Origin of the sequence: Rubrimonas cliftonensis, assembly GCF_900107585.1 — a bacterium.
In the GTDB taxonomy this organism is placed as follows: domain Bacteria; phylum Pseudomonadota; class Alphaproteobacteria; order Rhodobacterales; family Rhodobacteraceae; genus Rubrimonas; species Rubrimonas cliftonensis.
In genome coordinates, this window is the sequence record NZ_FNQM01000010.1 from 1 (window position 1) to 112346 (window position 112346).

105 protein-coding genes and 3 pseudogenes (1 of these 108 running past the window's edge) are annotated in these 112346 nt (G+C 71.5%); 56 read left to right on the top strand and 52 right to left on the bottom strand.

Annotated elements, in window-relative coordinates; genetic code table 11:
- On the top strand, positions 1–1186 hold a 1186-nt coding region (locus BLW43_RS14465; RefSeq protein ID WP_139284072.1), incomplete at its 5' end, for an IS1634 family transposase.
- Positions 1187–1264: 78 nt separating this feature from the next.
- Here BLW43_RS14465 and BLW43_RS14470 read toward each other — a convergent pair.
- Positions 1265–1720 (bottom strand): annotated as a pseudogene (locus BLW43_RS14470) (IS6 family transposase); the annotation flags it as partial.
- Between BLW43_RS14470 and BLW43_RS23975 the strand changes: the two are divergent.
- Positions 1677–1829, top strand: a pseudogene (locus BLW43_RS23975) (integrase core domain-containing protein); the annotation flags it as partial. The pseudogenes BLW43_RS14470 and BLW43_RS23975 sit on opposite strands and share 44 nt — an antisense overlap.
- 80 nt (positions 1830–1909) lie before the next feature.
- On the opposite strand, the gene mtgA reads toward BLW43_RS23975, so the two are convergent.
- The gene (gene mtgA, locus BLW43_RS14480; RefSeq protein ID WP_245731058.1) at positions 1910–2647 is read right to left on the bottom strand and encodes a monofunctional biosynthetic peptidoglycan transglycosylase; all 738 of its coding nucleotides are present in this window, start codon (positions 2645–2647) and stop codon (positions 1910–1912) included.
- A gap of 89 nt (positions 2648–2736) precedes the next feature.
- Here mtgA and BLW43_RS14485 point away from each other — a divergent pair, with 89 nt between their 5' ends.
- From BLW43_RS14485 to BLW43_RS14495, 3 genes are all read left to right on the top strand, one after another.
- Positions 2737–4128 (top strand): cytochrome P450, encoded by a 1392-nt coding sequence (locus tag BLW43_RS14485; protein ID WP_093254540.1) that lies wholly within the window; start codon positions 2737–2739, stop codon positions 4126–4128.
- 87 nt (positions 4129–4215) lie between these two features.
- A complete protein-coding gene (locus tag BLW43_RS14490) occupies positions 4216–4734 on the top strand; it encodes a DUF1523 family protein (protein WP_175478928.1) in 519 nt (172 codons plus the stop codon).
- Positions 4727–5707: an amidoligase family protein gene (locus tag BLW43_RS14495; RefSeq protein WP_093254543.1), complete on the top strand. Its 981-nt coding sequence runs from the start codon at positions 4727–4729 to the stop codon at positions 5705–5707. Before BLW43_RS14490 ends, BLW43_RS14495 begins: the two co-directional genes overlap by 8 nt.
- Before the next feature lie 65 nt (positions 5708–5772).
- Here the strand turns inward: BLW43_RS14495 and BLW43_RS14500 are convergent, their stop codons facing one another.
- The 12 genes from BLW43_RS14500 to BLW43_RS14555 all read right to left on the bottom strand — a co-directional run bounded on the left by BLW43_RS14500 (position 5773) and on the right by BLW43_RS14555 (position 15665).
- Positions 5773–6258, bottom strand: a complete 486-nt coding sequence (locus BLW43_RS14500; protein WP_139284074.1) for a DUF302 domain-containing protein — start codon at positions 6256–6258, stop codon at positions 5773–5775.
- Positions 6222–7481 (bottom strand): NAD(P)/FAD-dependent oxidoreductase, encoded by a 1260-nt coding sequence (locus BLW43_RS14505; protein ID WP_093254545.1) that lies wholly within the window; start codon positions 7479–7481, stop codon positions 6222–6224. The genes BLW43_RS14500 and BLW43_RS14505 overlap by 37 nt, the downstream gene beginning before the upstream one ends.
- Before the next feature lie 73 nt (positions 7482–7554).
- The gene (locus BLW43_RS14510; RefSeq protein WP_093254546.1) at positions 7555–8256 is read right to left on the bottom strand and encodes a c-type cytochrome; all 702 of its coding nucleotides are present in this window, start codon (positions 8254–8256) and stop codon (positions 7555–7557) included.
- Positions 8257–8293: 37 nt separating this feature from the next.
- Complete coding sequence (locus BLW43_RS14515) at positions 8294–8959, bottom strand: c-type cytochrome (RefSeq protein WP_093254548.1); 666 nt, start codon at positions 8957–8959, stop codon at positions 8294–8296.
- Complete coding sequence (gene soxC, locus BLW43_RS14520) at positions 8943–10211, bottom strand: sulfite dehydrogenase (RefSeq protein WP_093254727.1); 1269 nt, start codon at positions 10209–10211, stop codon at positions 8943–8945. The genes BLW43_RS14515 and soxC overlap by 17 nt, the downstream gene beginning before the upstream one ends.
- A gap of 38 nt (positions 10212–10249) precedes the next feature.
- Positions 10250–11935, bottom strand: coding sequence for a thiosulfohydrolase SoxB (gene soxB / locus BLW43_RS14525; protein WP_093254549.1), 1686 nt, complete (start codon positions 11933–11935; stop codon positions 10250–10252).
- A gap of 82 nt (positions 11936–12017) precedes the next feature.
- A complete protein-coding gene (soxA, locus tag BLW43_RS14530) occupies positions 12018–12866 on the bottom strand; it encodes a sulfur oxidation c-type cytochrome SoxA (protein WP_093254551.1) in 849 nt (282 codons plus the stop codon).
- Positions 12867–12897: 31 nt separating this feature from the next.
- Positions 12898–13224 carry a thiosulfate oxidation carrier complex protein SoxZ gene (soxZ, locus tag BLW43_RS14535; RefSeq protein WP_093254552.1) on the bottom strand — a complete coding sequence of 109 codons (327 nt, stop codon included), beginning with the start codon at positions 13222–13224 and terminating at the stop codon, positions 12898–12900.
- A 25-nt stretch (positions 13225–13249) separates the two neighbouring features.
- Complete coding sequence (gene soxY / locus BLW43_RS14540) at positions 13250–13675, bottom strand: thiosulfate oxidation carrier protein SoxY (RefSeq protein WP_093254554.1); 426 nt, start codon at positions 13673–13675, stop codon at positions 13250–13252.
- A gap of 67 nt (positions 13676–13742) precedes the next feature.
- Positions 13743–14207: a sulfur oxidation c-type cytochrome SoxX gene (gene soxX / locus BLW43_RS14545; protein ID WP_093254556.1), complete on the bottom strand. Its 465-nt coding sequence runs from the start codon at positions 14205–14207 to the stop codon at positions 13743–13745.
- A 133-nt stretch (positions 14208–14340) separates the two neighbouring features.
- Entirely contained in the window at positions 14341–14922 is a 582-nt protein-coding gene (locus tag BLW43_RS14550; RefSeq protein ID WP_093254557.1) for a SoxW family protein, read from the bottom strand.
- A gap of 11 nt (positions 14923–14933) precedes the next feature.
- A complete protein-coding gene (locus BLW43_RS14555) occupies positions 14934–15665 on the bottom strand; it encodes a cytochrome c biogenesis CcdA family protein (protein WP_093254559.1) in 732 nt (243 codons plus the stop codon).
- 76 nt (positions 15666–15741) lie between these two features.
- Here BLW43_RS14555 and BLW43_RS14560 point away from each other — a divergent pair, with 76 nt between their 5' ends.
- The 9 genes from BLW43_RS14560 (at position 15742) to BLW43_RS14600 (ending at position 23928) form a co-directional block, all read left to right on the top strand.
- Positions 15742–16128, top strand: coding sequence for a thioredoxin domain-containing protein (locus BLW43_RS14560; protein WP_093254560.1), 387 nt, complete (start codon positions 15742–15744; stop codon positions 16126–16128).
- A 162-nt stretch (positions 16129–16290) separates the two neighbouring features.
- Positions 16291–16671 (top strand): ArsR/SmtB family transcription factor, encoded by a 381-nt coding sequence (locus BLW43_RS14565; RefSeq protein ID WP_093254562.1) that lies wholly within the window; start codon positions 16291–16293, stop codon positions 16669–16671.
- 39 nt (positions 16672–16710) lie between these two features.
- A complete protein-coding gene (locus tag BLW43_RS14570) occupies positions 16711–17748 on the top strand; it encodes a YeeE/YedE family protein (protein WP_093254563.1) in 1038 nt (345 codons plus the stop codon).
- Positions 17749–17759: 11 nt separating this feature from the next.
- Positions 17760–18836, top strand: coding sequence for a dipeptidase (locus BLW43_RS14575; protein WP_093254564.1), 1077 nt, complete (start codon positions 17760–17762; stop codon positions 18834–18836).
- A 96-nt stretch (positions 18837–18932) separates the two neighbouring features.
- A complete protein-coding gene (locus BLW43_RS14580) occupies positions 18933–20231 on the top strand; it encodes an extracellular solute-binding protein (protein ID WP_093254566.1) in 1299 nt (432 codons plus the stop codon).
- A 119-nt stretch (positions 20232–20350) separates the two neighbouring features.
- Positions 20351–21232, top strand: a complete 882-nt coding sequence (locus BLW43_RS14585) for an ABC transporter permease subunit (RefSeq protein ID WP_093254567.1) — start codon at positions 20351–20353, stop codon at positions 21230–21232.
- A 130-nt stretch (positions 21233–21362) separates the two neighbouring features.
- On the top strand, positions 21363–22151 hold the full coding sequence (locus tag BLW43_RS14590) for an ABC transporter permease subunit (protein ID WP_245731066.1): 789 nt from the start codon (positions 21363–21365) through the stop codon (positions 22149–22151).
- On the top strand, positions 22148–23221 hold the full coding sequence (gene ugpC, locus BLW43_RS14595) for a sn-glycerol-3-phosphate ABC transporter ATP-binding protein UgpC (protein WP_093254570.1): 1074 nt from the start codon (positions 22148–22150) through the stop codon (positions 23219–23221). Before BLW43_RS14590 ends, ugpC begins: the two co-directional genes overlap by 4 nt.
- On the top strand, positions 23218–23928 hold the full coding sequence (locus tag BLW43_RS14600) for a DUF1868 domain-containing protein (protein WP_175478929.1): 711 nt from the start codon (positions 23218–23220) through the stop codon (positions 23926–23928). The genes ugpC and BLW43_RS14600 overlap by 4 nt, the downstream gene beginning before the upstream one ends.
- Positions 23929–24010: 82 nt before the next feature.
- Here the strand turns inward: BLW43_RS14600 and pyk are convergent, their stop codons facing one another.
- The 5 genes from pyk to BLW43_RS14625 form a co-directional block, all read right to left on the bottom strand.
- On the bottom strand, positions 24011–25456 hold the full coding sequence (gene pyk, locus BLW43_RS14605) for a pyruvate kinase (protein ID WP_093254728.1): 1446 nt from the start codon (positions 25454–25456) through the stop codon (positions 24011–24013).
- A 194-nt stretch (positions 25457–25650) separates the two neighbouring features.
- Positions 25651–26118: an OmpA family protein gene (locus BLW43_RS14610; RefSeq protein ID WP_175478930.1), complete on the bottom strand. Its 468-nt coding sequence runs from the start codon at positions 26116–26118 to the stop codon at positions 25651–25653.
- Between the two features lie 77 nt (positions 26119–26195).
- Positions 26196–27560 carry a glutamate--cysteine ligase gene (locus BLW43_RS14615; RefSeq protein ID WP_093254575.1) on the bottom strand — a complete coding sequence of 455 codons (1365 nt, stop codon included), beginning with the start codon at positions 27558–27560 and terminating at the stop codon, positions 26196–26198.
- 119 nt (positions 27561–27679) lie between these two features.
- Entirely contained in the window at positions 27680–28219 is a 540-nt protein-coding gene (locus BLW43_RS14620; protein ID WP_093254577.1) for a hypothetical protein, read from the bottom strand.
- A complete protein-coding gene (locus tag BLW43_RS14625) occupies positions 28216–28974 on the bottom strand; it encodes a 16S rRNA (uracil(1498)-N(3))-methyltransferase (RefSeq protein WP_093254578.1) in 759 nt (252 codons plus the stop codon). The genes BLW43_RS14620 and BLW43_RS14625 overlap by 4 nt, the downstream gene beginning before the upstream one ends.
- Positions 28975–28984: 10 nt before the next feature.
- Here BLW43_RS14625 and ubiA point away from each other — a divergent pair, with 10 nt between their 5' ends.
- Complete coding sequence (gene ubiA, locus BLW43_RS14630) at positions 28985–29956, top strand: 4-hydroxybenzoate octaprenyltransferase (protein WP_093254580.1); 972 nt, start codon at positions 28985–28987, stop codon at positions 29954–29956.
- A gap of 12 nt (positions 29957–29968) precedes the next feature.
- On the opposite strand, the gene BLW43_RS14635 is transcribed toward ubiA, so the two are convergent.
- Entirely contained in the window at positions 29969–31273 is a 1305-nt protein-coding gene (locus BLW43_RS14635; protein ID WP_245731059.1) for a DUF3422 family protein, read from the bottom strand.
- A gap of 386 nt (positions 31274–31659) precedes the next feature.
- Between BLW43_RS14635 and BLW43_RS14640 the strand changes: the two genes are divergently transcribed.
- Positions 31660–34656, top strand: a complete 2997-nt coding sequence (locus BLW43_RS14640; RefSeq protein WP_175478931.1) for a PAS domain-containing protein — start codon at positions 31660–31662, stop codon at positions 34654–34656.
- 23 nt (positions 34657–34679) lie between these two features.
- Here the strand turns inward: BLW43_RS14640 and BLW43_RS14645 are convergent, their stop codons facing one another.
- Both BLW43_RS14645 and BLW43_RS14650 read right to left on the bottom strand, forming a co-directional pair.
- On the bottom strand, positions 34680–36326 hold the full coding sequence (locus BLW43_RS14645; RefSeq protein WP_093254583.1) for an FAD-dependent oxidoreductase: 1647 nt from the start codon (positions 36324–36326) through the stop codon (positions 34680–34682).
- A 419-nt stretch (positions 36327–36745) separates the two neighbouring features.
- Positions 36746–37513 (bottom strand): SDR family NAD(P)-dependent oxidoreductase, encoded by a 768-nt coding sequence (locus tag BLW43_RS14650; RefSeq protein WP_093254584.1) that lies wholly within the window; start codon positions 37511–37513, stop codon positions 36746–36748.
- A 334-nt stretch (positions 37514–37847) separates the two neighbouring features.
- Between BLW43_RS14650 and BLW43_RS14655 the strand changes: the two genes are divergently transcribed.
- The 3 genes from BLW43_RS14655 (at position 37848) to BLW43_RS14665 (ending at position 40816) form a co-directional block, all read left to right on the top strand.
- Positions 37848–38882, top strand: a complete 1035-nt coding sequence (locus tag BLW43_RS14655) for a TRAP transporter substrate-binding protein (protein ID WP_093254585.1) — start codon at positions 37848–37850, stop codon at positions 38880–38882.
- 73 nt (positions 38883–38955) lie between these two features.
- The gene (locus BLW43_RS14660) at positions 38956–39492 is read left to right on the top strand and encodes a TRAP transporter small permease (RefSeq protein WP_245731060.1); all 537 of its coding nucleotides are present in this window, start codon (positions 38956–38958) and stop codon (positions 39490–39492) included.
- Positions 39485–40816 (top strand): TRAP transporter large permease, encoded by a 1332-nt coding sequence (locus BLW43_RS14665; protein ID WP_093254587.1) that lies wholly within the window; start codon positions 39485–39487, stop codon positions 40814–40816. The genes BLW43_RS14660 and BLW43_RS14665 overlap by 8 nt, the downstream gene beginning before the upstream one ends.
- A 41-nt stretch (positions 40817–40857) precedes the next feature.
- On the opposite strand, the gene BLW43_RS14670 is transcribed toward BLW43_RS14665, so the two are convergent.
- From BLW43_RS14670 to BLW43_RS14685, 4 genes are read right to left on the bottom strand one after another with little or no spacing between them, the layout of a single operon-like run.
- Entirely contained in the window at positions 40858–41607 is a 750-nt protein-coding gene (locus tag BLW43_RS14670; protein ID WP_093254588.1) for an amino acid ABC transporter ATP-binding protein, read from the bottom strand.
- Complete coding sequence (locus BLW43_RS14675) at positions 41604–42452, bottom strand: amino acid ABC transporter permease (RefSeq protein WP_093254590.1); 849 nt, start codon at positions 42450–42452, stop codon at positions 41604–41606. The genes BLW43_RS14670 and BLW43_RS14675 overlap by 4 nt, the downstream gene beginning before the upstream one ends.
- Positions 42449–43204: an amino acid ABC transporter permease gene (locus BLW43_RS14680; RefSeq protein WP_093254591.1), complete on the bottom strand. Its 756-nt coding sequence runs from the start codon at positions 43202–43204 to the stop codon at positions 42449–42451. The genes BLW43_RS14675 and BLW43_RS14680 overlap by 4 nt, the downstream gene beginning before the upstream one ends.
- 33 nt (positions 43205–43237) lie before the next feature.
- Complete coding sequence (locus BLW43_RS14685; protein WP_093254593.1) at positions 43238–44053, bottom strand: transporter substrate-binding domain-containing protein; 816 nt, start codon at positions 44051–44053, stop codon at positions 43238–43240.
- A gap of 288 nt (positions 44054–44341) precedes the next feature.
- On the opposite strand from BLW43_RS14685, the gene BLW43_RS14690 reads away from it, so the two are divergent.
- The 3 genes from BLW43_RS14690 to BLW43_RS14700 all read left to right on the top strand — a co-directional run bounded on the left by BLW43_RS14690 (position 44342) and on the right by BLW43_RS14700 (position 45638).
- Positions 44342–44590, top strand: a complete 249-nt coding sequence (locus BLW43_RS14690; RefSeq protein ID WP_139284075.1) for an ankyrin repeat domain-containing protein — start codon at positions 44342–44344, stop codon at positions 44588–44590.
- A gap of 3 nt (positions 44591–44593) precedes the next feature.
- Positions 44594–45010: a hypothetical protein gene (locus BLW43_RS14695; protein WP_093254596.1), complete on the top strand. Its 417-nt coding sequence runs from the start codon at positions 44594–44596 to the stop codon at positions 45008–45010.
- A gap of 118 nt (positions 45011–45128) precedes the next feature.
- Positions 45129–45638, top strand: coding sequence for a hypothetical protein (locus BLW43_RS14700; protein WP_139284076.1), 510 nt, complete (start codon positions 45129–45131; stop codon positions 45636–45638).
- A 93-nt stretch (positions 45639–45731) separates the two neighbouring features.
- On the opposite strand, the gene BLW43_RS14705 is transcribed toward BLW43_RS14700, so the two are convergent.
- The gene (locus tag BLW43_RS14705) at positions 45732–46691 is read right to left on the bottom strand and encodes a sugar-binding transcriptional regulator (protein ID WP_093254598.1); all 960 of its coding nucleotides are present in this window, start codon (positions 46689–46691) and stop codon (positions 45732–45734) included.
- Between the two features lie 127 nt (positions 46692–46818).
- Here BLW43_RS14705 and BLW43_RS14710 point away from each other — a divergent pair, with 127 nt between their 5' ends.
- The 5 genes from BLW43_RS14710 (at position 46819) to BLW43_RS14730 (ending at position 52016) form a co-directional block, all read left to right on the top strand.
- Entirely contained in the window at positions 46819–47709 is an 891-nt protein-coding gene (locus BLW43_RS14710; RefSeq protein ID WP_245731061.1) for a carbohydrate ABC transporter permease, read from the top strand.
- On the top strand, positions 47709–48584 hold the full coding sequence (locus BLW43_RS14715; RefSeq protein WP_093254601.1) for a carbohydrate ABC transporter permease: 876 nt from the start codon (positions 47709–47711) through the stop codon (positions 48582–48584). Before BLW43_RS14710 ends, BLW43_RS14715 begins: the two co-directional genes overlap by 1 nt.
- Before the next feature lie 53 nt (positions 48585–48637).
- Positions 48638–50134: an ABC transporter substrate-binding protein gene (locus tag BLW43_RS14720; protein ID WP_093254602.1), complete on the top strand. Its 1497-nt coding sequence runs from the start codon at positions 48638–48640 to the stop codon at positions 50132–50134.
- A 75-nt stretch (positions 50135–50209) separates the two neighbouring features.
- The gene (locus tag BLW43_RS14725; protein WP_093254603.1) at positions 50210–50935 is read left to right on the top strand and encodes an SDR family oxidoreductase; all 726 of its coding nucleotides are present in this window, start codon (positions 50210–50212) and stop codon (positions 50933–50935) included.
- A gap of 13 nt (positions 50936–50948) precedes the next feature.
- On the top strand, positions 50949–52016 hold the full coding sequence (locus tag BLW43_RS14730) for an ABC transporter ATP-binding protein (RefSeq protein WP_093254604.1): 1068 nt from the start codon (positions 50949–50951) through the stop codon (positions 52014–52016).
- Positions 52017–52035: 19 nt separating this feature from the next.
- Here the strand turns inward: BLW43_RS14730 and BLW43_RS14735 are convergent, their stop codons facing one another.
- Genes BLW43_RS14735 through BLW43_RS14745 form a run of 3 tightly spaced genes read right to left on the bottom strand, consistent with a single transcriptional unit; the run spans position 52036 to position 54569 of the window.
- Complete coding sequence (locus BLW43_RS14735) at positions 52036–53058, bottom strand: histone deacetylase family protein (RefSeq protein ID WP_093254605.1); 1023 nt, start codon at positions 53056–53058, stop codon at positions 52036–52038.
- A gap of 39 nt (positions 53059–53097) precedes the next feature.
- Complete coding sequence (locus tag BLW43_RS14740) at positions 53098–53835, bottom strand: amino acid ABC transporter permease (protein ID WP_093254606.1); 738 nt, start codon at positions 53833–53835, stop codon at positions 53098–53100.
- Positions 53835–54569 (bottom strand): amino acid ABC transporter ATP-binding protein, encoded by a 735-nt coding sequence (locus tag BLW43_RS14745; RefSeq protein WP_093254608.1) that lies wholly within the window; start codon positions 54567–54569, stop codon positions 53835–53837. Before BLW43_RS14745 ends, BLW43_RS14740 begins: the two co-directional genes overlap by 1 nt.
- A gap of 98 nt (positions 54570–54667) precedes the next feature.
- Here BLW43_RS14745 and BLW43_RS14750 point away from each other — a divergent pair, with 98 nt between their 5' ends.
- Complete coding sequence (locus BLW43_RS14750; RefSeq protein ID WP_093254609.1) at positions 54668–55441, top strand: transporter substrate-binding domain-containing protein; 774 nt, start codon at positions 54668–54670, stop codon at positions 55439–55441.
- An 8-nt stretch (positions 55442–55449) separates the two neighbouring features.
- Positions 55450–56106, top strand: coding sequence for a glutathione S-transferase family protein (locus BLW43_RS14755; protein ID WP_093254610.1), 657 nt, complete (start codon positions 55450–55452; stop codon positions 56104–56106).
- 94 nt (positions 56107–56200) lie between these two features.
- Here BLW43_RS14755 and BLW43_RS14760 read toward each other — a convergent pair whose 3' ends face one another.
- The 6 genes from BLW43_RS14760 to argH form a co-directional block, all read right to left on the bottom strand.
- Entirely contained in the window at positions 56201–56896 is a 696-nt protein-coding gene (locus tag BLW43_RS14760; protein WP_093254732.1) for a type 1 glutamine amidotransferase domain-containing protein, read from the bottom strand.
- A gap of 132 nt (positions 56897–57028) precedes the next feature.
- Positions 57029–59689 (bottom strand): TIGR02302 family protein, encoded by a 2661-nt coding sequence (locus BLW43_RS14765; protein WP_093254611.1) that lies wholly within the window; start codon positions 59687–59689, stop codon positions 57029–57031.
- Positions 59690–59751: 62 nt separating this feature from the next.
- Positions 59752–61020, bottom strand: a complete 1269-nt coding sequence (lysA, locus tag BLW43_RS14770; protein WP_093254613.1) for a diaminopimelate decarboxylase — start codon at positions 61018–61020, stop codon at positions 59752–59754.
- Between the two features lie 12 nt (positions 61021–61032).
- Positions 61033–61356 carry a DUF2834 domain-containing protein gene (locus tag BLW43_RS14775; RefSeq protein WP_093254615.1) on the bottom strand — a complete coding sequence of 108 codons (324 nt, stop codon included), beginning with the start codon at positions 61354–61356 and terminating at the stop codon, positions 61033–61035.
- A 113-nt stretch (positions 61357–61469) separates the two neighbouring features.
- Entirely contained in the window at positions 61470–61661 is a 192-nt protein-coding gene (locus BLW43_RS14780; RefSeq protein WP_093254616.1) for a hypothetical protein, read from the bottom strand.
- Positions 61658–63025, bottom strand: coding sequence for an argininosuccinate lyase (gene argH / locus BLW43_RS14785; protein ID WP_425441186.1), 1368 nt, complete (start codon positions 63023–63025; stop codon positions 61658–61660). Before argH ends, BLW43_RS14780 begins: the two co-directional genes overlap by 4 nt.
- 101 nt (positions 63026–63126) lie before the next feature.
- Between argH and BLW43_RS14790 the strand changes: the two genes are divergently transcribed.
- Both BLW43_RS14790 and BLW43_RS14795 read left to right on the top strand, forming a co-directional pair.
- A complete protein-coding gene (locus tag BLW43_RS14790; protein WP_245731062.1) occupies positions 63127–63729 on the top strand; it encodes a TlpA disulfide reductase family protein in 603 nt (200 codons plus the stop codon).
- A complete protein-coding gene (locus BLW43_RS14795; RefSeq protein WP_217632194.1) occupies positions 63726–64265 on the top strand; it encodes a YbaK/EbsC family protein in 540 nt (179 codons plus the stop codon). Before BLW43_RS14790 ends, BLW43_RS14795 begins: the two co-directional genes overlap by 4 nt.
- 40 nt (positions 64266–64305) lie before the next feature.
- Here the strand turns inward: BLW43_RS14795 and BLW43_RS14800 are convergent, their stop codons facing one another.
- Positions 64306–64986, bottom strand: a complete 681-nt coding sequence (locus BLW43_RS14800; RefSeq protein ID WP_093254620.1) for a hypothetical protein — start codon at positions 64984–64986, stop codon at positions 64306–64308.
- Positions 64987–65186: 200 nt separating this feature from the next.
- On the opposite strand from BLW43_RS14800, the gene ccoN reads away from it, so the two are divergent.
- From ccoN to ccoP, 4 genes are read left to right on the top strand one after another with little or no spacing between them, the layout of a single operon-like run.
- Entirely contained in the window at positions 65187–66818 is a 1632-nt protein-coding gene (gene ccoN / locus BLW43_RS14805; RefSeq protein ID WP_425441185.1) for a cytochrome-c oxidase, cbb3-type subunit I, read from the top strand.
- A gap of 13 nt (positions 66819–66831) precedes the next feature.
- A complete protein-coding gene (ccoO, locus tag BLW43_RS14810) occupies positions 66832–67581 on the top strand; it encodes a cytochrome-c oxidase, cbb3-type subunit II (protein ID WP_093254622.1) in 750 nt (249 codons plus the stop codon).
- Between the two features lie 11 nt (positions 67582–67592).
- The gene (locus BLW43_RS14815; protein ID WP_093254623.1) at positions 67593–67790 is read left to right on the top strand and encodes a cbb3-type cytochrome c oxidase subunit 3; all 198 of its coding nucleotides are present in this window, start codon (positions 67593–67595) and stop codon (positions 67788–67790) included.
- 2 nt (positions 67791–67792) lie between these two features.
- On the top strand, positions 67793–68665 hold the full coding sequence (gene ccoP, locus BLW43_RS14820) for a cytochrome-c oxidase, cbb3-type subunit III (RefSeq protein WP_093254624.1): 873 nt from the start codon (positions 67793–67795) through the stop codon (positions 68663–68665).
- A gap of 279 nt (positions 68666–68944) precedes the next feature.
- Here ccoP and BLW43_RS14825 read toward each other — a convergent pair whose 3' ends face one another.
- The 4 genes from BLW43_RS14825 to BLW43_RS14840 all read right to left on the bottom strand — a co-directional run bounded on the left by BLW43_RS14825 (position 68945) and on the right by BLW43_RS14840 (position 73220).
- On the bottom strand, positions 68945–70255 hold the full coding sequence (locus BLW43_RS14825; RefSeq protein ID WP_093254625.1) for an aspartate aminotransferase family protein: 1311 nt from the start codon (positions 70253–70255) through the stop codon (positions 68945–68947).
- A 190-nt stretch (positions 70256–70445) separates the two neighbouring features.
- Complete coding sequence (locus BLW43_RS14830; protein WP_093254627.1) at positions 70446–70928, bottom strand: hypothetical protein; 483 nt, start codon at positions 70926–70928, stop codon at positions 70446–70448.
- 42 nt (positions 70929–70970) lie between these two features.
- Positions 70971–72437, bottom strand: a complete 1467-nt coding sequence (locus BLW43_RS14835) for a hypothetical protein (RefSeq protein ID WP_093254628.1) — start codon at positions 72435–72437, stop codon at positions 70971–70973.
- Between the two features lie 3 nt (positions 72438–72440).
- Complete coding sequence (locus BLW43_RS14840; RefSeq protein ID WP_093254630.1) at positions 72441–73220, bottom strand: hypothetical protein; 780 nt, start codon at positions 73218–73220, stop codon at positions 72441–72443.
- 259 nt (positions 73221–73479) lie between these two features.
- Here BLW43_RS14840 and mtnK point away from each other — a divergent pair, with 259 nt between their 5' ends.
- Positions 73480–74745, top strand: coding sequence for an S-methyl-5-thioribose kinase (gene mtnK / locus BLW43_RS14845; RefSeq protein ID WP_093254631.1), 1266 nt, complete (start codon positions 73480–73482; stop codon positions 74743–74745).
- A 583-nt stretch (positions 74746–75328) separates the two neighbouring features.
- On the opposite strand, the gene BLW43_RS14855 is transcribed toward mtnK, so the two are convergent.
- On the bottom strand, positions 75329–75547 hold the full coding sequence (locus BLW43_RS14855; protein ID WP_093254635.1) for a hypothetical protein: 219 nt from the start codon (positions 75545–75547) through the stop codon (positions 75329–75331).
- A 220-nt stretch (positions 75548–75767) separates the two neighbouring features.
- A complete protein-coding gene (locus BLW43_RS14860; protein WP_281243540.1) occupies positions 75768–76286 on the bottom strand; it encodes a di-heme oxidoredictase family protein in 519 nt (172 codons plus the stop codon).
- Between the two features lie 59 nt (positions 76287–76345).
- On the opposite strand from BLW43_RS14860, the pseudogene BLW43_RS14865 reads away from it, so the two are divergent.
- From BLW43_RS14865 to BLW43_RS24390, 5 genes and pseudogenes are all read left to right on the top strand, one after another.
- A pseudogene (locus tag BLW43_RS14865) lies at positions 76346–77537 on the top strand (IS3 family transposase).
- A 228-nt stretch (positions 77538–77765) separates the two neighbouring features.
- Positions 77766–79397, top strand: a complete 1632-nt coding sequence (locus tag BLW43_RS14870) for an ABC transporter transmembrane domain-containing protein (protein WP_175478932.1) — start codon at positions 77766–77768, stop codon at positions 79395–79397.
- On the top strand, positions 79394–81667 hold the full coding sequence (locus BLW43_RS14875; protein WP_175478933.1) for a peptidase domain-containing ABC transporter: 2274 nt from the start codon (positions 79394–79396) through the stop codon (positions 81665–81667). The genes BLW43_RS14870 and BLW43_RS14875 overlap by 4 nt, the downstream gene beginning before the upstream one ends.
- 3 nt (positions 81668–81670) lie before the next feature.
- On the top strand, positions 81671–83011 hold the full coding sequence (locus BLW43_RS14880) for an HlyD family type I secretion periplasmic adaptor subunit (protein WP_093254640.1): 1341 nt from the start codon (positions 81671–81673) through the stop codon (positions 83009–83011).
- A 117-nt stretch (positions 83012–83128) separates the two neighbouring features.
- Positions 83129–89794: a cadherin domain-containing protein gene (locus BLW43_RS24390; protein ID WP_139284077.1), complete on the top strand. Its 6666-nt coding sequence runs from the start codon at positions 83129–83131 to the stop codon at positions 89792–89794.
- A 419-nt stretch (positions 89795–90213) separates the two neighbouring features.
- Here the strand turns inward: BLW43_RS24390 and BLW43_RS14890 are convergent, their stop codons facing one another.
- From BLW43_RS14890 to BLW43_RS14905, 4 genes are read right to left on the bottom strand one after another with little or no spacing between them, the layout of a single operon-like run.
- Positions 90214–91728 (bottom strand): ABC transporter permease, encoded by a 1515-nt coding sequence (locus BLW43_RS14890; RefSeq protein WP_093254642.1) that lies wholly within the window; start codon positions 91726–91728, stop codon positions 90214–90216.
- Positions 91725–92567, bottom strand: a complete 843-nt coding sequence (locus BLW43_RS14895; RefSeq protein WP_245731064.1) for an ABC transporter ATP-binding protein — start codon at positions 92565–92567, stop codon at positions 91725–91727. Before BLW43_RS14895 ends, BLW43_RS14890 begins: the two co-directional genes overlap by 4 nt.
- A gap of 4 nt (positions 92568–92571) precedes the next feature.
- Positions 92572–93543 (bottom strand): ABC transporter substrate-binding protein, encoded by a 972-nt coding sequence (locus BLW43_RS14900; protein ID WP_093254643.1) that lies wholly within the window; start codon positions 93541–93543, stop codon positions 92572–92574.
- 52 nt (positions 93544–93595) lie between these two features.
- The gene (locus BLW43_RS14905) at positions 93596–94306 is read right to left on the bottom strand and encodes a 5-formyltetrahydrofolate cyclo-ligase (protein ID WP_093254645.1); all 711 of its coding nucleotides are present in this window, start codon (positions 94304–94306) and stop codon (positions 93596–93598) included.
- A 100-nt stretch (positions 94307–94406) separates the two neighbouring features.
- Here BLW43_RS14905 and BLW43_RS14910 point away from each other — a divergent pair, with 100 nt between their 5' ends.
- Complete coding sequence (locus tag BLW43_RS14910) at positions 94407–95255, top strand: MurR/RpiR family transcriptional regulator (protein ID WP_093254646.1); 849 nt, start codon at positions 94407–94409, stop codon at positions 95253–95255.
- A gap of 522 nt (positions 95256–95777) precedes the next feature.
- Here the strand turns inward: BLW43_RS14910 and BLW43_RS22965 are convergent.
- Positions 95778–96140: a hypothetical protein gene (locus tag BLW43_RS22965; RefSeq protein ID WP_139284078.1), complete on the bottom strand. Its 363-nt coding sequence runs from the start codon at positions 96138–96140 to the stop codon at positions 95778–95780.
- Between the two features lie 421 nt (positions 96141–96561).
- On the opposite strand from BLW43_RS22965, the gene BLW43_RS14920 reads away from it, so the two are divergent.
- The 5 genes from BLW43_RS14920 (at position 96562) to BLW43_RS14940 (ending at position 100288) form a co-directional block, all read left to right on the top strand.
- Positions 96562–97704: an ABC transporter ATP-binding protein gene (locus BLW43_RS14920; protein ID WP_093254649.1), complete on the top strand. Its 1143-nt coding sequence runs from the start codon at positions 96562–96564 to the stop codon at positions 97702–97704.
- Between the two features lie 117 nt (positions 97705–97821).
- A complete protein-coding gene (locus BLW43_RS14925; protein WP_093254651.1) occupies positions 97822–98046 on the top strand; it encodes a twin-arginine translocase TatA/TatE family subunit in 225 nt (74 codons plus the stop codon).
- Positions 98047–98080: 34 nt separating this feature from the next.
- A complete protein-coding gene (gene tatB / locus BLW43_RS14930; protein WP_093254653.1) occupies positions 98081–98530 on the top strand; it encodes a Sec-independent protein translocase protein TatB in 450 nt (149 codons plus the stop codon).
- Between the two features lie 35 nt (positions 98531–98565).
- Positions 98566–99396, top strand: coding sequence for a twin-arginine translocase subunit TatC (gene tatC, locus BLW43_RS14935; RefSeq protein WP_093254654.1), 831 nt, complete (start codon positions 98566–98568; stop codon positions 99394–99396).
- 28 nt (positions 99397–99424) lie between these two features.
- Entirely contained in the window at positions 99425–100288 is an 864-nt protein-coding gene (locus BLW43_RS14940; protein WP_093254656.1) for an ATP-binding protein, read from the top strand.
- Here BLW43_RS14940 and BLW43_RS14945 read toward each other — a convergent pair.
- Complete coding sequence (locus BLW43_RS14945) at positions 100285–100794, bottom strand: hypothetical protein (RefSeq protein ID WP_139284079.1); 510 nt, start codon at positions 100792–100794, stop codon at positions 100285–100287. The two genes, BLW43_RS14940 and BLW43_RS14945, sit on opposite strands and share 4 nt — an antisense overlap.
- Positions 100791–101390, bottom strand: coding sequence for a hypothetical protein (locus tag BLW43_RS14950; RefSeq protein ID WP_139284080.1), 600 nt, complete (start codon positions 101388–101390; stop codon positions 100791–100793). The genes BLW43_RS14945 and BLW43_RS14950 overlap by 4 nt, the downstream gene beginning before the upstream one ends.
- 177 nt (positions 101391–101567) lie before the next feature.
- On the opposite strand from BLW43_RS14950, the gene gfa reads away from it, so the two are divergent.
- From gfa to speE, 9 genes are all read left to right on the top strand, one after another.
- Positions 101568–102224, top strand: coding sequence for an S-(hydroxymethyl)glutathione synthase (gene gfa, locus BLW43_RS14955; RefSeq protein ID WP_093254660.1), 657 nt, complete (start codon positions 101568–101570; stop codon positions 102222–102224).
- A 65-nt stretch (positions 102225–102289) separates the two neighbouring features.
- Positions 102290–105787: a transcription-repair coupling factor gene (gene mfd / locus BLW43_RS14960; protein ID WP_093254739.1), complete on the top strand. Its 3498-nt coding sequence runs from the start codon at positions 102290–102292 to the stop codon at positions 105785–105787.
- Positions 105788–105880: 93 nt separating this feature from the next.
- On the top strand, positions 105881–106810 hold the full coding sequence (locus BLW43_RS14965) for a class I fructose-bisphosphate aldolase (protein ID WP_093254662.1): 930 nt from the start codon (positions 105881–105883) through the stop codon (positions 106808–106810).
- A 117-nt stretch (positions 106811–106927) separates the two neighbouring features.
- The gene (locus BLW43_RS14970; protein WP_139284081.1) at positions 106928–107407 is read left to right on the top strand and encodes a hypothetical protein; all 480 of its coding nucleotides are present in this window, start codon (positions 106928–106930) and stop codon (positions 107405–107407) included.
- On the top strand, positions 107382–107873 hold the full coding sequence (locus BLW43_RS23620) for a hypothetical protein (RefSeq protein ID WP_093254665.1): 492 nt from the start codon (positions 107382–107384) through the stop codon (positions 107871–107873). The genes BLW43_RS14970 and BLW43_RS23620 overlap by 26 nt, the downstream gene beginning before the upstream one ends.
- A gap of 129 nt (positions 107874–108002) precedes the next feature.
- Positions 108003–108536, top strand: a complete 534-nt coding sequence (locus tag BLW43_RS14980) for an NUDIX domain-containing protein (RefSeq protein WP_093254667.1) — start codon at positions 108003–108005, stop codon at positions 108534–108536.
- A gap of 87 nt (positions 108537–108623) precedes the next feature.
- Positions 108624–110381, top strand: a complete 1758-nt coding sequence (locus BLW43_RS14985) for a monovalent cation:proton antiporter-2 (CPA2) family protein (RefSeq protein WP_093254669.1) — start codon at positions 108624–108626, stop codon at positions 110379–110381.
- A 134-nt stretch (positions 110382–110515) separates the two neighbouring features.
- Complete coding sequence (locus tag BLW43_RS23625) at positions 110516–110743, top strand: hypothetical protein (RefSeq protein ID WP_093254670.1); 228 nt, start codon at positions 110516–110518, stop codon at positions 110741–110743.
- Positions 110744–110814: 71 nt separating this feature from the next.
- Entirely contained in the window at positions 110815–111684 is an 870-nt protein-coding gene (gene speE, locus BLW43_RS14995; protein ID WP_093254672.1) for a polyamine aminopropyltransferase, read from the top strand.
- 24 nt (positions 111685–111708) lie between these two features.
- On the opposite strand, the gene BLW43_RS15000 is transcribed toward speE, so the two are convergent.
- On the bottom strand, positions 111709–112227 hold the full coding sequence (locus BLW43_RS15000) for an OsmC family protein (protein ID WP_093254673.1): 519 nt from the start codon (positions 112225–112227) through the stop codon (positions 111709–111711).
- Positions 112228–112244: 17 nt separating this feature from the next.
- A protein-coding gene (locus tag BLW43_RS15005; RefSeq protein WP_093254675.1) for a tripartite tricarboxylate transporter permease crosses the window boundary here: on the bottom strand, positions 112245–112346 show its 3' end. The gene runs 1842 nt beyond the window's last position; 102 of the gene's 1944 nt are visible here — the last part of the coding sequence; its start codon lies off the right edge, out of view; its stop codon occupies positions 112245–112247.

Below are 112346 nucleotides of genomic sequence, written 5' to 3' on the forward strand. Positions count from 1 at the left end.
CGAGATGGAGCTCGCAAAGCAGATCCGCCCGCTCGTCGACCGCGATCTGGCGGTGGTGTTCTACGACCTGACCACCGTGCGCATCCACGGCGAGGCGGCTGTCGAGGACGACATCCGCGCCTACGGCATGAACAAGGAGCTGGGCGGCGTCGCGCGGCAGTTCGTGCTCGGCGTGGTGCAGACCGCCGAGGGCCTGCCGCTGATGCACACGGTTCACCCCGGAAACGTCGCCGAGACGAAGACCCTGCAGGCGATGCTCTCCACCGTGCTGCAGCGCTTCCCGGTCCAGCGCGTGATCCTGGTCGCCGACCGCGGCCTGCTCAGCCTCGACAACATCGGCGCGTTGACCGCGCTCGCCGACCAGGGCGGGCGCAGGCTGGAGTTCATCCTCGCCGTCCCCGCCCGGCGCTATGGCGAGCTGGTCGAGACCTTCCGCGACATCGCCTTCGACGCGGACGGTCCGGGGGCTGGGCTGGCCGAGGCCGCCTTCGCCGGCCATCGCCTGATCGTCGCGCACGACCCCCTGCGCGCCGCCGAGCAGGGCGACCGTCGCCGCGCCCGCATCGCCGAGCTCGAGGCCATGGCCGAGACGATGGTCACGAAACTCGACGCGCAGGACGCGGCGCGCGCGACGGAAGCCAAGGCCGCCCGCGGCCGCCGGGCGTCGGACCGCGGCGCCTACAGCCGCTTCACCCGCGCCGTCACTGATGCCGAACTCACCCGCTTCCTCAAGGCCGACTTCACCGCAGACCGCTTCAGCTGGTCGGTGGACGCCGACGCCCTCACTGAGGCCGAACTCTTCGACGGCAAGCTCGCATTGCTGACCAACGCCCCGGATCTGACGCCTGCCGACGCCGTCGCCCGCTACAAGGCGCTGGCCGATATCGAGCGCGGCTTCCGCGTCCTGAAAACCGACATCGAGATCGCTCCGGTCCACCACCGGCTGCCCGACCGCATCCGCGCCCATGCGCTGATCTGCTTCTTGGCCCTCACGCTCTACCGCGTCATGCGCATGCGCTTGAAGGCGAAGGGCCACAGCGCCAGCCCCCGCGCCGCCCTCGACATGCTCGCCCGCATCCAGAAGCACACCGCCCATATCGGCGAACGCACCTTCAACGGCACCAGCAAGACAACCCCGGAGCAGCTCGACCTCTTCGACGCCATGAGCCTTCCCAAGCCAGCCTGACGATCAGCGGTTGTGGCAAAAAGGCCAAACGCGGGTTCGCAATTTCAATCGCTTAGCAAATTTGTTGTCGAACTTGGGGGGCGCGATCTCGCGCTTGGCGGCCGCGTAGGAGCCCAGCCTATCGGCGACGATGCGCTTCAGCGCCGCGCAGGCGGCCTTCAGACGTTTTCGGACCAGCCGCTTGGCGGCTTTGCGATCGCGCCGCGACTGCAGGATTTCCTCAAGCACGACGCCATTCTCGTCGACGGCGCGCCAGAGCCAGAAGCGCCGGCCGCGGATCGCGACGTGGACTTCGTCGAGATGCCAGACCAGGCCTGGGCGATCCTGCCGGCGTCGAAGGCCGCGCGCGATCACGAACCCGAACTTGATGATCCACCGCCGCAGCGTCTCGTAGGACACCTCGACGCCGCGCGCGAGCAGCATCTCCTCGACAGCCCGCAGGCTGGGCGAGAAGCGCAGGTACAGCCAGACGGCGTGGAAGTTGATCGCCGGCAGGATGCGCGATGAGCTTCTCAACGAGACGCGGTTCTTCAGCCCCGACCATGCCCGCGCCGCCACGGCCCGATGGGTCGCCGACTGCAACCATCGCCGCCCGCATTCCGCGCTCGGCTACGGCACCCCGGCGGCCTACGCCGCCCAGCTCACCGCAACGGGCGATCGGCTCCGCGCAGCGGAAACGCTCCGCCGATCGCCCGTTGCTCCGTCGGCCCAGCAGGGCCAAAGTCACCGCCGGGCTCCAGCTTCAGCCGGATGAGAAGCGGGGGTCACAGAACCCAGAGTGCAGCGGTCCAGACCCTCGGCCCTGACCGTCTCGGCGCCGCCTGCCACCTGCCGGGCGCGTCGGGCGACGAACTCCGAAGGCCGGGCGGGGTTGCGCGTGCGCGGGCTGGGCAGAATGGCGGCGAGGCGCGCGGCCTCGGCGCGTGTGAGGTCGGCGGCGCCCTTGCCGAACCAGCGCCGCGCCGCGGCCTCCGCGCCGAACACGCCGGGGCCGAACTCGGCGACGTTTAGATACACCTCCATGATGCGGCGCTTGCCCCACAGAAGCTCGATGAGCGGGGTGAAGCCGGCCTCCAGCGCCTTGCGGCCCCAGTCGATCCAGCGCCGGTCGGACGCCGGCCAGAGAAACGCGTTCTTGGCGGTCTGCTGGGTGATGGTGGAGGCGCCGCGCATCCTGCCGCCTTCCTGCGCGTCCGCCAGCGCCGCGCGGATCGCCTCCAGGTCGAAGCCCCAATGGGCGCAGAACCGCGCATCCTCGGCCGCGATCACGGCGCGGGGCAGATGTGGCGAGATCGCCTCCAGCGCGCGCCACTCGCGCGATACGGCGCCCAGCCGCGCCCGCTCCATCTCGATCAGCAGCGTGGTCGGCGGCGGGGCCACGGCGTAGAGCGCGGCCCAGCCGAGCGTCAGGGCCGCAACCCAGAGCGCCAGCCGCAGGACGCGCCGCCTCAGCCGCCTCACGCGCGCGCCCCGTGCGGGGCGGGCTGAGGCGTTGCGCGACCGGGCTTCGCTGCTACCTTGCCCAGGGCGGCGAGACGGAGACCCCGGCAATGGCCATCGATGCGACGCGGCCGCCCCTGCCCGTGACGATCACGCCGCCACCGCGGCCGCTGGGGCTTTGGGGCGCCTTCCGCGCCGCGCGGCGCAACATCCTGGAGATCGTTCCCGAGCCAGCCTACCGCGAACCGGTCGTGAAGGGCGGCGGAGGCAGGCCGGGGCGGATGCTCCTGCATCCGCCGGCCATCGAGCATGTGCTGAAGGCGAAGGCGCGCGCCATGCCGCGCTCGGACGTGACGCTGCGGCTGCTGCGCCCCACGAAGGGCGAAAGCCTGTTCACCGCGCCCTGGGAGGAATGGCGCTGGCAGCATCGCGCCATCGCCCCCGTGTTCCAGCACCGCATGCTCCTCTCGCTCAGCCGCGCCATGACCGACAGCGCCGGCGCGACCGCGCGGCGCATCGCGGCCGCCGCGCCCGACGGCCCGGTAGACGTCTATCACGAGATGGTCGTGGCGACCTTCGACGTCATCAACGACGTCGCGCTTTCGGGCCGCGAGCGGCTGGACCGCGCGGCCGTGGCGCAGGGCGTGACGCGCTTCATCGAGACGGTGGCGCGGGTCTCGCTGCTCGACATCCTCGGCGCGCCGGAGTGGATCCCCCGTCCCGCGCGGCTGCTGACCGGCGGCGCGCGCCGGCTCGACGCCATGGTGGACGGGGTGATCGCCGAGCGTCTGGCGCGCCGCGCGGGGCGGCCCGCCGAGGACCCCGACCTGCTCGACATGCTGATCGAGGCGCGCGACCCCGAAAGCGGCCGGGCGCTCTCTCCGGTGGAGCTGCGCAACAACCTGCTCGCCTTCATCGTGGCGGGGCACGAGACCACCGCGCTGGCGCTGACCTGGGCGCTCTATCTGCTGGCGCTGCATCCCGAGGCGCAGGCGCGGGCGCGCACGGAGGCGCAGGGGGCGCTTTCCGGCGAAGCGGCGGTGGCCGAAGATCTGCCGGGGCTGCCCTACACGCGGCGCGTGATCGCCGAGGCGCTGCGCCTCTATCCGCCCGCCGGCTTCCTCGCCCGCACCGCCAAGGCGCCCGACCCGATGGACGTGGAGCATGGCGGCGGTCCGATCGCGCCGGGGGAGACGGTGATGATCCCGGTCTATGCGCTGCACCGCCACCGTCTGCTGTGGGAGAACCCCGACGCCTTCGACCCCGAGCGCTTCGCGCCCGAGGCTGTCGCCGCCCGCCACCGCTGCGCGTGGCTGCCCTTCGGCGCCGGCCCCCGCGTCTGCATCGGGATGAACTTCGCGCTGATGGAGGCCGCGATCATCCTCGCCTCGGTCCTGGCCCGGCTCGACTTCGCGCCGCCCGAGGGCTTCGCGCCGAGGCCCCGGATGATCCTGACGCTGCGCCCCGAGGGCGGCATGCCGCTGATCGCGCGGCGGATCTGACGCCGCAGCCCGCCGCATGGCGCATCGTAGGCGGTGCGCCGGGGAACGGTATCGCCTATGAAGGGTTCGATCATCGGAGGGTCCGGAATGGCTTATGTGAAATGGACGGCGCTCGCGCTCGTCGCTCTCGTCGTGGCGGCGTTCCTGCACTGGAGCCTGCCTTCGCGCGACATCGTGCGCATCCTCGGCACCGAGGTTGCGCGGAGCGACGCGGAGGTGAGCAACCAGGCGGGGCAGGAGGTCTCGCGCACGCGCGACATCCGCTTCATCAAGGCCGCGACCGCTGACGGCGCGCCGATGGTGTACCGCAACGAGGACACCGACTGGGGCTGGCCGCCCTATTTCAAGTTCGACACCGCCAACCTCGCGGCCGAGGCCGACAACCGCATCTCCACCGAGACCGAGCCGCGCTGGACGATCGTGACGCATTACGGCTGGCGCATCACCTGGCTCTCGACCTTCCCGAACGCCGTGTCGCTCTCCCCCGCGGAAGGGCCGGACCAGACGCTGATCCCCTGGTTCAACATCGTCGTGCTCGCGCTGCTGGCGGCGGCGGTCTTCTTCATCCGCCGCAAGGCGCTCGCGCTGCTGGGGCTGGATGACTGAGGCGATCGCCGCGCTCAGCCCACCCGAGAACGCCAAGGGCGAGACGCGCGGCGTCGGCGTCGAGATCGAGTTCAGCGGGCTGGACGTCGCGGCGGCGAGCCGCGCGGTCGCCGATGCGCTGGACGGCGAAATCGAGCAGGTCCACCACCAGCGCGCCCATGTCCACGCCGCGCAGGGCAGGTTCGTGGTGGAGCTCGACACCCGCTGGGCGGACCCCGACTATGTCGCCGAGCACGCCGCCGACCTCGACCCGGAGATCCGGCGGACGCTCGCGCGCGGGGTGAGCAGCGTCGCCGGCGCGGTGCTGTCGAGCGTCTTTCCGGTGGAGGTCGTCTGCCCGCCGATCCCGCACGACCGGCTGGGCGACCTCGCGCCGGTGATCGACCGGCTGGCGCGGGCCGGCGCGCTGGGCACGCGCCATTCGGCGTTCTCGGGCTTCGGGACGCACTTCAACGTCGAGGCCGCGCGGCTGACGGTGGACCACATCCTGCCGATCATGCAGGCCTACTGCCTGATGGACTTCAGCCTGCGCCGCGACGCGCGCATCGCGCTGATCCGCCGGATGCAGAGCTACATCCTGCCGTTTCCCGAGGCATACAAGCGCCACATCCTGGCGCAGGACTACCGGCCGCACCTGTCACGCTTCATGGACGACCACATGACGCTGAACCCCAGCCGCGACATGGAGCTCGACCTGCTGCCGCTGTTTGCGCACATCGACGCCGCGCGGGTTCGCGACGCGCTTCCCGACGAGAAGAACAGCGCGCGACCGACCTTCCACTGGCGCCTGCCAGACTGCCGCATCGACGAGCCCGGCTGGTCGCTGGCCGAGGACTGGGGCCGCTGGGCGCAGGTCGAGGCGCTGGCGGCGGACGGCGACCGCCTCGCCTCGCTCGCGGCGAGCTATCTGCGCGAGGGGCCGACGAGCGATTTCGCCGCGCGCGTCCGACGCTTCATCGACATGTTCGAATAGCCGCCGCGCGGCCCGGCCGCCGGCAGCGCTGGCCCCGAAAGCGCGCGCGGGGCGGGTCGCCCGGTTCAGTCGAGCCCCGCAGCCTCCCGCGCGATCTCGTCGAGCAGCGACTGCACAATCTGCATCGGCCCCTCGGGATAGGTCCGGTAGCCCACCGTCGTCGGCCCGTCCGGCCCCGCCGACGCGACATAGACGCCATAGGGGCAATGGGCGATGTTGGCCGGGTCGGCCTCCATGACCTGCCGCGACACCACCGCGGAGCAGAACACATAGACGTCGGCGGCCTCGAACAGCTTCACGTCCGAGCCGACATCGGCGCGCGTGCGCTCCAGCATCTCGCCGACATGGCTCACATGGTCGACGACAAGGCCGCGGCCGACGATCGCCTGCTCGACGGCGAAGGCGACGTCGTCAAAGGCGGCGTCGGTCTCATAGGAGACGCCGGTCTCCGCGGCGGCGGCCCCGGCCAGCCCCCCGCAGAAGCTCGCCGCCAGGGCCGCGGCCGCCGCCGCAGTCAGCCGAACATGTCGGCGGTGATGCCAGCATACCATCCCAGGCTCTCCTCATAGGTCTGCTTGCGCAGCGCGGCGTCCTCGCCGGTCTGGCTGATGAAACTGTCGACCGAGGCGATCTTCTCCCCGGTCGCCTCATAGCGGGCGCCGACCTTCACGCCGTCGTCCGTGGCGATCAGCGACCAGCAGGTGTTCGAATAGCGCGGCGGGAAGACCCTCGAGCCGGTCAGCCTCGCGCGCACCGCCATCGCCGCCGCCTTGGCCTGGCTGTTGGCCGAGAAGCCGGACTTCGGCATGTCGCCGGCGATCGCGGCGTCGCCAAGCACATGGACGTTCTCATCGAGCGCGCTCTGCATTGTGGCGGGGACGATCGGGCAGAAGCCGCTGTCGTCGGTCAGGCCCGCAGCCTCGGCGATGCGGCCGGCCTTCTGGGCCGGAATGACGTTGGCGACGTCCGCCTTGAAGCTGTCGAAGCCGGTCTCCACGGTCATGGCGGCGACGTCGATGCGCTGGACGCCTTCGGTGATCGAGGGCGGCAGCCAGTCGACCATGCCCGGATAGTGCTGCGCCCAGCCCTCCGAGAACAGCGCCTGCTTGGAGAAGCTCTTCTTGGTGTCGAGCACGATGATCTTGGCGGTCGGATTGATCTGCGTCAGCAGGTGGGCGGCCATCGAGACGCGCTCGTAGGGGCCGGGCGGGCAGCGGTAGGGGTTCGGGGGCGCGATCATCACGAACACGCCGCCTGGCCGCATCGCCTCGAGCTGGGCCTTCAGGAGCTGGGTCTGGCTGCCGCCCTTCCAGGCGTGCGGCATCGCGTTCTGGTGCTCGACGCCGTAGCCGGGGAGGCTGTCCCAGCGGAAATCGATGCCCGGCGCCACGGCGAGCGCGTCGTAGGCGATGTCGGGGCCGCTGGCGAGGCGCACGGTGCGCGCGTCCCGGTCGACGCCGGCGGCGGTGTCATGGACGACGTTGACGCCGCCCGTGGCGAGCCCGCCATAGCCGTGGCCGAGGCTGTCGTAGTCGCGAAACCCGCCGAGGTAGAGATTGGAGAAGAAGCAGGTGTAGTAGGTCCGCGTCGGCTCGATCAGCACGACGTCGACCGCGCCGCCGGCGTCCCTGGCGACATAGCGGGCCATGGTCGCCCCGCCCGCGCCGCCGCCGATCACGACGAGCCGCGGCCGCGCCTGCCCGATCGCCGCCGGCGCCGCCAGAGCGGCGGCTCCGGCCGCGGTCGCGCCGAGAAAACTCCTCCGGGTCTGCATGCGTTTCTCTCCCCATTCTGATCGTTGGCGGGAATCATGCCCCGCTTTTCATCCTGCGCGCCGCGTCATCCGGTCACGGCGCGGCGGGCTGTTGCGCATGCGTCGCGAAGAATGTCGCGAGCGACGCGATCTCCTCGTCGCCCAGCGTCGCGGCGATCAGCTGCATCGCCTGATTGGCGCGGAGCTTCGCGCGATAGCCGTGGAGCGCCGCCTTGAAGTCCTCCTCCGGCCAGCCGACGATCGAGGGAATGCCGGCGTCGGAGCCGTCGGCCTGATGGCAGGTGACGCACTCGCTCGCCAGATACTCGCCGTAGTCGCGGTCGCCCGCGACGCCGGCCAGCGCGGCGGGCAGGGTCGGCTCGGCGGTGGGCGGCGCTTCGGGAATGTCGCGCGGGCTGGCGCTGTAGCCGCGCAGGAAGGCGAGGAGATCCGCCCGTTCGGCGGGGTCCTTCATGCCGCGGTAGCTCATGCGGGTGCGGGTGACGAGCGCGCGCGGGTTGGCGATGTAGGCGTCGAGCGTCTCGGGCGTCCATTCCAGCCCGTCCGCGCCGGCGCGGATCATGTCCTTCGAGTAGGTGTAGCCGTCGAGCCCGGCCGCCCGACGGCCGAAGACGCCGTTCAGGTGCGGCCCGACGCGGTGGCGCGCCCCGTCTCCGACCATGTGGCAGCCCGAGCACTCGCTGAAGAGCGCGGCGCCGCGCTCGGGGTCCGCGGCGGGCGCAGGGGCGGCGGCGGGCAGTGCGAGGGAAAGCGCGAGAACCCCGTATCTCAGCATCCGCTGCGCGCCTCCCCCGGCTGTTTCGTCGGCGGCCTCAGTCGACCGTAATGCCGCTATCGTCTTCGCCATCGGGCGTCACGTCCAGAATGACGGCGCGCTTCGTGATCACGGCCTCCGCCTTGCAGTCGGTCATGCAGGGCTCGGCCTTCACGAAGATTGGCGTATCGGGACGCGGGTCGTCAAAGAAATTCGCTTCGTTCGGCATCCGAACTTCCGCAAAGTTCTCGTTGCTGAGCACGAACTCATCATCCGTCACCACGTCGTTCATGTAGAGAAGATAGGCAGTGATCGCATAGACGTCGTCATTGCTGAGGGACTGTGCGTAACCGAAGGGCATGGCGCGGCGGATGTAGTCGTAAACGGTGGAGAGGTAGGGCCAGTAGCTGCCGATCGTCTTCACCGGGCGGTCATGGGTCAGGGTGCCCTGGCCGCCGGCGAGCACCGGCCAGCGGTCGACGCCCTCGCCGAAGTCGCCATGGCACATCGCGCACTGTTCGGAGAACACCTGCTCGCCGTCGGAAACGCTGCCCGACCCCTCGGGCAGGCCGAGCCCGTCGGGCCGGATGTCGATGTCCCAGGCCGCAACCTCGGCGTGCGTCGCCTCGCGGCCGAGGCCCAGCCCGCCGGCGAGCGCGGGCGCCGCCGCCAGCAGCGCCGCCGCGCCCAGCGCAAGTCTGCGCATCTCAGGAAATCTCGACATTCTCCGCCCTCCCGTCGCTGTCCACGGCCCAGGTCTGGATCGCGTTGTTGTGGTAGATCGAGTTGACGCCGCGCACCGCGCGCAGGGCGTCCTTGGTGGGCTGGACGTAGCCCGCCGTGTCGATGGCGCGAGACTGGAGCAGCAGCGGCGCGCCGTCCCAGTCGAACTCGTGGTTGAAGCGGTGCATCGACTTGTCGAGCGACGGCCCCTCGATGCGCGCCTTCGTCCAGTTCACGCCGCCGTCGGTGGTGACGTGGACCTCGGCGACGCGGCCCCGGCCCGACCAAGCGACGCCCGATATCACCGTCGGGCCGCGCCCGTGGGTGATGGGCGCCTGCGGGCTGGGCGAGGTGATGACGGACTTCACGTCCATCTCCCAGGTGAAGCGCCGCGCCGTGCCGTCGGCCAGCAGGTCGGTGTATTTCGAGGTCTCCTCGCGGTGGTGCCAGGGGTGGTCGCCGACCTCGATACGGCGCAGCCACTTCACCCACATGTTGCCTTCCCAGCCGGGCACGACGAGGCGGGCAGGGTAGCCCTGCTCAGGCCGCAGGCGCTCGCCGTTCATGTGCGTGGCGATGAGGCAGTCGTCGAGGCACTTGTCGAGCGGGATCGAGCGCGTCATCCCCGCCGCGTCCGCGCCCTCGGCCAGCACCCAGGCGGCGGCGCCCTTCAGCCCCGCCTCCTCCAGCACCAGCCGCAGCGGCACGCCCGTGTACATGACGTTGTGGATCATGCCGTGGGTGTACTGGCAGCCGTTGAGCTGGGCGCCGCGCCACTCCATGCCCGAGTTCGCCGCGCATTCCAGGAAATGCGTCCGCGTCACGCGCGGGAAGCGCATGATGTCGGCCAGCGTGAACACGCTCTGGCGCCCGACAAGGCCGTTGACCATCAGCCGCCAGTCGCCCGGCGCAATGTGGGCGGCGCCGCCATGGTGGCGCTCGAAGCACAGGCCGTTGGGGGTGATGATGCCCTCCAGCTCGTGCAGCGGCGTGAAGTTGATCGAGCTGGTGGCGTCGGCGGTCAGCCAGGAGACGGTGCGCCGCACCACATGGGCCTCGTGCTCGGAGGGCATGCCGTAGGGCATGGCGTCCACCGGGTCGCCGAGGAACTGCGTCCAGGGCTGCGCGTCGAGATCGGTGATGAGGGGGTCGTCGGCCCGGGCGGCGCCGGCCGCGAGCGCCGCGCTCCCGAGGGCGACGCCGCCGGCCCCTCTGAGAAACGCCCGGCGCGAGGTGTGCGCGTCATCGGTCATGTCCATGCCTCCTTGCTGCGTGTCGAGCCGGGCGCGTCTCAGGCGCCCGTCACCTTCACGCTGTCGTTTTCCTGAAGCGTCACGCTGCCGACGCTGCGGATGTGCGCCTCCACCACGTCCCAGATCGGCGGGCCGTCGGTCCCCTCGTTGACCGAGGCCCAGCCCGCGACCGTGTAGCTGCGCGCCGGGTCGATCGGCTCGCCGCTCGCCAGATGCGTCATGTCGGTGATGCGCGAGCCCATCGGCGCGGAGACGTCGATGCGGTAGCCCATGCCGCCCACCCGCACCATGTCGCCGCCCTGCTGGTAGTAGGGGTCGGGGTTGAACAGGTTGTCGGCGACGTCCTCGAGGATGACGTGCAGCGTCTCGCCGGTCATCTCGGAGCGGTAGGCGGCCGGGTAGCTCATCGCAGTGGCGTTGTAGAGGTCTTCCTTGGTGATCCTGTCGCCGGGCAGCAGCGAGGGGCCCCAGCGGAAGCCGGGGCTGAGCGCGATCTCGGCGTCGCGCTCGGTCATCAGCGCCTGCAGGATCAGGTCGTCGAAGGTGCCGTTGAAGTTGCCGCGGCGGTAGAGCAGCGCCTCGGTCTCGCCCAGCACCTCGGAAAGCTCCGCCGCGAAGGGCGCGCGGTGGCCGGCGACGAGCGCCGCCATCTCCGGGTCTGGCGCGATCACGTCGGCGAAGATCGGGATGAGCCGGTGGCGCAGCGCCTTCACGCCCGAGGCGTCGGCGTCGATGTCCACCCGGCTGAGGAACTTGCCGTTGGAGCCCGAGGCGATCAGCGCCGTGTCGCCGACCATCAGCGGCTCGGGGAGGGCGTCATGGGTATGGCCGCACAGGATCACGTCGATGCCCGGCACGCGCGAGGCGAGCTTGCGGTCGACGTCGAAGCCGTTGTGGCTGAGCAGCACGACGACCGAGGCGCCCTCGGCGCGGACCTCCTCGACCACCTCCGCCATGCGCTCCTCGCGCACGCCGAAGGAGAGGTTGGGGAACATCCAGCGCGGGTTGGCGATGGGCAGGTAGGGGAAGGCCTGGCCGATGACCGCGACCTGCACGCCGCCGCGCTCGAACAGCTTGTAGGGCTCGTAGGCCGGCTCGTCCCACTCGGCGTCGTAGATGTTGGCGCCGAGGAACGGGAACGGCAGCGCGTCAACGATCTCGGTGACGCGGTCGATGCCGAGCGTGAACTCCCAGTGCGACGTCATCGCGTCCACGCCGAGCAGGTTCATGGCGTCCACCATGTCCTGCCCGTTCGTGCGCAGCGCGGTGAGGCTGCCCTGCCAGGTGTCGCCGCCGTCGAGCAGGATCGCGTCGGGCCGCTCGGCGCGCAGGCGCTTCACGACGGTCGCGATGCGGTCCATCCCGCCCATGCGCCCGTAGTCGCGGGCGAGCGCGGCGAAGTCGGCGGAGCTGAGCGCATAGGCCATGGGGCTGCGCGGCTCGATCCCGTAGAGCCGCAGGAAGTCCTCGCCGGTCACATGCGGGGGCTGGCCGGCTGCGGCGCCGACGCCGAGGTTGATCGACGGCTCGCGGAACCACACCGGCATGAGCTGCGCGTGCATGTCGGTGACGTGTATCAGCGAGACGTTCCCGCCGGCGGGGCCGCCGATCAGCGCCTCCTCGGTCATCCCCGAGAGGCCCTGGGCCAGCCCGCGCCCCGAGAGGGGGCCGATCAGCGCGCCGGCGGCGGCGATGGCGTGCGCGAATTCACGGCGCGAAAACATGGCTCGGCGCCCTCCTGTGGTTCATGGCGATGTGCGGTCTGCGTCGGGTGCGGCGCGGGGGAGCGTCCCCCGCGCCAGCGCGTCACTGCCTGACGGCCGGCGCCTCGATGTCGAGGCCCTCGCCGCGCCACGAGACGTAGAGCTCCAGCGCCACGAGTTCGTCGGAGCCGACCGCGTAGGGCTCGGCGCGGGTGTCCTGCACGCAGCCCTTGAGGCGTCGGTGGATCGAGCCGATGCCCTGCCATTTCAGGCGATAGGTCGGAAAGCCGTTGAGGTGGCCCTGGCTCAGGTGGTCGGCGCGCAGCATCATGCCGCTGTTGGCCTCGTGGCATGAGGCGCAGGCGAAATCGAGCTGCCCGGTGCGGGTGTAGTAGAGGTCGCGGCCCTTCTCGAACCATTCGGCCATCGGCCCGTCGGTCTGCACGTCCATCGGCATCCCGCGGGACTCCACGGCGATGGCGGCGGTCATGCCGAGCATCTGCTCGCTCTCCCACTTCCACGGCTCGGCGCCCTGGTGCTCCTTGCGCGACCAGTTGATCCACTGCTCCAGCGTCAGCGGACGGCCGGCCGCCTCGCTCCACTTCGGCATGTTCGCGCGCAGCCCGGCGAAGCCGTCGATGCCGCCGTGGCAGTCGGCGCAGGACTTGCCCGAAGCGCCGTCGGCCGCCTCCCACAGCTCGCGGCCGAGTTCGACGGCGAGGAAGGCCGGGTTGTCGAAGTCGTCGAGCTGGAGCGCGCGCGTCTCGTCGTTGCGGTAGTGCCAGCCCGAGATGAGCGTGTCGCCGATCGGGTTGTCGGCATGGGCCGACGCCGCGATCGTCTTGATGGCGACGCCGTCGATCTCCAGCGCGACATCGGTGTTGGGGTCGGCCAGCGCGGCGGCGCCGACGACCATCGCCGCCGCGCCGACGCCAAGGGCGTACCTGTTCATGGACGTGTCTCCTCCCCGGATCCGTCGCTTGTCACGCGACCGTAATCGTTTTTTCGTCGGTGTAGATGGAGCCGTCGTCGTCGACCCACTCGAAGGCCAGCACACCGGTCTCGGGAACCGTCATCTGGAACTCGAAGTAGGGGTTGGCGGAGACGGAGGGCTCCAGATCGCAGGCGAAGACCATCGCGCCGTTGAAGGTGGCGGTGAACTTGTTGATGATCTGTCGGGGGATCGTCGCGCCGTCCTTGTCCTTGCGCTGGCCCGACTCCATCGGGTGGCTGATCAGCGTCTTGATGCTGACCACCTCGCCGGCGCTGGCGGTCTTGGGGGCTTTCACGCGGGGCTTGATCGAGGCCATTTCTTTCGTTCTCCCTGATGCCGGCTCAGCCGCCGCAGCCGCCGATGGTGACTTTCACGGTGTTGGACGCCTGGCGGAACGAGCCGTCAGACATCTTCGCGACCGCGATCACGTCCTGCGTCCTGGCCAGCCGGATGCGCGTGGAGGCCATGGCGACGCCGAGCGGGCCGAAATGGAACGTGGCGACGCCCGGCGAGGGGTTGCCGGCGGCGAGCACGAGGATCGCGGCGGCGCCCTCGGCGGCGACCTCCACCGGCACGGTGCCGCCGTTCTCGGCGATCTCCGGCGTGGTGAGGGTCACGCCGCCCTCGCCGGGCGCGACGCCGCCGGTGAAGGCCATGACGGCCTCCTGCGCGGCGTCGGCGGTCGCGAAGGCCGGCAGGCCCGAGGCTGCGAAGGCGGCCGCGGCGGCGCCGGCGGCGAGCGCCTCTCGTCTGGTGAGCGTCTTCATTGGGCTCTCTCCCTTGGTGCGGCCGCGCCCGGCGTCGCTGGCTGGTGGGCGCGGCAGGGGCGTTCGGTCAATCGGTGAGCGTCTTGAGATAGGCGACGACGTCCTCGACCTGCTGCGCGTCGAGGATCGGCTTGCCGACCGATTCCTTCCGAACGATCTTCAGGCCGTCGATGCGGTAGAAGGCGGGCATGAAGGTCTGCTCGCCGAACACTTCCTTGGAGTTGACCACGATGGCGCGCAGCTCCGCCTCGCTGTAGCGCGCGCCCACGCCGTCGAGCGGCGGGGCGACGTCGCCCTGGAAGCTGATCTCGGGCAGCGCGGCGTTCTGGTGGCAGGTCATGCAGTTGCCGAGGCCGCGGTCGGCGTACCACGCCTTGCCGCGCTCCGCGTCTCCCGGCGCGTCGGCGACGGGCGTCTCGAGCGCGCCGTCGGCGATGGCGACGTCCGAGGGCGCGATCTCCGCCTGCGCGGCGGCGCCGGCGAGCAGCGCCGCGAGCGCGGCGGCGGCGAGCCTGGCTGTCTGGCTGGTCATGTGGTCCTCCCGAAAGCCTCTTTGGGCGAGTTTCTTGTCGTCACCATAGCAATCGCGTCGACCGGCGGGGTTGCGACACATCAACACATTCGCATTATCGAATATGTTGCGACTGCGAAGGGCGCGACGCCTCTCACAGCCTGCCCGCCGCGCGAAGCTCCTCGATGACGCGGGCGTGGTATTTCTGGAAATGCTCATCGCCATCGTAGCCTTTCTCGGCCACCCATCGGAACATGTTGAGCGTGGTCCACTTGCCGAAGGCGCCGGGCATGATCTCCACCGCCGCGTCGCGCACGGTGCCCGCCTCGGGCGCCGTCTCCGGCAGGAAGATCACCGTGGGCGTGAACGAGACCGCCCAGCGCCTTATCGCTTCGCGCTCGGTCAGGCTCTCGCCGTCGAGGTCGGTCACTTCCTCGTCGCCGAACATGTTGATCTGCACGACCATGAAATGCTCGGTGATGAAATCCGCCACCTCGGGGTCAGACAGCACCTCCGCGTGCAGCTGGGCGCAGTAGATGCAGCCTGCCTGCTCCACGATCAGCGCCAGCCGCTTGCCCTTTGCGGCCGCTTCGGCGATGTCTTCGGCGACATCCTTGAACGTGACTGCAAACCAGGGCTCGACGTGCAGCCCGTTCTCGTTGACCTCGGCGAGAGCCGGGGCGAGCGCGCCTCCGGCGAACAGGCCCAGCGCGGCGGCGAAGGCGATCGGTCTCATGGCGGCTCTCCTCACCCGGCGACCGGCACGAAGCCGATCATCCATCCCGAGATCACTGTGATCGAATTGGTCACGAACAGCAGGCCCGTGACGACCAGCGCCGCGCCCATGCCCTTCTCGACCAGTCCCATGTGGCGGCGGAACTTCCGCATCAGTCCCATGAACGGCCCGGCGAAGGCGGCGGCCAGCACGAAGGGCGCGCCGATCCCCAGCGCGTAGGCGCCGAGCAGCATCGCGCCCTGGGCGGCGGTCTCCTGCGCGCCGGCGGTGAACAGGATCGCCGCCAGCACCGGGCCGACGCAGGGCGTCCAGCCGAAGGCGAAGGCGAGCCCGACGAGATAGGCGCCGGCCAGCGTCGCAGGCTTGCGGTTCACCTCGACGCGCGCCTGCCGGTAGAGCAACGGGATGCGCAGGACGCCGAGAAAATGCAGCCCGAGCAGGAGGATCACGCCGCCGGCGATCCACCGCAGCACGTCGAAATACTGGGCGATGGTCTGGCCGACGGTCGAGGCCGTCGCGCCCATGGCGACGAACACGGTCGCGAAGCCCAGCGCGAAGGCCAGCGCCGCGAGCACCACGCGCCGGCGCGCGGACGCCTCGCCTCCCTGCGAATCGGTGAGCTCCTCAAGCGACACGCCCGCCAGAAAGCACAGGTAGGGCGGGACGATCGGCAGGATGCAGGGCGAGGCGAAGGACAGCAGCCCTGCGCCGGCCGCGCCCAGAAGCGTGACGTCAAACCCCATCGCGATTCCACCCAGGTTGCTTTATTTATATTCTTATTTGTGAATGTGTCTGCGACCGGGAAAGGAGTCAACGGCCATGGCTGTCAGCAGGGCAGGCGCCCTTGTCGCAGGCGTCGCGGCGCTTCTGGCGTCGGGCGCCGCGACGGCGGAGACGGGAGCAGGGGCGGGGAAGCTGCGCCTCCTGATGGTCGAGCAGCCGGGTTGCGAGTGGTGCGCGGCGTGGGACGCGGCCGTGGGGCCGGCCTATCCGCTCACCGAGGAGGGCCGCGCCGCGCCGCTGGAGCGCGTCGACATCCTTGCGGTGCGTGGGTTGGCGCTCGATCTCGACAGGCCCGCGCGCTACACGCCGACCTTCATCCTGCTGCGCGGCGATGCGGAGCTCGGCCGGATCGAGGGCTATCCCGGCGAGGACTTCTTCTGGGGCCTGCTCGGCCGGATGCTGGAGGAGGCCGGAGCGCGATGAGGCGGAGCGCGATGAGGCGTGGCGCGACAAGGCGGGGCGCCGCGCGTCCCGGCCCCGCGATCCGGCCCTGGCGCGCGCGGGCGGGATGAGTCGCCGCGCCATTGCCTTGCGGCTCCGGCGCCGTCTAACTGGCGCTCAGTTTCTTTGTGACAGTCTCACCGAATGGCTCCGCTCGACCCGACCGATGACGAGAAGGCGGAGCTTGCGCGGCTGATGGACATCGCGCGGGACGCCAGCGAATTTCTCAAGGTGTTCGCCCATGAGGGGCGGTTCCTGATCCTGTGCCACCTCGCCGGCGGCGAACGCTCGGTGACGGAGCTGGAAAGGCTCATCTCGCAGCGCCAGGCTGCGGTGAGCCAGCAGCTCGCTCGGCTGCGGCTGGAGGGCATCGTCGAGGCGCGGCGGGACGGCAAGGCGATCTACTACCGCCTCGCCGACGAGCGGGCGCTGCGCCTGATCGACATGGTGCTGCGGCTCTACGGCGCCGAGGGCGCGGAGGCTGCGGCGACGACGCTCGACGCATCGGTTGCGAAACGGCGATGAAAGTGGCTCCATGATCCGAACGGCGGGGAGGCCGGGAACATGGGCGAGACGGCGCTTGCAGCCTTGGCCGGGCTGGTCTGCGGGGCCGCGCTGGGCGCGGCGGCGCGACTGGCGCGCTATTGCGTGATGGGCGCCGTCGAGGACGCCGTCTATGGCGACAGCTTCGACCGCCTGCGGATGCTGGGCGTCTCGGCCGCGGTCGCCATCGCCGGCGCCTGGGCGCTGATCGCGCTCGGCGTGTTCGACCCCGCCGACACGCGCGCGGGGCGGCTCGGTCTCGCCCCCTCCGCGGCGGTGCTGGGCGGCGCGCTGTTCGGCTACGGCATGGCGCTGGTCGGCACCTGCGCCTTCGGCGCGCTGGCGCGGGTGGGCGGCGGCGACCTGCGCTCGCTCGCGGTGGTCTCCACCATCGGCGTGACCGCCTATGCGACCACCTCCGGCGTGCTGTCGCCGCTGCGCCTGTGGCTCTCGCCGCCAGGCGCGGCCGATCCCAGCCTCGCGACCACTATCGGCGGCTGGCTCTCGATGCCGCCGGCGCTGGCGGCATTCGTGCTGGCGCTCGCGCTCATGACGCTGTCGCTGCGCGGCGCGGGCGGCCGCCGGCGCCACATCGCCATATGGGGCGCCGTCGTCGGCGGCGCGGTGGCGCTCGGCTGGCTCGCAACGGCGCTGCTGGCGGGCGGCTTCGACGCCGTGCCGGTGGAGAGCCTCAGCTTCGCCGCGCCCACCGGCGAGACCATGCTCTACCTGATGACCGAGGCGCGGCTCGTCGCGCCGGGCTTCACGGTCGGCGGCGTGGTCGGCGTGGTCGCCGGCGCGGCGCTCGCCGCCGCCTGGCGCGGGGACAGCCGCTGGGAGACGAGCGACGACCCGCGCGAGCTGCGCCGCCAGCTCACCGGCGGCGCGCTGATGGGCGTCGGCGGCGCGCTGGCGCTCGGCTGCACCATCGGCCAGGGGCTGACGGCGCTCTCGGTGCTGAGCCCGATGGCGCCGGTGGTGATGCTCGCCATCCTCGTCGGCGCGCGCGCGGGGCTGTATGTGCTGGTCGAGGGCCTGCCCGCGGCCCGCAAACACTGAGGTCTCCCCGAATGGCTTCCGCCCCGGCTCCCGTCTTCGACGGGCACAACGACATGCTGCTGAGGCTATGGCGCGCGCGAGACTTCGACGCCCGCGCCTTCCTGGAGAGCGACGGGACGGGCCACATCGACCTCGCCCGCGCCCGCGCCGGCGGGCTTGTGGGCGGCTTCTTCGCGATCTACCCGCCCGACGACGCGCCGCCCTCGCCGGACGGCGCGCTGAACGGCGGCGACGACGGCGGCGTGGTCGATCATGCGCCGACCGGCCCCATTGCGCCCGACCACGCCCGCCGCGCCACGCTGGAGATGGCGGCCATCCTGCTGCGCCTCGCGCGCGCCCGCCCCGACGCCCTGCGCGTCTGCCGCGACGTCGCCGGGATCGAGGCGGCCGAAGCCGACGGCGCGCTCGCGGCGATCATGCATGTCGAGGGCGCGGAGGCGATCGGCCACGACCTGCTGGAACTGGAGACGCTGCACGCCGCCGGCCTGCGCTCGCTGGGGCCGGTCTGGTCGCGCCCCAACATCTTCGCGACCGGCGTGCCGTTCCGCTTCCCAGGCGACCCCGACGAGGGCGCCGGGCTCACCGACGCCGGCCGCGCGCTGGTGCGCGCCTGCGACGAACTGGGCGTCATGGTGGACCTGTCGCACCTGAATGCGGCGGGGTTCTGGGACGTGGCGCAAATCTCCGACCGGCCGCTGGTCGCGACGCACTCCAACGCCCACGCCTGCGCGCCGTCCTCGCGCAACCTCACCGACCGCCAGCTCGACGCCATCGCCGAGCGCGGCGGGGTGGTTGGGCTGAACTTCGCGGTGGGTTTTCTCAGGGCCGACGGTCGCCGGGTCTCGGCCACGCCGCTGGAGACGATGGTCCGCCATCTCGACCACCTGCTCGGGCGGCTGGGCGAGGGCGGCGTCGCGCTGGGGTCGGACTTCGACGGCGCGCTGATCCCGGCGGAGATCGGCGACGCGGCGGGCCTGCCGGCGCTGGTCTCGGCGATGCGCGCCGCGGGCTACGGCGAGACGCTGATCGCCCGCATCCGCCGCGACAACTGGCTCGATCTCCTGCGACGGACGCTCCCGGCCGTGTGAAGCTTTCCGCGGTTCATCAAACTGTCGCTCAACTGTCAGGCGTATTTCATGGGGTCGACCTAGCGTGCGTGCTTCGCATTCCCGAAGGGAGCACACATGATCCGCACCACCATCGCAGCGGGCGCCCTCGCGCTGACCGCCGCCGCCGCCCACGCCCAGACCGAAATCACCTGGTGGCACGCCATGGGCGGCGCGCTGGGCGAGGCGGTCAACGCCGTCGCCGAGCAGTTCAACGCCTCGCAGTCCGAGTACCGCATCGTGCCCAGCTACAAGGGCAACTACGAGGAGACGCTGACGGCGACCATCGCCGCCTTCCGCGCCGGCGAGCAGCCCAACGTCGTTCAGGTGTTCGACGCCGGCTCCGCGACGATCATCGGCGCCACCGGCGCGACGATCCCGGTCGAGGACCTGATGAACCAGAACGGCATTCCGTTCAACATCGAGGACTACATCGCCGGCGTGCGCTACTTCTATGCCGACGGGTCCGGCAAGATGGTCGGGATGCCGTTCAACTCGTCCTCGCCGATCATGTACTACAACGTGGCGGTGCTGAATGAGGCCGGCGTCACCCCGCCCAAGACCTGGGAAGAATTCCGCGACGTGACCGCGCCCGCCCTGAAGGCCGCCGGCTATGTGCCGCTCGCCCAGAGCCACACGCCCTGGATCTTCACCGAAAACTTCATGTCGCGCCACAACCTGCAGTTCGCGACCAACAGCAACGGCTATGACGGCGCCGAGGGCACGCAGCTGCTCGTCGACAACCCGGCGATCAAGGCGCACTTCACCGCGCTGAAGGACTGGTCGGACAACGGCCTCTACAAGTATTACGGTGCCGGCTGGGCCGACAACCAGACCCCGTTCGAGAACGGCGAAGTCGCGATCTGGCTCGGCTCCTCGGGTTCCTTCGGCGGCCTGAAGAAGTCGGTGGACTTCGAGTTCGACGCGACATTCCTGCCCTACTGGGAAGCCGTCACGCCCACCGGCTACAACACCTTCATCGGCGGCGCCGCGCTCTTCGCGATGGCCGGTCATCCGGCGGAGGAGAACAAGGCGGCCGCCGAGTTCTTCCGCTTCCTGAGCTCGCCCGAGGTCCAGTTCTTCTGGCACCGCGAGACCGGCTACGTGCCGATCACCGAGGCCGCTTACGAGCTTGGCAAGTCCGAGGGCTACTACGAGAGCACGCCGCTCGCCGAAGTCGGCATCCAGCAGCTGTCGCTGCCCGGCGGCGAGTGGACCAAGGGCTACCAGATGGGCTTCTATGTCCAGATCCGCGACGTGATGAACCGCGAATACGGCCGCATCTTCGCCGGCGAGACTACCGTCGACGAGGCGTTCCGCACCATCACCGAGGAAGGCGACCAGCTACTCGCCCGCTTCGCGCAGACTCAGGGCTGACCTGGGGCTGATCTAGGCCACGCAGCGAAGGGCCGGGCTCCGCGCCCGGCCCTTTCGCCGTTCGAAAGCACCGTCGCCGAGACGACCCGCGACGCTCCAACCCCGGTGAAGCGAGCCGCATGAAAAAGGTCCAGTTCTCAGGGATCGCCCCGCCGCTGCTGCTGATCGCGCCGCAGATGGCGATCGTCGTGATCTTCTTCCTGTGGCCGGCCGCCGAGGCCGTGCGCACCTCGTTCTTCATCCAGGATCCGTTCTTCGGCCGGGCGGTGTTCGTCGGGTTCGACAACTATGTGAACGCCGTGACGCGCTCGGACTATCTGCGCTCCGCCGCCTTCACCGGCGTCTTCGTCACCGCCATCTGCGCCATCTCGCTCGGGTTCGGCCTGCTGTTCGCCGTCTGCGCCGACGAAGTGCTGCGCGGCGAAGGCCCCTACAAGACGCTGCTGATGTGGGTCTACGCCATCGCGCCCCCGGTCGCCGGGCTGATCGGCGTGATGCTCTTCGACCAGCACATCGGCCCGCTGGTGGACTTCTTCGCCTTCTTCGGCTGGGAGCTTCAGACCGGCGTGGACTACTGGGACACCGCCTTCGCGATGACCGTCGTCGCGGCTTGGAAACAGATCCCCTACAATTTCATCTTCTTCCTCTCGGGGCTCCAGGGCATCCCGCGCTCGCTGCGCGAGGCCGCCGCGATCGACTGCCGCTCGCCCGCGCGCCGGTTCTGGACCGTGGTGTTCCCGCTGCTGGCCCCGACCTCGTTCTTCCTGCTGGTGATCAACATCACCTACGCCTTCTTCGAGACCTTCGGCGTCATCGACGTCATGCTGAAAGGCGAGCCGGGCAACAATCCGGTGTCGCTGGTCTACAAGGTCTATCTCGACGGCTTCCGCGGGCAGGATCTCGGCGGCTCCTCGGCGCAGTCGGTGATCCTGATGGTGGGGGTGATGCTGTTGACGGTGGTGCAGTTCCGCTTCATCGAAAGGCGGGTGCACTATGCCTGACGCGAGCTTCGACGCCGCCGCCGACGCGCCCAGCCCCGCCGCGAAGGGCGCCGCCCGCCGCGCGCCGGCGCTCCGCCTGCGCTGGTCGTCGGTGTTCAACCACGGCGTGCTGATCTTCGGCGTGTTCCTGATGATGGGGCCTGTCGTGATCGCCTTCACCTCGTCGACGTTCGACCCCATCGCCATCCACCGCGATGGGCTGAAGCTCGGCTGGGGCGGCGAATTCCTCAGCACCTACGACACCGTGCTGTTCGAGAAGTCGGGGTTCACGAAGGAGGTGAACGGCCTGCTGATGCTGTTCAACTCCATGGTGATGGGGCTGGGCTTCGCCATCGGCAAGGTCGTCGTGTCGATCCTGGCCGCCTACGCCATCGTGTATTTCCGATTCCGCGGCGCGACGGTCTGCTTCTGGGTCATCTTCTCCACGCTGCTCTTGCCGCTGGAGGTGCGCATCCTGCCCTCCTACGAAGTGGTGCAGAGCCTCGGTCTGCTGAACACCTACACCGGGCTGATCGTGCCGCTGATCGCCTCGGCCACCGGCACCTTCTTCTTCCGCCAGTTCTTCAAGTCTGTGCCGGAGGAGCTGCTGGAGGCCGCGCGCATCGACGGCGCGAACTGGTGGCGGTTTCTCGTGGACATCCTCGTGCCGCTCAGCCGAACGATGATCGCGGCGATCTTCATCATCATGTTCGTCGTGGGCTGGAACCAGTACCTGTGGCCGACGCTGATGACGACGGAGGAGGGCTACTTCACCATCGTCCGCGGCATCAAGCAGATCATGCAGGTGTGGATCGGCGCCAACATCCCCGCCTATAACGAGGCGCTGGCGCTCGCCGTGCTGGCGATGCTGCCCCCGGTCCTGATCGTGGTGATCTTCCAGCGCATGTTCATCAAGGGCCTCGTGGAGACCGAGAAATGACCCCCGCCGACGGTTCCCGGGGCGGCGTCCCCACCCTGGAGATCACCGGCGCCGTGAAGCGCTACGCCAACGGCCATCTCGCGGTGAAGGGCGTCGACCTGCACGCCGACGAGGGCGAGTTCGTCGTCTTCGTCGGCCCCTCGGGCTGCGGGAAATCCACCCTGCTGCGCATGATCGCGGGGCTGGAGAGCGTCACCGAGGGCGAAGTGCGGCTGAAGGGCCGCGTCGTCAACGATGTCGAGCCCGCCGACCGCGACATCGCCATGGTGTTCCAGAACTACGCGCTCTACCCGCACATGAGCGTCTACGACAACCTCGCCTACGGCCTGCGCAACCGGAAGATCCCGAAGCCCGAGATCGACCGCCGCGTGCGCGAGGCCGCCGAGATGCTGCAGATCGGCGAATACCTCGCCCGCAAGCCCGGCGCGCTCTCCGGCGGCCAGCGCCAGCGCGTCGCCATGGGCCGCTGCATCGTGCGCGACCCGGCGATCTTCCTGTTCGACGAGCCGCTTTCGAACCTCGACGCCAAGCTGCGCACCCAGATGCGGCTGGAGATAAGGCGGTTGCAGCGCCGGCTCGGCGTCGCCGCGGTCTACGTCACCCATGACCAGGTGGAGGCGATGACGCTGGCCGACCGCATCGTGGTGCTGAACGGCGGGCGGGTGGAGCAGATCGGCGCGCCGGTCGAGGTCTACAACGCGCCTGCCTCCACCTTCGTGGCGAGCTTCATCGGCGCGCCGGCGATGAACCTGTTTCCCGCCGAGGCCGAGGGCGGCGCGATCCGCGTCGACGGCGGCTCGGCGCCCGCGCCTGCCCGCGCCCGCGGCGCGGTGACGGCGGGGCTGCGGCCGGAGAAGGCGCGGCTCGTGCCCGCCGGCGGGGGCCTGCCGTTTACGGTGGAGACGGTGGAGGAGCTCGGCGCGACGCGGCTCGTCCACGGCCATGTCGGCGCGGCGTCCTTTGTCGTGTCGCTGGAGGCGGGCGTCTCGCCCCCCGGCGAGACCTGCGCGGTGACGGCGGATCCGGCGGACGTGCATCTGTTCGACCGCGGGAGCGGCGCGCGGCTGTGAGCTACGCGCAGACGGTCGCCGCCGCATCCGGCCCGCCTCGCTTTCTCGGCGAGCGTTTCGACGGTGGGGGCCGTCCGCTGCGGGCCTCGGGAAACACCGTCATCGCCAACCTGAACGAGGGCGCGCCGCTCGCGGCGCTGACCGCGGCGCGCGACGCGCTGGCGGCGACCGACGCGGGCCCCTGCTTCGCGTGGCTGCCGCCGTCCTCCTACCACATGACGCTCTATGACGGGCTGCTCCACGCCAGGCGTGAGCGCGGCTACTGGCCCACGGATCTCGCCATGGACGTGACCGACGCGGAGGCCGACGCCTTCATGCTGGCGCGGCTGGGCGCCTGCCCGCCGCCCGGAGAGCGGGCGTTCAGGATGATCCTGCTCGGGATCGAGGCCGGCCCCGGCGGCGGCGTCGGGGTCGCGATGGGCTGCGAGGACGCGGCGGAGGAGGCCCGGCTGCGCGGCTGGCGCGACCGGCTCGCCGAGGCGGCGGGGCTCGCCGCGCGGCCCGGCCATGCGGCCTATGCGTTCCACGTCACGCTGGCCTATGCGGTCGCCTGGGCTGACGCCGACGCCGCGCCCGCCTTCGACGCCGCGCTGGCGCAGGCGGGCGCGACGCTCGCCGCGCGGCTTCCGCTCGTGGAGGCGTGGCCGCCGCTCTACTGCCACTTCGCGGACATGACCCGCTTCGACACGGTGTGCGCGCTCGGTTGAGGCGCTGCGCCGGCCCCCGAGCCGGTGCCTTCCGTCATCGGTCGAGACGGCGCGGCCTCCGTGGCGCGGTCCGACCCGGAGCTCAGCCCGGCTCGCCCTCGTAGATCGCGCGCTCGTCGGCGATGGCGACACGCAGGATGTTCGTGGTGCCGGGCTGGTTGAAGGGCACGCCGGCGGTGACGACGATGCGATCGTTCTCGTTGGCGAAGCCGTCGCGGCGCGCCACCCGCGCGGCGCTGACGACGGCGAGCTTGAAGCGCTCGACCTCCTCCACCACCGCGCAGTGCAGGCCCCACACCAGCGTCAATCGCCGCGCCGCACCGCGGAACGGCGTCAGCGCCAGGATCGGCACCCGCGGCCGCTCCCGCGCCGCCAGCACCGCGGTCGCGCCGGAATGGGTGAAGCAGCATATCGCCTTTACGTTGGAGGTCTCCGCCACCTCGCGCGCCGCCGCCATGATCGCCTCCGAGACGGAGCCGCGCACGCTGCGCCGGCTCGCCTCGATGATCTCGCGATAGACCGGGTCGGCCTCGACCGTCTCGGCCACCGCGTTCATCGCCGCCACCGCCTCGGCCGGATAGTCGCCGGCGGCGCTCTCGGCCGACAGCATCACCGCGTCGGCGCCCTCGTAGATGGCGTGCGCGACGTCGGAGACCTCGGCGCGCGTCGGCACCGGGGCGGTGATCATGCTCTCCATCATCTGGGTCGCGACGATCACAGGCTTGCCGGCCTTGCGGCAGGCGCGCACGATCTTCTTCTGCTGCGGCGGCACCTGCGCCACCGGCAGCTCCACGCCCAGGTCGCCGCGCGCCACCATGATGCCGTCGCTGGCGGCGATGATGTCGTCGATGTTCTGCACCGCGGCGGGCTTCTCGATCTTGGAGACGAGGCTCGCCCGGCCCTTGACCAGTTCGCGCGCCTCGTCGACGTCCTCGCGGCGCTGCACGAAGCTGAGCGCCAGCCAGTCGACGCCCAGCTCGCAGACGAATTCGAGGTCGCGCCGGTCCTTCTCGCTGAGCGCCGTCAGCGGCAGGATCACGTCGGGGACGTTGACGCCCTTGCGGTTGGAGATCTCGCCGCCGACCTCGACCGACGTATCCGCGCTCTCGCCGTCGCAGGCGGTGACGCGCAGGCGGATCTTGCCGTCGTTGACCAGCAGCGAGGCCCCCGGCGTCAGCGCCGAGAGGATCTCGCGGTGCGGCAGCTGCACCCGCGTCGCGTCGCCCGGCGCATCGTCGAGGTCGAGCCGGAAGGCGGCGCCCTCGACCAGCATCGCGGCGCCCTCGGCGAACACGCCGACGCGAAGCTTCGGCCCCTGGAGATCGGCGAGGATGCCGATGGGCCGCTGCATCTCGTGCTCGATCTCGCGGATCAGCGCATGGCGGGCGGCGACCTCCTCATGGCTGCCATGGCTCATGTTCAGGCGGAAGACGTCGGCCCCGGCGTTGAACAGGCTCGCGATCATCTCGCGGCTGGACGAGGCGGGGCCGAGCGTGGCCACGATCTTCACGTTGCGGCGGCGGCGGATGACCGTCATGGGCTGGCCTCGTTCTCGGCGGTTCTCTCGGCGTGCGCAGGCTGGCCCCGCGACGCTGGGGCAGGTTTAGCGCCGCGCGCTGCGGGATGCGCGCCCTTTCGCTGCGGCCCGGTGGCGCAACCCGAACGGGCGATGGCGCGGGTTCTGGGCGGCCGGTTCTGGGCGGCCGGTTCTGGGCGGCGGGCTCAGGGCAGCGGGAAGGACAGCGGGCGGTCGAAGTCGGGCGGGGGGAAGGCGCCGGGCGTCGCCAGCGATGCGACGGCGCGGCGATTGGCCTGCTCGCGCACGCCGTCGGGCGTCGGCACGGCGGGGTCGCGTTCGCCCAGCGTGGCGACGGTGAGCGTCTGCGGCGGCGTTCCGCGCGCGATCAGCTCGCGGCGCACCATCTCGGCGCGGCGCAGCGCGAGGGCGTCGTTCGCATCGGCATCTCCGGCCGCGTCCGCATGGCCGATGACGGAGACGGCGCCGAAGCCTTCGCGCGCCTGGGCGCGGGCGACGCTGCTCGCCATCTCGACGCCCTCTGCGCCGAAGGACTCGCGGTCGAAGCCGAACAGGAACGTTGCGCCGGCCTCGGGCTGCGGCGCCGGCCCGGCGCAGGCGGCCGCGAAGGCGGCTGCGCAAAAAAGCGCCGCGCGCGTCATGCCGATGGTCATCATCCGGTCTCCCTTGCCGCATGGGCTGGCGCGAGCATGCCGCCTGAGCGCCGCGCAGGCAAACGCTTCGGCGGGTCTCAGTAGCTGTACTCGGCGTAGATCCTGTCGAGATCGCCGCCCCAGTCCGCATCGTAGCGGCGCAGCAGCTCGTCGGCGAGCGTCTCGCCCCGGTCCACCGTCTCGCGCAGGGCGTTGAGGAAATGGCTCTCGTCGGCGTCGAACACGAAGGCCTGCGCCCGCGCCGTCAGGCCATGGCCGGCGATGTCGACGAGCTCGCGGGCGATGTCGCGCATCGAGCGCCCGGCGATCTGCGCGTCGAGCCCGTGGCGCGCGGCCCCCTCGCGCAGCGCCTCGCGCTCCTCCGCGCTCCAGCCTTTCGCAATGTCCCACGCGGCGCCGAGCGCCGTCTCGTCGTAGAGCAGCCCGACCCAGAAGGCAGGCAGCGCGCACAGCCGCCGCCACGGCCCGCCATCGGCGCCGCGCATCTCGATGAACTTCTTGAGCCGCGCCTCGGGGAAGATCGTCGTGAGGTGGTCCGCCCAGTCCGAGAGCGTGGGCTTCTCGCCCGGCAGCGCGGGCAGCCGGCCGTCGAGGAAGTCGCGGAAGCTCTGGCCGGTGGCGTCGATGTAGCGGCCGTCGCGGTAGACGAAGTACATCGGCACGTCGAGCGCGTACTCGACGTAGCGCTCGAAGCCGAAGCCGTCCTCGAAGGCGAAGGGCAGCATGCCGGTGCGGCTGGCGTCGAGATCGCGCCAGACCCGCGCGCGCCAACTCTTCCAGCCGGATTTCCTCCCCTCGAAGAACGGCGAGGCGGCGAAGAGCGCGGTCGCCACCGGCTGCACCGCCAGCGCCACACGCATCTTGGCGACCATGTCGGCCTCGGACGCGAAGTCGAGGTTCACCTGCACGGTGCAGGTGCGGTACATCATCTCGAGCCCGTGGCCGCCGACCTTGGGCATGTAGCGCGTCATGATCCCGTAGCGGCCCTTGGGCATCATGCTCATGTCGTCGTGGCGCCAGACCGGCGCGGCGCCGAGGCCGATGAAGCCGACGCCGATCTCCTGCGCCACCGAGCGCACTTCCGCGAGGTGCTGGTTCACCTCCTCGCAGGTGCCGTGGATGGTCGCCAGCGGGGCGCCGGAGAGCTCCAGCTGCCCGCCCGGCTCCAGCGAGACGTTGGCGCCGCCCTTGGCGAGGCCGATGATGTTGTCGCCCTCCAGCACCGGTTTCCAGCCGAACCGGTCGCGCAGCCCCTCCAGCATCGCCCGCACGCCGCTCGGCCCCTCATAGGTCAGCGGCTTGTGGTCGGCGAGGCGGTAGCCGAACTTCTCGTGCTCGGTGCCGATGCGCCACGCCTCGCGCGGCTTGCAGCCTGCGGCGAGATACTCGGCGAGCTGCTCGCGGCGCTCGATCGGGCCGCCGCCCTGTTGTGGTATCGACATGCGGCCCCGCGCCCCTCGACCTTCGTTCTGCGCGCGCAGGATTAGGCGCGGCGCGCGGGCGGGGCAAGCGCCCGTTGCGCCGCCGCCCCGCCGCGCCCCGCCCCGCCGGCGGGCTGGCCTCAGTCGCGCGCGAGCCTGACGGCATTCCGCGCCGGGCGGCGCCAGACCTCGCGTTCGACGTCCGCCGCGGCGAGCGCGCGGGAGACGCGCGCCTGGTCGAAGCCGGGCAGCGCCGCGAAGGCGTCGAGCAGGGCGTCGGCGCCCTCCGCCGCCGCGGGCGCGCGCAGCAGCGCGCCGTCGGCGCCGCGCATCAGCCAGACCGGCCCATGTGGGCCGCGCGCCAGGGCGATGGACGCCAGCGCGTCGAGATCGGCCACGCCGCCGCCATCGGGGCCGAAATAGGCTACGCGGCCTTCGCGGACCGCCACCAGCCCCGGCCCCGGCGCGCCGCCCGAGAGCCGCGCGCGCAGCAGCCCGTCGCGCGCCATCCAGAACGCGGCGGCGAGCAGGATCGCCAGCCCCGCCACCGCGAGCGGCGCGCCGGCGAGCGCCGCCTCCGCCAGCGCGCCCAGGGCCAGCGCAGCCAGCGCCGCGGCGCCGATCAGCCAGCCGTGGCGGCGCAGCGTCTCCTTCGCGCCCGGCCTGAGAAAGCCGCTCACGCCCGCCAGTCCCCGAGCGCCGCCTGCCAGAGCGCCAGCGCCGCGACGGCGGCGGTGTCGGCGCGCAGCACGCGCGGCCCCAGCGAGACGCGGGTGACGAAGGGGGCCTCGGAGAGGCGTGCGCGCTCCTCCGGCGCGAAGCCGCCCTCCGGCCCGATCAGCACCGCCCAGGGGCCCGGCCCACTCCCCGCCTCCCTCCCCGCCGCGCGCAGGGCGTCCATGGCCGGCGGCGCGTCGCGCGCCTCGTCGCAGACCATCAGTCGCCGCCCCGCCTCCCACGCGTCGAGCAGCGCGGCGAGCGGCGCCGGGGCCAGCACCTGAGGCACCGAGAGGATCTCGCACTGCTCCGCCGCCTCGACGGCGTGGGCGCGCAGCCGCTCGACATTGACACGCTCGGCGTTGGTGAAGCGGGTGAGGCAGGGGATCAGCCGGCGCGCGCCCATCTCGCAGGCCTTCTCGGCGATGAAGTCCGTGCGGGCCTTCTTGATCGGGGCGAAGATCAGGTCGAGGTCGGGGCCTTCGGCCTGCGGCCTCAGCAGGGCTGCGCAGCGCAGCGCCCCGCCCTTGCGGCCGGCCTCGGTCGCCACGGCCCGCCATTCGCCGTCGCGCCCGTTGAACAGCGCCACCGCGTCGCCTTGCCCCAGCCGCATCACCGTGAAGAGATAGTGCGCCTGGGCCCGCTCCAGCGCCACGGCCGCGCCGTCGCCGAGCGGCGCGTCGACGAAGAGCCTGACTTTCGGCGCATCCTGTTGCATGTCTGCTCCCATGACCGACCGCACCGATACAGCCTCGAGCGCCTCCCCGCAAAGCGGCGCGGGCCGCGTCGCCGACGCCACCGCGCGGAACTGGGTGGACCGCTTCGCGCCGCCCGCCTGGCGACCCTACCTGCGCCTGTCGCGCGCCGACCGGCCCGCCGGCACATGGCTGCTGCTGCTGCCCTGCTGGCACAGCCTGTTCCTCGCGACGGCGGCGGACCGGTGGACGGCGACCGACCTCTGGCTCCTCGCGGCCTTCGCCGTCGGCGCCTTCCTGATGCGCGGCGCCGGGTGCACCTGGAACGACGTCACCGACCGCGACATCGACGGCTCGGTGGCCCGCACCCGCTCCCGCCCGATCCCCTCGGGGCAGGTGAGCGCGCGGCAGGCGCTTGCCTGGGGCGTGGCGCAGGCGCTCGTCGCCTTCGTCGTGCTGCTGACCTTCAACGGCTTCGCCATTCTCGCCGGCGTCGCCTCGCTGGTCTTCGTGACGATCTACCCGTTCATGAAGCGCTTCACCTGGTGGCCGCAGATCTTCCTCGGGCTGGCGTTCAACTGGGGCGCCTGGATGGGCTGGGCGGGGCATTTCGGCGAGATCGGCCTGGCGCCGGCGCTGCTCTATCTAGGCGGCATCGCGTGGACGCTGCACTACGACACGATCTATGCGCATCAGGACCGCGAGGACGACGCGCTGATCGGCGTCAAGTCCACCGCGCGGCTGTTCGGCGCGCGCACGCATCGCTGGCTGTGGGCCTTCGCAGCCGCCGCGGCGGCTTTCTACGCGGCCGCGGCGTGGGTCGCGCTCGAGGGGCCCGCGCTGTGGATCGCGCTTGGCGGCGCGGCCATTTTCGGGCTGGACCTCGCGCGGCAGATCATTGCGCTCGACGTCGATGACGAGGCGCGCTGTCTGACGCTGTTCCGCGCCAACCGCGACAGCGGGCTGCTGCTCGCGGGCGTCTGGCTCGCGGCGAGCCTCGTCTGAGCGCGGCGGCGCTCAGCCCTCCTTCTCGAGCTGGTGGCGCAGGCGGCGCATCATGCCCCACACCCCGAGCACCACCAGCGGCACGAGCAGCGCCGTCGCAGTCTCGGGCGTGACGCCGAGCAGCTTGGCGAACGGCTTCACCGCATAGCCGGCGAGGCTGACGGCGTAGTAGCTGATGGCGACGATCGAGAGCCCCTCGACCGTGCGCTGAAGCCGCAGCTGAAGCTCCGCGCGGCGGTTCATGGAGCCGAGCAGAGCCTGATTCTGCGTCTCCACCGCCACGTTGACCCGCGTAGAGAGCAACGTGGCGGCCCTTGCGGCGCGGCCGGCCAGTTCGTTGAGCCGCCGCCCGGCGGCGTCGCAGGTGCGCATCGCGGGCTTGTAGCGCCGGGCCATGAACTCGGCCATGGTCTGCCGCTCCGCGGCGCGGCGCTCCTTGAGCACCTCGATGCGCTGCTCCACCAGCGCCGAGTAAGCCTTCGAGGCGGCGAAGCGATAGGCGGTCTCGGCCTCCAGCGCCTCGATGGCCGCCGACAGGCGGGTGAGCTGGGCCAGCGTCTGGCGGTCGTCGAGCCGGTCTGAGGCGATGCCGGAGATGATCTCCGACAGCGCGCCCTCGACCGTGTTGAGGTCGCCGGAGATGCGCCGCGCCATCGGCAGCGCCAGCATCGAAAGCGCGCGGTAGGTTTCGATCTCCATCAGCCGCTGCACGATCCGGCCCAGCCGGCGCGGCCCGGCGCCGGGCAGCGCGAGCACCGCGAAACGGGTGAAGCCGTCCTCGTGGATGCGGAAGTCGCCGAACACCGTCGCCTGACCCTCGCCGACATGGGCGCCCGCGAGGCTCTCCGCGACGAAATGTCGGTGGAGGCGGTCCAGCAGCGCGCGCTCGGCCTCCTCGGGCCCCTCGGCGGGCTCGACATGCACGCGAATCGCCGAGATCACCCGGCCCGGCGCCTCTGCGAGCCATTCCGCGGGGGCCAGCCGGTCGATCGGCAGGCCGAAGGGCAGGTCGGTCGGCCCGTCCTCGAACAGCGTGTAGGAGACGAACTCGGTGTGGCGCTCCCATTTCAGGCGGATGCGGCCGACCTCGCCGAAATAGTGGTCCGCCGCGCGGGCGGGGCGCGGCGCGCCGAAGCGGTCGACCAGCGCGATCAGATGCGCTTCCTGCGCGGCGCGGTCGACCGGCGCCTCCTCGTCCCGTGCGAAGGCGAGATGGATCGCCTGGCAGGGGGCGGCGACGGCCGGGAACGGCCGCGCGTGCAGCTCGTTCGTCATCGGATAGCGCGCCGGATGGTCCGGCGGCAGGATGCGGCTCATCGCGTGGCTTCCCTCGGACTTGCGCGCGGCCCGAGGCCACGCCGCATTGCGGCGCCACCATGCCGCGCAACGCCGGCCGGCGCACGCGAAAATCGGGCGCGACGTCGAAAGCGCCGGCGACCCGGGGTCGCTCCCGGCGCTTCGCGCGGAGCCCCGGCGAGCGGAATCCTCCCGGCGTTCGCCCGATGCCCGCGCTCTGTGCCCGCGCTCTGTGCCCGCGCTCTGTGCCCGCGCTCTGTGCCCGCGCTCTGTGCCTGCGCTCTGTGCCCGCGCCCGATGCCTGCTCGACGGCTGCGGCGGCCGCCGGGGCGCGCCAGTTCGCCGCATGCCGAAACGAATTGGTAAGTCTTTCAGATAAAACAATTCCTCCAAGCATGAGGAGCGCCATGTCGCCGCTGACCGAACTGGACGGCGCCACGTCCGAAGCGATGGCGCGATTCTTCGCCGCGGCGTCGGCGTGCCTGTGCGTCATCGAGGCCGACGGCAGGTTCGCCCTCGCCAACCCGGCCTGGGAGACGCATCTGGGCTGGAGCGCGCCGAGGCTGCGCGGCGTGGCGCTGATCGACCTCGTCCACCCGGCGGACCGCGCCGCCATGCGCCCGCTCGCCTGCCGCGCCGCGGACCGGTCGTCGCTCGTGAAGGCCCGCGTCCAGTGCGCCGACGGCGGATGGCGCATGATGGCGTGGCGACGGGTCGGCGCGCTGGAGCGCGGCGCGCTGGCGCTGAGCGCAGAGCCGGCGCCGTCGGGCCTTGCGGAACTCGAACGGCTGCGCGGCCTCGGGGGCTTCGAGATCGACAGCGGCGCGCACACCCTGCGCTGCACCCCGATGGGCGCCGCGCTGCTGGATCGTCCGTCCACGGCCTCGGCGACGCCGCTGGACGACGCTCTCGCCCTGTTCCCGCCGGCGGCGCGGCCCGAACTCGCGAGCGCGCTCGATGACCTGCTCTGCGCCGGCGCCGGCTTCGACATCGAGGCCCCCTTCTTGACGGCGCGCGGCGACGAGAGGCGGCTGCGGCTGACCGCGGCGCCGGCTGAGAACGGGGCTCTCGGCGTGATCGAGGACGTGACGGCGGAGCGCGCGCGGCGCGACCATCTTCTGCGGGTCACGACCGCCGTAGAGCGCATGGCCGCGGGACTGATGATCTGCCGCGCTTCAGGTGAGATCGACTGGGTCAACCCGGCCTTCGAGCGCCTGAACGGCTTGGGCCTCGCCGAAGCGCGCGCGCGGCGCCCCGAGGCCGTGCTCAAGGGCGCGGATGTCGACGCCTTGGCCCTGGAGCGCATCGCGGGCGCGCTGAACGCCTGCGAGCAGGCGCGCGTCGAGATGTTAGTGGCCGGGAGCGGCTGGTTCGAGATCGAGGTGCACCCGGTGCGCGACGGCGCCGGCGCGATCGCGGGCTTCGTCGTGCTCCAGACCGACGTCACGGAGAAGCGCGACGCGGCGGCGCGGCTCGGCGCGGCGGAGCGCGCCGCGCAGCTGGCGAGCGAGCAGCTCAGGAGCGCGGTGGAGGCGCTGCCGGACGGCTTCGTGCTGTTCGACGCCGACGACCGGCTCGCCGTCTGCAACGCGCGCTACCGTCGCTATTTCCCGCGGTCGGGGCCGTCGATCAGGGTCGGCGCGACGCTGGAGGAAATCCTGCGCTACGGCCTCGAGCACGGCGAATACGCCGTCGCCCCGGGCGAGGCTGAAGCCTGGCTGAACAACCGGATGTCGCTGCACAGACGGCCCGAGAGTTCGACCGAAGTGCTGACCGCGGAGGGCCGATGGCTGCGCGTCGTCGAACGCACGATGCCCGACGGCCGGCGCGTGGGCCTGCGTATCGACATCACCGAGGAGCGAACCCAGCGGCGTCGGCTGGAGGCCATCCTCGAAGGCACCGGCGTCGGGGTGTGGGAGGCCGATCTCCTCACCGGTCTGTCGCACTGCAACGATCGCTACGCCGGAATGCTGGGCCATGAGCTCGAAGACTTCACGCCCCGCACGCGCGAGGGTTTCGAGGCGCTGGTGCATCCCGACGACCTGCCGCTCGTGAACCGCTCGCTCGCCGATCACCTGGCGGGGCGCACGCCGCGGATCGAGCACGAATTCCGGATGCGGCACAGGAACGGCGGCTATGTCTGGGTCCATTCACGCGGGAAGCTGATTGAGCGCACGGCGGACGGCGCGCCGTGGAAACTCTCGGGGACGCATCAGGACATCACCGCCCGCAAGCGCGACGAGGAGGCTTTGGAGGAGGCGCTGCGCCGCGCCGAACAGGCCTCGGTGGCGAAGTCGCGCTTCCTCGCCAACATGAGCCACGAGATCCGGACGCCGCTGAACGGGGTCATCGGCATGGCCGACGTGCTCGCCCGAACCGCGCTCGGCGCGGACCAGCAGCGGATGCTCGACGCGATACGCGAGTCGGGCGACCAGCTGCTCAGCGTCATCAACGACATCCTCGACGTCTCCAAGATCGAGGCCGGCCGCATGGAGATCGAGGAGACCGCCTTCCACATCGAGGAGCTTGCGCAGAAGCTGCGCTCCGTCCACGGCTTCCGGGCGCGTGAGAAGGCGCTCACGCTGACGGTGGAGACCGCCGTCGACGCAGGCGCATGGCTGCGCGGCGACCCGCACCGCATCCTCCAGATCCTCAACAACCTCGTCAGCAACGCGCTGAAGTTCACGGAGAAGGGGGCGGTGGCCGTTCTCGTGGAGGCCGACGCGGCCGGGCGGCTCGTCCTCACCGTCGCCGATAGCGGCGTCGGCATGACGGAGCAGCAGGTCGCGCGCATCTTCGAGGACTTCATGCAGGCCGACAGCTCCACCACGCGCCGTTTCGGCGGCACCGGCCTCGGCATGTCGATCGTCCGGCGGCTCGTGGAGCTGATGAACGGCGAGGTGACGGTGCAGAGCGCCCCCGGCGTCGGCACCACGGTCCGCATCAGTCTGGCGCTCGCGCCCGCAAGCGGGCTTCCGCCCGCGGCGAGGCCCGACGCGCCGCGGGCGTCCGTGGCCGGTCTGAGGGTGCTCGCCGCCGACGACAACGAGATCAACCGGATGGTTCTCGAGGCGATGCTGGAGGAGCTTGCGGTTGACGTGACCATCGTCGACGGCGGCGTGGCGGCCGTCCACGAGGCGGGCCGGGGAGACTACGACGCGCTGCTGCTCGACATCTCGATGCCGGACGTCGACGGCGTGGCGGCGCTCAAGCGCATTCGCGCCGAAGAGAAGAAGCGCGGCGCGCCCCCTGTTCCCGCCATCGCCGTCACGGCGAACGCGCTGACGCACCAGACCGACCTCTATATCGCCGAGGGCTTCGACCGCTGCGTTGCGAAGCCGATCCGGCCGGGCGACCTCGCCGGCGCGCTCGCCGCGACGGCGCGCCGGCCCGCGCCGGGCTGAGTCGCCGCCGCGGCAGGCCGTCGTCAGCCAGCCGAGCGCAGCGCAACCGCCTCCGCCCCGGGCGCGTCCTCGGGCAAGCGCGTGGCGAGATGCCGGTCGAAATAGTCTCGCAGCGGCGCGAAGCCCTGTGCGAAGCGCTCGAAATCCTCGCGCTCGATGCGCAGCACCGTGCTGTCCTCCAGCACGCGCACTGAACCGGTGCGCTCGCCCTCGCCGAGGATGACCCGCTCGCCGAAATGCTCTCCGGGCCCGAGGCGCAGGGTGCGCCGGGCGCGGTTCTCCTCGATCGTCAGCTCGAACGCGCCCGTCAGGATGACGTAGAAGGCGCGCGAGATCATCCCCGGCTCGAACACCTGGTCGCCGGCGTTGAAGTGCACCGTGCGGGCCGCCCGCGCGGCGCTCTGGTCGATCTGCACCGCGTTGCGCGGCAGCACCGCCGCGAGGAGCCAGTTCACCAGCACCCGCACCCGCGTCGCCACGCCCGGCAGGAATGACAGGTAGAACGCCTTCCACAGCAGCCACGCCGCGAAGCCCGACAGCCGCAACCCGAACACCGTGGCCACCGCGCGCCGCCCGCCCAGCGAGGCCATCGACCCCTTCGAGGCGTAGGCGAACGGCTTAAGCGGCGCGCCCGCCAGCGCGGCGGCGACGTTGTCGCCCAGCAGCCGCGCCTCGCGCACCGCGAACTGGGCGGTCGGCGGGGCCCAGTCGGCGCGATCGCGCGGCGCGTCCTTCAGCGGGATGAGCGCCGCGTCGCCGAGCGCCCAGACGTCGTCGCGTCCCTCGACCCTGAGACTGCGGTCGACGCGGATGCGGCCGCGGTCGTTGGGCAGCGGCAGCGCCGCCACCAGCGCATGCGGCGCGGCGCCGATGGTGGCGACCACCGTCTCGCTCTCGATCGTCTCGCCGTTGGAGAGCCGCAGCCGCCGCGCGTGCAGGCTCTTCGCCGCCACGCCGCAGCGGATGCTGACGCCACGAGCCTCCAGCCGCGCCTGCGCGTAGGACGCCAGCGACTCCGGCAGCTCGTTGAGGATTCGCGGGGCGAACTCGAGCACATGCACCCCGACCTCGGCGCGATCGATGCGCGGATAATAGCGCAGCGCGCCGTCGATCAGTTCGCGCAGCTCGCCGGCGACCTCGATGCCGGAGAATCCGGCGCCGATGACCACGAAGTTGAGCAGCCGGCGCTTGAGCTCGCGGTCCTGCGTGACGTCGGCGTGCTCCAGGCAGGTGATCACCCGGTTGCGCAGGCGGTGCGCGTCGGCCAGCGACTTGATCGGGTAGGCGTGGTCCGCCATTCCCGGCACGCCGCTGAGGTCGGCGCCGAGGCCGAGGGCGATCGCCAGATGGTCGTAGGGTTCGGGGATCGGGCGGCGCTTCATGCCCTGCACCACCGTCACCGTCTTCGCCTCGAAGTCGACGCCGTGGACCTCGGCGACGCGCACGCGCACGCCCGGCAGCAGCGCGCGCAGCGGCGAGACGGCGTCGGAGGCGTTGATCAGGCCGCCTGCGACCTCGGGCAGGAAGGGCTGGAACACGAAGTGGTTGGTCGCGTTGATCAGCGTCACCTCGGCGTCCGCGCCAAGCCTGCGCCGCAGGGCGCGCGCGGCGTGCACGCCAGCGAAGCCGCCCCCCAGCACCACGATCCGGGTCTTTCCGTCGCTCGCCATCGCCACGCCTTTCCCATGCCCGCCAACCGCCGGGCGCCGCATCGCGCACGAATCCGCCGCTCGTCGCGCTCCGACGCGCATAGCACCCCAATGTTAACGCCCGGCGAGCTTCGGCGCGCCGCCAGCGGCGACGCCGGCGGATCGGGCCAGGCGTCCGCGACGCGGCGATTGACCGCCGCCCGGAGGACACCGGGCCGGCGGCTGCGCCGTGCGTCCGGCGAGGCGCTCAGGCGCGCTCGTGAGGACAGGCGCATGCGCGCCGGACGCCCGCCTCGTCGGGGCGTCGGGAGGTCGGAGCGGAGATGCGCGGGTTCGACCTTCGCCCGTCGGCCGTCACGCGGCCGCAGTCCGCGGCCTCGGTCGGAACGCCGCCGCCGATCCGCCCGCCCGCGGCGCCCGCACTGCGTCGCGGCGACGTCTCAGCGCGGGGCCATGCGGATCGCGGCGTCGAGGCGGATGACCTCGCCGTTCAGCATCGTATTCTCGACGATGTGGCGCACTAGGGCCGCGAACTCGGACGGCGCGCCGAGCCGAGCCGGAAAGGGCGCCTGCGCGCCGAGCGACGCCTGCACCTCCGGCGGCAATCCCTCCAGCATCGGCGTCGCGAAAAGGCCGGGCGCGACGGCGCAGACCCGCACGCCCTTGTCGGCGAGATCGCGCGCCATCGGCAGCGTCATCGCGGCGACGGCCCCCTTCGAGGCGGCATAGGCGATCTGGCCGATCTGGCCGTCGAAGGCGGCGACCGAGGCCGTGTTCACGACGACGCCGCGCTCGCCGTCGGCCGTGACCGGCTCGGCGGCGGCCATCCGGGCCGCGGCCTGCGAGGCGCAGTTGAAGACGCCGACAAGGTTCACGGCGATCACCCGTTGGAACAGCGCCGGATCGTGCGGCGCCCCGCGCGAGACCGTTCTGGCGGCAGGCGCGATCCCGGCGCAGTTGACCAGCACGCGCGCGACGCCGTGGGCGGCCTCCGCCGCGTCGAGACCCGCCGCCACCGAGCCCGCGTCGGCGACGTCGACGCGGTGAAAGAGCCCGCCGAGAGCCGCGGCGCGGGCCGTCCCCGCCTCGGCGTCGAGATCGAAGATCGTCACCCGCGCACCCAGCGCCGCGAAGGCCGCCGCCGCGGCCGCGCCCAACCCGGACGCGCCGCCGGTGACGACGACCGCCACGCTCCCGTCGATGTTCATGCCCGAGATCCCCCGTCGCCATGCGGCCCGGCCCCGTCGCCATGCGGCCCGGCCCCGTCGCCATGCGGCCCGGCGGCGAAGCTAGCCGTCGTCCCGCGACTGGCCAAGCCGCGGCGCGCAGCTTCACGCCCACCGCGTCCCGCGTCCCGCGTCCCGCGGCGCCGACCGCCGGCGATCCGCTTCGCGACGCCAGGCGGGACCGGCGGGACCGACCAGCCCCGGCGACGCGAAAGCGCTGGCGCCGCTGGCGCCTGGAAATTAAGTACGCACCTGCGACAGACGATCCGAGCCGCGCCGCCAGCGCGCGGATGAAATAACCCAAGGGAGACCAGCGATGGATCGCCGCACGCTTCTCAGGACCGTTCCGGCCGCGATCGCGACGGCCGCCCTGCCGCGCGCGCTGCGCGCGCAGGAGGCGACGCTCCGCCTGCACCAGTTCCTGCCGCCGATCTCGACGATCCCGGCGGGCGTCCTGAAGCCCTGGGGCGAGCGCCTCGCTGCGGCGAGCGACGGGCGCATCTCGGTCCGGCATTTCGACGCGATGGCGCTCGGCGGCCGGCCGCCCGAGCTGCTCGATCAGGCGCGCGACGGCGTGGTGGATCTCTCCATGTCGCTCGTCGGCTACACGCCCGGACGATACCCGCGCTCCGAGGTCTTCGAGCTGCCCTTCATGATGAGCGACCCCGTCGCCACATCGCTGGCGTTCTGGGAGATGGTGGAGACGGACTTCCAGCGCAACGAGTTCGCCGACCTCAAGGTGCTCGGCGCCTGGGTTCACGGCCCCGGCGTCATCCACACCCGCGCGCCGCTGACGCGGCTCGAGGACATGCGGGGCCGCACCCTGCGCGGCCCGACCCGCATGATCACCCGGCTTCTCGGCGAGCTTGGCGCGACGCCCATCGGCATGCCGGTGCCGGCGGTGCCCGAGGCGCTGTCGAAGGGCGTCATCGAGGGGACGGTCATTCCGTGGGAAGTGACCGCGGGGCTCAGGATCGCCGAACTCGTGCGCAACCATACCGAATTCACCGGCCCCGAGGCGCTCTATACGGCCACCATCGTTCTCGCGATGAACCGGGCGCGCTATGCGTCGCTGCCCGACGAGCTTCGCGCGGTGGTGGACGCGGAGTCGGGCGCGAAGCTTTCGGCCTTCGCCGCGCAGGTGATGCAGGCCGCCGACGCGCCGGCGCGGGAGATCGCCGAGAAGGCCGGCAACGCCATCCACCGGCTCGACGCCGCCGAGGTCGCCCGCTGGAAGGAGGCTTCGGCTCCCGTGGTCGCGCGCTGGATCGAGGAGCAGGAAGCCGCCGGGATCGACGCTCGGGCGCTGATCGCCCGCGCGCGCGCCCTGATCGCCGCGAACCGGGCGTGACGGCGGCGGGCCGCCCGCGCGTCGCCCGCACGAGCCTCCCGCCCGCCCGACGCCCCGAGACAGGCCCGCACCCATGTACGCCAGACTAGAACGGGCCGCCGACCTGCTTGCGCGCGCCATGGCCTATCTCGGCGGAGCCGCGCTCCTGGCGCTGACGCTGGCGACCACGGTCTCGATCCTTGGCCGGGCGCTCGCGCCGCTCGGCCTCGGCGTCGGGCCGATCGCCGGCATCTACGACCTGACCGAAATCGGGGTCGCCGTCGCCGTCTTCGCATTCCTGCCCTGGCGCCAGCTCAACGGCGGCCATGCGCGCGTGGAGCTGCTGACGCCCGTCCTGCCCGGCCCTGCGAACCGCGCCATCGACCTGATCGCTGACCTCGCCATGACGGTCGTCGCCGTCGCCGGGGCGTGGCGGCTCTGGCTCGGGCTGCTCGACAAGGCGCGCTACGGCGAGACGACGCTGATCCTGCAGGTTCCGGTCTGGACGGCCTATGCCGGCTGCCTCGTCGGCGCGGTCGGCTTCGCGCTGGTCGCGGCGTTCTGCGCGCTGCGCTCGGCGCGGGCGCTCTGGGGCGGCGACGGCGCCGACCGGGAAGCGGCCGATGACTGACGTCGAACTTGCGCTGTGGTCTTTCCCGGCGCTCCTGCTGCTGATCTTCCTGCGGGTTCCCATTGCGCTGGCGATGCTGCTGACGGGCTTCGCAGGGTCGTGGCTCGTGACCGGCGCGCCGATGATGACGCTGAACCAGCTCAAGACGCTGAGCTACGGCACGTTCTCCAACTATTCGTTCTCCATCATCCCGCTGTTCCTGCTGATGGGGCAGTTCGCGACCCTTTCGGGGATGTCGGCGGCGCTGTTCCGCGCGGCGGAGAGCTTTCTCGGCCACCGCAGGGGCGGGGTCGCGATGTCCGCCATCGGCGCCTGCGCGGGGTTCGGCGCGATCTGCGGCTCCTCGCTCGCGACGGCGGCGACCATGGGGCAGGTCGCGCTGCCCGAACTGCGCCGCTACGGCTATCCGGGCTCGCTGGCGACGGCGGCGCTCGCCGCCGGCGGGACGCTGGGCATCCTGATCCCGCCATCCGTTATCCTCGTGATCTACGCCATCCTGACCGAGCAGAACATCGAGAAGCTGTTCGTGGCGGCGCTGGTTCCGGGCCTCCTCGCCGCGCTGGGCTACATGGGGGCCATCGCCGTCTGGGTCAGGATCTGGCCGAACGACGCCGCGGTGCGGCCGCGCGCGCCCTGGGCGGAGAGGCTGCGGACGCTCGCCTCGGTCTGGCCGGTGGCGACGATCTTCCTGCTGGTGGTCGGCGGCATCTATCTCGGCGTCTTCACGCCCACAGAGGCGGCGGCCGTCGGCGCCGCGGGCGCGGGGCTGGCGGCGCTCGCCTCCGGCGCGCTGACATGGCGCGGGCTCGGCGACGCGATCCTCGGAACGGCGTCGTCCACGGCGATGATCTTCCTGATCATCCTCGGCGCCGGGCTCTACAACAGCTTCCTCGCGCTGACCCAGCTGCCGCAGATCGCGGCGGCCTGGGTCGGCGGCCAGGGCTTCGACCCGTGGCTGGCGCTGGCGCTGGTGCTGCTGTTCTATCTCGTCTTCGGCTGCGTGATGGACTCGCTGTCGATGGTGCTGCTGACCGTGCCGATCATCTTCCCGATCATGCTGGCGCTCGACTTCGGCATGAGCCCGGACGATTTCGGCCTCTGGTTCGGCGTGCTCGTGCTGATCGTCGTGGAGGTGGGGCTGATCACCCCGCCGGTGGGGATGAACCTCTTCATCATCAACGCGATGGCGCGGGAGACGCCGATCCGCGCGACCTGGGGCGGCGTGCTGCCCTTCGTGACGACCGACATCGCGCGCATCGCGCTCCTCGTCGCGTTTCCGCCGATCACCCTCGGCCTCGTCCGGCTTCTCGACGCGCTGGGCTGAGCGCGGCCCGGCCCGGCCCGGCCCGGACCGGAAAGAACCCGCTAGAGTATCTGGCCGAGGAATTCGCGCGTCCGCGGGTCCGACGCCTCGGCGAAGAAGCTCGCCGGCGGCCCGTGCTCCACGATCACGCCGCGGTCGGTGAAATAGATGTGGTCGGCGACCTCCCGCGCGAAGCCCATCTCGTGCGTGACGAGGATGCATGTCATGCCGTCTGCGGCGAGCTGCCTGATCGTGTTGAGCACTTCCTTGACCGTCTCGGGGTCGAGCGCCGCCGTGACCTCGTCGAACAGCATCACCTCCGGATTCATGGCGAGGCTGCGGGCGATGGCGACGCGCTGCTGCTGGCCGCCCGAAAGCTCGCCGGGATAGGCATCCTCCTTGCCCTCCAGCTTCACCTTGGCGATCAGCGCGCGGGCGACGCGCTCGGCCTCGGCCTTCGGGCGCTTCAGCACCGTCACCTGCGCCATCATCACGTTCTGCAGCGCCGTGCGGTGCGGAAAGAGGTTGTACTGCTGGAACACCATCCCCACCGAGCGGCGCAGCGCCAGCACGTCGAGACGCGGGTCGTTGACCTCGCGCCCCATCACGGTGATCGAGCCGCCGTTCACCTTCGCCAGACCGTTGACGCAGCGGATCAGCGTGGACTTGCCGGAGCCGGACGGCCCGATCACGCACACCACCTCGCCGCGCCTGACGTCGAAGGAGACGCCGCGCAGCACCTCGACGTCGCCGAAGGATTTCCGGACGTCGCGCAGGGAGACGACCACCTCGCCCGTCCGCCCGGCGCTCATCCGGCCACCGCGAAACGCGCCTCCAGCCGGCGGGTTAGCAGCGCGATGGGGTAGCAGTAGACGAAGAAGCAGATCAGCACGAAGCCGTAGAAGCTCAGCAGCAGGTCGGCGCGGTTCTCCGCCGCCAGCGCACGGCCCGTCAGCGTCATCATCTCCGCGACGCCGACGATGGAGGCCAGCACCGTCGCCATGGTCAGGATCGCGTAGAGGTTCATCCAGGGCGGCAGCATCCGCCTCACGCATTGCGGCAGGATGATCCGCCACAGCGTCTGCCGGCGCGTGTAGCCGAGGCTCTCGGCGGCCTCCCACTGGCCTGAGGGGATCGACGCGACCGCCCCGCGCAGGATCTCCGACACGTTGGCCATCACCGGCAGCGCGAGGCCGATGACCGCCTTCACCCAGTCGGGAAACGGGATGGTCGCGCCGAGGACCACGAACTCGAAGGGCAGCAGGAACATGCAGAAGAACAGCAGCACCAGCCACGGCGCATTGCGGAAGAACTGCGTCACGCCGACGGAGAAGGCCCGCAGCCCCCGCGACGGCGCGATCTGCCCCAGCCCGAGGAAGGCTCCGGCGCCGGTGCCGAAGGCCATCGCCAAGAAGCTGATGAGGATGTTGAAGCCGAAGCCCTCCAGCAGCAGCGGCGCCCAGCGCATCAGCGCGGCGAAGGCGGTCTCGCCGGCGGCGTCCTGCGCCATCGCCGCGCCCGCCCAGAGCAGCCCCAGGACGAGCCCGTGGCGCAGGCGCAGGCGCGGCGCCGCCCCGCCCTGGGCGCGCTCGACCGCCGCGCGGGCGGCCAGCGCCTCGGCGGCGGGCGGCAGCACCGGCATCGCGCGCCCGTTCATGCGGCGCTCCGGCCGAAGCCGGGGATGCGCATCGCCTGCTCCCACCGGTGCATCGCCCAGACCAGCACGCCGACTAGGCCGACGTAGAGCAGCAGCAGCGTCACCATCATCTCCGGCACGTTCAGGCTGTCGGACCAGATCTGGTTCGACATGTAGAGCAGTTCGGGCACCGCGATCGCGTAGGCGAGCGTCGTGGTCTTGACGAGATTGACGAGGTTGTTGTTGAGCGCCGGCAGGCAGACGCGGAACGCCAGCGGCAGCACGACATGCAGGTAGATCTGGAGCCGCGTGTAGCCGAGGCTCTCCGCCGCCTCGACCGTCGCGCGCGGCACGGCCTCGATGCCGGAGCGGAAGATCTCCACGTTGAAGGCGCCGGCGAAGAAGCTCAGCGAGATGATCGCCCAGGCCCAGGCGCCGAGCATCGGCTCCTCGAAGCCCCAGCGGTTCTGCACCGTCGGCAGCAGCGCGCCCACCCCGAAGAACAGGAAGTACATCTGCACCAGCGGCGGAGTGTTGCGGAAAAGCTCGGTGTAGCCGCCGACGAGCCAGCGCACCGCGGCTGACTTCGCCCCCCGCGCGAAGGCCCCGACGACGCCGATCACCAGCGATGCCGAAAGACAGGCCAGCGACAGCAGGACGGTGTTGACGATCCCCTCGAGAAACCGCCCGCCGTCATAGCCGTCGTAGAGATAGGTGAGGGTGATCCCGGTCGCCTCGTTCAGCGACCGGGCGGCGTCGGCCAGCCAGTCCATGCCGGCGGCGGCCCCGTGGAGCGGCCCCGCCGGTCAGCCCCCGGTCCGGTAGGTCTCGTGCATCTTCACCGAGAAGGGCGTGTGCGGCACGCCGTACTCGTCTTCAAGCGCGAGGATGCGGCCCGAACCGTGCCAGCCCTTGATGGCCTCGGACATGTAGTCGGCGAAGGCGTCCTCGCCGAGCGCGACGGCGAGGCCCCAGGGCGCGTCGTCGATCGTGTCGAGCGGCATCTCGAAATCGGCGTAGGCCGCCTCGCCAAGGCGCGAGACGATGAACGCGTCGTCATAGACGAAGGCGACGCAGCGGTTCTGCTCCAGCGCCGTCAGCGCTTCCGCCGTGCCGGTGAAGGCGACGATCTCGGCGCCGAACTCCTCCTCGGTCTTGCGGTTGTAGAAGGCGCCCTGGATGCCGCAGACCGGCGCGCCTTCGAGGTCGCTCCACTCCTTGAGGCCGACCTGCTTGCGCGCGAGCACGTTGGTGCCGGAGGAGTAGTAGTTGGGATCGACGATCCGCACGACCTTTCGCCGCTCCTCGGTGTCGGTCATCGTCGCGATCATCAGGTCGATGCGGCCCTGCTCCAGGAACTGCATCCGGTTGGACGAGACGACCGGGATCATCTCAAGCTCGACGCCGAGATCGTCCGCCACGTCCTGCGCGAGGTCGGGCTCGATGCCGACGATCTCGCCCTCGGCGTTGAGGAAGCCGTAGGGGCGGTAGTCCGCCTTGACGCCGACGCGCAGCACGCCGCGCTCCTTCACGTCGGCAAGGACGTCGGCGCTGGCGGCCCCGGCAGGGCCGAGCGTCGCGGCGGCGAGGGCGATGGCGGCGGTGGCGACTGTGACGCGCATGGGTGACCTCCGTGTTTCCTGTCGGGCGCCAGCCTTCCGCCGCGCGCCGTCGTTGGCGGGGTCGACTGTGACCCGAGGCGTCGCCGCCTGTCCAGCGCGGCGCCGCCGGGAGCGGAGAGGCGCGCCGGATTTGCGAGTCGCAGTAAACAGATAGCGCTTTCATGCGCCTTTAGTGCGAAATTATTTTGTGTCGTATCAATATTTGGGGTATTGTTTGACCAAATCAAACAACACCTTGGGGTGCATGAGCGGGGCATAGGACAAATGGTGCGGAGCAAGATTTTTGACATGATCGAGGCGGGCGATCTGGCCAGGCTGCGCGTCGCGGTGACGACGACCGGGGCGCTGGAATCGCGCAACGCGATAGGTTGGACGCCGCTGATCAAGGCGGTATCGGAAGATCGTCATGAAATCGTGTCGTTTCTGGTCGATGCTGGAGCCGACCGGGGGGCGCGCGACGACCTGGACCTGACGGCGCTCGACCACGCAGTGTCGGACGCGCGCTCCAAGGCGATGATCGACCGTCTGACAAGGTGAACGATGCCGACGAACTTTTACCCGCGCCAAGGGCTGCCCGCCGCTGGCGAGTATATTCTCGCGGTGGTCAAAGACAAGAACAACGGCTTCTACTTCAGTCCGACAGAGTACGCCGAGGCGCACGCATTTGTCGTGTCGGCCACCCAGAAAACGGGCCGCATGGCCGACGCCGCCTACTGGGAGAGCCTGGCGCAGGCCTGCAGCGCCAAGACCGTCCACATACTCGCTGTCAGGAAGGCGTTCTGGGGCCGTGGCGAGTTCGGTTCGGCGCCCTACACCTCCGAGGTGAAGCGGCATTGCGTTGGCGACTGCGAGGGGCGCGGCTTCAAGTGCCGTCCCAACCCGGATTTCGACCCGAGCATGCCCGAGGGGCCCGGCAACGCGCGCTGCAAATGCGACCGCGAAGCCATCGTGGTCTGACGGCCGCGGGCACATAGGCGGGCGCGGCGTGAGCGAGGCGTTTCCGGAAAGGCAGGGGCTTGAGGATCTCGCGCACGCCGCCTTTGCGGCGCTCGGCCCCGAGCAGCGCGCCCGGCGCATGAAGTGGATCGCCGACGAGTTCCGCTCGATCCTCGCCGCCGCCGAGGCGAACGCCCGGCAGTTTCGCGCGAGGCATCAAAGCAACAAGCTCTACCGCCACTGGTCGAAGACCGCCCTGATCGTCCTGTCGGCGATTGTCGCCTGCATCAACGTGGTCGCCGCGGACGGGGTGGAGGTCGGGGGAGCGCCTCTTTCGCGCATCGCGGCGATCGCCGCCGTGATCGCATCGGCCGCCGCCGCCTATGACGGCTTTCGCAACTTCTCCGGCGAGATGGCCTCCTCGGGCGAACTGCACAACAACTACGCGCATCTTCTCGAGCGGTATAACTTCCTCTGGAAAGCCTACGTCGACGAAGAGGAGGCGTCGTTCATCGATTTTCAGAACGCGAAGGCCATCACGCGGCTGCTGCTTGCGGACATGGAGCGCATAAAGGGCACGGCGCATAGCGAGCGCAACAAGGACGGCGGGCGAACGGATCGCGACGCCGCCGGAAGCAAATCAGACTGACCGCCTCTGCGTGCAGCGGCCCTCCGCAGCCGGCTCGACCGCGCGCCGCCGAGCGACGTCCGCCCGTTCCACGCCTGACGCGGCCGGCCGGGCTCAGGCCAGCAGCGCCGTCGCCGTGACCTCGTCGGTGACGAGCCCCGTGCACCAGCCATGGGCGAGCAGGACGCCGAGCATCGCCGCCTTGTCCGGCCCGCCCGACACCATCACCCGCACCTTGAGCCGGCGCGCGGCGTCCGGGTGAAGGCCGACGACGCGGCTGTTGATCGGGTGGTCGACGATCCGCCCCTCGCCGTCGTAGAAATAGCCGAGGAAGTTGCCGACGGCGCCGGCGGCGGAGAGCTCCGCCATCTCCGCCTCGCTCACGAAGCCCATCGCCCGCAGGGTGCTCGACCGACGCCCGCCGCAGCTCATCAGCGCGATGTCGGCGGCGGCCGCGCGCGCCAGCACCTCCTTCACGATCGACTGGCCGTGGATCATCTCGCGCGAGCGGGCGCTGTCGCAGATCACCGGCGCGGGCATGTGGAAGCACTCCGCGTCCAGCCGCTCGGCGAGGATGCCGGACGCCTCGAAACGGTCGATGGTCGAGCGCTTGGAGAGCGAGCCGAGCAGCGGCGCCACGGCCCCCCCGGGGACGGGCGCCGGCTCGGTGGCGGCCGCAAGCGCCTTCAGCGTCACGCCCCAGCCGATCGCGACGGTGCGCGCCTGCGCCAGCAAGGGCTGCACCGCCTGCGCCGCGTAGCGCCCGACGATCTCGGATAGCTGCGCGCCCGGCGCGGTCTCGGCCGGCGTCACCGCGACGAAGGAGAGGCCGAAGCGTTCGGCGAGACAGCCCTCCAGCACCAGCCGCCGGGCGTTCCTCGCCGTGATCTGGATGCGCACGACGCCGCGCTCCCGCGCCTCGGCCAGCAGCCGATTCACCTTCATGCGGTTGAGGCCCATGCGCTCGGCGACGGCCTGCTGCGTCAGCCCGAGCACGAAATAGAGATGCGCCGCCCGCGCCCGGCGCTCGTCGGCCGCCTCGCCGGCGGCGTCGGTCATGGGCTCAAACCGCATGGGCGCTCCGAAAGGGCTTGCAATCCTCCGCCACGATAGCAAGCATGTTCAAAAGAACAACTGCGCGGCAAATGCTCATGGGCAGGACGCTCAGGGGCCCCGTCACGCGCGGAGATGGGGAGGACGCGTGGCCGCCGTTACGCCGCATCGACGCTGGTTCTTGTCGGACCATCCGGCGCCATGGCTGCTGCCGCTGGTGGCGATCCTCGTCGTGTTCGCGATCTACCCGCTGATCTACAACGTCTGGCTCAGCTTCCATGAATACGCCTCTTTCCGTCGCCGGGTTGAATATGTCGGCTGGGCCAACTGGATCCAGCTTTTCAACGACCCCCGCATGTGGTCGTCGCTGACGGTCACGTTCATCTATTTCTTCGCGGCGCTGGCGCTGCAACTGGTTCTGGGGATGGCGCTGGCGCTGCTGCTCGACGCCGACGAGCCCGGCTTCGGGCTGCTGCGCGGGCTGCTGACGCTGACCCTCGTGATCCCCCCGGCGGTGACGGGCATGATGTTCCTGCTGATGGAGGATCCGCAGTTCGGCGTGCTGTCGTGGCTGCTGAACGCCGTCGGCCTGCTCACGCCCGCCACGCCAATCCTGGCGACGCCCTCGCTCGCGCTCGCCGGCGTGCTGCTGGCCGACGTGTGGCAGTGGACGCCCTTCATGGTGCTGATCTTCCTCGCCGGGCTGCGCGGGCTGCCGCCGGAGCCCTACGAGGCCGCGATGCTCGACGGCGCCTCGTGGTGGACCGTGTTCACCCGCATCACCCTGCCGATGATGGCGAAGGTGATCGCCGTCGCCGTGCTGATCCGCGGCATCGACCTGTTCCGCGTGTTCGACTACATCTTCGTGATGACCTCGGGCGGGCCCGGCGAGGCGACCTACACGCTGAGCCTCTACGCTTGGCAGCAGACCTTCAGCTTCATCAAGTGGGGCTACGGCGCGACGCTCAGCCTGCTGATGCTTGTCATCGTGCTGGTTATGGCCAACCTGTTCATATGGCTCGCCAAGGTGCGCTGGTGATGCGCTGGTCCCGCTCGACCTCGGTGCTCCGGCAGATCGCGGCGTGGCTCGCCGTCGGCGTCTTCTTCTTCCCCATATTCTTCTGGGTGACGACGGCGTTCAAGCCGGCCTACGAGATATTCAACCAGCCGCCGAGCGTCTGGACCTTCGACGTCACACTGCGCAACTTCGAGGAGGTGTTCGGGATATCGCTCGGCTTCCTGCGCCAGCAGGAGGTTCTGCCGGGCGGCGGCAACTTCTACATGGCGCCGCGGCTGCTGGACTCGCTGATCGTCGGCCTGTTCTCCACCGCGCTGGCCGTCGCCGTCGCCACGCTTGCGGCCTATGCGCTGAGCCGCATGGCGTTCCGCGGCCGGCACCATTTCGTCAACTGGGTGCTCTCGACCCGCATGATGCCGCCCGTGGCTGTCGCCATCCCGATGTTCTTCATCTTCCGCGACACCGGGCTGATGGACACCCATCTGGGGCTCATCCTCGTCCATGCGCTGATGAACCTGCCGCTGGCGGTGCTGCTGATGAAGTCGTTCTTCGACGACATCCCCGCCGAGATCGACGAGAGCGCGCTGATCGACGGCGCCTCGCGCTGGCTGATCTTCCGCCGCATCGTGCTGCCGATGGCCAAGGGCGGGATCGCGGCGACCGCGGTGCTGTGCTTCATCTTCAGCTGGACCGAGTTCCTGTTCGCGCTGACGCTGACGCAGACCTCGCTCAAGACCGTGCCGGTGGTGAGCAGCACATTCGTCACCTCCACCGGCACCGCATGGGGCAACATGGCCGCGCTGGGCGCGGTCGCGATGGTCCCGGCCTTCATCTTCATCCTGCTGGTCCAGCGCCATCTGGTCCGCGGGCTGACGCTCGGCTCGCTCAAGCAATAGCCGTCATCCGGGCAGGCCTGCGCGAGACAGGTCGCCCCCAACCGGAGGAAACGATGAGAGACCATGATCGCAAGCTGTTCCTCGCCTCGCTGACCGACCGCTACGTGAAGCGCCAGATCGACCGGCGGAGCTTCCTGCGCTCCGCCGGCCAGCTCGGCCTTGGCCTCGGCGCCTTCGGCCTCGGCGTCACGCGGCCGTTCGGCGGCCATTTCACGCCCGTCGCCCATGCGCAGGACCTGCGCCCCGACCCGGACGTGCTCGCCTGGGTGCGCGAGGTCTCCAAGCCCTTCGCCGGCACGACGCTGAAACTCGCGACCGAGAGCACGCCGCCCTCCAACGCGCTCAACAGCCAGCTCAAGCAGTATTTCGAGGAAGCCTCGGGCATCAAGGTCGAGATCGAGGTTCTGCCGCTGGAGCAGGTGCTCCAGAAGCTCACCCTCGACATCGCCAGCCAGCTCGGCACCTACGACCTCTACTACATCGACCAGAGCTGGGCGGCCTCGGTCTCGCGCGACGTCTTCGACCCGCGCGAGCAGTACGCCGCCAAGCCCGACCTCGCGATGCCGAACTGGAACATCGACGACTTCCTGCCGGCGCTGGTGGACGGCATCTGCGTCTACGAGGATCGCTGGGTCGGCGTGCCCTACGACATCCCGATCTTCATCATGATGTATCGCCGCGACATCTACGAGCAGCTCGGCATGTCGGCGCCGACGACTTTCGAGGAATACCTCCGGCAGGCGCAGCGCATCTCCGCCGAGACCGACCTCTACGGCGCCACGGGCCAGATGAAGTCGGGCCACTACTCGCTGGAATGCGACTGGACGGCGTGGCTCTGGGGCCATGGCGGCTCGATCTTCAACGCCGACCGGAAGTTCTCGGGCAATGACGAGCTCGGGCTGGAGGCGATGGCCTACTGGGACCAGCTCTACAAGACCATGCCGCCGGGCGTGACGACCTGGACATGGGACGGGCAGGGCCAGTCCATCGCGCAGGGCGTGGCGGCCACGATGATGAGCTGGGGCGAGTTCTTCCCCTATTTCGACGACCCCTCCGCCACCAAGGTCTCCGGCCTGATGGAGGCGGTGCGCTGCCCGGCGCCCGTGCGCTCGCTCCGTACGGTCGAGGAGACCGGTTTCGGCGAGATCCCCGGCGTCGGCCACCAGGGCGGCTCCTCGCTCGCGGTGTCGATGAACTCCAAGGCGCCCGACGCGGCGTGGATCTTCATGCAGTGGGTCACCTGCCAGGATACGCAGGTGCTCATCACCACGCTCGGCGGCGGCACCGGCCCGACGCGCAACTCGGTCTATGACGATCCGCGCGTGATCGCCAACAACCGCGTCGGCCCCGGAACCACCCGCCACCTCAACGTCGTGCGAGAGACCATCGCCAAGGACATGGGCTCCGAGCCCGACCTGCCGGAATGGGCGGAGCTGTCGAACGACACGATCCCCGTGCGCCTCGGCAAGTACTTCGCGGGCGACTACGGTTCGGCGAAGGAGGCGATGGACGACATCGCCAAGGCCGTCGACGGCATCGTGCGGAGCTGATCCGCCGGCGCGACCAGGGCGGCGGGGCGACCCGCCGCCGACCTTTCCGGACAAACCCGAAGCGCGAAGGCCCCAATGACAGGCAAACCCCTCGTCGCCGTGACCGGCGCCAGCTCGGGCATCGGCGCGGCCACCGCCCGCGCGTTCTCCGCCGCCGGCCACCCGGTCCTGCTGATGGCGCGGCGGACGGACCGGATGGCTGCGCTCGGCCTGCCGGACGCGCATCTCGCGCAGGTCGACGTGCGCGACCGCGCCGCCATCGCGCAGGCCGTGGCCGACGCCGAGGCGAAGTTCGGCCCCGTCGACATGATGTTCGCCAACGCCGGCGTCGCCCATCTCGCCGACATCTCCCGCCAGGACCCCGACGAGTGGGACGCGATGATCGACATCAACTGCAAGGGCGTGATGAACACGGTCCATGCGGTGATGGGCGGCATGATCGCCCGCAGACGCGGCACGCTGGTGATGATGAGCTCCATCGCCGGCCGCAAGGTCTATCCGGATCACACGGTCTATTGCGGCACCAAGTTCTTCGTCCACGCGATCAGCGAGAGCATCCGCGGCTATCTCGCGCCCCACGGCGTGCGCGTCGTCGTGCTCTCGCCGGGCGTGATCGAGACCGAGGTGCTGGGCGGCGTGACCGACCCCGACACGCTGGCGGCCTACAGGGCGAACAAGGCGAAGATGGGCGGCGGCATCGGCGCCGACATCGTGGCCGCGCTGATCCTCAACGCCTACTCCCTGCCCCAGAACGCGCTGGTGCAGGAGATCGTGATCACCCCCACCGCGCAGGAATACTGAAGGATACCGCCCCTTGGCCGACGTCGAGTATGTGAACATCGCCAAGAAGTACGGCGCTGTCGAGGTGATGCGCGGGCTTTCGCTGCGCATCGAGCACGGCGAGTTCGCCGTGCTGCTCGGCCCGTCGGGCTGCGGCAAGACCACGCTGCTGCGGATGACGGCGGGGCTGGAGACCATCACCGAGGGCGAGCTGCGCATCGGCGGCGCGCGCATGAACGAGACCCACCCGCGCGACCGCGACATCGCCATGGTGTTCCAGAACTACGCGCTCTACCCGACCATGAAGGTCTGGGAGAACATCGGCTTCTCGCTGGAGGTCAAGAAGCTGCCGAAGAAGGACGTGCGCGCCCGCGTCGAGGAGGCGGCGGAGATGCTGAACCTCACGCCCTATCTCGACCGCTACCCGCGCGAGCTCTCCGGCGGCCAGCGCCAGCGCGTCGCGATGGGCCGCGCCATGGTGCGCGACGCCAAGGTGTTCCTGTTCGACGAGCCGCTCTCCAACCTCGACGCCAAGCTGCGCGCGCAGATGCGCGTGGAGATCCGCCAGCTTCACGACCGGCTCGGCGCCACCACGGTCTATGTCACCCACGACCAGATCGAGGCCATGACGATGGCCGACAAGATCGTGCTCATGAACGCCGGGCGCATCGAGCAGATCGGTTCCCCGGACGAGGTCTATGACCGGCCGATGAGCCGCTATGTGGCGGACTTCATCGGCACGCCGGGGATGAACTTCATCGAGGGCGCGTTCGAGAGCGGGAGCGGCGGGCTGGCCTTCGTCGCGGCCGGCATCCGCCTTCCGCTGCCTGCGGGCGCCCCGGTCGCGCCCCGCGGCGGGGTGGTCTGCGGGCTGCGGCCGGCCGACCTGAAGCTCGACCCCGCCGGCGGCATCCACGGCGCGCTGTCGCTCACCGAGAAGACCGGCGCCGACGAGCACCTCCATGTCAGCGTGCAGGGCCGCGACCTCGTCGCCGTCGCGCCGCGCCATGCGCTCGACCGCGCGGCGCGCTCGGTGACGCTCTCCATCGCGCCGGACAAGGCGCATTACTTCGACGCGGGCGACGGCGCGCGGCTGTTCTGACGCGCCGCCGACCTCCCGCTCAGGCCGAGAGCAGCCCGTCGAGAAACGCCGTCAGAATGTCGCTCAGATGCGGCGAGAGATAGCCGCCCTCCTGCGTCAGCGCCATCGGCAGCGGGCAGGCGCCGATCAGCCGGCCGGCCGCGCGGAAACCCTCCGTCGAGACCGCAAGCCCGGCGAGCGGGTCCGAGGCGTGGGCGTCGAGCCCCAGCGCGACGACGACGGCGCCCGGCTCGAACGCCTCCACCGCCGCCATCCCCTGCGCCAGCGCCGCCAGCCACGCCCCGTCGCCCGAGCCGAGCGGCAGGGGCAGGTTGAGGTTGGCCCCGAATCCCGCGCCCTCGCCGCGCTCATGGGCATAGCCGCAGAAGAACGGGTAGAAGCGCGCCGGGTCGGCATGGACCGAGACGGTCAGGACGTCGCCGCGCGCGTGGAAGATGCCCTGCGTGCCGTTGCCGTGATGCACGTCGATGTCGAACACCGCCACGCGGTCATGGCGGGTGCGCAGTCGCGCCGCGGCGATGGCGGCGTTGTTGAGAAAGCAGTGCCCGCCGGCCATGTCGGCGTAGGCGTGGTGGCCCGGCGGACGACAGAGCGCATAGGCCCGCGCGGCCCCCGCCAGCACCGCGTCCGCCGCGGCGACCGCGCAATCCGCCGCGCGCAGGGCCGCCGTCGCGGTGCCGGGCCCGATGGGCGCCGCCGTGTCGGCCATGTGCCAGCCCGCCCGCCCGACGACATGCTCCGGGTAGCTCCCCCAGCCGCGGTGCGGATGCACGTTGGGGATCACCTCCGGCCCGGCGCCGGGCAACGCGCGCCAGGCCTCCCACGCCTCGCTGAGAAAGCCGAGATAGGCCGGCGTGTGGACCGCGAGACAGGGCCCGGCGCCATGCCGGGGCGGGGAGACCGGGTGCAGGCCGCAGCCCTCCACTGCGCGCAGCAGCAGCGCCGCGCGCTCCGCACGCTCCTCGTTCGGAACCAGCCGCCCGCGGGCGAGAAACGCCTCCGGCGCGTGGGCGTCGGTCTCCGGCGCGAAGAAAACCTGCATGCCCGTCCCCTTCGCACGGCTTCTACTGGCGCGCGGCCGCTACTGGCCCGCCGCCATGGCGCGCTCCAGCCGCCGCACGCCCCAGGAGACGAGCAGCACCAGCGCCAGATACTCCAGCACGAGGATGGTGTAGATCTCCAGCGGGCGATACTCCGTCACCACCAGTTCATTGGCGCGGCGGGTCAGCTCCTGCATCCCGATCACCGAGACCAGCGAGCTCATCTTGAGCACATAGACGAACTGGTTGCCGAGCGCCGGCAGGATGCGCCGCAGCGCCTGCGGCAGCACGACGTAGCGGAAGCGGTCGACGCGCCCCAGCGCGATCGCCTGCGCAGCCTCGGACTGGCCCTTCGGCACCGCCTGCACGCCGGCGCGGAAGATCTCCGCCTGAAAGGCGCTGTCCGACAGCGCCAGCGCCAGCACGCCGGCCCAGAACACGTTGATCGCCACGCCCGCCACGACCGGCAGCCCGTAATAGACCCACAGGATCATGACGAGGATCGGCACCGAGCGCACCGTCTCGACATAGACGCGGTTCACCGCCCTGAGCGCGCGGCGCTCCGAGAAGGCCGGCAGCGCGACGAGCAGGCCCAGCGCCGTCGACAGCGCCATCGCCGTAAGGCTCAGCGCGACCGTGTTCCACAGGCCGCCGATCAGGAACTCGAGGTTGCGCACGCCCTGCTCCGTCATCGGCGAGACGACGTGCCAGCCCCAGACCGCGCCGCCGCCGCATCCGGCGAGCGCCGTCAGGGCGAGGATGAGCGCCGCGCGCTGCATCAGTGGCCGAGAATGTTGGCGAGGAACGCCCGGCAGCGTTCCGTGCGCGGCGCGGCGAAGAACTCGGCCGGCGGCGCCATTTCGACGATCCGCCCGGCGTCCATGAACGCCACGCGGTCGGCGACGCGGCGCGCGAAGCCCATCTCGTGGGTGACGACGATCATGGTCATGCCTTCGGCGGCGAGATCGGTCATGACGTCCAGCACCTCCTTGATCATCTCCGGGTCGAGCGCCGAGGTAGGCTCGTCGAACAGCATCACCCGCGGCTGCATGCACAGCGCCCGCGCGATCGCCACCCGCTGCTGCTGCCCGCCGGAGAGCTGGCCGGGATACTTCGCCGCCTGCTCGGGAATGCGCACCTTCTCCAGCATGGCCCGCGCACGCGCCTCGGCGTCTGCGCGGCTCAGCCGGCGCACCCGCATCGGCCCCAGCGTGAGGTTGCGCAGCACCGTGAGGTGGGGAAACAGGTTGAACTGCTGGAACACCATCCCGACCTCGGCGCGCACCGCGTCGAGCGTGCCCGGCTCCAGCCGCCGGCCCTCGACCTCGATCTCGCCCTCGTCGTGGCGCTCCAGCCCGTTGACGCAGCGGATCAGCGTCGACTTGCCGGACCCGGAGGGTCCGCACACCACGAGCTTCTCGCCGCGGGCGACGTCGAGATCAACGCCGTCGAGCGCCCGGAACGCGCCGAACGTCTTGGCGACGCCGCGCAGGCTGATCACCGTCTCGGTCAAACCTTTACGCCTCCGGCCTTTCCGGACTGGCGTTTGACGCCAGATTGCGGTCCTGTGCAACCGCCATTGGCCTCACGACCCCGAGAAGGATGTCACGCATGAACAGAATCCTCGCCGCGCTCGTCGCCCTGCCCCTTCTCGCCGCGGTCCCCGCGCTCGCCCAGTCGGCGCTCGACGAGGTGCTCAGCTCCGGCGTGCTGAAGGTCGGCACCACCGGCGACTGGAACCCCATGACCATGCGCGACCCCGCCACCAACAGCTACCGGGGCTACGACATCGACGTGATGGAGGCGCTGGCGGCCGATCTCGGCGTGAAGGTCGAGTTCGTGCCCACCGACTGGAAGACGCTCATCAACGGCGTCGTCTCCGGCAAGTACCACATGACCGGCAGCGCCTCGGTCTCGCCCGCGCGCGCCAAGGTCGCCGGCTTCTCGGAGAGCTACTTCTCCCTCGCCACCGTGCCGCTGACGCTCAGGACCAACGCGGACCGCTTCAGGGACTGGCCCGACCTGAACCAGCCGGGCGTCTCGGTCGCCGCCACCCTCGGCACGACTCAGGAGGCGCAGGTGAAGGAGTTCTTCCCCGACGCGGAGCACCGCATCGTCGAGGCCCCGGCGCGGGACTTCCAGGAAGTGCTCTCGGGCCGCGCCGACGCGCACATCACCTCCAACGTCGAGGCGCTCAAGCTCGTCGACCAGTACGAGCAGCTGATGATCGTGCCGGTCGCCGCCCCGAAGGCGCCGACGCCCATCGCCATGCTGCTGCCGCGCGACGACCAGCCGTGGATCAACTACGTCAACACCTGGATCGGGCTGCAGAAGGAGCGCGGCTTCTTCGACGACCTTGCGGCGAAGTGGCGTCTGGCCGACTGAGCCGCGCCTTGTCCCTTGTCCTCTACGCCTCCCCCGAGAGCCTCTATTCATCCAAGGCGCGCATAGCCCTGCGCGCCAAGGGGCTCGTCGAGGGACGCGACTGGCGACAGGCCGCCCCGCCGGGCGGCTCCGGCTCGGCGGCGTTCCGCGCCATCGCGCCGGAAGGCACGCTGCCGGCGCTCGACGACGGCGGCTTCGTCCTGACCGAAAGCGCGGCCATCCTCGAATATCTTGAGGAGACGCGGCCCTTCCCGCCGCTGATGCCGGGCGACGCGCAGGGCCGGGCGCGGGCGCGGATGCTCGCGGCGTTCCACGACACGCGGCTCGAACCGGCGCTGCGCCTGACCTTTCCGCTGGTGGGGCGCGCGGGCGCCGCGGATTTCGCAGAACCGGCGGCGCTGATCGGCCGGCGGCTGGCCGAACTCGACGCGCTCGCCGAGCCCGCGCCGCTGCTCTGCGGCGCGGCCCTGTCGCTGGCCGATTGCGGCTATGCGCCGTGCTTCGCGTGGATCGACGCGATCGCGGGCGCCAGCGGCTTCGCAGTCGCGTGGCCAGACCGGCTGCGGCTCTACCAGCGGATGCTCGCGGCGCACCCGGCGGTGGCGGCGGAGTTCGAGACCTATGTCGCCGCGATGGCGCGCTGGATCGACCGCCGCATGGGCTGAGCCCCCGCGCCCAGATGCGCGCCAGTGCGCATGGCGAGAGGAGGGGACGTGAGAAGCGCCCCCCTTGTCGCGACCGGTCGAGACCGGCGGCCGCTCAGGCGGCGAGAGCCGACGCGTCGATCTTGCGCAGCAGCGCGCGGGCGGCGGCCTCCGAGCTTGCCGGGTTCTGCCCGGTGACGAGCCTGCCGTCCTCGACCACGAACTCGCTCCACGCCGGGCCCTTCTCGTAGCGCGCGCCCTGTTCGATGAACACGTCCTCGATGAGGAACGGAACGACGTCCGTGAGGCCGACGCCGGCCTCCTCCTCGTTGGTGAAGCCGGACACGCGGCGGCCGCGCACGAACGGCGCGCCGTCCGCAGCCCTGACGTTCCGAAGAACGCCCGGCGCATGGCAGACGAACCCCATCGGCTTGTCGGCCGCCAGGAAGGCCTCGATCAGCGCGATGGAGTCCGGCGACGCGGCGAGATCCCACAACGGCCCATGCCCGCCCGGATAGAACACCGCGTCGAACGTCGTCGCATCCACGCCCGCCAGTCTTTCGGTGGAGGCGAGGGCCCGCTGCGCGTCGGCGTCATCCCGAAAACGTCTGGTGTGCTCGGTCTGCGCGTCCTCGGCGTCGCTCTTGGGGTCGAGCGGCGGCTGGCCGCCCGCCGGGGAGGCCAGCGTCACCTCCGCGCCGGCGTCCTTGAACACATAGTAGGGGGCCGCGAACTCCTCCAGCCAGAAACCGGTCTTCTCGCCCGTCTCGCCCAGCTTGTCGTGCGAGGTCAGCACCATCAGGATTTTCATCGAGTTGTCCCTTGTCTGCATCAGCGTCCCTCGTCGCCGCTCGAGTTTCGCGGGCGAAGAAGGTCGTGAGGGAAACGCGCGCGTGCGCGGCTGGTTCCCGCGCGCCTTTGTCCCGTCGCCGGTGGTCCGGCGTCAGAACCGCTCAAGCAGTCGCTGCAGATACTCCAGTTCCTGCCGGGAGCGCGTCATGTCGCCGGCGCGGCGGCGGATCTCGTCGAGAAGCTCTCGCGCGCGCTTCATCGCCTCGGCGTCGGGCACGGTCACGCTGTCGCCGTCGAGCGGCCCGTCGGTGGCGGTCGGCCGGCCGAACGGATCCTCCTCCCGCACGTCGCCCGACTGGCCCTCGCGGCCGGCCTGCTGGGACTGGCCGGGCTGGTTCTGCATCTCCTGCGCCAGTTCCTGCGCGCCCTCGCGCAGGGCGTCGAGCGCCTCGACCTGATCCTGCAGCGCGCCGTCGGCGTCGCCCTGCTCCAGCGCGTCGCGGGCCCCGCGCATGGCGCGGTCGGCGCGCTCCAGCGCCTCGCCGGCGCCGCCCTGACCGGGCATGTTGCGGCGGAGCTGATCGAGGAGCCCGCGCAGCCCCTCCTGATCGCGCGCGATGGCCCCCATGTCCGGCCCGCCCTGCCCGCCGGGCTGCTGGCCCGAGCCCTGTCCGTTCGGGCCCTGCCCGTTCCGGCCCTGACCGTTCTGGCCCATCTGGCCTTCGCCCTGGCCCTCTCCCTGACCCTGACCCTCGCCCTGCTGCTGGCCTTCGCCCTGCTGACCCTCGCGCCCCTGCCGCAGCGCGTCGAAGGAGCGGTCGGCGAGGCCCTGCTGCTGGCCGATCATGTCCTGCAGCTCCTGCATCGGGCCGCCGTCGCCCTGCTGGCCCTGCTGACCGGGCTGCGCCATCTGGAGGTTCTCCAGCATCTGCTGGAGCTGCTCCAGCATGGCGCGCGCCATGTCCTGCATGCCGTTCTTCATGGCCTGCTCGAGCTGGTCGAGCATGTCCATCAGGTCCTGCTGGCTGAGCTGCTGACCCTGTTGCCGCTGTTGGGGCTGCTGGCCGTTCTCAGCCTGATTGCGCAGCGCCTCCTGCGCAAGCTGCTGGAGATATTCCTGAAGCGCCTGGCGCAGTTCGTCCATCAGCGCCGCGATCTCCTCGTCGTCGGCGCCGCGCTCCAGCGCGTCGGCGAGTTCCTCCTGAAGCTGGCGCAGGCGACGCTCGGCGTCGGAGAGGTCGCCGTCCTCGATGAGCAGCGCGGCCTCCCACAGCAGTTCGGCGACGCCGGGGATCTCGGCCGTCAGCGCTTCGGGCGTCTCGGCATAGTTCAGCCGCCTGCGCGCCGTTCGCGTGATGAGATAGGCGCTGGCGTCGTCGAACACGTCGTCGGGATGCGCGGTCACCGCGTCGAGCACGGCGCCGACGCGCTCGGCCGTCCCGCGGCTCCACGCCAGCTCCCGGCGCTGCTCGATGATCGACTTGGCGAGCGGTTCGAGGAAGCGCCGTCCCGGCAGCGTCGCGCGCGCCACGGCGGTGGCCGTCTGGCCGGCGCCGTCCTCGGCGGTCAGCGTGACGATCACGGGCAGCCTCGCCCACGGATGCCCCGTCATGTCCTCGTCGACCGCTTCGGCGACGGTCTCCGCCGCGCCCCGCAGGGGCAGCGGCAGGCCGAACTCGATCGGCTCGAACACCGTGTCCGCCGGCACGCCGCGCGGCCCGGCGGCGGAGACGTCGAGCGTGACCGTCGCCGTCGCCCTCGACACGCCGTAGTCGTCGGCGCTCTCGAAGGCGAAGGCGAGCGTCCCGTTGCGGGTGCCGGAAGGCTGCTCGGTGAAGGCGATGGTCGGCGGGGCGTCGGCGACTGCGGCGAAGCGCCAGCCGCCGAAATCGGCGCCCGGCGCCGTCACCGACAGCGCGCCCGAGCGCTCCAGCGTCACCGTGGCCGACCAGACCCCGCCGCCGATGTCGGCGAAGTCCTGCGGCGCGGCGGCGGCGTCCTCGCCCTCCGGCGCGACCGGCGAGACCGGGCCGATCCCGTTCTCCAGCGCGGGGCGGCCGCCCGCGTCGAACACCCGCATGACGATTTCGGAGCCCGCCGGCAGCTGGATCGGCGTCTCCTCGCCGGCGCGGTCCGTCAGATAGATCGGCGCGACGCCGGTATGCGTCGGCGGCGTCGCCCAGGCCTCCATCGAGGCGTCGGGCTGCGCCAGCGCCGCGGCCGAGGCGCCGCCCACGGGCGTCAGCGCCTCGGCGAGCCGCGCGCCGCCGTCGCCGAGCTGCGCGATGATCCCGGCGGCGAGCGCCACGGCCGCCGCATGGCGCAGCGCGAACCGGTCGGACTTCGACACCCGCACGTCAGCCGGCGCCGCGCGCACCGCCAGCGCACGCTCCGCCATCCGCCGCTGGTGCGCGGCCCAGACGGCCCGCGTCGCCGGGTCGGTCCCCGCGCTGGCCAGCGCGTCGTCCACCGCCGCCACCGGACGATCCCGCGCCCCGCCGTCGAGCCGGGCCAGCGCCTCGGCCGTCGTCGGCGTCAGCCATCCGAGCCAGGCGCGCCGCAGCAGCCAGACCAGCGCGGCGGCGAAGGCGGCGAGGAACAGGACATGCCCGGCGAAGGGCAGCGCCTGCGGCGCGCCGATCAGCGCGAGCCCCAGAAACGCCGCCGCGAGCGCCCAGATCGGCCAGAGCGCCTGCGCCGCGCGCTCGATCCAAAGCGCCCTCAGCGCCCGCCGCGCCTGGCGCCTGACGGAGGCCCGCGCCGCGTCGAGGCTGTCGTCTCCGGGCGTCCCGGCGTTGGTGAGGTCGGCCATGCCCGCTCCCGCATCCTCTCAGGCCCGCCTGCGGGCCGATCGCGCGGGCGCCGGTCGGCCGGTCAGCCCAGCCAGTCGGGAATGCGCTCGCGCTCGATCATCTCAGCATAGGTGGGCCGCCGACGCACGACGTCAAAACGGTCTTTTGATACGAGCACCTCCGGAACGAGCGGGCGCGTGTTGTATTCGCTCGACATGACCGCGCCGTAGGCGCCCGCCGAACGGATCGCGACCAGCTCCCCGGCCGCCAGGGGCGGCATCGGCCGCGCCTTCGCGAAGGCGTCGCCCGATTCGCAGACGGGGCCGACGATGTCGGCAGGCAGGATCGCCGCGCCCGCCTCCGGCTCCCTGACGGCGACGATGTCATGGTGCGCGTCGTACATCGCCGGGCGGATCAGGTCGTTCATCGCGGCGTCGAGGATCAGGAAATCCCGCGCCTCGCCGCGCTTGCGATAGATCACCGAGGCCAGCAGCACGCCGGCGTTGGCGGCGATCAGCCGCCCCGGCTCCACGACGATCTCCGCGCCGAGGCCGCCCACCGTCCGCCGCACCACCGCGCCGTAGTCGAAGGGCAGCGGCGGCGCCTCGTTGCTGCGGACATAGGGCACGCCGAGCCCGCCGCCGACGTCGATCCGCGCGATGTCGTGGCCGGCCTCGCGGAGCGCCCCCACCAGCGCCGCCACGCGGGAGAACGCCTGTTCGAACGGCTCAAGGGCGGTGAGCTGCGAGCCGATGTGGACGTCGACGCCGACGACCCTGATCCCCGGCAGCGCCGCCGCGCGCGCATAGACCTCCGGCGCGCGGGAGATCGGCACGCCGAACTTGTCCTCCGCCTTGCCGGTGGAGATCTTGGCATGTGTCTTCGCGTCGACGTCGGGGTTCACCCGCACCGCCACCGGCGCCTGCGCCCCCATCGAGACCGCGACTTCGGAGAGCCGCTCAAGCTCCGGCTCGCTCTCGACGTTGAACTGGCCGACGCCGGCCTGAAGCGCCGCGGCCATCTCGGCGCCGGTCTTGCCGACGCCGGCGAAGACGATCTTCGCGCCCGGCACGCCGGCCGCCAGCGCCCGGCGCAGCTCACCCTCGGAGACGACGTCCATCCCCGCGCCGAGCCGCGCGAGAAACCGCAGCACGGCGACGTTCGACAGCGCCTTGACCGCGAAGCAGACCACATGCGGCATTCCCGCCAGCGCCTCGTCCATCACCCGGAAGTGCCGCTCCAGCGTGGCGCAGGAATAGACGTAGCAGGGCGTGCCGACCGCCGCAGCGATTTCCGCCAGCGGCACGTCCTCGGCGTGAAGGGCGCCGTCGCGGTAGTCGAAATGATCCATGATCCGCCGCTTCTACCGCGCGTGGCCGGGGCGCGACCGCAGGAACAGGTAGAGCGGCAGCGCGCAGCTCACCCCGATCATGAAGCCCGCGGGGATGCAGACCAGGCTGAGCCAGTCGCGCCGCGGAACGCTCTCGACCAGCACCCAGATCACGATCACCAGCCAGGCCCAGGTGAGGTCGTAGACCAGCCCGGTGCCGGCGTCGGTCTCGTTCCAGACGTCGAGCATCAGCCCGAGGTTCCAGTCGTTGGCGACCAGCCAGGACCAGAAGTAGATCCAGGGGATGATCGCGCCGAGTATGGCCATGGCGAGCCAGAGCATGCGTAGCGGCGTCATGAGCGTCTCCGATCAGGCAGGAACGCGCAGGTAGCGCCGCGCACGGCCCGGACCACGGGGCGGACCTTGGCGCGTGATGCGGTGCATGATGCGGCGCGGACCATGGCGCGACGTCAGGGCCCTTCGCTCGACGGCAGCTCGCCGCGCGGCGCGTCGGTGTTGAGCTCGTCGTAGCCGGGCAGGCCGCTCCTGACGGCGGCCGGAGGCTCCACGCTGACGTCCGGCCGGCCGCCGGGCGAGAGGGGGTCTCCCTTCACGCCGCAGCCAGCGGCGGCCAGCGCCAGCAACGCGATCCAGGGTCTCATCGCTCCTCCTCCCGCCACCGGGCGATCTGCGCGCGCACCTGCGCCGGGGCGGTTCCACCGAGGCTCACGCGGCTAGCGACCGAGTTCTCCACGCCGAGCACCTCGAACACCGCCTCCGAGATCCGCGGCTCGACGGCCTGCATCTCGCCAAGCGGCAGCTCGGGCAGGTCGCATCCGAGCGCCTCGGCGCGCTTCACCAGCGCGCCGGTGACATGGTGGGCGTCGCGGAACGGCATCCCCAGCTCGCGCACCAGCCAGTCGGCGAGGTCGGTCGCGGTTGAGAAGCCGGTCGCCGCCGCGGCGCGGAGCTTCCCGGCGACCGGCTTCATGTCGCGCGCCATGCCCTCCATCGCGGAGAGCGCGAGGCCGAGGCTGTCGGCGGCGTCGAACACCGGCTCCTTGTCCTCCTGCATGTCCTTGGAATAGGTCAGCGGCAGGCCCTTCATCACCATCGTCAGCGCCGCCTGCGCGCCGAAGATGCGCCCGACCTTGGCGCGCACCAGTTCGGCGGCGTCGGGGTTGCGCTTCTGCGGCATGATCGAGGAGCCGGTGGAGAACGCGTCGGAGAGCTTCGCGAAGCCGAACTGCGCGCTCGACCAGATCACGATCTCCTCCGCCAGCCGCGACAGGTGCATGGCGCAGGTCGTCGCGCAGGCGAGGAACTCCAGCGCGAAGTCGCGGTCGGCGACCGCGTCCATCGAGTTGGCGCAGGGCCGGTCGAAACCGAGCGCCGAAGCGGTCGCCGCGCGGTCGATGGGAAAGGACGTGCCGGCGAGCGCCGCCGCGCCCAGCGGGCATTCGTTCATGCGGGCGCGCGCGTCGCGGAAGCGGGCGCGGTCGCGCCCGAACATCTCGACATAGGCCATCATGTGGTGGCCCCACGTCACCGGCTGCGCCACCTGAAGGTGGGTGAAGCCGGGCATCGGCAGGTCGGCCCCCGCCTCCGCCTGGTCGAGCAGCGCCGCGATCAGCCGCGTGAGCGCCGCCTGCGCCCCGTCGCAGGCGTCCCGCACCCAGAGCCGGAAGTCGAGCGCCACCTGGTCGTTGCGCGAGCGCGCGGTGTGCAGCCGCCCCGCCGCCGCGCCGATGATCTCGCGCAGGCGGGCCTCCACGTTCATGTGGATGTCCTCCAGCGCCTCGGAGAAGGCGAAGTCGCCGCGGGCGATCTCCGCGAGGATCTGCGCGAGGCCCGCGTCGATGGCGGCGCGGTCCTGCGCCGAGATGATCCCCTGCGCGGCGAGCATCGCGGCGTGGGCGCGGCTGCCCGCGATGTCCTGCGCCGCGAGGCGGCGGTCGAAGCCGATCGAGGCGTTGATCGCGGTCATCACCTGCGCGGGGGACTGCGCGAAGCGCCCGCCCCACATGACGTTGCTTTGATCCGTCGGCCCCGCGTCGGCGGTTTCGCCGGGCCGGCCATCGGGGTATGCGTTCGTCATCTCGTCGAGCCCCTGACCGGAGACGCCCCATGCTGCGCGCAGCCCGTCGCCTCTACACCGCCGCCCTGGCGCTGACCACCCCCGTCGCCCTGCTCTCGCTCGCGCTCGCGGGGGCCGCGCAGGCGCTGAGCGAGGCGGAGCGCGGCGCGCTGGAGGCGGCGCGCGCGGGCGAAATGACCAAGCTGAACGTCGGCGACGCGCCGAAGCCCCGTTTCGAGACGCCCTTCGTGGACGGCGACGGCGCCGAGGTCCGGTTCGGCGACTTCGCCGGCAAGGTCGTGCTGGTGAACTTCTGGGCGACGTGGTGCCCGCCCTGCCTGAAGGAGATGCCCGCGCTCGACAGGCTCGCCGGCGCGCTGGAGGGCGACGACTTCGCCGTGGTGGCGATCTCCGCCGACCGCGGCGACATCGACAAGCCGCGGAACTGGTTGGCGGAGAACGACATCGACCACCTGCGCCTGTATCACGACGCGCGCCAGGCGCTGTCGCGCGAAGCCGCCGTGGTGGGAATGCCGACGACGCTGCTGCTCGACCGTCAGGGCCGCGAGGTCGCGCGCCTGCTGGGCGACGCGGAATGGGACGGGCCGGAGGCGCGCGCGGTGATCGAGGCGCTGATGGCGGCGGCGCCTTGAGCGGGGCGACGGGCGATCCGGTCGCGCCTGCGCCTAGGCCTGACGCGGCGCTCGCCGCCGCGCCGCCGCCGGGCGCGCTGAAGGTCGCGGCGGCGCTGGAGGCGGCGGGCGCGCCGGCGCGCATCGTGCGGACGCCGGCCAGCGCCCACACCGCCGAGCAGGCGGCCGCGGCCTGCGGCTGCGACGTCGGCCGGATCGTCAAGAGCCTGGTGTTCCGCGACGGGCCCGACGGGCCGGCGCGCATGGTGCTGGCCTCGGGGGCCAACCGCGTCCACGAGAAGCGGCTCGGTCGCCTGCTCGGCGTCGCGCTGACGCGCGCCGACGCGGATTTCGTCAAGGCGGCGACAGGCTTCTCCATCGGCGGCGTCTCGCCCTTCGGCCTGCCCGAGGCGATGCGCGCCGGCATGATCGTCGACGCGGACATCGCGCGGCTCGACACCGTCTGGGCCGCCGCCGGGGCGCCCGACTGCGTGGTGGAGATCGCGGTGGAGACCCTGCTGCGCGTCACCGGCGGCCGGATCGCCCGCATCGTCTAGCCGCCCCGATGCGGACGCCGCGATCCGGACGCCGCTCCCTTCAGGCGCGGACGCGAGCGCCGTCTATCACGAGGAGGTCGGCGCGCGTGCTGAGCGGCGCGGCGGCGACGCCGGCGGCGAGCCTGGCGCCCATCGCCGTCGCCGCCTCGGGGTCGAGCCGCCGGCGCGCCAGCGGCATGATGGCGTCCTCGACCCAGTCAACCCGCCGTCGGATCGCCTCGAAGCAGGCGCGCAGGCCGAAGCCCAGCGCCTCGGGCTCCGCGGCGTGGCCGGCGTCGAGAAATGTGTCGAGCGCGTCGGCGAGCTCCGCGGCCATGCCGCACACCATCGAGCCCTCGCGCCGGGCGAAGCGCACGACCTGAAGCGCGGCCTGCGCCTCCATGTCGCCAACGCCGGGCGACGCGCCGGCGAGGGTGTAGAGTTCTTCCTCCGCGGCGATCGGCGCCGCCAGCGGCCAGCGCGACGCGCCCTGCCGGGCGATCATGCGCAGGCGCGTCGCAGCGAGCGCCGTCGCCGAGGGGCAGGCCAGATGCGGCAGCCCGTCGGCTATGCGCTCGAGCATGTCGGCGAGCCCGCGCAGACTGCGCTCGCGCAGCGCGACGAAGCCGAGCGGATCGGCCCGGATCGCCGCCTCGCTCCAGGCGCCGCCGCGCATCGCCGAACGACTGCCGCGCCAGGCCGCCGCCGTCCCGCGCTCAAGCTCGTGTCCCCGGTCGTCCATCGCGCTCTCCCGCCGCTGGGGCAAGCACGGGGCGCGCAACAGGTCGCACCCCGGAATTGTCCATCGTCACAGGCGATAGGATGCCCTGCGACGCCACGGCGCGCTTTGACATGGCTCAAGGCGGGCGGATGCGCGCTACCCTACCCCGCAAGCACGCCCGGCATCTCCGGGTTGGAACGAGTTTGAGACGGGGACCCGCAATGGGAGCGATGCAGGCGGCGCGGCTGGCGTTCTTCGGCCTTGCGATGGTGGCGACGGCGTTCGCCGCGGCGCGAGGACACGACCAGGTCTATTCCGTGCACATGATGATCTTCTGCGCGATCAGCGCTCTGCTGTTCTTCCGCAGCTTCAGGGTGCGGGAGCTCGCGCCCCTCGGCGCCGGCCCCGGCTTCGCGTCCGAGGAGAAGTACGAGACCGGCGTGATCCGCTTCGGGGTTATCATGACGACGTTCTGGGGCGTGGCGGGCTTCCTGCTCGGCGTTCTGGTGGCGTCGCAGCTCGCCTGGCCCGACCTGAACTTCGAGCCCTGGTTCACCTTCGGCCGGCTGCGCCCGGCGCACACCTCCGCGGTGATCTTCGCCTTCGGCGGCACGGCGCTCATCGCCACCTCGCTCTACGTCGTGCAGCGCACGACCGGCGCGGCGCTGTGGTCGCGCCAGCTGGGCTGGTTCGTGATGCTCGGCTATCAGCTCTTCATCGTGCTCGCGGCGACCTCCTACCTGCTCGGCGGCTCCCAGAGCCGCGAATACGCCGAGCCGGAATGGTACATCGACCTGTGGCTCACCATCGTATGGGTCGCCTATCTCGCGCTGTTTCTCGGCACGATCTTCAAGCGCAAGGAGCCGCACATCTACGTCGCGAACTGGTTCTACCTCGCCTTCATCGTGACCATCGCGATGCTGCATGTGGTGAACAACCTCGCGGTGCCGGTCTCGTTCCTCGGCTCGAAGTCCTACTCCGCCTTCTCCGGCGTGCAGGACGCGCTGACGCAGTGGTGGTACGGCCACAACGCGGTGGGCTTCTTCCTGACCGCCGGGTTCCTCGGCATGATGTACTACTTCGTGCCGAAACAGGCCGAGCGCCCGGTGTTCAGCTACCGGCTTTCGATCGTGCACTTCTGGTCGCTGATCTTCCTCTACATCTGGGCGGGTCCGCACCACCTGCACTACACCGCGCTGCCGAACTGGGCGCAGACGCTGGGCATGGTGTTCTCGATCATGCTGTGGATGCCGTCCTGGGGCGGCATGATCAACGGCCTGATGACGCTGTCGGGCGCGTGGGACAAGCTGCGCACCGACCCGATCATCCGCATGATGGTCGCCGCCATCGCGTTCTACGGCATGAGCACCTTCGAGGGGCCGCTGATGTCGATCCGCGCCGTCAACTCGCTGTCACACTACACCGACTGGACCATCGGCCACGTCCATTCCGGCGCGCTGGGCTGGGTGGGGATGATCACTTTCGGCGCGATCTACTACCTCACGCCGAGGCTGTGGGGCCGCGAACGGCTCTACTCGGTGGCCATGGTGAACTGGCACTTCTGGCTGGCGACCGCGGGCATCGTGCTCTATGCCGCCGCCATGTGGGTCTCGGGCATCATGCAGGGCCTGATGTGGCGCGAGACCAACGACCTCGGCTTCCTCGTCTACTCCTTCGCGGAGACAGTCGAGGCGATGCACCCCTTCTACGTCATCCGCGTGTTCGGCGGCGTGCTCTACCTGCTGGGCGGGATTCTCATGGCGTGGAACGTCTACAAGACCATCAAGGGCGACCTGCGCGTGGAGGCCGCCGAAGGCGCGCCCCGCGCCGGCGCCGTCGCGGCGGCGGAATAAGGGAGGCGAGCGGATGTCAATCTGGACCCATCACGGCAAGATCGAGCGCAACGCCACGCTGCTGCTGGTGCTGAGCCTCGTGACCGTCTCGATCGGCGGCGTCGTGGAGATCGCGCCGCTGTTCTACCTCCAGAACACCATCGAGAAGGTGGACGGGATGCGCCCCTACACGCCGCTGGAGCTGAAGGGCCGCGACATCTACGTGCGGGAGGGGTGCTACCTCTGCCACAGCCAGATGATCCGCCCGATGCGCGACGAGGTGGAGCGCTACGGCCACTTCTCGCTGGCGGCCGAAAGCATGTACGACCATCCGTTCCAGTGGGGCTCCAAGCGCACCGGGCCCGACCTCGCGCGCGTCGGCGGCAAGTACTCCAACGACTGGCATGTGCAGCACCTGATCGCGCCGCGCTCGCTGGTGCCGGAGTCGATCATGCCGAACTACAGCTTCCTCGCCGAGACGCCGCTCGACTATGCGCAAATCGAGGGACATCTGCGCGCCAACGTGGCGGTGGGCGTCCCCTACACCGAGGAGATGATCGCCAACGCCAAGCTCGACCTCTGGAGCCAGGCGCGGCCGGACCACGACCGCTCGGACGTCGACGCCCTGCAGGCGCGCTACGGCGACAAGGCGACGGCCCAGGTGTGGGACGGCGACCCCTCAGACATCACCGAGATGGACGCCATGGTGGCCTATCTCCAGATGCTCGGGACGCTGGTGGACTTCTCCACCTACGACCCGATGGCGTCCGAGAACCTGCGCTGAGGGAGGACGAGATGGAAACCTATACCGCCATGCGCGCCTTCGCCGACAGCTGGGGCCTTCTGGCCATGCTGCTGTTCTTCCTGGGGGTCTGCCTGCGGCTGCTGAGCCCGCGCGCCAGACGCGACGCGCAGGACGCCGCGCAGATCCCCTTCCGAGACCCCGACGCCTACGACCGCAACGCCCTCGACCGCGCCGAGAAGGACGCCTGACCATGGCTGAGAAACGCATCGACGAGGCGACCGGCGTCGAGACCACCGGTCACGAGTTCGACGGCATCGCCGAGCTCAACAATCCGATGCCGCAGTGGTGGCTGTCGATCTTCTACGCCTGCGTGGCCTTCGCGCTGATCTACACGATCTTCTTTCCGGCGTGGCCGATGGTGACCAAGGCCACCGAGGGGTGGCTCGGCTACACCGCCCGCGGCGAGGTGGCCGAGGAGATCGCCGAGCACGCCGAGAGTCAGGCCGTCTGGCGCCAGCGCATCGCCGACACCGACATCGAGGCGATCCGCAACGACCCCGAGCTGCTCCAGTTCGCCATGGCGGCGGGACGGGCGAACTTCGCGGTGAACTGCTCCCAGTGCCACGGCTCCGGCGCGGCCGGAAACGTCGGCGGCTACCCCAACCTCAACGACGACGACTGGATCTGGGGCGGCGACCTTGAAAGCATCTACACCACGATCGCCCACGGCGTCCGCAACGAGGCCGACCCCGACGCCCGCTACTCCGAGATGCCGCGCTACGGCGTCGACGAGCTGCTCTCCCGCGAGGAGATCGCCCAGGTTGCGCAGTATGTCGTGAGCCTCTCCGGCGGCGAGCAAGACGCGGCGGCGGTCGAGGCGGGCATGGAGATCTACCTCGACAACTGCGCCGCCTGCCACGGCGACGAGGGCCTTGGCGTCCCGGAGGTCGGCGCGCCGAACCTCGCCGACAGCGTATGGCTCTATGGCGGCTCGGCCGAGCAGATCGCGGCTCAGGTCTGGCGGCCGCAGCAGGGCGTGATGCCGCCCTGGCTCGGCAAGCTGGGCGAGACGCAGGTCAAGGAACTCGCCGTCTACGTCCACGCCCTCGGCGGCGGCGTCTGAACGCGCGCCCAAGCCGTGCTCAAGCCGCGCACCGTCCCGGTCCACGCTGACCGCCCGCCGACCGACGGCGAGCCTCGGAGGCGGCCCGGCGTCGGGTCGCCGGCGTGGGAGAGGCGTCGGGTCGCCGGCGGGGACGACGGCTCCCGGCACGCTTGAGGCGCCGCTGTTCCGGACGGTCGGTCCGGCCGATCATCGGCTCGTGACAGCGTCGCGCCGCCCGCGCATCGCAGGTCCGGACCCGCCGCTTGCTCGACCACGGTCGCAGGGAGCGGCGGGCGCTCACGCCGCGGCGCGGCCCCGCTCCAGCCCGTGGCGGATCGCTTCGCGCAGGATTGAGAGGCCGAGGTCGATCTCCGCGTCGCTCACCGTCAGCGGCGGCGCGATGCGGAACACCCCGCCCGAGCCCGGCAGCGCGACGATGTTCATGCTGAGGCCCATCTCCAGCGCCTGCGCCGTGATCCGGTCGCCCAGATCGGGGTCCGGCGCCTTGGAGGCCTTGTCGCGCACGATCTCCAGCCCCAGCAGCAGACCCCGCCCGCGCACGTCGCCGACGCAGTCGAACTCCGCCCTGAGCGCCTCCAGCCCCGCACGCAGCCGCGCCCCCGCACCCTCCGCGCGCGCCACGAGGCCGTCGCGCAGGATCGTCTCGATCACCGCGAGGCCCACGGCGGCGGGCAGCGGGTCGGAAACATGGGTGGTGTAGAACAGGAAGCCGCGGGCGTGGAGCTCCGCCTCGATCTCGGCGCTCGTCATCACCGCCGACAGCGGCAGGCCGGCGCCGAGGGTCTTGGAGAGCGTCAGGATGTCGGGCGTCACGCCGTCGCGCTCGAAGGCGAACATGCGTCCGGTCCGTCCCATGCCGGTCTGCGCCTCGTCCAGCACCAGCATCATGCCGCGCCGGTCGCAATGCGCCTTCAGCGCCGCGAGATAGCCCGGCGGCAGGTCGAGGATGCCGCCCGATGAGAGGATCGGCTCGGCGATGAAGGCCGCCAGCGCCCCGGTCGACTGCCGGTCGACCAGCTCGAAGCCGTAGTCGAGCTCAGCCCGCCAGTCGTAGCCCGCCGCCGGCCCGAAGCTCGGGCGGTAGAGGTTCGGCGCCATGATCGCCATGCCGCCGACGCCGAGCGGTCCGTAGCCCTTGCGCCCAGCGGAATAGGTCGCCGCCGCGGCGCCGCCGGTCATCCCGTGCCAGGACTGGGCGAAGCCCACGACCTCGTGGCCGCCGGTGACGAGCCGCGCCATCTTCAGCGCCGCCTCGTTGGACTCCGCCCCGGTGCTGAGCAGCAGCACGCGGTCGAGCCCCGGCGGCGTCAGCCCGATCAGCGCCTCCGACAGCGCGATCACCGGCTCAGACAGCATGCCCGAGAACAGGTGGTCGAGCTCGCCGATCTGCCGGCGCACCGTCTCCACGATCGCGGGATGGGCGTGGCCGAGGATCGCGCTCATCTGGCCGGAGGTGAAGTCGAGCACGCGCCGCCCCGCGGCGTCGAAGACGAAACTCCCCTCCGCCCGCGCCGCGACGAAGCGCGAGAAGGCGCCGCCGTAGCGGATCAGGGCGGCGTCGGCGCGCGCGAGCTGGTCTGCGGACATGGCGGTGCTCCCATCGGAAATGCTGCGACGCGGCGGGGTGGAGACGCGATGCGCGCCGCCCGGCCCTATCCGGTGAGCATGGGGCCCGCCGCGGCCGCGCTCAAGCCGAATTCGGGCCGCACCGGGCGCCCTTCCGTCCGACGCCGGCGGCTCGGTCGAGCCCGGCGCGTTCTCTGGGCGGGGCGCGTTCTTACGGTCTGGCCGGCCTGCGGGCGACGACCACCGTCACCGGCCCTGACCGCACGCCCGCGAAGTCGGCCGCGATCTCGTAGGTTCCCGGCGCAATGAACGCGCCCGTCGCCGCCTGCGCGTCGATGTGGAAGTATCCCGAGATGATGGTGTTCGCCAGCGCCTCCGGCGAGGGTTCCGGGGCTCCCGGCGGCGGCGGGATCTCCGGCTCGTCGAGCTCGCCCTCGACGACCGCGAGGCCCCGCACCGCAGGCCCCCCGTCGCGGCTGACATGGAGCGTCAGCGGCGCGTCGCTGGCGTCCGAGGCGCGCAGCTGGAACGCCCCGCAGACCGGCACGACCGGGGTTTCCGAGAGGCCCACCGAGACGCGCTCGGGCGCGGCGATCAGCACGCCCTCGAAGGCGTCCGGCAGCGCCGGCGAGCAGGGCGAGGCCGCCGCCGCGCCGAGGGGCGCGTCCTGAAAGATCGCCGGGTCGAAATCCATGGCCTCGCTCCTCTCGCTGAAGCCGGGCGACGCGCCGCCGCGTCACCATCCGGCGGTGATGTCGACCTTCTTCACGCCCGGCGCGCAGTCGGCGCAGAACGCGGTGCGCTGGTTCACGGTGCCGAACATGACGCAGGTCGAGGCCGTAAGGTTGGCGGAGGTGGCGTAGCTCGCCTGCCCCGCCGCGCAGCCCTGGTGGCAATGGCTGCCCACATGGCCGCTGTTGTCGTACTGCTTGGCGGCGCGGTCGGGCTGGCCGCCGGTTCCCTTTGTCACCTGCTGGACCTTGTGGCCGATCTCGTGGACGACCACGCATTTCTGCTTCGCCGCGCTCTGGGTCGCCCACCACGCCTTCGTGCAGACGCAGGTCATGGCGCCGCCGAATGCCAGCCCGCCGCGCATCCGGTCCACCACGTTCACAGTGACGGTGATCTGCCCGGCGCCGGCCGGCAGACCGGTGACGTCCACCACCACCTCGTTCCAGTAGTCGCCGGTTCCGGCGTGGGTCACCTTCGCCTGCGGGATCGCGACAGTCGCGGCGCCGCCCGCATAGCTGGCGCTGACGAACCAGCCCTCGCCGGTGACGATGTCGTGCCACAGATATCGCGTCGCGACCGTGTTGGGCGGGCGCAGCCCCGCCGCGCGCACCGCCAGCCGCACCGCCGGCTTGCCGGGGCCGACCTGCGTTCCGGCCGCGCTGCGCAGGACGACGCCGGCGTTCTTGACCGCCAGATGGTCGGTGTAGGCGTTGACCAGCAGGTGCGGCTTCTTCGCGTTGTGCGCAGCCGAGGCCGACACGGCGGCGTCGGCGTTGGCCTTGAGCGTGTTGCTGTCGGTCGTGTCGCCGATGTTCTCCTGATGCGCCACGGCGAGGTCGGCGAGCTTCTTGAGCTTCAGGTGGTGGCTGTCGTACTCGCTCTCGACGTCGGCGGTCGAGCCCAGCACGCCGGCCAGCCCGCTCATCTTCGCCTCGGTGAACCAGACGAGGCGCTTGGTCGTCAGGTCGCCCGTGCGCACCTTCTTGCCCTTGTCGTCCTCGGCCTCCGCCTTGAAGGCGTAGCCGCCGCCGACCACGAGATCGAAGCCGTCGAAGATCTTCTCGCCGTTCGCGTCGGTCGTGAAGCTCTTCTGGTCGGCGGTATAGGTGAACTTGGCGTTGCGGCCCGTCTCGGTCGCGGTGTAGGCGGGCGTGCCCGTCGGCGCCAGCAGCTTCACCTTGAACGCATGGGCGCCGGGCTTGTCGAACTTCACCTTCAGGCGCGGGCGTCGGCCCAGCCGGTCGATGTTGGGAATGTCCGGCGCGTCAACCCATTTCGCGTCCCGCGGCAGGTTGACCCACTGCGTCGCGCTGTCGACCAGCGCCTCGGATCCGGTCGCGCCGCCGTCGACCCACTTGATCTCCACGATCGCGGCGTCAGCGAGCGGGCAGGTCTGGGTCGGGCTGTCCACGCCGGCGTCGCCGTTGTTCTCGGCGCAGGTCTGCGAGGGGCTGGGCGGGACAGGGCACATGGATCAGGCGCCTCCGTTTGCGCGGGCGCCTTCGAGGGCGCGGTCGAGGATGCCAGCGGCGACTGCGAACAGCGCGGCGTCCCGCGCCTCTCCGGGCGGAGCGGCGGCGAGCGCCCGGCCCGCCTCGCCCGCCGCGCCGAGCGCCAGCGGATCGCGCGGGAAGCCCGACCCGGAGACGAGCGCCAGCAGGGCGTATAGCACCCGCGCCGGCGTCGAGGCCGCGCCCCAGGCGGCTCCCGCCGCTCCGGCGGCCAAGGCCGCCTGCGCGGTTGTCTCCCTCCCGAAGAAGGCGACGCGCTCGGGGTGAATGCGCTCGTAGAGCGCCGCCACGCCCGCGGCGCCGTCGATGGCGAAGGCGTCCGGCGCCTTCGTCCACGCCCTCAGCCGCGCCAGCGCCCGGAAAAGATGCTCTCCCTCCGGCCCGTTCACGGCCGGAAGGAAGGCGGCGCTGTTGGCGTGCGTCGCGTCCATCCGCGCCAGCGGCCCGCCGACGTCGGCGTCGTCGAGCGGCGCGCGGATGCGGGCGAGCAGCGGGTCCTCGTCGAAGAACGCGCCGTGCATCGCCATGTGGTCGATGTAGGACTGCGCCGTGGCCACCGTGGTCATGCCATGCGCCGCGCCCCGCTCAAGTCCCAGCGCGATGAGCGCGTCGACGGCGTCGGCCCCCGCGAGACCGGTCTGGCGCGGAAAATAGCGCGCCAGATGCGCCCTCATGCGCGCGGCGAAACGCTCCGCGGCCTGCTGCGCGAGCGTCGCCTCCTGCTGCGGCTTGATCTTGAGCAAGGCGGGGCTCCTGCGGGCGGATCGTTTGCGGGGCCGTCATGGCGGCGAGGTCTTGGGCGGCGAGGTCGTGGCCGTCCGATAATCGCGGGCGCGGCGTCGGCGCGTCGACTACACGCGCTTGCGCGCCGCCGGTCAATCGTTCCGCGCGCCTTCCCGCGGGCCGCGCCATTGACAATCCGGCTGAGGGAACGCGACCGTTCATGCGGCAGGGGGGCCCGGTCGCCCCGCGACCGGCCAGTGCGGCGGGGGGAACAAGTCCATGACGACGCAGGGTTACGCCGCGCTGACGCTGGAGACGCTGCCGAGCCGGCTCGGCGAGGTGGCGGCGGCGCGCGCCCGTCTGGGCGAGCCCGCCGCGTGGCGCGCGCGCGAGGTCGGCGACGGCAACCTCAACCTCGTCTTCATCGTCGAGGGGCCGGAAGGCGCGGTGGTGGTCAAGCAGGCGCTGCCCTATGTGCGGCTGGTCGGCGAGAGCTGGCCGCTGCCGCTCTCGCGCAGCTTCTTCGAGCACGAGGCGCTGGTGCGCCAGGCCGCGCGCGACCCCGGCGCCGCGCCGGAGGTGTTCCACTTCGACCGCGAGCAGGCGTTGATCGTGATGGAGTTCCTCGACCGACACGTCATCCTGCGCCGCGCAATGATCGAGGGCCGTCGCATCGCGGGGCTGGGGCGGCGGCTCGGCCTGTTCTGCGCCCGCACGCTGTTTCGCGGCTCGGACCTTTCGATGCTGGCGGCCGACCGCAAGGCTGACCTCGCGCTCTTCGCCGGCAACGCGGCGCTCTGCGACATCACCGAGAACCTCGTCTTCTCGGACCCCTACCGCGACGCGCCGATGAACCGCCACACGCCGGGCCTCGACGCCCTCGCAGCGCGGCTGCGCGGCGACATGGCGATGAAGCGCGTGGCGCAGCACATGAAATGGGCTTTCGCCACACAGGCGGAGACGCTGCTGCACGGCGACCTGCACACCGGCTCGGTGATGGTCTCCGACGACGACATCCGTGTGATCGACCCCGAATTCGCGACCTACGGCCCGATGGGCTTCGATGTCGGGATGCTGGTCGCCAACTTCCTGATGGCGTTCTGCGCCCAGCCCGGCCACGCCTCCGACCCCGGCGCGCGGGACGCCTACGCGGACTGGCTGCTGGAGGAGACGGCGGCGATCTGGTCGGCCTTCGTCGGGGAGTTCACCCGGCTCTGGCGGACGGAGCGGGCCGGGATGCTCTACGAGGCGCGGCTCTTCGAGGCTCAGGGCTGCGGCCTCGGCGCCGAGCAGGCCCGGCTGGAGCGGCTCGCCGCGATCTGGCGCGACGCGCTCGGCTTCTGTGGGGTCGAGATGCACCGCCGAATTCTGGGCCTCGCCCACAACGCCGACTTCGAGACCATCGCCGACGAGGCCGCCCGCGCCGCCTGCGAGGCCCGCGCGCTGGAGATCGGCCGGGTGCTTGCGCTGAGCCGGGACGCCGCGCCGGACATGGCGGCGGCGCTCGAGACGGCGCGTGAGATCGCAGGGCGCGACCTGCTCTAGCGGCGCGGTCTCGACCGCCGCGGGGCCCGCAGGCTTGTCGCGGCGCGCATTTGTCCAGGATCGAATGTCCTCGAAATCGCCGCGCGCCGGCCTGCGCGCCGCCCGCCCCAGCCTCCTGCGCGCGACCGCCCGCGCGACCGTCCGCGCGACCGTCGCGCGTCGGCGGCGCGGCGCGTCCGAGCGCGACGAGGTGGTTGTCGAACGCCCCGTCGCAGTCCTTGCCCCGCGTCGCGCGCAGCGCGCCATTGTCGACGCGCGCGCAGCGCCGCGCCGCCGCCCGTGGTGAAGGCGAAACGGTCGCCGGAGGGGGCAACGCCGCAGATGTCGCGACCCTCCAGCGCCATCGCGTCGCCGCCACCGGTCGGAAACACGAGCGCCAGACCCCCGCGCGGCTCGGTGATCGCGGCGTGAGCCCCGCCGCGCGCCCCGCCGCGCGCCCCGTCGCGCGCGCCGTCGCCCACCGGCCTGCCGAGGCGCAGGTCTGCGAGCCGCTCCAGCGCCGTCGCGAAGGCGCGATGGAGGCGGTCAGCGCCTCGGTCGCGTCGCGGTAAGGCGCGCCGTCAGGGCCCTCCATGGCGCGCGCCTAGCCGCCGCGCCAGTCGGCGTCGACCGCAGGTGCCGTGGCGGCGAGGTTGGCGGCGACGGCGGCGGCGAGCCGGCCGGGATAGCCTTCCTGGGCCGGCGCGTCGGCGTCGACCAGCAGCCAGTCGAGCGCCGTCAGCCCCCGCGCCGCGATCGACGCCCATCCACGCGTAGAAGGCGGCGCCGCCCCACAGCGCCCGCGCCGTCCTGGCCAGCTCAACGGTCGCCGCGGCGAGGCTGGCGAAGCGGGACAGGGCGTGCGCCTCGACCGCCGCCCGCGCCCGCGTCGCCGGATCGCGCGGCTCGGGCGCATCGCCCGGCGAAGCTGCCTCCAGATCGCCTGCGGGCAAGTCGGGAGACGCGGCGCGACGAGGACGGTCCGGGCCGCGGCGGACTGCGCCAGCGTCGGCGCACGCAGGGCGGCGAGGATCAGGCGCAGGTCAGAGCGACTCCAGAAAGCGGATCAGGGCGTCCCGGTCGGGCTTCGCCGTGGCGGCGACGGCGTTGCGCGCGGGCTGCGCCTCGCCGCCATGCCAGAGTACGGCCTCATCAGGGTCCGCGCCCTGCCCGCGTGGAGGAAACCCGCCTCGGGCGACACCGTCCGGGCCAGCCCCACGCCCCAGAGCGGCGGCGTGCGCCATTCGCGCCCCGTCGCGACGCCCGTCAGCCAGCCCCTCGCCCATGTCGTGCCGCAGCAGGTCGGTAGTTGGCCTGATCAGTTGAGAGCTGTGCTTGTCGCGCCCCGCCAGCCTGTGCGTGACGAAGCTGGGCCGGCGGCAGGCGGCGCAGCCGGCCTCGTGGAACAGCGCCTCGCCGCGCAGGACCGGCGGTTCGGTCACGTCGCGCCGCGCCGGAACGGCCAGATTAGCGCTGTAGAAGGTCACGAGGTCGAGCGCCGCGTCGCCCACCTCGAATAAACCCTGCTCGGGTTGGCCGCAATGGGGCGCCGCGCGGCTGATCCTGCCCCAGGTTGGTGGACAGCCATGCTATGGCTTTCAAGCGAGGAGAGGAGTGTCCGATGGGGCGCAGGAAGCGCCGACATCTTCCGGAGTCGTTAAAGCGCGAGGCGGTCGAGCGCGTGAGGACGAGCGGGTTGCCGATCTGCCGCGTGGCGGAGGAACTCGACGTTCACGAGACGGTTCTGCGCCGATGGATGGCGCGGTGTGCAGAGCCGGGGACGGGCCCGGCGCGGCGCTCCGTCACGCAGGCGCAGGGTCCGTCCCCGGCGGACCTCGCCGCGGAGAGCGCCCGCCTGAAGCGCGACCCGCAGCGCGCGCAGATGGAGCGCGACATACTTGAAAATGCGGCGCTCATCTTCGGGACGGCCAGCCGGTGACGTACCGGTTCGTCGATGCGCATCGCGGCGTCTGGCCGGTTCGGGTGATGTGCAGAGTTCCGGGCGTCTCGGCCAGCGGCTACCATGCGTGGCGAACGCGCGGGGAGAGGCCATGCGCGAAGGCGAACCGCGCCCTTCTCGGCGCCATTCGGGCGATCCACGCCGAGAGTGGCGGCGCCTATGGCGCGCAGCGTGTTCATGCGGTTCTGCGGTCTCACGGCCGGCGCGTCGGCCGCCACCGGATCGCCCGACCAATGCGGGGCGCGGGGCTCCGAGGGCTGGCCGCGATCCCGCCGCGGGTGCGCACCACCGACAGTCGGCACAATCATCCGATCGCACCAAACAGGCTGCGGCGCAACTTCACGGCCATGGCGCCGAACCAGGTCTGGCTCGCGGACCTGACCTACATCAGGACCGGCGAAGGCTGGCTGTTTCTGGCGGCGCTGATCGACATGTTCACCCGCAAGATCGTGAGCCCGGACCACTCTGCAAGGGGGCCGTGCGCGACACCCTCCACGCCGATACTGCGCTCGAGGCTCTGGCGATGGCGATCGAACGCCAAAGACCAGCGCCCGGACTCATCCATCATAGCGACCGCGGGGTGCAAAACGCGGCTTACGACTACAGAAACGCCCTTGCCGCCGCACGCATCACGCCGTCGATGGGCAAAAAAGGGAAATGCCTCGACAATGCGCCTATGGAGAGCTTCTTCCATACGCTCAAGGTCGAGCGCATCCACCATCGGGTCTATGCACCCCGAGCGGAGGCCCGCCGCGACCTGTTCGCCTACATCGAAGGCTTCTACAATTCACGCCGCCTGCATTCCGGGATAAGCTACCGTTCACCGGCTGACATGGAGCGCATTGCGCCCTGACCCCGTCCACTTTTCCCGAGAAGTATCAGTCGTCGGATCACTCGCTTGAATAGGCAGTGAAGTTGCCTGCCCGCGACCGGTCGATGCAAGGGCCCGCTGGATACGCATCGCCGCATTAACCTCAAATTCAATTCTTGGGCAGAACTTGCGCAGCGATTGCGCATGGGCGCCAGATTGTGGAACCGCCTTATGTATCGTGCGCCAAAGGCTCTAGCGGACCCGCATGTGGTGCTCGGCGCCCTGACGGCGAACCTGCTTGCGCTGGCGTTGCCGCTGGTGACGCTGCAGGTGTTTGACCGCGTGCTCGGCGCGAGCGGGGTGAGCACGCTCCAGATGCTGGCGCTCGGGCTGGCGGCGGCGCTGGCGCTGGAGCTTGTCTGCCGCATGGCGCTGGCGACCCTGCTCGGCGAGCATGGCGAACGCTTCGAGCGGCAGGCTTCCGACGCGGTCGTGCGCCATCTTTTCGAAGCCGAAGGCGGCGGCGCGGCGCGGGAGGAGACCGGCGTCCATCTGGAACGCCTGGACGCCGTCGCGAGGCTGCGGGAGTTGCGCTACGGCGAGCCGGCGCTGGCGCTGCTCGACACTCCGTTCCTCATGCTGTTCTTCGGCTTCCTCGTGCTTCTCTCGCCCATCGTGGCGCTTGTCGCGGCGGTGATGGGATGTATCGGGCTGGCGTGCAGCCGCTGGCGGCGGATCGGGCTCGACGGCGTTCAGCGCGAGGCGGACGCGCGGCTGGCGCGACGCTTCTCCTTCATCGTGGAGACCCTCCGCAACATCGTGTCGATCAAGGCGCTTGGGGCGGAGGCCGCGATGACGCGCCGATATGAGCGGCTGCTGCAGTCCAACGCCGCCGCCGCCTCGGAGTCGACCTCGCGGGCGCAGCTGGCGCAGGGTGCGGCGGCGGCGGTCGCCCATGCGACGCCCGTCGCCGTCGCCGCTGGCGGCGCCTTCGAGGTGTTGCGAGGCGACTTGACCGTGGGCGGCCTCGCGGCGGCGATCATCCTCTCGGGGCGCATCATGCAGCCCCTGATGAAGCTCGACGGCGCGCTCAGCGCCGCAGCGGGCGCGCGACGGCGCGAAGCGGACCTCGCCAGGCTCGCGGCCGGCGTGGCGCCGCGGCCCAGGCGCCGCCAGCCGGAGCCGCTGCGCGCCGTCCGGCTCGAGAACGTGACCGTGAGGAACGCCGGCGGCGCGACCGTGTTCGAGGGGCTCGAGCTCACCGTGCGGGCCGGCGAATGCGTCGTCATCGGCGGCAGGAGCGGCTCGGGCAGATCGCTTCTGCTTAACCTGCTCATGGGGTGGGCGACGCCGTCGGCGGGCCGGCTGCTGTTCAACGACGTCCCGATCAGCGAATGGGACGTGGAGGCGCTGGGCGCGCGCATGGCCCATCTGCCGGCGCGCCCGCAGCTGATCGCCGGCACGGTCATGGAGAACATGACGCGCTTCCAGCCCGAGCGCCACGCCCATGAGGCGATGGCGCTGGCGCGGGAACTGGGGCTCGACCGCTACTTCGCCCGCCATCCCGTCGGGCTTTCGCTGCAGTGCGACGGCGGTTCGAGCCATGGCCTGCCGCGCTCGGTCGAACAGCGGGTGCCGCTCGTGGGCGCGCTGGCGGGAACGCCGGAGCTGATCCTTTTCGACGAAACCAACGGCATGCTCGACCATGAGGGCGACCAGCGGCTGCTCGCCTGCCTCTCGCGCCGCAAGGGGCGTGTCGCGATGGTGCTCGTGACGGACAGCCCCGCCTACGTCGCGCTCGCCGATCGGCGGCTGACGATCATGGATGGCCGCCTTGTCGAATGGGCGCCGGCCGCGCCCGCCGGACATCCAGCGGGCGAACGCGCCGGAATGGCGCAATGACCGCCATCGGGAACAGGGCCGAACCCGCGCCGATGGCGGGCCTGGCGCCGCGGGAGCAGGCCCGCCGGTACGACCCGGGCCCCCCGCCCGAGGATGACGCCGATCCCGGCTGGGCGATGGACGACCTGCTGGAGGGGATGCGGGACGGCCGCTATGGCGGCAGGCCGCTGGACGGCCCCGGACCGGCCGCGCTGGTCCTGCTGCTTCACGCGCTTGGCTGGCGGCCCGACGGACGCGCCTTCGCCGCCGCGCTGCCGCATTTCCCGCCCCGGTTCGGCGTCAGGGAGATCCGCGAGACCCTTCTGCGACTGGGCTTCGTCGGCGCGCCGCGCCGGATGATCTGGCGCGATGCTCAGAGCGCGCAGCGACCCGCCCTCGCCTGGGGCGGAAGCGGATCCCCGCACATCCTGCTCACCGACGCCACGGGCCGGCTGCGCGCCATCGATCCCGCGACCGGCCGGGAAAGCCGGCTGCTCTTCGCGACGCGCGTCACGGTGATCTCCTTCCGGCCCGCCGAACCCGGAGCGGCGGCGGAAGGCGGGCGACGGCTCGGCCGGTTCCTCGGCGCCCACCGGCGCGATCTCGCCGTGCTGTTCGCCATCACGACGCTGAGCACGGTGCTCGTTCTGGGTGGTTCGCTCGCCGTGCGGGCGATCTACGACCATGTCATCCCGTCGAACGGCTACGACACCCTTGCCGCCATCGGGGTGATCGCCGCCTGCGCGCTGGCGCTCGATCTCGGCCTGCGCGCGATCAAGGCCCGGATCAGCGCCAACGTCTCGGCCCGCCTCCTGACGCGGGTGGGCTCCGCGATCTTCGCCAAGCTCCTGCGGCTGCCGCTGGAGCGTCTGACCGGCGCGCCGGTCAGCGCGCAACTCGACCGCATCCGCCAGTTCGAGTCGTTCCAGGCCATGCTCTCCGGCCCCATCGCGGCCGTCGCGGTCGAGACGCCCTTCATCTTCGCGATCACGCTGGCGCTGTTCCTGATGGCGGGACCGCTGTTTCTGATCCCCATCGTCGTCGGCCTCCTGCTGGGGTTGCTCGCGATGCTCGCGCTGCCCGGGCAACGGGTGCGCGAGGCGCGTCACGCGGCTGCGCGGCGGCGGTTCCAGACCCTGATGGTCGAGGCGTCGACCAACGCCATGGCGCTGCGCGCCTATGGTCTGCGGACCGTTTGGACGGAGCGGCTGAGACAGGCCGCCGCCGAGGCGGCGCGATGCCGGCGCCGCGCCGCCACGCGCCGCCGCATGGCCTTTCTCGTGGCGAACGCGACAGGCCCGGCGGCTACAGCCTCGGTCGCGATCATCGGCGCGGCGCTCGTGATGGCGGGCGACCTGACGATGGGCGCGCTGGTCGGCGCGACGATTCTCGTCAACCGGGCCACGGCGCCGCTGCAGCAGGCGTTTGCGGCGCTCTGGAGCGCGCAGGATCTCGGCGCGACCTACGCCCAGGTCGACAGGCTGCTGGCGATGCCCGACGCCGTCGAGCAGCCCGCCCCTCCGGTGCGGCGGTCCTTCCGCGGCGCGGTCAGGCTGGAGCGGCTCTCCTACCGTCACCCCGGTCAGGCGGACGCCGCGCTGGCGGGGATCGAGCTGTCGCTGGGGGCGGGCGTCTGGGCCGCGGTGACGGGTCCGGCCGGCGCCGGCAAGAGCACGCTGCTCAAGGTGATGGCTGGCCTGCACGCGCCCCAGAGCGGCTCGGTGTTCATCGACGACGTGAACCTGCGGCAAATGGCGCCGGGCGAGGTGCGGGCGATCGTCGGCTTCGCGCCGGACGACCCGCCGCTGTTCCACGGCTCGATTGCGCAGAACCTGCGGCTCGGCGACCCGACCGCCCACCGCGGGCGGCTTCTCGAACTCTGCGAGGAACTCGGCGCGGGCCCCTGGCTCGCGGCCATGCCGGACGGGCTGGACACGCGCCTCGACCACGCGGTTCAGGCGACGCTGCCGGCCGGGTTCCAGCAGACCCTCGGCATCGCGCGGGCGCTGCTCGCCAGGCCGAGGCTGCTGTTGCTCGACCAGCCGGCCACGGCGCTCGATGCGGCCCTCGAGCGCGCCCTTCTCGACGCGCTCGCCGCCCGCAGGGGCGAGACGACCATCGTGGTGGTGACCCACCGTCCGAGCCAACTGCGGCTTGCGGACGTGCAGATCGCGCTGGATGACGGGCGCCTGGCGCGTTGCGCGCCTCCTGCGGGGGCGCGGTCGACGGGCCTTTCCCACCCGCCGGCGCCGACTGCCCGGCAGTCCTGCGCCACAACCGGGAGCGATTGAGCCATGGCGGCGTCGACGCGGCATGAACAGGCCCGGCTTGCCGCGCCGGAGACTTTAGCCGAGAGCCCGTTTCTCGAGGATCGCGACGCCGGGGGCTTCGCCCGCGCGACGCTGCGGCTGGCCTTTCTGGGCGTGGCGGCCTTCATGGCGTGGGCGGCCGTGACGCCGGTCAGGGAGGCGATCGACAGCCAGGGGGTGGTGCTGCCGGATGGTTTCGTGAGGCGCGTCGAGCACCTCGAAGGCGGCATCGTGGGCTCTGTCGCGGTTCGCGAGGGCGACGTCGTGAGGGCGGGCGAGGCGCTGGTGCTGCTCGACCAGGCCGCGCTGCAGGCCGAGCGGCGCCGTGTGCTCGCCCGCCGCGAGTGGCTGGCGCGCGAGATCGAGCGCCAGATCGCCTTCGCGGCCGGCGACGGCCTGCTTGCGCCGGCGCCGGCCGCGACCGGCTCCGCGATCGCCCGCAGCCAGAGCTCGGCGGCCGCCATGGCGGAGGCGCACCGCGCCGCGCGACTGGCCGTTCTCCGCACCGAGCTGGAGCTGCGCAGGGCGGAGGAAGCAGCGCTTTCGTCGAAGCGCCGGACGCTGACCGTCGAGCTCGAGATCATCGACGCGCGCTTTCGCCAGTTCGACGAGGCCTATCGGGGCAGCGGGGCCGTCAGCGGCGTGGCGCGCGACAACGTGGCGCTGCAGAAGATCCGGCTGGAGAGCGAGATCGCCCAGCTGGACGCCGACGCGCGCTCGGCCGCGCTGCGGACGCGGATGGCGGAGGAGAACGAGGCCGAGTTCCTCGCCGGCGCCGGCAAGGAGGCGCTGCTGCGCGTCGCCGAACTGGAGGGCGCGCGCGCCCAGGCCGACGAGGAGCTTTCGCGGCTGGAGGATGCGCTGGCGCGAGGGGTGCTCGTCGCGCCCGTCGACGGCGTCGTGCAGTCGCTGGCGGCGGCCAGCCCCGGCGAGGTTCTGCCGGCGGGCGCGCTCGTCGCGGAGATCGTGCCGAAGGGGGCGGCGCTCTTTGTCGAAGTCATGCTGCCCGCCGAGCAGATCGGCAAGGTGTCGGTCGGCATGGCGGCCTCCGTCAAGGCGCTGACCTTCGACTACCTGCGCTACGGCGACGTCGCGGGAACGGTCGAGACCATTTCGCCGTCCAGCATCGCGGACGCGAAAGGTGCGCTGCGCTACCGCCTCCGCTTGAGGCTGGACGCGCCCTTCGTCGGCTCGGAGCAGGACGGACGCCGCCTCTCGCCGGGCATGACCGTCACGGCGTCGTTGCGGGGCAGGGAAAGCACCGTTCTCGAGACCCTGCTCAGACCCCTGCGTGTGATGGCCGACAGGGCGCTGACCGAGGGCTGAGGGCGCGCGGCCCTGCTAACGCGGCGGTAACTTCTCATACGGAAGATGCCGAAGGCGGAGGTCAGCGCCGCCGGTGTTGCGAACAGTGTTCTCGCTGCGTGTGAAGTTGGGGTCGAGATGCAGGAGTTTCCTCGCGGCGAGGATGCGTCGGCCCATGTCTCGGGTGCGGAGGAACGGCCGGGCGAGGCGTCTCGCGAGCCGAGGCTCCAGCGTGAAGATCCCGGTGACGGCGCATCGCTGCGCGTGATCACCGCGGCCTCGTTCTTCGGCCTTGAGCACGGGGATGGCGATGTTCACGCCGCGACCGGCGAGGCCGATGGCGGCTCTCTCGCAACCGCGAACGGGCGCGACGCAGTGTCGGCGGCCGCCGCCGAAACGGCCCGCGCGCGAGCTTCCCATGACGCGGCGGCCGACGCGGACGCGCTGCGCGAGCACCTGCTTCCAACGCCGGAAGGCGCAGCATTCCCCGGAGGCCCGAGCGGCCTCGTCTTCCCGGAGCCGACCTCTCCGGTCGAAGCAGCGCCGATCGGGCCCGCCGGCGACGACGCCGCGCCGGCTTTCGAAGCCGCAGCCGCGCCCTGGCGGCCGTCGTCGCCCGTCGCCGCCGATGATCCTGCGCCGTCCGACGCGGAAACGCCGTCGGCCGGGGACGACCCGTCCGATCGACCCGCTGTGGGCGCGCCGACATCCTTTCCGGGGCCGACGGCGCGACTGGACGACCGGGCCGACACGCGGAACGACTTCGCCGGCGGGCGCGAAGACCCTGCTCCTGTCGATGACCCGAACGCGGGCGTCCAGCGCAATGAGCCTGCTCGGGACGACGCCGCGCCGACCGTCGCTCCCGAACCGCAATCGCCGGCGCCTCCCGCGGCGAAGCCGCCTCCGGCCGAGCCCCGGACCGGCGAGCGGCCCACGTTCCTCATCTCCGAGACCGATCCGGCCGCGGGGCCGGATGCGCCGACCGGCGCCGTCAGCGTCACGGGCGGCGCCATCGACGCGTTCACCGGGGACGGCCTGACCTTCGCGCTGCTCGACGACGCGGGCGGCCGCTTCGCCATCGATCCGGACACCGGGGAAATCACCGTCGCGCCGGGGGGCGGGCTCGACTACGAGACGGCGACGCGGCACACCGTCGTGGTCCGTGCGAACGGGGCGGGCGGCGCATCGATCGACCGCGCCCTCGACATCGCCGTGTCGGACGTCGCCGAGACGATCAGGCTGGGCGACGGCGGCGTGGCCTTCGTGGACGGGGGCGTGGCCGAGACCGCCATCATCGGCGGGACCGGAAATGACACGATCGCCGCCCATGCGGAAGGCGGAACCGTCGACGGCGGCGCAGGGGCCGACCGGCTGCTCGGCGGCGCCGGGAACGATGCGCTCGCCGGCGGCGCCGGGTCTGACGCCATTTCGGGCGGCGACGGCGTGGACACGGCGATCTGGAGGGGCGCGCTCGCCGACTTCGCGGTGTCCCATGACGCGGTCGACGGCGGCTTCACGATCACCGACGGGAACGCCTCGGATGGGCTTGACGAAGGGACCGACAGGGTCGACGGCGTCGAGACCTTCAGCTTCGACGGCGTCGAACTCAGCGCGGCGGAAATGCGGGTCGAGGCCGCCCGGCAGGCCAACGCAGCGCCAGAGGCGCCGACCGCCGCGGGGCTAACCCTGGCCGAGGACGCCGCCGCGGGGGACGTGGCCGCGACGCTTTCGGCCAATGACGCCGAAGGCGACGCCCTCACCTACACCCTCACCGACGCGAGCGGGAACCCGGTCGTCGACAGCGATTTCGAGATCGTCGGCGCCGAGATCCGGCTCAGGGCCGGCGCAGTCCTCGATCATGAAACCTCGCCGACCCGAACCCTTAATGTGACCGCCTCCGACGCCTTCGAGACCTCGGCCCCGACTGCGATCACCATAGCGGTGACCGACGTCGACGAGGCGGCCCTCGGCGCGACCGGCGACGCGGACGGCGCGGCGGACGCCGTTGACGAGAACCTCGCCGCCGGCGCCGTCGTGGGCGTCACCGCCCGTGCCTCGGACGCCGACGGCACGGCGACCGTCACCTACGCGCTGAGCGACGACGCCGGCGGCCGCTTCGCGATCGACGCCGCCACCGGCGTGGTCACCACCGCCGCCGCGCTCGATCACGAGACGGCGGCGAGCCACGCCATCGAGGTCCTCTCGACCTCGTCGGACGGCACGACCAGCAGCCGGACCTTCACGATCACGGTCAACGACCTCGACGAGGCCGCCCTCGGCGCGACCGGCGACGCGGACGGCGCGGCGGACGCCGTTGACGAGAACCTCGCCGCCGGCGCCGTCGTGGGCGTCACCGCCCGTGCCTCGGACGCCGACGGCACGGCGACCGTCACCTACGCGCTGAGCGACGACGCCGGCGGCCGCTTCGCGATCGACGCCGCCACCGGCGTGGTCACCACCGCCGCCGCGCTCGATCACGAGACGGCGGCGAGCCACGCCATCGAGGTCCTCTCGACCTCGTCGGACGGCACGACCACCAGCGAGACCTTCACGATCACGGTCAACGACCTCAACGAAGCCGCTCTCGGCGCGACCGGCGACGCGGACGGCGCGGCGGACGCCGTTGACGAGAACCTCGCCGCCGGCGCCGTCGTGGGCGTCACCGCCCGTGCCTCGGACGCCGACGGCACGGCGACCGTCACCTACGCGCTGAGCGACGACGCCGGCGGCCGCTTCGCGATCGACGCGGCCACCGGCGTGGTCACCACCGCCGCCGCGCTGGACCACGAGACGGCGGCGAGCCACGCCATCGAGGTGACCTCGATCTCCTCTGACGGCTCGACCACCAGCGAGACCTTCACGATCGATGTGACTGACGCGGCGGAAATCCTCCAGCTCGCCAACGACGGCGCCAGCTTTACCGATACAGGCGTCGCGGAGACCGCGATACTCGGCGGATCGGGCAATGACACGATCACCGCCCATGATGATGGCGGGAGCATCGATGGCGGGGCGGGCGACGACACGCTGCAGGGTCGCTCCGGGGAAGACATTCTCACGGGCGGCGGCGGGGCTGACCTGCTCCAAGGCCGTTCAGGCGACGACACGCTGACCGGCGGGGCGGGCGACGACACACTCTATGGAGAAGACGGCGGCGATAGCATGACAGGCGATGCTGGCGCAGACCGCATATGGGGCGGCGCCGGCGCCGACACGCTCGACGGCGGTGACGACGACGACCAGCTCCATGGCGAGGACGGCGACGACACGCTGCAGGGCGGCGGCGGCGCGGACACCCTGCGCGGCGACGCCGGCGACGACGTTATCGACGGCGGCGACGGGAGCGACAGGGCGGTCTACGAAGGCGACCTCGCCGACTTCGCGGTAGTCTGGGACGACGCGGCGCAGCGCTTCACGATCACCGACGGCGACGCGGCGGACGGGCTCGACGAAGGGGCCGACACCGTCTCGGGCGTGGAGATCTTCCAGTTCGGCGGCGTCGCCTATACCGAACAGCAGATGCGCGTGGAGGCATCGAGGCAGGCCAACAGCGCGCCCGGCGCGCCCTCGGTCGCCTCGGGCGGCTCGATCGCGGAGAACAGCGGCGCGGGCGTCGTCGTCGCGACCCTCGACGCGCTCGACGCCGACGGCGACCCTATCACCTACGTCATCACCGACGCGGGCGGGAGCCCAGTCGTCGACAGCGACTTCGAGATCGTCGGCGCCGAGGTCCGCGTGCGGCCGGGGGCCGCGCTCGATTTCGAAACGGCCGCGAGCCGGCAGATCTTCGTCACGGCCTCGGACGCCTTCGAGACCTCGGCGCCGACGCAGATCGCCATCACAATCAACGACGCGGCCGAGACGATCCAGCTCGCGGACGGCGGCGCGAGCTTCACCGACACGGGCGTCGCCGAGACCGCGATCCTGGGCGGCGACGGCGGCGACGCCATCACCGCCAACGCAGCCGGCGGAACCATCGACGGCGGCGCGGGGAACGACACGCTGCAGGGCGGCGTCGGCGACGACAGCCTCACCGGCGGCGCAGGCGACGATGTGCTGAGCGGCGGCGGCGGCGGCGACACCGCGGTCTGGGCGGGCGATCTGTCCGGCTTCTCGGTGGCGTGGGACGCGGGAACCCAGACCTTCACCATCACCGACCTGAACTCGGGCGACGGCCTCGACGAAGGCGCCGACACCGTCACGGGCGTCGAGACCTTCGTGTTCGACGGCGTCGCCTACACCGCGGCGGAGATGCAGACCGAGGCCGCGCTGCAGGCCAACAGCGCGCCGACCGCGCCGACCGCGACCGGCGATACGGTGGCCGAGGACGCGACGGCCGGCGCGCTCGTGGCCACGCTGGCCAGCACCGACGCCGACGGCGACCCGATCGCCTACGTCATCACCGACGCAGGCGGAAACCCGGTGGTCGACAGCGATTTCGAGATCGTCGGCGCCGAACTGCGCGTCAAGGCCGGCGCCGGCCTCGACTACGAGACCGCCCCCACCCGCACCCTTTACGTAAAGGCCTCGGACGCGCTGGAGGAGAGCGCGCCGACGCAGATCACCATCACCGTCAACGACGCGGCCGAGACGATCCAGCTCGCCGACGGCGGCGCGAGCTTCACCGACACGGGCGTCGCCGAGACCGCGATCCTGGGCGGCGACGGCGGCGACGCCATCACCGCCAACGCAGCCGGCGGAACCATCGACGGCGGCGCGGGGAACGACACGCTGCAGGGCGGCGTCGGCGACGATAGCCTCACCGGCGGCGCAGGCGACGATGTGCTCAATGCGGGTGACGGCGCCGACTATGTGCTCGGCGGGTCGGGCGCCGACCTGATCCGGGGCGAGGCCGGCGACGACTGGCTTGAAGGGCGCGAAGGCGACGACACGATCTATGGCGGCGACGGCGACGACGTCATCGACGACGATGCGGGCTCCGGCGGCGGCGGCGCCGACGTATTCCACGGCGAAGGCGGGAACGACCAGATTTATGGCGGCGACGACGACGACAGCCTCTATGGCGGCGCGGGCGACGACACGATGTCCGGGGAAACGGGCGACAACTACTTGTCCGGCGGCGACGGCGCCGACGAACTTCACGCCGGGGGCGGCGCGAACGTCATGCACGGCGACGCCGACAACGACACCTTCGTCATGTGGGCGATGGGCGACTCCACCATCGACGGCGGCGAGACCGTCACCACCGGGACTGACGACGATCTGCTGGACCTCTCCAACTTGTGGGGCACGTCGGTCGGCGTCGTCTTCAATGACAGCGAAGCGGGAACGGTCAGCGACGGCGTCAGCACGCTGAGCTTCACGGGGATCGAGCGGCTGTGGCTGACGGACGGCGACGATCAGGTGGACGGGTCTGGCGCGACGGCGGGACTCCAGATCGACGCCGGCGCTGGCGACGACACCCTGGAGGGCGGCGCGGGCGATGACATCCTTGACGGCGGCGACGGCGAGGACGGTCTCACCGGCGGCGCCGGCCGCGACACGCTCCGCGGCGGCGTCGGAAGCGACACGCTCATGGGCGGCGCCGATGACGACGACATCGATGGCGGCGACGGGTCGGCCGACGTGGCCGTGTTCAGCGGAAACCGCGCCGACTATTCAGCCAAGTCGCTGAGCGGCGACGTCTTCACCGTGACCGACGAACGCGCCAACGGCGCCGCCAACGAGGGAGCCGACACCGTCTCCGGCGTTGAGATATTCCGCTTCGCCGACGGCGACGTGGCGGCGGCGGACCTCGTGATCCCGGGGCTGCACCTCGTGGGCGGGGGCGGCAACGACACGCTGGAAGGACTGGGCGGCGACGACACAATCGAGGGGCGCGGCGGGGCGGACCGGCTCGTGGGCGACGGCGGCGACGACAGCATCACCGGCGGCAATTCACAGGACACGATCCTCGGCGGCGACGGGCGCGACACGATAAGCGGCGGCGGAGGCCATGACAGCATCGACAGCGGCGCCGGCGACGACGTCGTGACGACCTCCAACGGCAACGACACCATCTATGGCGGCGCGGGAGACGACATCATCAGTGCGGGCGGGGGCTCCAACTGGGCGTATGGCGGGGACGGCGCCGACCTGATCGAGCTCGGCGGCGCCAATGACAAGGCATGGGGCGACGCGGGCGACGACACGATCGTATCGGGCGAGGGCCACGACACGATCTACGGCGGCGAGGGCCACGATCTCATCGACCTCGGCGGGGGGAACGACCGCGCCTGGGGCGAGGACGGCGACGACACCATCCTCGGCGGCCTTGGCGACGACACGATCTCCGGCGGCCTTGGCGACGACAGCCTCTCCGGCGACGACGGCAGCGACAACCTCACCGGCGGCGAGGGGAACGACACGCTGGACGGCGGCGCGCGGAACGACACGCTGGACGGCGGCGACGGGAACGACATGCTTCTCGGCGGCGACGGCAACGACAGCATCCTCGGCGACCTCGGCGCGGACACGCTCAGGGGCGGCGCCGGTGACGACACGCTGCGCGGCGGCGACGGCGACGACCTGTTCGTTTATGGCGCCGGCGACGGCCGTGACGGCGTGCATGGCGGCGTCGGCTGGGTCGACACGATCTCGCTGGAAGGCATGGGCGCCGGGGCGACCGTGATCGGCGCCGACAGGATCGAAGGCGACGGCTGGACCGCAGTGCTTGACAGCGGCCACTCCGTGACCGGCCAGGGTTCCGGCGTGATCGAACTGAGCGACGACGCCTCCGGCGTGATCGTGTTCGACGATTTGTCGGAACTCGACTTTTCCGAGATCGAGCGCATCGCTTACTGATCAGGCGGTCCGGCGATGGAGCATGCGTTCTCTCATCCCCGGATCACGCGCGATCTGCGCCGCCTGCGGCGGGCCGTCGCCGAGCGGCGGTGGCGCGGCGCCCCTGTCGAGACAACCCTGAACAGCGCCCACGCGTCGGAAACCGCGTGCGAAAGCGCGGCTTTTGGTGGCGGGCGCCGGAGGGTTTAACGCAATCCCCGTCAGAATCCCGCAGTTCCGGACCGTCCCATGAAGCGCCGCCCGCCTGTCGACCCGAACTCGCCGGCCCGTAGGCGCCGATCAGCGCGATGCGGCGCGGCGCTGGAGAAACTCCGGCGCGCCGTCGTCACCGTCGTCGCCATCGCCCCGAAGATGCTCATTCCGCCGCGAAGCGGGCGCATCGCCCGCGCCGCGGCGTGATCGCGTCCGTTCAGGGCGAACTATCGCGGAGCGCCCCGCTCCAGCGCGCCGACGGCGGCATGCAGCGCCACGGCGACGAGGATCGAGACCAGCGCCACGCTCCAGATCATCCCGTAGTCGAGCATGCCGCGCGACTGGTTCATCAGGCCGCCGAGCCCGCGCCCCGTGGCCAGCCACTCCGCGATCATGACGCCCAGCAGCGCCCGCGGCGCGGCGAGGCGCGCCGCGGTCAGCAGATGCGGCCCGGCGGCGGGCAGGCCGATCAGCCGCAGCCGGGTCAGCCGACCGGCGCCGTAGGCGTCGACGAGATCGAAGGCGGCGCGGGGCGTCATGGCGAGGCCCTGCGCCACCGTCACATAGGCGGGAAAGAACGTGACCGACATCGTGACGGCCAGCGTCACCGCCTCGCCCCGGCCCAGCAGCAGCACCAGAAGCGGCGTCAGGGCGACCAGCGGCATGGTCTGCGTGACCAGCGCGACCGGCAGCAGCGCGCGCGCCAGCGCAGGGGCGAGCTGCCCCAGCGCCGCGAGGCCGAGAGCGAGAGCGAGGCCCGCGGCGAGGCCGGCCAGCGTGATCGGCGCCGTCTCGGCGAGCGCGGTCAGAAGGCGGTCCTGCGCGCGCTCCGCCGTCGGCCCGAGCAGCAGGTAGTCGGCCACGTCGAGCGGCCCCTTGGCGACCAGCGCCGGCGCGCCGAGCAGCCAGAGCGCGGCCTGCCACAGCAGGAAGGGCAGGATCAGCGCGACCAGCGTCATCGGCCAGCCAATCCGCCCGACCACGGGCGGGCGCTGGGGCGCGATCGTCACCGCCCGCGCGCCGTCGGCGGCGCGCCGGCCGATCAGGGCGAAAACGGCGTAGGCCAGCCCGGCCATCGCGGTGGCGGTCAGCCCGATGGCCCAGAGCCGCGCGGGATCCGCCCGGCCCAGCGAGCCGACCAGATAGCCGCCGAGACCCCAGCGCGCGCCGGAGCCGAACTCGGCGAGGATGGCCCCGAGGACAGCGTTCGGCGCGGCCGTCTGCAGCCCGCCGATCAGGGCGGGAACCGCGCCGCGCAGGCGCACCAGCCGCATCACCGCGCCCGCGCCGCCGCCATAGGCGCGGACGACGTCGACGGCGCGTGGGTCGGCCAGCGACAGGCCGAGCGCCATGGCCGTCATCGTCGGAAAATAGACCGACACCGCCGCGAGCACGTAGCGCGGCGTCATCCCCTCGAATGCGATCACGAGGATCGGGGCGAGCGCGATGGGCGGCAGGGCGAACAGCGCCACGTTGACGCCGTGGAATGCCCGTCCGAGCGGCGGCCAGCGCACGAAGGCGACGGCCGCGAGCACGGCGACGGCGACGCCCGCCGCGAAGCCGACGGCCGAGGCGTGCAGCGTGGCGGCGGCGTGGCCCGCGAGATCGGATCGATCCGTCCAGGCCCTGAAGAGAATCGCGCTCGGGGCCGGCAGCGCGCCGTCGGCGACGAGCGCGAGGCGTCCCGCGACCTCCCACAGCGCCAGCAGCCCCGGCAGGGCGAGCGCCGTGGTCCGGCTCATGCGGCGCGGGCGCCGAACAGGCGTTCGCCGATCTCGTCGCAGAGCGCGTGAAACGCCGGATCGCGCAGCAGCGCCGCGCCGCGCGGGCGCGGGAACGGCGCGGCGACGACGCTTGCGATCCGCCCCGGCCCGGCCGCCATGACCACGACGCGGTCGGCGAGGAACGCCGCCTCGTCCACCGCGTGCGTGACCAGCAGCGTGGTAGCGCCGGTCTCGCGCCAGATGCGCTGCAGCTCCAGGTTCATCTGGCGGCGCAGGATCTGGTCGAGCGCGCCGAAGGGCTCGTCGAGAAACAGCACCTGCGGCTCCGTGACGAGGGCGCGCGCCAGCGCCACGCGCTGGCGCATGCCGCCCGACAGCTGCGCCGGCCGCGCCTCGGCGAAGCCGTCGAGGCCGACAAGCCGGATCAGATCGGCGATGCGCCGCTTCGCCGGGCCGCGCGGACGGCCGAGGGCGTCCAGCGGCAGGGCGATGTTCTCGGCCACGCTGCGCCAAGGCAGGAGGGCCGGGTCCTGGAATGCGACGCCGATCTCGCCCCTTCGCGCCGCCGCGCGCGGGGGCGCGCCGCCGATGGTCGCCTCGCCCTCGTCAGGCGCGTCGAGACCGGTGGCGATGCGCAGCAGGGTGGACTTGCCGCAGCCCGATGGGCCGATCAGCGCCGTGAACGACCCGGCCGGGCAGTCGAGGGTCACGTCGTCGAGCGCCCGGAACGGCGCGCCGTCGGGGCCGCGGAAGAGGCGGCCGACGGCGCGGAAGCTGAGGGCGCGGAGGCCGGGAGCGCGGATGCCGGGAGCGCCGGGGCCGGGGGGGGCGACGTCCGGGGCGCGCGGCGCTGCCACCGCGTCAGATCTCCGCCAGCAGCGTGGTGTCGAACATCGACCGGTCGCCCTCGATCCCGATGGCGCGCAGGGCGGCGAGGTTCGCCTCGATCCCGGCCTCGTCCATGGCGAGGAAACCCGCGGGGTGCTCCATCAGCGGCTTCTGCGCGAGATTGAAGAACACCTCGTTCTCGACCGTGCGGCCGGTGCCGGCGAACCAGTTCCCGGCGATCCGCCGCGGCCAGCCCTCGGGGTCGGCGTAGTTCGTCTCCCACCCCCGGCGGCTGGCGCGCAGCCACTTCACCAGCAGGTCTCGCTTCTCGGCGAGCGTCTGCTCGGTCACAACGACCGTGTCGTTGTAGATCGTGAAACCGAAGTCGAACAGCAGGAAGGACGCGGGGTCTCCGCCAGCCTGCGCGATGGAGTAGGGCACGTTGGTGGTGAAATCGATCGAGGCGTCGATCTCGCCCTTGAGCAGCGGCGTCGGGTCGTAGGCGTAGGGCACGATGCGCACGTCGCCGGGGTCGATGTCGTTCATCTTCAGCATCGCCTCGACCGAGATCGTGTTGACCGGCGGCACGGCCAGCGTCCTGCCGATCAGATCCTTTGGCGCGGCGATCCCGCTCGCCTTCAGGCTGACGACGCCGATGGGGTTCTTCTGGTACTGCGCGCCGATGATCCTGAACGGCGCGCCCTGAGCGACGATGGCCGAGATCGTGGTGTCCGGCGTGGTCAGCGCCACGTCGGCGCGGCCCGAGACGAGCGAGCCTTCCGGGATGACGTCGGGGCCGCCCGACAGGTATTCGAGGTCCAGCCCTTCCTCGGCATAGTAGCCCTCGTCGGCGGCGATCATGTAGCCCATGAACTCGGCGTCGTTGATCCAGGCCGCCTGCATGGCGAAGGGCGTCGCCGCCCGCGCGAGCCGGGGCGCGGCGCCCAGCGCGAGAAGGGAGGCTCCGGCGGCGGCGAAGCCGCGGCGGGTCAGGCGTAGCGTCATCGGTCTCACCTCTCCGTTGTCGGGCCCGTCACAGGCCGTATTGCGCCTTGAGCTACTGCAGCGGCGGCGTTGCCGCGATCTGCTCGGGGCTCAGCAGCTCCCATTTCACGCCGCGCGGCCGGGGGGCGCGGCGGCCCACGTCGATCATGCGCGTCGGCGTCGCGATCCAGTCGACCAGGATATCGGTCGGGCTGGGGTGCAGCGTCTCCTCGACCACCTGCACGTCGTGCGCTACGGCCACCACGGGGGTGCGCTCGTCGGCCAGCCCGAGGTCGGTGAACATGCCCCACTCAAGGTCGAAGAAGCCGTGGCCCTTGCCGAAGCGGATGCCCTCCGTCGACACCGCCGAGGCGCCCGTCGCCATCAGGTCGAAGCGGCCGAGCGCCGCGACCTCGCCCAGCGAGACGGGCCGCCCGAAGTGCTCCAGCCCGTCGAGCCAGCTTGCGAAACGGGCCTGCCCGGGCGGCACCATCTCGGGTTCGAGCAACACGAAGCCGCGATAGATGCCGTAGGTCGAGACGACCATGCGCTTGCCGTCCTCAAGGGCGAGCCGGCGCAGGTCTTCGAGGCAGTTGTCGGGGGTGACGAACAGATGCCGCGCCGCGGCGTAGGCGGGCAGCGCGCGCAGGCGCTCGACCGCCGTCCCGTCGCCCGCAAAACCCGGGATCACTTCGGCGAAGTTCAGATGAAAGCGGCTGTCGGGCTTCGCGACGTCGGCCAGCAGGCTCCAGATCCGCCGGCGCACGAGCTTCGTGTCGGTCATTGCGCGCTTCACCCCGCCATCCACGATTCGCGAAGAAACGGTGACATACGTTTCAGTGTGCGGCAATCTGGAAACTGACGTTTCAGAAACGGGGCGAGGCATGGCGACGAGGCTGGCGCTGCGGATCCAGAACCGGCTCGAGCAGCTCAGCCGGTCCGAGCGGACGCTCGCGGTGTCGCTGCTCGACCGGCACGACGATCCGCTGGTGTACTCGGCGAGCGAACTGGCGAAGCAGGCGGGAGTCTCGAAGGCCACCGCGGCCCGGCTGTTCCGCAGTCTCGGCTACCGCGACTTCGAGGAGGCGCGGATGGAGGCGCGCGAGGAGCGTAACCGCAGCCATCCCTCGCGCTTCGTAGGCGCGACGCCGGCGACGCCGAAGGGCGCCTCCGCGATCCAGACGCATCTGCAGATCGAGATCGCCAACCTCACCCGCAGCTTCGAGGAGATGTCCACCGAGCGCCTGCGCCGCGCCGCGCACGCGCTGGCCCACGCCGACACGGTCTGGATGCTGGGCCTCGGGGCCGAGGCCGGGCTGGCGGCGGCGGGCCGGGTGATGCTGTCGCGCGTCCGCCCGAGCGTGCAGCTGCTCGGCGCCGCGCCCGGCGCGCTGGCCGAGGAGGTGGCGATGGTCGGCCCTGGCGACGCGCTGCTCGTCGTAGCCCTGCGCGACGCCGCCCGGCGGACGGAGCCTATCGCGGACTGGGCGCGCGCGACGCGGCTCGCGGTCGTGGCGCTGACCGATCCCGCCAACGCGGCGCGCTTCACGCGGCTCGGGGCGCAGACGCTGGTGTGCCACGCGGTCGGCCCGCCATTCGCCGCGTCCGGCGCCGCGGCGCTGAGCATGCTCTCGCTGGTCGCCCTGTCGGTGCAGGAAGCCAGCGGAACCCTGTCGCAAGGCCGGCTGGAGCTGATCGGCATGGTCGAGGACGAACTCGGCGACGGCGCGTGAGCGATCTCCGGCGCCATCCGGAACGGGTCCGTCGCCTCGCGGCGCACACGAAGGTCGTGCAGACGCGGAAGATGTCGATGAGCTGGAAGACGCGCCACGGGTCGCAGGCGCGATAGTCGCTCCAGCGCCTGCTCGCGTTCGTCCGCGTCGGCACGGGGGGGAGATAGCAGACTTCGCGCCGCAGCCGCATGAAGTGGGTGTCGAATGGCGCGAGCGTGGCCCTCGACTGGATCCAGCCGACGCCCTCCAGCGACTTCCGACTTGGGTCGGCCAGGTTGAGGATCCGCCGGCAGGTTCATTGATCGTGTTGCGCGGATTCTCGATCCATCGCCCGCCGGGATCGCTCACTCCCGCGCGCGTCTGGGCGTAGCGCCAGGCCATGGCCTAGGTTGCGGCATGGGCTCCGGGATGCCGAACGCCTTGGCGAGCTTCGTCAAGCGCGATCGCGCCTGGACGGCAAGTTCTCGCTTTTCGTGGATGGTCATCTTCTTCTGGAACTGGACAGGCGCCATCTCGCCGCCTTCAGAAAGGATGGCGCTCGAACTCTTGCTCGCGCCAATACTGCGGCGACGCGCGGAAGTGGGATCTCCGCGCCTGTTCGAGATCGCCATTGATGCGCGCCTCGTCCTCGACATCAACCTGAAAACTGTCCGGTCGTGGTTCATCATCTACGCGAGAACTTACCCTTAATCGGCCTATAGAGTGCAGAGCGCGGTGAACTGGATGTTTTTTCGGCGCGTCCGCCGGCGCCAGGTTCTTGAACTCTTGCTCTCTTTCGCCGGCGAAGCCCAGGCGCCGGCTGTGGATGTAGTCGATTTTGTCACGGATCGCTGGGGGATCGAGGCCCGTGATCCGCGCGATGCCCCGGATCGGCTTCGTGGTCACGCGCTCGGCGACGACCGTCCGGTTGGCGTGCGAGGCGCCGACGCGCGATGGCGCGCTCCGTCACGGTGAGAATCTGCCGGCATGCCCGACAGCGCAGACGTCGTGATCCGCCGCGCCGGTCGTGCGGGGTGTAGAGGCGATACTCCGCATGGACGCCGCGGCCGTGATGGGCGCAGGTGGCGCTCGGAAAGCTCGGCTCGAGCGGCGCCTTGAGATACGCGGATATTCGGCCGAGCTCGGCGCCGACGCCGCTGTTGATCTTGAGGCGGAACTCCTATCCGCAACCCTTGCAGATCATGTTCCGGTCAGGGAGACGCTTTCCCCCCGGCATACAGGGCGTTGCGGGCGCGACGCGCCGCGCGGTTGCTCTCGGCGGCCGGGATTGCTAGATCGTCCCCGAGCAAAACGCTTGGGATTGTCCATGACGCCGACGCCTCGTCTCGGTCTGGAGCGCATCAGCAAGACCTACGCCGGGTCTCCGGCAGTGCGCGACGTGTCCTTCGAGGTCGACGAAGGCCATGTGATGTGTCTGCTCGGCCCGTCGGGCTGCGGCAAGTCCACGTTGCTGCGCATCGCGGCGGGCGTGGAGCGGCAGGATTCGGGCGTGGTGCGGGTGGATGGGCGCGTCGTCTCGGGCGACGCGAGCCACGCTCCGCCCGAGGCCCGCGGCATCGGCCTCATGTTCCAGGACTTCGCGCTGTTTCCGCATCTGACCGTGGCGCAGAACGTCGCCTTCGGCCTCGGGCGCTCGCTCAACGGCGCGCGGAGCGCGGTGGTCGGCCAGTATCTCGAACGGGTGGGGCTCTCGGGCTACGGCGCGAAGTTCCCGCACGAGCTTTCCGGCGGCGAGCAGCAGCGCGTCGCGCTGGCGCGGGCGCTCGCGCCGCGGCCCAGGGTGATGCTGATGGACGAGCCGTTCTCCGGGCTCGACCAGCGCCTGCGCGACAGCGTCCGCGACGAGACGCTGGCGCTGCTGAAGGAGGAGGGCGCAGCCGTCCTGCTGGTCACGCACGAGCCGGAGGAAGCCCTTCGCATGGCCGACCGCATCGCGCTGATGCGCGGCGGCGCGGTCGCGCAGGTCGGCGCACCCTACCACGTCTACAATCATCCGGTGGACCGCAAGGCGGCGGCCTTCTTCAGCGACGTCAACGTGATCCACGGCGAGGTGCGCGCGCGGCAGACCGACACGCCCTTCGGGCTGTTCCTGACGCCGGGCATGGTGGACCGCGCGGATGTCGAGATCATCATCCGTCCCCAGCACCTCAAGATCGAGGAGGACCGCGGCGCGCCGCCGCCCAGCACCATGCGCACCGGCGTGCCCGCGCGCGGCCATGTGACGCGCGCGCGGTTCATGGGCTCGGAAAGCCTCATCGAGGTGCGGATGGACCATGACGGCTCGCTGCTGAAGGCGACGGTGCCGGGCGCCTACCTGCCGGGGGCCGGCGCGCCGCTCTGGCTGTCGCTGCGCCGCGAGCACTGCTTCGTGTTTCCCTGCGAACGCCAGAGCAAGGTCGGCAATCCTTGGGAGGACGACCGCGACCGGAGCGGAAAAAGACCGGGCTAGGCCCTTTCCGGCCAGCCGCCTTTCTCATATGTCATGGCTGTGTTGCGCGCGCATCGCGCGCTGGCGAGAAGCGCGGGGAGGTCTCCATCCCCCCGCTCGCGCAGGGAGAGACGAGACATGAGCCCGAGCATCTGGCAGATCCTGATCGTCGTGCTGCTTGTCGTGCTGCTCTTCGGTCGGGGCAAGATCTCCGCGCTGATGGGTGACATGGCGAAGGGCATCAAGGCGTTCAAGCGCGGCATGGCCGACGACGCCGCAGAAGACGCCGACGCCAAGAAGGTCGAGCGCGCCGCCGAAGAGCCGATCGACGTCACGCCCGCCGGACAGAAGAAGGACGCCTGAGATCCGGCGCGAGGCGGCGGAGGGGCGCTGAGACATGCTCGACATCGGCTGGTCCGAGCTGATGGTGATCGGCGCGCTCGCGCTGATCGTGGTGGGTCCGAAGGATCTGCCCAAGCTGCTGCGCAGCTTTGGAAAATACGTCAATCAGGTGCGCGGCATGGCGCGCGACTTCCAGCGCTCGATGGAGGATGCGGCGCGCGAGGCCGACATCTCCGACATGAAGGATCTGCGCGAGGCCGCCAAATCCCTGAACGACCTGAAGCGGATGCCTTACGACTCGCTGAAGAAGCCGGGCAAGCCGGCGGCGGGAGCCACAGTTCCTCCGTCGCCGAAAGTCGAACACGCCGCACCGCGGTCTGCGGCGCCCGCCGCGGCTGAGCCGACCTCGGCGCCGACGGCTTCCGCACCCGCACCCGCTCCGACCGCCGCTGTTGCGCCGACCGCTTCGGCGCCTGGCGCCCCGGCGCCGACCGAGGGAGCCTGACCACTCAATGGATCGCCAGCGATGAGCTCCCGCCGATGACCGCCGCGGACGAGGTGGACGCCTCCAAGGCGCCGCTGATCGAGCATCTGATGGAGCTGCGCACCCGCCTGATACGGGCGCTGATCGCGCTCGGCGTCGCGGCGCTGGTCTGCTTCTTCTTCGCGCAGGAGATCTACGACATCCTGACCGGACCGCTGCGCGACCGGCTGATGGCGCGCGGGCAGGACCCGAGGCTGATCTACACGCAGCTCTACGAGACGTTCTTCGTACACCTCAAGATCGCGGTGTTCGGCGGGTTCTTCCTGTCCTTCCCGATGATCGCGGCGCAGGTCTGGAAGTTCGTCGCGCCCGGGCTCTACCGCGACGAGCGCAGCGCCTTCCTGCCCTTCCTCGTGGCGACGCCGGTGCTGTTCACGATGGGCGCGGCTCTGGTCTACTTCCTCGTCATGCCCATGGCGATCGACTTCTTCCTCGACTTCCAGGCGCAGGGCGCCCAAGGCGAGACGAAGATCGAGTTCCTCGGCAAGGTGAACGAGTATCTCAGCCTCGTGATGACGTTCATCCTGGCCTTCGGCATCTGCTTCCAGTTGCCGGTGCTGCTGACGCTGCTGGGCCGGGCGGGCATCGTCTCGGCGGAGGGGCTGGCGAACGGGCGGAAATACGCCGTGGTCGGCATCGCTGCGGCGGCTGCGGTGCTGACGCCGCCGGACCCGATCAGCCAGATCGGCCTCGGCATACCGATCTACCTGCTCTACGAGATCTCCATCATTCTCGTGCGGCTGGCCGAGCGCAAGCGCGACGCCCGCGAGAAGGCCGAGGAGGAGGCGTTCGAGCGCGAGATGTCCGGCGAGGATCCCGCCCCATGACGGGGGCGACGGCGATGGGGCCGCGCCGATGAGGGACGCCTCGGGCGACGGCGCCGACGCGCTGGAACGGATCGCCGCGGCGCTTGAGCGGCTGGCGCCGCCCCCGCTCGCGGAGCCGGATTTCGGCGCCGCCGAGGCGTTCCTCTGGCGCGCCGACCCCGACGGCCTTGAGCCGGTGCTCAGGGTCTCGCGCGTCGCACTCGATCTCCTCGTCGGCGTCGACCGGGCGCGCGACCAGCTGCTCGAGAACACCCGCCGCTTCGCGCGCGGGCTGCCGGCCAACAACGCGCTGCTCTGGGGCGCCCGCGGCATGGGCAAGTCCAGCCTTGTGAAGGCGGCCCACGCCGAGGCCGCGAAGGCGGAGGGCGCGAAGCGGCTGATCCTCGTGGAGATCCAGCGCGAGGATCTGCCGAGCATTCCGCGCCTGCTTCGGCTGCTGCGCGGCTCCGACGCGCGGTTCCTGCTGTTCTGCGACGACCTCAGCTTCGACATCGGCGATCAGGGCTACAAGAGCCTCAAGGCGGTGCTGGACGGCGGCGTGGAGGGGCGGCCCGAGAACGTGCTGTTCTATGCGACCTCCAACCGCCGCCACCTGATGCCGCGCGACATGATCGAGAACGAGCGCTCCACGGCCATCAACCCCTCCGAGGCGACCGAGGAGAAGGTCTCGCTGTCGGACCGCTTCGGCCTCTGGCTCGGCTTCCACCCCTGCGGACAGGACGATTTCCTGGCGATGATCCGCGGCTACTGCAACGCCCATGGCGTCGAGATCGACGACGAGACGCTGCGCGCTGAGGCCATAGAGTGGCGGCAGGCGCGCGGCGCGATCTCCGGCCGCGTGGCGTGGCAGTTCTTCACCGACCTCGCCGGACGCCGCGGGGTCGCGATCTAGTCGAGCATCTGCTGGAAGAGCCGAGTCATCGCGGCGGCGAAGGCCTCGGGGGCGTCGGCGCGCACGTTCGGCGCCTCCAGAAATCCAGTGACCAGCGGGCGTTCGCTCTCGCAGAAGGTCGCCAGCGCCGAGAAGCCCTTTTCGCCGCCAGCGCCCGTCGGCGGGACAACGCCGCGGCAGAGCGCGTAGCCGTCCGGCGCGGTCGTCGGGTTGAAGACGAGCACGAGGCGGCTCGCATCCGCCGGCGTCGCCGCGCGGAAGCCGATGTCTGCCGGCCAGCCGTTCGGCAGCCGCAGCCGCGCGACCACCTCGCCGGCAGACAGCCCGGCGAAGGGCGCACCGTGAACTTCCGTGGGCAGCCCGCCCGCCGCCATCGGGACGATGCGGCTCCGCAGGTTGCTGACCAGCGCGTCGACGCGGGTGATCCTCTCCACGTCGTCGCAGCCGGCCAGCGCGACGCTCAGCACGGCCGCGAGACGCCCCAGCATCGCCGTCAGCCGGCTCAAAGGCAGAGCCTGATGCGGCAGTCGTCGTCGCGCTCAGGGTCGCGACGCGGCGCGATCTGGAGGAACACCCGCGCGAAGGCGTCGCCGAAGGCGGGGTCCGCCGGGGTCGCGAGGTCGCTCCGGCTCAGATGCGCCGAGGACGCCGCGCGCCGGCCCATGCAATAGACGACGTTGGCCTGAAGGCTGTCCGCGACGCCGCCGCTCGCCGGCCGGCCGTCGCATACGAGCATCGCGTTCGCCGCCGTCGCCGCGCCGAAGCCGATCACGATGCGCTGCATCTCCGGCGCCTCGCCCTGCGCGACGGCGGTGAACGGCGCGTCGGGCCAGAAGCCGGGCATCCGCAGGGCGGCGGCGACCTCCTGCGGGCTCGCGCCGCCCGGGATCGGCCCCTGCAGCTCGACCAGCGGCCCGGAGGCGGCGAAAGCGCCGAACGTGTTCGGCGAATAGGCCGACAGCACGTCGACCTGCGTGATGCGCTCGCCGAGGACGTCGGTGGCGGCGCAGCCCGCGAGACAGGCGACGCACAGCGCCGCGGCGGAAAGGGCCTGCAGATCCTTCATGCGCTCCACCCATGGGTCGGAAAGCTCCGATCGCATCGCATGGCTTCAGCGTAGCCGGTCCGGGCAGAAACGCCAGCGCCGCCGCCGCGCGCAAGCCGCGCGCGTGCGCGAGAAAAGCGCGCAGCCCCGCTTTTTCCCGCGACTAACGCGCCGACGCGCGGCAGTGTGCCCAGAGGGCGGCGCCGACCGGCGTGCTCCAAGATGGAGGAAGAAATGGGTCTTTTCGACTTTCTGTTCGGAGGGGGAGACAAGGCGGCGCCCGCTCCCGCGGCGCCCGCGGCTGCGAAGGTGGACACCAGCGGGATCAGGATCCATCCCTCCGTCGATGGCGGCGTGAAGCCCGGCGCGGCGAGTTTCGGCGGCGGGACGATCCACTGCAAATGCGCGAGCGACAAGGTCGAGGTCCGCATCGACGCGCAGACCGCGCACAACCACATCTGCGGCTGCACGAAGTGCTGGAAGCCGGCGGGCGCGCCCTTCAGCCAGGTCGCCGTGGTGAGCCGCGACAAGCTCTCGGTCACAGCCAACGGCGACAAGCTCGAGATCGTCGATCCGTCCGCCGCGATCCAGCGCCACGCCTGCAAGGGCTGCGGCGTGCACATGTTCGGGCGCATCGAAAATCAGGGCCACCCGTTCTACGGCCTCGATTTCGTGCACACCGAACTCAGCGATCAGGGCGGCTGGTCCCCGGCGGAGTTCGCGGCCTTCGTCTCCTCGGTCATCGAGGGCGGCGGCTACAGGCCCGATCAGATGGACAAGGTGCGCGCGCGCCTCAAGGAACTCGGTCTCGTGCCCTACGACGCGCTTTCCCCGCCGCTGATGGACGCCATCGCGACCCATGTGGCGAAATCCAAGGGCGTGCTCAGCTGAGCTGAGGCCGATGCGGGCGGCGGCGCGTCTTGCGCAGGGCCATGGGCCGCGATACGTCGCCGCCCATGGCTGACGCTCCAACGCTTCACGCGGCGCGCAAACCGCTCCGGGCGGGCGCCGTCACCGTGGGCGGCGCTCCAGAGGGCTTCGACGCGACGCTGGTCGCCGACATCGCCGCGCGCGCCGGCGGGCCGGTGCTCCACATCGCGCGGGACGACCGGCGCATGGCCGCGATGGCCGACGCGCTTGCGGTGCTGGCGCCCTCGACGCCCGTGCTGCGCTTCCCGGCATGGGACTGCCTGCCCTACGACCGCGTCTCCCCGGCGCCCGAGATCGCCGCGGCGCGCATGGCGACGCTGGCGCGGCTGGCGCGGCTGGCGCGCGGGGTGGAGGGGGCGGCGGTCGTGCTCACCACGGTCAACGCCGCCGTCCAGCGCACCCCGGCGCGCGAGACGGTGCTGGCGTCCAGCTTCGAGGCGCAGGTCGGGGCGCGCGTCGATGTGGACGCGCTGATGGGCTACCTCGGCCGCATGGGCTACAACCGCGCCGCGACGGTGAGCGAGCCCGGCGACTTCGCGGTGCGCGGCGGCATCGTCGACATCTTCCCGCCGGGGGCGAAGCTGCCGGTGCGGCTCGACTTCTTCGGCGACACGCTGGACGGCGCCCGGCGCTTCGAGGTCGAGACCCAGCGCACCGTGCGCAAGGTGCGCGGCGTGTCGCTGGCGCCGGCGTCGGAGATCATCCTCGACCCCGAGAGCATCGCCCGCTTCCGCACCCGCTACCGCGAGACCTTCGGCGCCGCGGCGCTGGACGACGCGCTCTATGCGGCGGTGAGCGCGGGCCGCAAGCACCAGGGCGTGGAGCACTGGGCGCCGCTGTTCCATGACCGCATGGCGACGCCGTTCGACTTCCTGCCCGGCGCGCCCGTCACCATGGACCACCTCGCCGAGGAGGCGCGCGACGCGCGGCTGGAGATGGTGCGCGACCATCACGACAGCCGCGCCGACGCGCCGAAGCCCAAGGGTGGCGTCGCCGCGCCGTCCTACAAGCCGCTGCCGCCCGAAGCGCTGCACCTGACGGCGGAGGAATGGGCCGGCGCGCTCGACGGTCGGCCCGTGCGCCGCTTCGACCCCAACCGCCGCCCGCCGGGGCCGGGCATCGTCGACGCCGGCGGCCGGATGGGCCGCGAATTCGCCGCCGAGCGCAGGATGGAGGGCGTGAACCTGTTCGACGCGCTCGCCGACCATGTGAAGGCGCGCCGCCGGGAGGGCGCCGTGGTCATCGCCTCGTGGTCGGAAGGCGCGCGCGACCGGCTCGCGACGCTGCTCGCCGACCATGGCGTGAAGGGCGCGAAGCCGGTGGACGCCTGGGCGGAGGCTGTGGATGGCGCCGTCTCGCTGATGGTCTGGCCGCTGGAGCGCGGTTTCGAGACGGCGCGGCTGACGGTGATCTCCGAGCAGGACGTGCTCGGCGACCGGCTGGTGCGCGGCGCCAGGCGCAAGCGCGCCGAGAACGTGCTGACCGAGGCGGCGGCGCTCTCGATCGGCGATCTCGTCGTGCATGTCGAGCACGGCATCGGGCGCTACACGGGGCTCGTCACCATCGAGGCGATGGGCGCGCCGCACGAGTGCCTCGCGCTGGAATACGCCGGCGCCTCGAAACTCTACCTGCCGGTGGAGAACATCGAGCTGCTGACGCGCTACGGCGACGGCGCGGAGGCGCAGCTCGACCGGCTGGGCGGCGGGGCGTGGCAGGCGCGCAAGGCCAAGCTCAAGGAGCGGCTGCGCGACATCGCCGACAGGCTGATCCGCGTCGCCGCCGAGCGCGCCATGCGCAAGGGCGCGCTGATGACGCCGCCGCCCGGCGCTTGGGACGAGTTCTGCGCGCGCTTCCCCTATGAGGAGACCGACGACCAGCTCCGCGCCATCGCCGACGTTCTCGACGACCTAGCCTCCGGGCGACCCATGGACCGGCTGATCTGCGGCGACGTCGGCTTCGGCAAGACGGAGGTCGCGCTGCGCGCGGCCTATGTCGCCGCCATGTCGGGCGCCCAGGTGGCGGTGGTGTGCCCCACGACGCTGCTCGCCCGCCAGCACGCCAAGGGCTTTGCGGAACGCTTCCACGGCGCGCCGCTGACCGTGCGCCAGCTCTCGCGCTTCACGCCGGCGCGCGAGGCGGCGGAGACGCGCAAGGGGCTGGAGACCGGCGACGTCAACATCGTCATCGGCACCCACGCGCTGCTTGCGAAGGGGATAAAATTCTCCGATCTCGGCCTGCTGATCATCGACGAGGAACAGCATTTCGGCGTGCAGCACAAGGAGCGGCTCAAGACGCTCAAGGCCGACGTGCATGTGCTGACGATGACCGCGACGCCGATCCCCCGCACCCTGCAGCTTGCGATGACCGGCGTGCGCGAGCTGTCGCTGATCGCGACGCCGCCGGTGGACCGCCTCGCCGTGCGCACCTATGTGACGCCTTGGGACCCGGTGACGGTGCGCGAGGCGCTGCTGCGCGAGCGCTATCGCGGCGGTCAGGCGTTCTACGTCGCGCCGCGCATCTCCGACCTGCCCGAGATCGAGCAGTTCCTGAAAGACAGCGTGCCGGAGGTGAGCTTCGTCACCGCGCATGGCCAGCTTGCGGCCGGCGAGCTCGACCGCCGCATGAACGCCTTCTACGACGGCGAATACGACGTGCTGCTGGCGACGACGATCATCGAGAGCGGCATCGACATCCCCGCCGCCAACACGCTGATCGTGCACCGCGCCGACATGTTCGGGCTGGCGCAGATGTACCAGATCCGCGGCCGGGTCGGCCGCTCCAAGGCGCGGGCCTACGCCTATTTCACGACGCCGCCGCGCAAGCCGCTGGCCGATGGCGCGGTGAAGCGGCTGAAGGTGCTTAGCTCGCTCGACACGCTCGGCGCAGGCTTCACGCTCGCCTCCCATGACCTCGACATCCGCGGCGCCGGCAACCTGCTGGGCGAGGAGCAGTCGGGGCATGTCAGGGAGGTCGGCTTCGAACTCTACCAGGACATGCTTGAGGAGACGATCGCCAGGATGCGCGCCGGCGAGATCGAGGGGCTGGCCGAGGTGGAGGACGCCTGGGCGCCGCAGATCAACCTCGGCGCGCCGGTGCTGATCCCCGAGGGCTACGTCTCCGACCTCGACGTGCGGCTCGGCCTCTATCGCCGCCTCTCCGCGCTGGAGACGCGCGCCGAGCTGGAGGGCTTCGGCGCCGAGCTCTACGACCGTTTCGGCAAGCCGCCCGAGGAGGTCGAGACCCTGCTCAGGATCGTCCGCATCAAGACGCTCTGCCGCAAGGCGGGCGTCGCCAAGCTCGACGGCGGGCCCAAGGGCGCGACGATCCAGTTCAGGGGCGACCGTTTCGCCGACCCCGCCGCGCTGGTGGCCTTCATCCAGGACCAGAAGGGGCTGGCGAAGGTGAAGGACAACCGGCTGGTGGTGCGCCGCGACTGGCCGACGCCGGAGGACCGCGTGAAGGGCGCCTTCGCGATCATGCGCGACCTCGCGAAGCTGGTCCGGACCGAGGCGAAGGCCGCCTGAAGGCGTCTTGCGGCTTGACCGCACACAGCGCTGCGGCTAGCCGGGGCGCGACCGTCAGCCACAGCCCGTCCATCAAGCCCAGAGGTTCTCCCGATGAAAGCGACCCGCGCCGTCAGCCGCATCCTCTCCGCCTATGAGGGCGAAACGCCCGGCGTGAAGGCGAAGCTTCACTCGATCCTGATGGCCGGCAAGCTCGGCGGCACCGGCAGGATGATCATCCTGCCCGTCGATCAGGGTTTCGAGCACGGCCCCGCGCGCAGCTTCGCGCCGAACCCCGCCGGCTATGACCCGCACTACCACTATCAGCTCGCCATCGACGCCGGGCTGAACGCCTACGCCGCGCCGCTCGGGCCGCTGGAGGCCGGCGCCGACACCTTCGCCGGCGCGATCCCGACCATCCTCAAGGTGAACTCCGCCAACTCGCTGCTCTCGGGCACGGCCGGCAAGGACCAGGCGATCACGGCGAGCGTGGACGACGCGCTGCGGCTCGGCTGCGCCGCCATCGGCTTCACGATCTACCCCGGCTCCGACTGCTCGCTCGACATGTTCGAGGAGATCGTCGAGATGCGCCGCGAGGCCGCCTCGGTGGGCGTGGCCACGGTGATCTGGTCCTATCCCCGCGGCGAGGGCGTCACCAAGGAGGGCGAGCTCGCCATCGACGTCGGCGCCTACGCCGCCCACATGGCCGCGCTGCTCGGCGCCCACATCGTCAAGGTGAAGCTGACCACCGACCATGTGATGCAGCCCGAGGCGCAGAAGGTCTACAAGGAGAAGGGCATCGACGTCTCCACGCTCGCCGCGCGGGTGAAACACGTGGTGGACAGCTGCTTCGGCGGCCGCCGGCTCGTGGTGTTCTCGGGCGGCGCGGCGAAGGGCGCCGACGCGGTGTTCGACGACGCCCGCGCGATTCGCGACGGCGGCGGCAACGGCTCGATCATCGGCCGCAACAGTTTCCAGCGGAGCCGCGAGGACGCGCTGGAGATGCTGGGCAAGCTGATCGACATCTACCGCGGCAAGGCCTGAGCGCCGCCGGCGGCGCCTGAACCGGGCGCCGCCGCCATCGCCGTCGCGCGCGGCTTCTGTCGCGGGGGCGGCGTCGCCGTGCTACCCTCGCGCCGCTGAGCGTACGGAGGGTGGCGGATGGCGCGGGGTTTGTGCCGGTTTCTCATGGCGTGTCTGCTCGCGGTCTCGGCCGCCGGCTGCGCACGCGAACTCGGGGGCGACACGGTCGACGGACGCAGCGTGTCCGGGGCCGTCCCGACCGAGCGCGGCGTGGTGGAAAGCGTCCGCCGGGTTCAGGTCGTCGAGGGCGAGAGCCTCTCCGACAACGCCTTCGGCTTCGGCGTCGGCGCGCTGGCGGGCGGCTTCGGCGGCTCCTTCATCGGCGGCGGTCGCGGAACGACGCTGGCGGCCGGCGCCGGCGCCGTGCTGGGCGGGCTGCTCGGCGCGGCGGTCGAGCGCGAGGCGAGCCGGGGCGCCGCGCTGGAATACGTCGTGCGCCTGCCCTTCGACCGGCGCATGACCGTGGTTCAGGACGACGCCGCGGCGATCCCCGTGGGCGCGCCGGTCTATCTCATCTCCGGGCGGGGTCAGCGTGCGCGCATCGCGCCGGTGGGGTGAGACGGCGCTGCGGCTCCGCCGCGTCGCGGCGCTCTGCGCTGCGCTGTCCGGATGCGCCGCGCCGACGCCTGCGCCGGAGGCGGCGGCGGTCGCGACCGAGCGCGGCGTGGTCGAGAGCGCCCGCGTGGTGCGCGCGGGGAGGCGGGACGGCTGGTCCCGCGATGTCGGCGTGAGCATCGGCGGCGCCGTCGGTTCGGGCGGCGTCGGCGTCGGGATCGGCCTCGGCGGCTGGGGCGGTCGCTACGACCGCTGGGGCCGCCGCGATCCGTGGGGCTGGCGCGGCGGCGGCTATGACGGCTGGGGCGACCCCCGCCAGCGATACGAGACGGTCGAGTATGTCGTGAGGCTGCCGTTCGACCGGCGCATGACGATCGTGCAGACCGACCGCGAGCCGATCCCGCCCGGCGCCGCCGTGCGTCTGCTGGTGCGAGAGGGCGCTCCGCTCGCCATCGCGCCGCTCGGCTGAGGGCCGCGGCCGCTGGAAGCGGTGGGGCGCGGCCGCTGGAAGCGGTGGGGCGCGACGACGCGCCGCCGCGCATCCGCCGCCTTCGCGGCGTCAGGTTGCGGCGCCGCACAAACTCCGGGATCCGCCGCCATGCTCGAGACGCTCTCCACCCGCACCGCCTTCGAGAACCGCTTCGTGACCCTGCGGGAGGACGCGGTGCGGCTTCCCGACGGTTCCGAAAGCGTCTACGCCTACATCGCCCGTCCGCGCTACGCGATCGCCGCGGCGGTCGAGGACGGCGAGATCTGGATGGTCGAGCAGTGGCGCCACCCGCTGCGTCGCCGGACATGGGAGCTGCCGATGGGCGTCGCGCCTGGCGGCGACGCCATTCCCGTCGAGGAGGCGGCGCGCATCGAACTGCGCGAGGAGACCGGCGTGACCGCGCTGACCTGGCGCTATGTCGCCGAGGTCGCGCCCGCGCCGGCGCTGGTCGCGCAGACCGGCGCGCTGTTTCTGGCGACGGGGCTGACGCTCGGCCCGCAGCAGCTGGAGGACACCGAGCAGGATCTCGTGGCGCGGCCCTGGCCCGTCGAGCGCGCCGTCGCCGCCGCGGTCGAGGGCGAGATCCTCGATGCGGTCTCGGCCTCCTGCCTGATGCGGTTGCGGCTGATGGGTGAGATCTGAGGGCGCCGCAGCGCGCCGCGCGCCGCGCGTTGCGCCGCGGCGCCGGGCGGGCGATGCTGGCGCGCAAGCATTTGAGGGAGCGCGGCCATGGCGGTTGGAGCCGATCCGTTTCTGCTCGACGCGGCGGTGTATCTCGGCGCCGCGGTAGTCGGGGTCGCTGCGTTCAAGCGGCTGGGGCTCGGGTCGGTGCTCGGATATCTGTTCGCCGGGGCGCTGATCGGGCCGGCCGGGCTGGGGCTGATCGCCGATCAGGAGGACGGCGAGCAGGTGATGCATGTCGCCGAGTTCGGCGTGGTGCTGCTGCTCTTCGTGATCGGGCTGGAGCTGCAGCCGTCGCGGCTGTGGCGGATGCGCTCGGAAATCCTCGGTCTCGGCTTCGCGCAGCTCCTGAGCGCGGGCGCGGCGCTGGCGGCGGCGCTGTGGCTTGCGGGCTTCTCGCTCGCCGGGGCGGCGGTGACGGGGCTCGCGCTGGCGCTCTCGTCCACGGCGTTCGGCGTGCAGATCCTGCGCGAGCGGCGCGAGTTCGCCACGCCCTATGGCCGCAAGGCGTTCTCCATCCTGCTGTTTCAGGACATGGCGGTGGTGCCGCTGCTGGCGCTGACGGCGCTGCTGGCGCCGCTGGGGCGGCCTGAGAGCGCTGGGCTGCTCGATGTCGTCGTCCCGGTCGCGGCGCTGGCGGCGCTGATCGTCGTGGCGCGCTACGGGCTGCCGTGGCTGTTCCGCGCCATCGCGATGGCCGGCGCCGACGAGGTGTTCACCGCCGCGGCGCTTTTCGTGGTGGCCGCCTCGGCGCTGGCGATGCAGGCCGCGGGGCTGTCGATGGCGCTGGGCGCGTTCCTTGCCGGCCTGCTGCTGGCCGAGACCGAGTTCCGCCACCAGCTCGAGACCGACATCGAGCCGTTCCGCTCGCTGTTTCTCGGCCTGTTCTTCATCGCGGTCGGCATGTCGGTGGACTGGGCGCTGGCGGTCGACAACATCGCGATCGTCGCCGGCGGCGCCGTGGGGCTCTATGCGCTGAAGGCGGCGCTGCTCTTCGTCGTCGGCCGGCGCTCCGGATCGAGCGAGACCGACGCGGTGCGGCTGGCGGCCACGCTGGGCCAGTCCGGCGAGTTCGCCTTCGTGCTGCTGGCGCTGGCCTCCGCCAACTGGCTGATCACCCCGCGCGACGCCGCGCTGCTGACCGCGCTCGTCGGCGTCTCGATGGCGCTGACGCCGGCGGCGGTGAAGGCCGCCGACTGGTGGGCGCGGCGGCAGGGCGCGCGGGCCGAGGCGCGGGGTCTCGAGCCGCCCGAGGCCAGACCCGCGAACGTCATCGTCGCGGGCTTCGGGCGCACCGGGCAGATCGTGGCGCGGGTGCTGCAGATGCGCGGCTACGACCTGACGCTGATCGACAACTCGCCGCGGCGCATCCAGATGGCGGCGCAGTTCGGCAACAAGGTGTTCTTCGGCGACGGCTCGCGGCTCGACGTGCTGACCATGGCCGGGGCCGCGGAGGCCAGGGCGATCTTCCTGTGCATCAACGACCGGGAGGGCGCGCGCATGGCGGTGAAGCGGCTGCGCGAGCGCTTCCCCGGCCAGCTCATCCTCGCCATGACCTACGACCGCTTCTCCGACATCGAGATGCGCGAGGCCGGCGCCGACGTCTCGATCCGGGAGGTGTTCGAAAGTTCGGTGATGCTGGCGCGCGAGGGGCTGGCGCGCATGGGCGACAACGCCGACCTCGACGAGCTGATCGCCGAGTTCCGCCGCCGCGACGAGGAGCTTCTGCGCCTCCAGATCGAGATCGGCGTGCATGAGGGGCTGGCGAAGATGCGCGAGAAATACGCCATCGAACGCGCCGGCTGAGGCGCCCGCCCGTCAGCGCCCTGACGCGCAGGCGCCGCGGCGCTCACGAGCGACGGCGATGGTTGTGGCGCGCGTCACAGCGGACGAATCGATCCTCCCGCATGGTGAACGCAGATCAACCAGGGGAGGCCGACATGGCCAGCATGAACCGGATCAACCGCTCCACCGCCGTCGCCCTGAAGCGCGGCGCGGTCATCGAGGACTGCGAGTTCGCCGTGGACGACGAGTTCGACGGCCTCGACCTGCCCGCCTTCGTCGCCGCCGGCGCCCGCCGCCGCAGCGTCGCCGACAGCCGCGACGGCTCCGCCCTCTGGGCCGACGCCGGCGAGGCGCCCTCGACGGACTATCTGCTGCTGTTCTGACGGCGGGGTTGCGCGCCCGCCGCCGCCTCGGCTAACCCCGACCTGCGGGGTTAACAGCGGGGGCGCGGGCGATGAGCGAAGCGAATGGCGGCGTCATGCCGGGATGGTCGGTCGAGACCCTCCACGACGATTTCCGCCAGTGCCTGCGCGAGGCCACGCTGCTCTACGACAGCGAGACCGAGCACCAGCGCCTGCGCGTGTTCCGCAACCCCACCTTCGGGCGCATCCTGACGCTCGACGGCGTGGTGCAGGTCACCGAAGGCGACGAGTTCATCTACCACGAGATGATGGCCCATGTGCCGATCTTCGCCCATGGCGCGGCGAGCCGCGTGCTGATCGTGGGCGGCGGCGACGGCGGCATGGCGCGCGAGGCGCTCAAGCATCGGGGCGTCGAGCGCGTCGTGATGGTCGAGATCGACGCCGGCGTGATCGAGTTCAGCAGGCGGTATCTGCCGGGCATCGGCGACGGGGCGTTCGACGACCCGCGCCTCGAAGTCGTGATCGCGGACGGCGCCGACTACATGAAGGCCGAAGGCGAGGCGTTCGACGTGATCATCGTCGACTCGACCGATCCCATCGGGCCGGGCGTGACGCTGTTCACCGACACCTTCTACGGCCACGCCCGCAACCGGATGAAGCCCGGCGGGATCATCGTCACCCAGAACGGCGTGCCGTTCCTGCAGGGCGGGGAGCTGACCGGCACGCTGCGCGCCTTCGGGGCGCTGTTCGAGGACGCCACCTGCTACCTCACGCAGGTGCCGACCTATGTCTGCGGGCCGATGGCGATGGGCTGGGGCAGCGACGGCGACGCCCGCCAGGTGGAGCTTCCCACGCTGGAGCGGCGCTTCGCCGAGGCGGGCTTCGAGACGCGCTTCTACACGCCCGAAGTCCACAAGGCGGCCTTCGCGCTGCCGGTCTATGTCCAGAAGCTGTTTCCCTGACGGCGCGGCAGGGCCCGAGCGCCTTCAGTCGACGTCGCCGGCGTAGTCTGCGGCGGGCCGCGCCTCCCACGTCACGTCCATCGCGACCTGAGCGGCGTTGAGCAGGTTCATCACCGGGCAGCGGAACTCCACGTTCCTGCGCAGCTGCTGGAATCGCCTGTCGCTCTCGTCGGTGTAGACGGTGATCTTCAGGGTCGCCGTCTCGAAATAGGGGCGGATGCCCGGCACGCCCTTGGGGCCGCGCACGTCGATCTGGCTCTCGCAGGCGAAGTCGACGCCGGCGTAGGCGAAGCCCATCGCCTTGGCGACGCCGTTGATGATGACGCCGTCGCAGCCGACGAGCGCCACGAGAACCGTCTCCAGCGGGCTCGGCGCGGAGTTCGTGCCGCCGAGCGACGCCGGCTCGTCGGTGTAGACGGGCGCGAAGTCCCGCACCTGGATCTTGGTGCGCGTGCCGGCGGCGTTGGTCGCCCTGACGGTGCGCACGCCGATCTTCTTGGTGGCGGGGTCGATGCTCGGCTCGATGATGTCGGGGTGGGTCATGGCGGTCTCCTCAATGGTCAGCCCAGGCCGGTGAACGCGCCTGCCGGCGCATCGCCTCTCAGAACGTCGAACAGCAGCCACACCACCGCGAACACCGCCGCGCCATAGGCGCAGCCCGC

Bases quoted from the DNA above. Each gene is read 5' to 3' on its own strand.
- BLW43_RS14615 (WP_093254575.1), bottom strand. From the start codon at position 27,560: ATGTCGATACCACAACAGGGCGGCGGCCCGATCGAGCGCCGCGAGCAG.
- BLW43_RS14610 (WP_175478930.1), bottom strand. From the start codon at position 26,118: ATGACCATCGGCATGACGCGCGCGGCGCTTTTTTGCGCAGCCGCCTTC.
- BLW43_RS14675 (WP_093254590.1), bottom strand. From the start codon at position 42,452: ATGAACGGGCGCGCGATGCCGGTGCTGCCGCCCGCCGCCGAGGCGCTG.
- tatB (WP_093254653.1), top strand. From the start codon at position 98,081: ATGCTCGACATCGGCTGGTCCGAGCTGATGGTGATCGGCGCGCTCGCG.
- soxX (WP_093254556.1), bottom strand. From the start codon at position 14,207: ATGACCAGCCAGACAGCCAGGCTCGCCGCCGCCGCGCTCGCGGCGCTG.
- BLW43_RS14830 (WP_093254627.1), bottom strand. From the start codon at position 70,928: ATGGATTTCGACCCGGCGATCTTTCAGGACGCGCCCCTCGGCGCGGCG.
- BLW43_RS14780 (WP_093254616.1), bottom strand. From the start codon at position 61,661: ATGAGACCCTGGATCGCGTTGCTGGCGCTGGCCGCCGCTGGCTGCGGC.
- BLW43_RS14625 (WP_093254578.1), bottom strand. From the start codon at position 28,974: ATGCAACAGGATGCGCCGAAAGTCAGGCTCTTCGTCGACGCGCCGCTC.
- ugpC (WP_093254570.1), top strand. From the start codon at position 22,148: ATGACCCCCGCCGACGGTTCCCGGGGCGGCGTCCCCACCCTGGAGATC.
- BLW43_RS14705 (WP_093254598.1), bottom strand. From the start codon at position 46,691: ATGCGGTTTGAGCCCATGACCGACGCCGCCGGCGAGGCGGCCGACGAG.
- BLW43_RS14735 (WP_093254605.1), bottom strand. From the start codon at position 53,058: ATGCAGGTTTTCTTCGCGCCGGAGACCGACGCCCACGCGCCGGAGGCG.
- argH (WP_425441186.1), bottom strand. From the start codon at position 63,025: ATGTGGGGCGGGCGCTTCGCGCAGTCCCCCGCGCAGGTGATGACCGCG.
- ccoP (WP_093254624.1), top strand. From the start codon at position 67,793: ATGGCTGAGAAACGCATCGACGAGGCGACCGGCGTCGAGACCACCGGT.
- BLW43_RS14800 (WP_093254620.1), bottom strand. From the start codon at position 64,986: ATGGACGACCGGGGACACGAGCTTGAGCGCGGGACGGCGGCGGCCTGG.
- BLW43_RS14685 (WP_093254593.1), bottom strand. From the start codon at position 44,053: ATGCGCGTCACAGTCGCCACCGCCGCCATCGCCCTCGCCGCCGCGACG.
- ccoN (WP_425441185.1), top strand. From the start codon at position 65,187: ATGGGAGCGATGCAGGCGGCGCGGCTGGCGTTCTTCGGCCTTGCGATG.
- BLW43_RS14790 (WP_245731062.1), top strand. From the start codon at position 63,127: ATGCTGCGCGCAGCCCGTCGCCTCTACACCGCCGCCCTGGCGCTGACC.
- BLW43_RS14585 (WP_093254567.1), top strand. From the start codon at position 20,351: ATGAAAAAGGTCCAGTTCTCAGGGATCGCCCCGCCGCTGCTGCTGATC.
- BLW43_RS14550 (WP_093254557.1), bottom strand. From the start codon at position 14,922: ATGAGACCGATCGCCTTCGCCGCCGCGCTGGGCCTGTTCGCCGGAGGC.
- BLW43_RS14490 (WP_175478928.1), top strand. From the start codon at position 4,216: ATGGCTTATGTGAAATGGACGGCGCTCGCGCTCGTCGCTCTCGTCGTG.
- ccoO (WP_093254622.1), top strand. From the start codon at position 66,832: ATGTCAATCTGGACCCATCACGGCAAGATCGAGCGCAACGCCACGCTG.
- mtnK (WP_093254631.1), top strand. From the start codon at position 73,480: ATGACGACGCAGGGTTACGCCGCGCTGACGCTGGAGACGCTGCCGAGC.
- BLW43_RS14670 (WP_093254588.1), bottom strand. From the start codon at position 41,607: ATGAGCGCCGGGCGGACGGGCGAGGTGGTCGTCTCCCTGCGCGACGTC.
- soxC (WP_093254727.1), bottom strand. From the start codon at position 10,211: ATGACCGATGACGCGCACACCTCGCGCCGGGCGTTTCTCAGAGGGGCC.
- BLW43_RS14590 (WP_245731066.1), top strand. From the start codon at position 21,363: ATGATGGGGCCTGTCGTGATCGCCTTCACCTCGTCGACGTTCGACCCC.
- BLW43_RS14720 (WP_093254602.1), top strand. From the start codon at position 48,638: ATGAGAGACCATGATCGCAAGCTGTTCCTCGCCTCGCTGACCGACCGC.
- BLW43_RS14925 (WP_093254651.1), top strand. From the start codon at position 97,822: ATGAGCCCGAGCATCTGGCAGATCCTGATCGTCGTGCTGCTTGTCGTG.
- BLW43_RS14645 (WP_093254583.1), bottom strand. From the start codon at position 36,326: ATGGCGAGCGACGGAAAGACCCGGATCGTGGTGCTGGGGGGCGGCTTC.
- BLW43_RS14555 (WP_093254559.1), bottom strand. From the start codon at position 15,665: ATGGGGTTTGACGTCACGCTTCTGGGCGCGGCCGGCGCAGGGCTGCTG.
- BLW43_RS14825 (WP_093254625.1), bottom strand. From the start codon at position 70,255: ATGTCCGCAGACCAGCTCGCGCGCGCCGACGCCGCCCTGATCCGCTAC.
- BLW43_RS14985 (WP_093254669.1), top strand. From the start codon at position 108,624: ATGGCGGTTGGAGCCGATCCGTTTCTGCTCGACGCGGCGGTGTATCTC.
- BLW43_RS14660 (WP_245731060.1), top strand. From the start codon at position 38,956: ATGTACGCCAGACTAGAACGGGCCGCCGACCTGCTTGCGCGCGCCATG.
- BLW43_RS14690 (WP_139284075.1), top strand. From the start codon at position 44,342: ATGATCGAGGCGGGCGATCTGGCCAGGCTGCGCGTCGCGGTGACGACG.
- BLW43_RS14950 (WP_139284080.1), bottom strand. From the start codon at position 101,390: ATGCGATCGGAGCTTTCCGACCCATGGGTGGAGCGCATGAAGGATCTG.
- BLW43_RS14510 (WP_093254546.1), bottom strand. From the start codon at position 8,256: ATGCTGAGATACGGGGTTCTCGCGCTTTCCCTCGCACTGCCCGCCGCC.
- BLW43_RS14980 (WP_093254667.1), top strand. From the start codon at position 108,003: ATGCTCGAGACGCTCTCCACCCGCACCGCCTTCGAGAACCGCTTCGTG.
- BLW43_RS14750 (WP_093254609.1), top strand. From the start codon at position 54,668: ATGAACAGAATCCTCGCCGCGCTCGTCGCCCTGCCCCTTCTCGCCGCG.
- BLW43_RS14640 (WP_175478931.1), top strand. From the start codon at position 31,660: ATGTCGCCGCTGACCGAACTGGACGGCGCCACGTCCGAAGCGATGGCG.
- BLW43_RS14765 (WP_093254611.1), bottom strand. From the start codon at position 59,689: ATGGCCGACCTCACCAACGCCGGGACGCCCGGAGACGACAGCCTCGAC.
- BLW43_RS23625 (WP_093254670.1), top strand. From the start codon at position 110,516: ATGGCCAGCATGAACCGGATCAACCGCTCCACCGCCGTCGCCCTGAAG.
- BLW43_RS14715 (WP_093254601.1), top strand. From the start codon at position 47,709: ATGCGCTGGTCCCGCTCGACCTCGGTGCTCCGGCAGATCGCGGCGTGG.
- BLW43_RS14760 (WP_093254732.1), bottom strand. From the start codon at position 56,896: ATGAAAATCCTGATGGTGCTGACCTCGCACGACAAGCTGGGCGAGACG.
- BLW43_RS14580 (WP_093254566.1), top strand. From the start codon at position 18,933: ATGATCCGCACCACCATCGCAGCGGGCGCCCTCGCGCTGACCGCCGCC.
- BLW43_RS14835 (WP_093254628.1), bottom strand. From the start codon at position 72,437: ATGTGCCCTGTCCCGCCCAGCCCCTCGCAGACCTGCGCCGAGAACAAC.
- soxA (WP_093254551.1), bottom strand. From the start codon at position 12,866: ATGAACAGGTACGCCCTTGGCGTCGGCGCGGCGGCGATGGTCGTCGGC.
- BLW43_RS14700 (WP_139284076.1), top strand. From the start codon at position 45,129: ATGAAGTGGATCGCCGACGAGTTCCGCTCGATCCTCGCCGCCGCCGAG.
- soxY (WP_093254554.1), bottom strand. From the start codon at position 13,675: ATGAAGACGCTCACCAGACGAGAGGCGCTCGCCGCCGGCGCCGCCGCG.
- ubiA (WP_093254580.1), top strand. From the start codon at position 28,985: ATGACCGACCGCACCGATACAGCCTCGAGCGCCTCCCCGCAAAGCGGC.
- mfd (WP_093254739.1), top strand. From the start codon at position 102,290: ATGGCTGACGCTCCAACGCTTCACGCGGCGCGCAAACCGCTCCGGGCG.
- BLW43_RS14500 (WP_139284074.1), bottom strand. From the start codon at position 6,258: ATGGTATGCTGGCATCACCGCCGACATGTTCGGCTGACTGCGGCGGCG.
- BLW43_RS14740 (WP_093254606.1), bottom strand. From the start codon at position 53,835: ATGCAGCGCGCGGCGCTCATCCTCGCCCTGACGGCGCTCGCCGGATGC.
- soxB (WP_093254549.1), bottom strand. From the start codon at position 11,935: ATGTTTTCGCGCCGTGAATTCGCGCACGCCATCGCCGCCGCCGGCGCG.
- soxZ (WP_093254552.1), bottom strand. From the start codon at position 13,224: ATGGCCTCGATCAAGCCCCGCGTGAAAGCCCCCAAGACCGCCAGCGCC.
- BLW43_RS14575 (WP_093254564.1), top strand. From the start codon at position 17,760: ATGGCTTCCGCCCCGGCTCCCGTCTTCGACGGGCACAACGACATGCTG.
- BLW43_RS14900 (WP_093254643.1), bottom strand. From the start codon at position 93,543: ATGACGCTACGCCTGACCCGCCGCGGCTTCGCCGCCGCCGGAGCCTCC.
- BLW43_RS14775 (WP_093254615.1), bottom strand. From the start codon at position 61,356: ATGACGCCGCTACGCATGCTCTGGCTCGCCATGGCCATACTCGGCGCG.
- BLW43_RS14680 (WP_093254591.1), bottom strand. From the start codon at position 43,204: ATGGACTGGCTGGCCGACGCCGCCCGGTCGCTGAACGAGGCGACCGGG.
- BLW43_RS14485 (WP_093254540.1), top strand. From the start codon at position 2,737: ATGGCCATCGATGCGACGCGGCCGCCCCTGCCCGTGACGATCACGCCG.
- BLW43_RS14515 (WP_093254548.1), bottom strand. From the start codon at position 8,959: ATGTCGAGATTTCCTGAGATGCGCAGACTTGCGCTGGGCGCGGCGGCG.
- BLW43_RS14905 (WP_093254645.1), bottom strand. From the start codon at position 94,306: ATGACCGACACGAAGCTCGTGCGCCGGCGGATCTGGAGCCTGCTGGCC.
- BLW43_RS14655 (WP_093254585.1), top strand. From the start codon at position 37,848: ATGGATCGCCGCACGCTTCTCAGGACCGTTCCGGCCGCGATCGCGACG.
- BLW43_RS14505 (WP_093254545.1), bottom strand. From the start codon at position 7,481: ATGCAGACCCGGAGGAGTTTTCTCGGCGCGACCGCGGCCGGAGCCGCC.
- BLW43_RS14560 (WP_093254560.1), top strand. From the start codon at position 15,742: ATGGCTGTCAGCAGGGCAGGCGCCCTTGTCGCAGGCGTCGCGGCGCTT.
- BLW43_RS14940 (WP_093254656.1), top strand. From the start codon at position 99,425: ATGAGGGACGCCTCGGGCGACGGCGCCGACGCGCTGGAACGGATCGCC.
- BLW43_RS14570 (WP_093254563.1), top strand. From the start codon at position 16,711: ATGGGCGAGACGGCGCTTGCAGCCTTGGCCGGGCTGGTCTGCGGGGCC.
- BLW43_RS14890 (WP_093254642.1), bottom strand. From the start codon at position 91,728: ATGAGCCGGACCACGGCGCTCGCCCTGCCGGGGCTGCTGGCGCTGTGG.
- BLW43_RS14495 (WP_093254543.1), top strand. From the start codon at position 4,727: ATGACTGAGGCGATCGCCGCGCTCAGCCCACCCGAGAACGCCAAGGGC.
- lysA (WP_093254613.1), bottom strand. From the start codon at position 61,020: ATGGATCATTTCGACTACCGCGACGGCGCCCTTCACGCCGAGGACGTG.
- BLW43_RS14965 (WP_093254662.1), top strand. From the start codon at position 105,881: ATGAAAGCGACCCGCGCCGTCAGCCGCATCCTCTCCGCCTATGAGGGC.
- BLW43_RS14920 (WP_093254649.1), top strand. From the start codon at position 96,562: ATGACGCCGACGCCTCGTCTCGGTCTGGAGCGCATCAGCAAGACCTAC.
- BLW43_RS14910 (WP_093254646.1), top strand. From the start codon at position 94,407: ATGGCGACGAGGCTGGCGCTGCGGATCCAGAACCGGCTCGAGCAGCTC.
- gfa (WP_093254660.1), top strand. From the start codon at position 101,568: ATGGGTCTTTTCGACTTTCTGTTCGGAGGGGGAGACAAGGCGGCGCCC.
- BLW43_RS14880 (WP_093254640.1), top strand. From the start codon at position 81,671: ATGGCGGCGTCGACGCGGCATGAACAGGCCCGGCTTGCCGCGCCGGAG.
- BLW43_RS15000 (WP_093254673.1), bottom strand. From the start codon at position 112,227: ATGACCCACCCCGACATCATCGAGCCGAGCATCGACCCCGCCACCAAG.
- BLW43_RS14970 (WP_139284081.1), top strand. From the start codon at position 106,928: ATGGCGCGGGGTTTGTGCCGGTTTCTCATGGCGTGTCTGCTCGCGGTC.
- BLW43_RS14665 (WP_093254587.1), top strand. From the start codon at position 39,485: ATGACTGACGTCGAACTTGCGCTGTGGTCTTTCCCGGCGCTCCTGCTG.
- BLW43_RS14815 (WP_093254623.1), top strand. From the start codon at position 67,593: ATGGAAACCTATACCGCCATGCGCGCCTTCGCCGACAGCTGGGGCCTT.
- speE (WP_093254672.1), top strand. From the start codon at position 110,815: ATGAGCGAAGCGAATGGCGGCGTCATGCCGGGATGGTCGGTCGAGACC.
- BLW43_RS14875 (WP_175478933.1), top strand. From the start codon at position 79,394: ATGACCGCCATCGGGAACAGGGCCGAACCCGCGCCGATGGCGGGCCTG.
- BLW43_RS14695 (WP_093254596.1), top strand. From the start codon at position 44,594: ATGCCGACGAACTTTTACCCGCGCCAAGGGCTGCCCGCCGCTGGCGAG.
- BLW43_RS24390 (WP_139284077.1), top strand. From the start codon at position 83,129: ATGCAGGAGTTTCCTCGCGGCGAGGATGCGTCGGCCCATGTCTCGGGT.
- BLW43_RS14650 (WP_093254584.1), bottom strand. From the start codon at position 37,513: ATGAACATCGACGGGAGCGTGGCGGTCGTCGTCACCGGCGGCGCGTCC.
- BLW43_RS14565 (WP_093254562.1), top strand. From the start codon at position 16,291: ATGGCTCCGCTCGACCCGACCGATGACGAGAAGGCGGAGCTTGCGCGG.
- tatC (WP_093254654.1), top strand. From the start codon at position 98,566: ATGACCGCCGCGGACGAGGTGGACGCCTCCAAGGCGCCGCTGATCGAG.
- BLW43_RS14635 (WP_245731059.1), bottom strand. From the start codon at position 31,273: ATGAGCCGCATCCTGCCGCCGGACCATCCGGCGCGCTATCCGATGACG.
- BLW43_RS14725 (WP_093254603.1), top strand. From the start codon at position 50,210: ATGACAGGCAAACCCCTCGTCGCCGTGACCGGCGCCAGCTCGGGCATC.